At 33.6% G+C, this 115,343-nt stretch carries 106 protein-coding genes; 53 read left to right on the plus strand and 53 right to left on the minus strand.

The features are described 5' to 3' along the window. Nucleotides 1-91: 91 nt before the first annotated feature. On the plus strand, nucleotides 92-355 hold the full coding sequence (locus tag BLV35_RS10995; protein ID WP_091089626.1) for a GlsB/YeaQ/YmgE family stress response membrane protein: 264 nt from the start codon (nucleotides 92-94) through the stop codon (nucleotides 353-355). 60 nt (nucleotides 356-415) lie between these two features. Here the strand turns inward: BLV35_RS10995 and BLV35_RS11000 are convergent, their stop codons facing one another. From BLV35_RS11000 to BLV35_RS11015, 4 genes are all read right to left on the minus strand, one after another. Continuing rightward, nucleotides 416-718, minus strand: a complete 303-nt coding sequence (locus BLV35_RS11000; protein WP_091089629.1) for a hypothetical protein — start codon at nucleotides 716-718, stop codon at nucleotides 416-418. Between the two features lie 253 nt (nucleotides 719-971). Continuing rightward, nucleotides 972-1,271 (minus strand): ribosome hibernation-promoting factor, HPF/YfiA family, encoded by a 300-nt coding sequence (hpf, locus tag BLV35_RS11005; protein ID WP_091089632.1) that lies wholly within the window; start codon nucleotides 1,269-1,271, stop codon nucleotides 972-974. Nucleotides 1,272-1,526: 255 nt separating this feature from the next. Beyond that, entirely contained in the window at nucleotides 1,527-2,297 is a 771-nt protein-coding gene (locus tag BLV35_RS11010) for a patatin-like phospholipase family protein (RefSeq protein WP_091089637.1), read from the minus strand. Between the two features lie 218 nt (nucleotides 2,298-2,515). Next, entirely contained in the window at nucleotides 2,516-2,953 is a 438-nt protein-coding gene (locus tag BLV35_RS11015; RefSeq protein ID WP_091089641.1) for an acyl-CoA thioesterase, read from the minus strand. A 425-nt stretch (nucleotides 2,954-3,378) separates the two neighbouring features. On the opposite strand from BLV35_RS11015, the gene BLV35_RS11020 reads away from it, so the two are divergent. Together BLV35_RS11020 and BLV35_RS11025 are read left to right on the plus strand one after the other, a co-directional pair. After that, complete coding sequence (locus tag BLV35_RS11020) at nucleotides 3,379-4,929, plus strand: SDR family oxidoreductase (RefSeq protein WP_091089644.1); 1,551 nt, start codon at nucleotides 3,379-3,381, stop codon at nucleotides 4,927-4,929. A 478-nt stretch (nucleotides 4,930-5,407) separates the two neighbouring features. Then, the gene (locus BLV35_RS11025; RefSeq protein ID WP_091089647.1) at nucleotides 5,408-8,026 is read left to right on the plus strand and encodes a TonB-dependent receptor; all 2,619 of its coding nucleotides are present in this window, start codon (nucleotides 5,408-5,410) and stop codon (nucleotides 8,024-8,026) included. Nucleotides 8,027-8,158: 132 nt separating this feature from the next. Here the strand turns inward: BLV35_RS11025 and BLV35_RS19645 are convergent, their stop codons facing one another. From BLV35_RS19645 to BLV35_RS11035, 3 genes are all read right to left on the minus strand, one after another. Then, nucleotides 8,159-8,389: a DUF1398 family protein gene (locus BLV35_RS19645; RefSeq protein WP_317040174.1), complete on the minus strand. Its 231-nt coding sequence runs from the start codon at nucleotides 8,387-8,389 to the stop codon at nucleotides 8,159-8,161. Next, nucleotides 8,386-8,550 carry a DUF1398 domain-containing protein gene (locus tag BLV35_RS19650; RefSeq protein WP_262488527.1) on the minus strand — a complete coding sequence of 55 codons (165 nt, stop codon included), beginning with the start codon at nucleotides 8,548-8,550 and terminating at the stop codon, nucleotides 8,386-8,388. The genes BLV35_RS19645 and BLV35_RS19650 overlap by 4 nt, the downstream gene beginning before the upstream one ends. Before the next feature lie 154 nt (nucleotides 8,551-8,704). Next, nucleotides 8,705-9,394: a DUF2461 domain-containing protein gene (locus BLV35_RS11035; protein WP_091089650.1), complete on the minus strand. Its 690-nt coding sequence runs from the start codon at nucleotides 9,392-9,394 to the stop codon at nucleotides 8,705-8,707. 196 nt (nucleotides 9,395-9,590) lie between these two features. Between BLV35_RS11035 and BLV35_RS11040 the strand changes: the two genes are divergently transcribed. From BLV35_RS11040 to dnaK, 4 genes are all read left to right on the plus strand, one after another. Continuing rightward, nucleotides 9,591-10,049, plus strand: coding sequence for a helix-turn-helix transcriptional regulator (locus BLV35_RS11040; protein WP_091090073.1), 459 nt, complete (start codon nucleotides 9,591-9,593; stop codon nucleotides 10,047-10,049). Between the two features lie 6 nt (nucleotides 10,050-10,055). Then, nucleotides 10,056-10,307, plus strand: a complete 252-nt coding sequence (locus BLV35_RS19495; protein ID WP_245712049.1) for a nucleotidyl transferase AbiEii/AbiGii toxin family protein — start codon at nucleotides 10,056-10,058, stop codon at nucleotides 10,305-10,307. Nucleotides 10,308-10,363: 56 nt separating this feature from the next. After that, a complete protein-coding gene (locus BLV35_RS19500; protein WP_245712050.1) occupies nucleotides 10,364-10,702 on the plus strand; it encodes a nucleotidyl transferase AbiEii/AbiGii toxin family protein in 339 nt (112 codons plus the stop codon). Nucleotides 10,703-11,039: 337 nt separating this feature from the next. Continuing rightward, nucleotides 11,040-12,923: a molecular chaperone DnaK gene (dnaK, locus tag BLV35_RS11050; RefSeq protein ID WP_091089652.1), complete on the plus strand. Its 1,884-nt coding sequence runs from the start codon at nucleotides 11,040-11,042 to the stop codon at nucleotides 12,921-12,923. Between the two features lie 79 nt (nucleotides 12,924-13,002). Here dnaK and BLV35_RS11055 read toward each other — a convergent pair whose 3' ends face one another. Continuing rightward, complete coding sequence (locus BLV35_RS11055) at nucleotides 13,003-13,902, minus strand: Brp/Blh family beta-carotene 15,15'-dioxygenase (protein ID WP_091089655.1); 900 nt, start codon at nucleotides 13,900-13,902, stop codon at nucleotides 13,003-13,005. A 115-nt stretch (nucleotides 13,903-14,017) separates the two neighbouring features. Here BLV35_RS11055 and BLV35_RS11060 point away from each other — a divergent pair, with 115 nt between their 5' ends. The 14 genes from BLV35_RS11060 to BLV35_RS11125 all read left to right on the plus strand — a co-directional run bounded on the left by BLV35_RS11060 (nucleotide 14,018) and on the right by BLV35_RS11125 (nucleotide 38,151). Further along, nucleotides 14,018-14,743, plus strand: a complete 726-nt coding sequence (locus tag BLV35_RS11060; RefSeq protein ID WP_091089659.1) for a bacteriorhodopsin-like — start codon at nucleotides 14,018-14,020, stop codon at nucleotides 14,741-14,743. Between the two features lie 219 nt (nucleotides 14,744-14,962). Next, nucleotides 14,963-16,033, plus strand: coding sequence for a magnesium/cobalt transporter CorA (gene corA, locus BLV35_RS11065; RefSeq protein ID WP_091089662.1), 1,071 nt, complete (start codon nucleotides 14,963-14,965; stop codon nucleotides 16,031-16,033). Nucleotides 16,034-16,164: 131 nt separating this feature from the next. After that, nucleotides 16,165-18,258, plus strand: coding sequence for a phosphate acetyltransferase (gene pta / locus BLV35_RS11070; RefSeq protein WP_091089665.1), 2,094 nt, complete (start codon nucleotides 16,165-16,167; stop codon nucleotides 18,256-18,258). Nucleotides 18,259-18,364: 106 nt separating this feature from the next. Continuing rightward, nucleotides 18,365-19,549, plus strand: coding sequence for an acetate/propionate family kinase (locus BLV35_RS11075; protein WP_091089669.1), 1,185 nt, complete (start codon nucleotides 18,365-18,367; stop codon nucleotides 19,547-19,549). Between the two features lie 114 nt (nucleotides 19,550-19,663). After that, nucleotides 19,664-22,411, plus strand: coding sequence for a helix-turn-helix and ligand-binding sensor domain-containing protein (locus BLV35_RS11080; protein ID WP_091089676.1), 2,748 nt, complete (start codon nucleotides 19,664-19,666; stop codon nucleotides 22,409-22,411). 242 nt (nucleotides 22,412-22,653) lie between these two features. Next, on the plus strand, nucleotides 22,654-25,644 hold the full coding sequence (locus tag BLV35_RS11085; protein ID WP_091089680.1) for a SusC/RagA family TonB-linked outer membrane protein: 2,991 nt from the start codon (nucleotides 22,654-22,656) through the stop codon (nucleotides 25,642-25,644). Nucleotides 25,645-25,664: 20 nt separating this feature from the next. Then, nucleotides 25,665-27,125 carry a RagB/SusD family nutrient uptake outer membrane protein gene (locus BLV35_RS11090; RefSeq protein ID WP_091089684.1) on the plus strand — a complete coding sequence of 487 codons (1,461 nt, stop codon included), beginning with the start codon at nucleotides 25,665-25,667 and terminating at the stop codon, nucleotides 27,123-27,125. A 26-nt stretch (nucleotides 27,126-27,151) separates the two neighbouring features. Beyond that, nucleotides 27,152-27,970 carry a LamG domain-containing protein gene (locus BLV35_RS11095; protein WP_091089687.1) on the plus strand — a complete coding sequence of 273 codons (819 nt, stop codon included), beginning with the start codon at nucleotides 27,152-27,154 and terminating at the stop codon, nucleotides 27,968-27,970. A gap of 176 nt (nucleotides 27,971-28,146) precedes the next feature. Beyond that, on the plus strand, nucleotides 28,147-29,529 hold the full coding sequence (locus BLV35_RS11100; RefSeq protein ID WP_091089691.1) for a glucoamylase family protein: 1,383 nt from the start codon (nucleotides 28,147-28,149) through the stop codon (nucleotides 29,527-29,529). A gap of 34 nt (nucleotides 29,530-29,563) precedes the next feature. Beyond that, the gene (locus BLV35_RS11105; RefSeq protein WP_091090075.1) at nucleotides 29,564-30,274 is read left to right on the plus strand and encodes a carboxylesterase family protein; all 711 of its coding nucleotides are present in this window, start codon (nucleotides 29,564-29,566) and stop codon (nucleotides 30,272-30,274) included. Then, nucleotides 30,267-32,564, plus strand: a complete 2,298-nt coding sequence (gene bglX, locus BLV35_RS11110) for a beta-glucosidase BglX (protein WP_091090079.1) — start codon at nucleotides 30,267-30,269, stop codon at nucleotides 32,562-32,564. The genes BLV35_RS11105 and bglX overlap by 8 nt, the downstream gene beginning before the upstream one ends. Nucleotides 32,565-32,714: 150 nt before the next feature. Beyond that, nucleotides 32,715-34,814, plus strand: coding sequence for a glycoside hydrolase family 97 protein (locus BLV35_RS11115; RefSeq protein ID WP_091089694.1), 2,100 nt, complete (start codon nucleotides 32,715-32,717; stop codon nucleotides 34,812-34,814). A gap of 163 nt (nucleotides 34,815-34,977) precedes the next feature. Further along, nucleotides 34,978-36,753, plus strand: a complete 1,776-nt coding sequence (locus tag BLV35_RS11120; RefSeq protein WP_091089698.1) for a family 43 glycosylhydrolase — start codon at nucleotides 34,978-34,980, stop codon at nucleotides 36,751-36,753. Nucleotides 36,754-36,771: 18 nt separating this feature from the next. Next, complete coding sequence (locus BLV35_RS11125) at nucleotides 36,772-38,151, plus strand: M28 family peptidase (RefSeq protein ID WP_091089701.1); 1,380 nt, start codon at nucleotides 36,772-36,774, stop codon at nucleotides 38,149-38,151. Between the two features lie 136 nt (nucleotides 38,152-38,287). On the opposite strand, the gene BLV35_RS11130 is transcribed toward BLV35_RS11125, so the two are convergent. The 4 genes from BLV35_RS11130 to BLV35_RS11145 form a co-directional block, all read right to left on the minus strand. Next, the gene (locus BLV35_RS11130) at nucleotides 38,288-39,385 is read right to left on the minus strand and encodes an AI-2E family transporter (RefSeq protein WP_091089705.1); all 1,098 of its coding nucleotides are present in this window, start codon (nucleotides 39,383-39,385) and stop codon (nucleotides 38,288-38,290) included. Between the two features lie 93 nt (nucleotides 39,386-39,478). Next, entirely contained in the window at nucleotides 39,479-40,579 is a 1,101-nt protein-coding gene (locus tag BLV35_RS11135; RefSeq protein WP_245712051.1) for a PAS domain-containing sensor histidine kinase, read from the minus strand. A gap of 294 nt (nucleotides 40,580-40,873) precedes the next feature. Further along, nucleotides 40,874-41,692, minus strand: coding sequence for a 3-deoxy-8-phosphooctulonate synthase (gene kdsA / locus BLV35_RS11140; RefSeq protein ID WP_091089712.1), 819 nt, complete (start codon nucleotides 41,690-41,692; stop codon nucleotides 40,874-40,876). Nucleotides 41,693-41,859: 167 nt separating this feature from the next. Beyond that, complete coding sequence (locus BLV35_RS11145; protein WP_091089715.1) at nucleotides 41,860-42,312, minus strand: 2-dehydro-3-deoxyphosphooctonate aldolase; 453 nt, start codon at nucleotides 42,310-42,312, stop codon at nucleotides 41,860-41,862. 180 nt (nucleotides 42,313-42,492) lie between these two features. Between BLV35_RS11145 and BLV35_RS11150 the strand changes: the two genes are divergently transcribed. Both BLV35_RS11150 and BLV35_RS11155 read left to right on the plus strand, forming a co-directional pair. Further along, a complete protein-coding gene (locus BLV35_RS11150) occupies nucleotides 42,493-43,050 on the plus strand; it encodes a YeeE/YedE family protein (protein WP_091089718.1) in 558 nt (185 codons plus the stop codon). Between the two features lie 3 nt (nucleotides 43,051-43,053). Then, nucleotides 43,054-43,467 carry a DUF6691 family protein gene (locus tag BLV35_RS11155; RefSeq protein ID WP_091089721.1) on the plus strand — a complete coding sequence of 138 codons (414 nt, stop codon included), beginning with the start codon at nucleotides 43,054-43,056 and terminating at the stop codon, nucleotides 43,465-43,467. 36 nt (nucleotides 43,468-43,503) lie between these two features. On the opposite strand, the gene BLV35_RS11160 is transcribed toward BLV35_RS11155, so the two are convergent. The 10 genes from BLV35_RS11160 to BLV35_RS11205 all read right to left on the minus strand — a co-directional run bounded on the left by BLV35_RS11160 (nucleotide 43,504) and on the right by BLV35_RS11205 (nucleotide 51,781). Continuing rightward, nucleotides 43,504-44,190, minus strand: coding sequence for a lysoplasmalogenase (locus tag BLV35_RS11160; protein ID WP_091089724.1), 687 nt, complete (start codon nucleotides 44,188-44,190; stop codon nucleotides 43,504-43,506). Between the two features lie 9 nt (nucleotides 44,191-44,199). Next, on the minus strand, nucleotides 44,200-45,471 hold the full coding sequence (locus BLV35_RS11165; protein WP_091089727.1) for a sterol desaturase family protein: 1,272 nt from the start codon (nucleotides 45,469-45,471) through the stop codon (nucleotides 44,200-44,202). Between the two features lie 99 nt (nucleotides 45,472-45,570). After that, nucleotides 45,571-45,846 (minus strand): ATP-dependent Clp protease adaptor ClpS, encoded by a 276-nt coding sequence (locus BLV35_RS11170; protein ID WP_091089731.1) that lies wholly within the window; start codon nucleotides 45,844-45,846, stop codon nucleotides 45,571-45,573. A 40-nt stretch (nucleotides 45,847-45,886) separates the two neighbouring features. Next, nucleotides 45,887-46,498: a class I SAM-dependent methyltransferase gene (locus tag BLV35_RS11175; RefSeq protein WP_091090082.1), complete on the minus strand. Its 612-nt coding sequence runs from the start codon at nucleotides 46,496-46,498 to the stop codon at nucleotides 45,887-45,889. Nucleotides 46,499-46,515: 17 nt separating this feature from the next. Further along, entirely contained in the window at nucleotides 46,516-47,349 is an 834-nt protein-coding gene (gene prmA / locus BLV35_RS11180) for a 50S ribosomal protein L11 methyltransferase (RefSeq protein WP_091089734.1), read from the minus strand. Nucleotides 47,350-47,454: 105 nt separating this feature from the next. Then, nucleotides 47,455-48,207 (minus strand): triose-phosphate isomerase, encoded by a 753-nt coding sequence (gene tpiA, locus BLV35_RS11185; protein ID WP_091089736.1) that lies wholly within the window; start codon nucleotides 48,205-48,207, stop codon nucleotides 47,455-47,457. A gap of 50 nt (nucleotides 48,208-48,257) precedes the next feature. After that, nucleotides 48,258-48,758 (minus strand): TlpA family protein disulfide reductase, encoded by a 501-nt coding sequence (locus tag BLV35_RS11190; protein WP_091089739.1) that lies wholly within the window; start codon nucleotides 48,756-48,758, stop codon nucleotides 48,258-48,260. Between the two features lie 208 nt (nucleotides 48,759-48,966). Beyond that, nucleotides 48,967-50,043, minus strand: a complete 1,077-nt coding sequence (locus tag BLV35_RS11195) for an ABC transporter permease (protein ID WP_091089742.1) — start codon at nucleotides 50,041-50,043, stop codon at nucleotides 48,967-48,969. An 81-nt stretch (nucleotides 50,044-50,124) separates the two neighbouring features. Further along, the gene (locus BLV35_RS11200) at nucleotides 50,125-51,225 is read right to left on the minus strand and encodes a BT_3928 family protein (protein WP_091089746.1); all 1,101 of its coding nucleotides are present in this window, start codon (nucleotides 51,223-51,225) and stop codon (nucleotides 50,125-50,127) included. Between the two features lie 13 nt (nucleotides 51,226-51,238). Further along, nucleotides 51,239-51,781 (minus strand): DUF1599 domain-containing protein, encoded by a 543-nt coding sequence (locus tag BLV35_RS11205; RefSeq protein WP_091089749.1) that lies wholly within the window; start codon nucleotides 51,779-51,781, stop codon nucleotides 51,239-51,241. A 165-nt stretch (nucleotides 51,782-51,946) separates the two neighbouring features. On the opposite strand from BLV35_RS11205, the gene folP reads away from it, so the two are divergent. Both folP and BLV35_RS11215 read left to right on the plus strand, forming a co-directional pair. After that, nucleotides 51,947-52,771 (plus strand): dihydropteroate synthase, encoded by an 825-nt coding sequence (gene folP / locus BLV35_RS11210; protein WP_091089753.1) that lies wholly within the window; start codon nucleotides 51,947-51,949, stop codon nucleotides 52,769-52,771. 92 nt (nucleotides 52,772-52,863) lie between these two features. Beyond that, nucleotides 52,864-53,484, plus strand: coding sequence for a hypothetical protein (locus BLV35_RS11215; protein WP_091089757.1), 621 nt, complete (start codon nucleotides 52,864-52,866; stop codon nucleotides 53,482-53,484). 43 nt (nucleotides 53,485-53,527) lie between these two features. Here the strand turns inward: BLV35_RS11215 and rlmH are convergent, their stop codons facing one another. The 5 genes from rlmH to BLV35_RS11240 all read right to left on the minus strand — a co-directional run bounded on the left by rlmH (nucleotide 53,528) and on the right by BLV35_RS11240 (nucleotide 59,696). Then, nucleotides 53,528-54,001, minus strand: a complete 474-nt coding sequence (gene rlmH / locus BLV35_RS11220; protein WP_091089762.1) for a 23S rRNA (pseudouridine(1915)-N(3))-methyltransferase RlmH — start codon at nucleotides 53,999-54,001, stop codon at nucleotides 53,528-53,530. Nucleotides 54,002-54,007: 6 nt separating this feature from the next. Then, nucleotides 54,008-55,426 carry an amidohydrolase family protein gene (locus BLV35_RS11225; protein WP_091090086.1) on the minus strand — a complete coding sequence of 473 codons (1,419 nt, stop codon included), beginning with the start codon at nucleotides 55,424-55,426 and terminating at the stop codon, nucleotides 54,008-54,010. A gap of 173 nt (nucleotides 55,427-55,599) precedes the next feature. Beyond that, nucleotides 55,600-57,543, minus strand: coding sequence for a mechanosensitive ion channel family protein (locus BLV35_RS11230; protein ID WP_091089765.1), 1,944 nt, complete (start codon nucleotides 57,541-57,543; stop codon nucleotides 55,600-55,602). 38 nt (nucleotides 57,544-57,581) lie between these two features. Then, nucleotides 57,582-58,844 (minus strand): DUF2254 domain-containing protein, encoded by a 1,263-nt coding sequence (locus tag BLV35_RS11235; protein WP_091089769.1) that lies wholly within the window; start codon nucleotides 58,842-58,844, stop codon nucleotides 57,582-57,584. Between the two features lie 423 nt (nucleotides 58,845-59,267). Beyond that, nucleotides 59,268-59,696 (minus strand): hypothetical protein, encoded by a 429-nt coding sequence (locus tag BLV35_RS11240; protein WP_091089773.1) that lies wholly within the window; start codon nucleotides 59,694-59,696, stop codon nucleotides 59,268-59,270. A 578-nt stretch (nucleotides 59,697-60,274) separates the two neighbouring features. On the opposite strand from BLV35_RS11240, the gene nadC reads away from it, so the two are divergent. The 4 genes from nadC to priA all read left to right on the plus strand — a co-directional run bounded on the left by nadC (nucleotide 60,275) and on the right by priA (nucleotide 65,234). After that, on the plus strand, nucleotides 60,275-61,132 hold the full coding sequence (gene nadC, locus BLV35_RS11245) for a carboxylating nicotinate-nucleotide diphosphorylase (protein WP_091089776.1): 858 nt from the start codon (nucleotides 60,275-60,277) through the stop codon (nucleotides 61,130-61,132). Between the two features lie 57 nt (nucleotides 61,133-61,189). Next, a complete protein-coding gene (locus BLV35_RS11250; protein ID WP_091089779.1) occupies nucleotides 61,190-62,122 on the plus strand; it encodes a YihY/virulence factor BrkB family protein in 933 nt (310 codons plus the stop codon). A gap of 151 nt (nucleotides 62,123-62,273) precedes the next feature. After that, nucleotides 62,274-62,702 (plus strand): DUF2147 domain-containing protein, encoded by a 429-nt coding sequence (locus BLV35_RS11255; protein WP_091089783.1) that lies wholly within the window; start codon nucleotides 62,274-62,276, stop codon nucleotides 62,700-62,702. A 48-nt stretch (nucleotides 62,703-62,750) separates the two neighbouring features. Continuing rightward, on the plus strand, nucleotides 62,751-65,234 hold the full coding sequence (priA, locus tag BLV35_RS11260; RefSeq protein ID WP_091089787.1) for a replication restart helicase PriA: 2,484 nt from the start codon (nucleotides 62,751-62,753) through the stop codon (nucleotides 65,232-65,234). Nucleotides 65,235-65,243: 9 nt separating this feature from the next. Here the strand turns inward: priA and BLV35_RS11265 are convergent, their stop codons facing one another. Beyond that, entirely contained in the window at nucleotides 65,244-65,939 is a 696-nt protein-coding gene (locus BLV35_RS11265; protein ID WP_091089792.1) for a LytR/AlgR family response regulator transcription factor, read from the minus strand. Nucleotides 65,940-66,105: 166 nt separating this feature from the next. On the opposite strand from BLV35_RS11265, the gene rpsF reads away from it, so the two are divergent. The 7 genes from rpsF (at nucleotide 66,106) to BLV35_RS11300 (ending at nucleotide 73,893) form a co-directional block, all read left to right on the plus strand. Beyond that, nucleotides 66,106-66,447, plus strand: a complete 342-nt coding sequence (gene rpsF / locus BLV35_RS11270; RefSeq protein WP_091089796.1) for a 30S ribosomal protein S6 — start codon at nucleotides 66,106-66,108, stop codon at nucleotides 66,445-66,447. Between the two features lie 2 nt (nucleotides 66,448-66,449). Further along, nucleotides 66,450-66,746, plus strand: coding sequence for a 30S ribosomal protein S18 (rpsR, locus tag BLV35_RS11275; protein WP_066077030.1), 297 nt, complete (start codon nucleotides 66,450-66,452; stop codon nucleotides 66,744-66,746). Between the two features lie 65 nt (nucleotides 66,747-66,811). Further along, complete coding sequence (gene rplI, locus BLV35_RS11280; RefSeq protein ID WP_091089801.1) at nucleotides 66,812-67,249, plus strand: 50S ribosomal protein L9; 438 nt, start codon at nucleotides 66,812-66,814, stop codon at nucleotides 67,247-67,249. Between the two features lie 100 nt (nucleotides 67,250-67,349). After that, on the plus strand, nucleotides 67,350-70,502 hold the full coding sequence (locus BLV35_RS11285) for a TonB-dependent receptor (RefSeq protein WP_091089805.1): 3,153 nt from the start codon (nucleotides 67,350-67,352) through the stop codon (nucleotides 70,500-70,502). Between the two features lie 134 nt (nucleotides 70,503-70,636). Continuing rightward, complete coding sequence (locus tag BLV35_RS11290) at nucleotides 70,637-71,110, plus strand: DUF6495 family protein (RefSeq protein WP_091089808.1); 474 nt, start codon at nucleotides 70,637-70,639, stop codon at nucleotides 71,108-71,110. Between the two features lie 76 nt (nucleotides 71,111-71,186). Next, nucleotides 71,187-73,190 (plus strand): NAD-dependent DNA ligase LigA, encoded by a 2,004-nt coding sequence (ligA, locus tag BLV35_RS11295; RefSeq protein WP_091089812.1) that lies wholly within the window; start codon nucleotides 71,187-71,189, stop codon nucleotides 73,188-73,190. A gap of 10 nt (nucleotides 73,191-73,200) precedes the next feature. Continuing rightward, nucleotides 73,201-73,893 (plus strand): hypothetical protein, encoded by a 693-nt coding sequence (locus BLV35_RS11300; RefSeq protein ID WP_143031853.1) that lies wholly within the window; start codon nucleotides 73,201-73,203, stop codon nucleotides 73,891-73,893. On the opposite strand, the gene BLV35_RS11305 is transcribed toward BLV35_RS11300, so the two are convergent. Both BLV35_RS11305 and BLV35_RS11310 read right to left on the minus strand, forming a co-directional pair. Next, a complete protein-coding gene (locus tag BLV35_RS11305) occupies nucleotides 73,879-74,790 on the minus strand; it encodes a bifunctional metallophosphatase/5'-nucleotidase (RefSeq protein WP_091089818.1) in 912 nt (303 codons plus the stop codon). The genes BLV35_RS11300 and BLV35_RS11305 overlap by 15 nt on opposite strands. A 120-nt stretch (nucleotides 74,791-74,910) precedes the next feature. Beyond that, nucleotides 74,911-75,690 (minus strand): 5'-nucleotidase C-terminal domain-containing protein, encoded by a 780-nt coding sequence (locus BLV35_RS11310; RefSeq protein WP_091089822.1) that lies wholly within the window; start codon nucleotides 75,688-75,690, stop codon nucleotides 74,911-74,913. Between the two features lie 47 nt (nucleotides 75,691-75,737). Here BLV35_RS11310 and BLV35_RS11315 point away from each other — a divergent pair, with 47 nt between their 5' ends. The 13 genes from BLV35_RS11315 to BLV35_RS11375 all read left to right on the plus strand — a co-directional run bounded on the left by BLV35_RS11315 (nucleotide 75,738) and on the right by BLV35_RS11375 (nucleotide 88,513). Next, nucleotides 75,738-76,256, plus strand: coding sequence for a DUF6913 domain-containing protein (locus tag BLV35_RS11315; RefSeq protein ID WP_091089825.1), 519 nt, complete (start codon nucleotides 75,738-75,740; stop codon nucleotides 76,254-76,256). Between the two features lie 6 nt (nucleotides 76,257-76,262). Beyond that, a complete protein-coding gene (dapA, locus tag BLV35_RS11320; protein ID WP_091089829.1) occupies nucleotides 76,263-77,144 on the plus strand; it encodes a 4-hydroxy-tetrahydrodipicolinate synthase in 882 nt (293 codons plus the stop codon). A gap of 137 nt (nucleotides 77,145-77,281) precedes the next feature. Then, on the plus strand, nucleotides 77,282-78,076 hold the full coding sequence (locus BLV35_RS11325; RefSeq protein WP_091089832.1) for an outer membrane protein assembly factor BamD: 795 nt from the start codon (nucleotides 77,282-77,284) through the stop codon (nucleotides 78,074-78,076). A gap of 8 nt (nucleotides 78,077-78,084) precedes the next feature. Next, nucleotides 78,085-78,402: a DNA-directed RNA polymerase subunit omega gene (locus tag BLV35_RS11330; protein WP_026709525.1), complete on the plus strand. Its 318-nt coding sequence runs from the start codon at nucleotides 78,085-78,087 to the stop codon at nucleotides 78,400-78,402. Nucleotides 78,403-78,409: 7 nt separating this feature from the next. Beyond that, nucleotides 78,410-79,621, plus strand: a complete 1,212-nt coding sequence (gene coaBC, locus BLV35_RS11335) for a bifunctional phosphopantothenoylcysteine decarboxylase/phosphopantothenate--cysteine ligase CoaBC (protein WP_091089835.1) — start codon at nucleotides 78,410-78,412, stop codon at nucleotides 79,619-79,621. Then, nucleotides 79,614-80,498, plus strand: coding sequence for a type IX secretion system protein PorD (gene porD / locus BLV35_RS11340; RefSeq protein ID WP_091089839.1), 885 nt, complete (start codon nucleotides 79,614-79,616; stop codon nucleotides 80,496-80,498). Before coaBC ends, porD begins: the two co-directional genes overlap by 8 nt. Nucleotides 80,499-80,554: 56 nt before the next feature. Beyond that, complete coding sequence (gene recN, locus BLV35_RS11345) at nucleotides 80,555-82,207, plus strand: DNA repair protein RecN (RefSeq protein WP_091089842.1); 1,653 nt, start codon at nucleotides 80,555-80,557, stop codon at nucleotides 82,205-82,207. A gap of 91 nt (nucleotides 82,208-82,298) precedes the next feature. Then, complete coding sequence (fabV, locus tag BLV35_RS11350; protein ID WP_091089846.1) at nucleotides 82,299-83,489, plus strand: enoyl-ACP reductase FabV; 1,191 nt, start codon at nucleotides 82,299-82,301, stop codon at nucleotides 83,487-83,489. A 113-nt stretch (nucleotides 83,490-83,602) separates the two neighbouring features. After that, nucleotides 83,603-84,409 carry an enoyl-ACP reductase FabI gene (locus BLV35_RS11355; protein ID WP_091089850.1) on the plus strand — a complete coding sequence of 269 codons (807 nt, stop codon included), beginning with the start codon at nucleotides 83,603-83,605 and terminating at the stop codon, nucleotides 84,407-84,409. A gap of 124 nt (nucleotides 84,410-84,533) precedes the next feature. Continuing rightward, nucleotides 84,534-85,532, plus strand: coding sequence for a glycosyltransferase family 2 protein (locus BLV35_RS11360; protein ID WP_091089853.1), 999 nt, complete (start codon nucleotides 84,534-84,536; stop codon nucleotides 85,530-85,532). 2 nt (nucleotides 85,533-85,534) lie between these two features. Next, nucleotides 85,535-86,131 (plus strand): dephospho-CoA kinase, encoded by a 597-nt coding sequence (gene coaE, locus BLV35_RS11365; RefSeq protein ID WP_091089856.1) that lies wholly within the window; start codon nucleotides 85,535-85,537, stop codon nucleotides 86,129-86,131. Nucleotides 86,132-86,190: 59 nt separating this feature from the next. After that, nucleotides 86,191-87,774, plus strand: a complete 1,584-nt coding sequence (locus tag BLV35_RS11370) for a sensor histidine kinase (RefSeq protein WP_091089859.1) — start codon at nucleotides 86,191-86,193, stop codon at nucleotides 87,772-87,774. Between the two features lie 22 nt (nucleotides 87,775-87,796). Continuing rightward, on the plus strand, nucleotides 87,797-88,513 hold the full coding sequence (locus BLV35_RS11375) for a response regulator transcription factor (protein ID WP_091089862.1): 717 nt from the start codon (nucleotides 87,797-87,799) through the stop codon (nucleotides 88,511-88,513). A 151-nt stretch (nucleotides 88,514-88,664) separates the two neighbouring features. On the opposite strand, the gene BLV35_RS11380 is transcribed toward BLV35_RS11375, so the two are convergent. From BLV35_RS11380 to BLV35_RS11425, 10 genes are all read right to left on the minus strand, one after another. Continuing rightward, nucleotides 88,665-89,405 (minus strand): acyl-[acyl-carrier-protein] thioesterase, encoded by a 741-nt coding sequence (locus BLV35_RS11380; protein ID WP_091089866.1) that lies wholly within the window; start codon nucleotides 89,403-89,405, stop codon nucleotides 88,665-88,667. A gap of 32 nt (nucleotides 89,406-89,437) precedes the next feature. Then, complete coding sequence (locus tag BLV35_RS11385) at nucleotides 89,438-90,031, minus strand: autotransporter domain-containing protein (RefSeq protein ID WP_143031854.1); 594 nt, start codon at nucleotides 90,029-90,031, stop codon at nucleotides 89,438-89,440. A gap of 2 nt (nucleotides 90,032-90,033) precedes the next feature. Next, nucleotides 90,034-90,687, minus strand: coding sequence for a peptidase associated/transthyretin-like domain-containing protein (locus tag BLV35_RS11390; protein ID WP_091089873.1), 654 nt, complete (start codon nucleotides 90,685-90,687; stop codon nucleotides 90,034-90,036). Between the two features lie 18 nt (nucleotides 90,688-90,705). Then, nucleotides 90,706-91,629 carry a tRNA (adenosine(37)-N6)-dimethylallyltransferase MiaA gene (miaA, locus tag BLV35_RS11395; protein WP_091089876.1) on the minus strand — a complete coding sequence of 308 codons (924 nt, stop codon included), beginning with the start codon at nucleotides 91,627-91,629 and terminating at the stop codon, nucleotides 90,706-90,708. 156 nt (nucleotides 91,630-91,785) lie between these two features. Further along, nucleotides 91,786-92,622 carry an ion transporter gene (locus BLV35_RS11400; protein ID WP_091089879.1) on the minus strand — a complete coding sequence of 279 codons (837 nt, stop codon included), beginning with the start codon at nucleotides 92,620-92,622 and terminating at the stop codon, nucleotides 91,786-91,788. A 28-nt stretch (nucleotides 92,623-92,650) separates the two neighbouring features. Beyond that, nucleotides 92,651-94,012, minus strand: a complete 1,362-nt coding sequence (locus BLV35_RS11405; protein ID WP_091089882.1) for an exonuclease domain-containing protein — start codon at nucleotides 94,010-94,012, stop codon at nucleotides 92,651-92,653. A 70-nt stretch (nucleotides 94,013-94,082) separates the two neighbouring features. Beyond that, entirely contained in the window at nucleotides 94,083-94,745 is a 663-nt protein-coding gene (locus BLV35_RS11410) for a YggS family pyridoxal phosphate-dependent enzyme (protein WP_091089885.1), read from the minus strand. A gap of 36 nt (nucleotides 94,746-94,781) precedes the next feature. Beyond that, nucleotides 94,782-96,002 carry a DUF1015 domain-containing protein gene (locus tag BLV35_RS11415; RefSeq protein ID WP_091089888.1) on the minus strand — a complete coding sequence of 407 codons (1,221 nt, stop codon included), beginning with the start codon at nucleotides 96,000-96,002 and terminating at the stop codon, nucleotides 94,782-94,784. Nucleotides 96,003-96,064: 62 nt separating this feature from the next. Continuing rightward, nucleotides 96,065-96,952, minus strand: a complete 888-nt coding sequence (locus BLV35_RS11420; protein WP_091089892.1) for a 3-hydroxyacyl-CoA dehydrogenase family protein — start codon at nucleotides 96,950-96,952, stop codon at nucleotides 96,065-96,067. A gap of 58 nt (nucleotides 96,953-97,010) precedes the next feature. Continuing rightward, nucleotides 97,011-97,976 (minus strand): Gfo/Idh/MocA family protein, encoded by a 966-nt coding sequence (locus tag BLV35_RS11425; protein ID WP_091089896.1) that lies wholly within the window; start codon nucleotides 97,974-97,976, stop codon nucleotides 97,011-97,013. Nucleotides 97,977-98,119: 143 nt separating this feature from the next. Between BLV35_RS11425 and BLV35_RS11430 the strand changes: the two genes are divergently transcribed. Continuing rightward, nucleotides 98,120-98,761: a protein-L-isoaspartate(D-aspartate) O-methyltransferase gene (locus BLV35_RS11430; RefSeq protein ID WP_091089899.1), complete on the plus strand. Its 642-nt coding sequence runs from the start codon at nucleotides 98,120-98,122 to the stop codon at nucleotides 98,759-98,761. Nucleotides 98,762-98,940: 179 nt separating this feature from the next. Here BLV35_RS11430 and BLV35_RS11435 read toward each other — a convergent pair whose 3' ends face one another. Next, the gene (locus BLV35_RS11435; RefSeq protein WP_091089902.1) at nucleotides 98,941-99,990 is read right to left on the minus strand and encodes a Fic family protein; all 1,050 of its coding nucleotides are present in this window, start codon (nucleotides 99,988-99,990) and stop codon (nucleotides 98,941-98,943) included. A gap of 84 nt (nucleotides 99,991-100,074) precedes the next feature. After that, complete coding sequence (gene smpB / locus BLV35_RS11440; RefSeq protein WP_091089906.1) at nucleotides 100,075-100,527, minus strand: SsrA-binding protein SmpB; 453 nt, start codon at nucleotides 100,525-100,527, stop codon at nucleotides 100,075-100,077. A gap of 70 nt (nucleotides 100,528-100,597) precedes the next feature. Here smpB and BLV35_RS11445 point away from each other — a divergent pair, with 70 nt between their 5' ends. Next, a complete protein-coding gene (locus BLV35_RS11445) occupies nucleotides 100,598-100,828 on the plus strand; it encodes a VF530 family protein (protein WP_091089914.1) in 231 nt (76 codons plus the stop codon). Between the two features lie 8 nt (nucleotides 100,829-100,836). Here BLV35_RS11445 and BLV35_RS11450 read toward each other — a convergent pair whose 3' ends face one another. The 3 genes from BLV35_RS11450 to BLV35_RS11460 all read right to left on the minus strand — a co-directional run bounded on the left by BLV35_RS11450 (nucleotide 100,837) and on the right by BLV35_RS11460 (nucleotide 102,932). Then, the gene (locus tag BLV35_RS11450; RefSeq protein WP_176980607.1) at nucleotides 100,837-101,388 is read right to left on the minus strand and encodes a DUF3575 domain-containing protein; all 552 of its coding nucleotides are present in this window, start codon (nucleotides 101,386-101,388) and stop codon (nucleotides 100,837-100,839) included. A gap of 113 nt (nucleotides 101,389-101,501) precedes the next feature. Next, a complete protein-coding gene (locus tag BLV35_RS11455) occupies nucleotides 101,502-102,059 on the minus strand; it encodes a GNAT family N-acetyltransferase (protein WP_091089921.1) in 558 nt (185 codons plus the stop codon). 21 nt (nucleotides 102,060-102,080) lie between these two features. Continuing rightward, nucleotides 102,081-102,932 carry an aldose 1-epimerase family protein gene (locus BLV35_RS11460; protein ID WP_091089924.1) on the minus strand — a complete coding sequence of 284 codons (852 nt, stop codon included), beginning with the start codon at nucleotides 102,930-102,932 and terminating at the stop codon, nucleotides 102,081-102,083. A gap of 185 nt (nucleotides 102,933-103,117) precedes the next feature. Between BLV35_RS11460 and BLV35_RS11465 the strand changes: the two genes are divergently transcribed. Continuing rightward, a complete protein-coding gene (locus tag BLV35_RS11465; protein ID WP_091089926.1) occupies nucleotides 103,118-105,385 on the plus strand; it encodes a M1 family metallopeptidase in 2,268 nt (755 codons plus the stop codon). Nucleotides 105,386-105,460: 75 nt separating this feature from the next. Here BLV35_RS11465 and BLV35_RS11470 read toward each other — a convergent pair whose 3' ends face one another. The 3 genes from BLV35_RS11470 to BLV35_RS11480 all read right to left on the minus strand — a co-directional run bounded on the left by BLV35_RS11470 (nucleotide 105,461) and on the right by BLV35_RS11480 (nucleotide 108,473). Beyond that, complete coding sequence (locus tag BLV35_RS11470) at nucleotides 105,461-106,501, minus strand: agmatine deiminase family protein (protein WP_091089929.1); 1,041 nt, start codon at nucleotides 106,499-106,501, stop codon at nucleotides 105,461-105,463. 2 nt (nucleotides 106,502-106,503) lie between these two features. Continuing rightward, nucleotides 106,504-107,391, minus strand: coding sequence for a carbon-nitrogen hydrolase (locus BLV35_RS11475; protein ID WP_091089932.1), 888 nt, complete (start codon nucleotides 107,389-107,391; stop codon nucleotides 106,504-106,506). 149 nt (nucleotides 107,392-107,540) lie between these two features. After that, the gene (locus BLV35_RS11480; protein WP_091089934.1) at nucleotides 107,541-108,473 is read right to left on the minus strand and encodes an NAD-dependent epimerase/dehydratase family protein; all 933 of its coding nucleotides are present in this window, start codon (nucleotides 108,471-108,473) and stop codon (nucleotides 107,541-107,543) included. A gap of 189 nt (nucleotides 108,474-108,662) precedes the next feature. Here BLV35_RS11480 and BLV35_RS11485 point away from each other — a divergent pair, with 189 nt between their 5' ends. Continuing rightward, nucleotides 108,663-109,382 (plus strand): DUF2059 domain-containing protein, encoded by a 720-nt coding sequence (locus tag BLV35_RS11485; RefSeq protein ID WP_091089938.1) that lies wholly within the window; start codon nucleotides 108,663-108,665, stop codon nucleotides 109,380-109,382. Nucleotides 109,383-109,490: 108 nt separating this feature from the next. On the opposite strand, the gene BLV35_RS11490 is transcribed toward BLV35_RS11485, so the two are convergent. The 5 genes from BLV35_RS11490 to BLV35_RS11515 form a co-directional block, all read right to left on the minus strand. Then, nucleotides 109,491-111,905, minus strand: coding sequence for a PAS domain-containing hybrid sensor histidine kinase/response regulator (locus BLV35_RS11490; RefSeq protein WP_091089941.1), 2,415 nt, complete (start codon nucleotides 111,903-111,905; stop codon nucleotides 109,491-109,493). A 500-nt stretch (nucleotides 111,906-112,405) separates the two neighbouring features. Then, on the minus strand, nucleotides 112,406-112,741 hold the full coding sequence (locus BLV35_RS11500) for a DoxX family protein (RefSeq protein WP_091089947.1): 336 nt from the start codon (nucleotides 112,739-112,741) through the stop codon (nucleotides 112,406-112,408). Further along, entirely contained in the window at nucleotides 112,741-113,088 is a 348-nt protein-coding gene (locus BLV35_RS11505; protein ID WP_091089950.1) for a DoxX family protein, read from the minus strand. Before BLV35_RS11505 ends, BLV35_RS11500 begins: the two co-directional genes overlap by 1 nt. A gap of 570 nt (nucleotides 113,089-113,658) precedes the next feature. Beyond that, nucleotides 113,659-114,111: a Gmad2 immunoglobulin-like domain-containing protein gene (locus BLV35_RS11510; protein WP_091089953.1), complete on the minus strand. Its 453-nt coding sequence runs from the start codon at nucleotides 114,109-114,111 to the stop codon at nucleotides 113,659-113,661. Between the two features lie 46 nt (nucleotides 114,112-114,157). After that, complete coding sequence (locus tag BLV35_RS11515) at nucleotides 114,158-114,955, minus strand: DUF1853 family protein (RefSeq protein ID WP_091089958.1); 798 nt, start codon at nucleotides 114,953-114,955, stop codon at nucleotides 114,158-114,160. Between the last annotated feature and the right edge of the window lie 388 nt (nucleotides 114,956-115,343).

The following is a 115,343-nucleotide window of genomic DNA, read 5'->3' on the forward strand; positions in this document are numbered from 1 at the left end:
GTTATAAATTTTTTAAAAGGAATCATTTTTTAAGTAACTTTATCCCTACGTTGAATTAGAATAATTGTTTAATACTTTAAATCATTTAATTATGTCAGGAGAAAGTTTTTTAGTGTGGTTGCTATTGGGTGTAGTGGCTGGATGGTTAGCGGGTCAGCTTATTAGAGGTGGTGGTTTTGGTATAATTGGTAACATAATTATAGGTATTATAGGTAGTTTTTTAGGGGGCTGGCTTGGTGGAAAACTTGGAATCTCTGGCGCTGTAGTGGGAGGCTTTAGTTTAGCAAGTATTGTAACTGCAGTATTGGGAGCAGTAGTCTTGCTATTTGTGGTCAGTTTAATAAGAAAAGTATAGACGAACAAGAATGAATTTAAAATCCCAAAAGTCAATAGTTTATCTATTGACTTTTTTGTTTTATTGATTCCAATACATCACAATGATAAATAAGATTATTGCAAAAATTCCAACTAGGGAACTAATGAAAAAATTATCAGCCAATTTTTCAAGTCGGATTTCTTTTTCCAAATTTTGCGTTCGTATCGAAAAAAAAGACAAAAGTGACGAAATGGTTAATGCTAAGGCAACGATAGAGGTGAACTCATCGATAAGGCTGTCTTTTGAGGAATCAGTCATGTGTAGTGAGGTGATTACAAACAGACAAAAACCGAGTAGGTTAGCCGATGTGCTTAATATATGCTGGGAGGTTTTGTTAGCCAAAATTATATTGGTTTAAAGAAGTGATTACTATGATTTGAGTGTAATGAATTTAGTCTTAAACTCAACAAAGTAAAGCTTAGGTTATTTCAGCTGGGTACTTCACTTTTTTTGTGAAATATTTGGGTATTGATTACAATCGATTATAAAAGTATAAAAAAACTACAACCATTGATGATTGTAGTTCTTTATTTTAAACTTGGTGAAAATCACAAAGCAACATGCCAAAACAAGTTACCGGATTTCGTAATTTATTTTAATGCTCTTGCATCTCACTTTTACGTTTTTTTAACTGTACTTCTAGATCTCTAACAGTTTCCGCAACTGCAGCTTCAAAGCTATCTTCGTTAGATGAGGCAAATATTCGCGGACCAGGGCAGCTCAACATCACTTCGCATATCTTGCCTTTCCCATACGTGACTTTTTCTTCTTTAAATTTAACATCAGCTCGAATAATCCAATCATAGTGTCTACCTAATTGTTCTAATTTTTCGGACACTAAAGCATCTGCTGTATTTTTTGTTTCTGCTTGTACAAATTGAGTGTTTATTTCCATGGTTATTATTTTTTAAGGTTAGCATTATTGAAATTGAATTTTTAAAATAAAAAAGCACTGCTATAAAAGGCATTGTAATTGCGCAAAATGTGCAATACTAAATTCGAGAAGTACTCAAATTTACACATTAAATTTATAAAAGTAAAATTTTGAGTGTTAAACAAATTAAAAAAATAAACAGTATTAATTAACCTTAAAATAATTGTACTTGAGGTCTAAAAAGTAATAATTGGTCACTGAATAATTTTATGACATCTACATATCAAGATCTAGTTCTTTTATTTGTTTTTCGAAAGTAAGTGCATATTGATAGCCATAATCAAAAATCTCATCGGATTTTTTTAGGTTGAAAAGGCTAAATTGGCTCATGTTTGGTGGTTCGATGTATAGAGTACAATTGTCTATTTTACTTTGAACAGAACCTTTCATGGCCAAATGAAAACAGCGGTCAACGATGTTATTCATATGTACTTGATCCAATTCTTTCTTAACTGAATTAACATAACTACCTATGATAATGTCACATTGACCAGTTAAAGGTTCAGTGGGAAAATTATTAAGTACTCCACCATCTACAAATACACTGTCGTTGTAACTTACAGGTTGGAAAATTAAAGGAATACAAGAAGATGCCATCAACGCTTGGGATAAGTTTCCTGAAGAGAAGTAAACGAGTTCTCCTTTCAATATATCAGTAGCAGTAACATACAAGGGTATGTTTAGGTCCTCAAAAGAATTATTTGGGAAGCATTCCTGATAGATGTCATTAAACCCTTTCATGGCAAAGAACCCTTGACGCTTTATTAGGATATTAGAAAAATTAAAGATTTGTCCCTTTTTTAATATCGCTACTATCTCAGGGATAGAATAGCCGGCAGCATAAAATGCACCTGCAATTGCACCTGCGCTAGTTCCTGAAATATGAGTGGGTGTAATTCCAAATTCTTCTAACGCTTTTAGAATACCTAAATGGGCAATACCTCTGGCGCCGCCTCCTGATAATGCAATACCAATTTTACGTTTCATTTACCAATCTTAAAATTTGTAATAATTTGTTTTATTGCTCTAATCAGTATTGGAGATGAGTGATTAAGGTCATTTTTATACTATTGAACTAATATAAATAAAAAAGACTAATTATCAGTGCAAAACATTGATAATTAGTCTTTTTGTTGTTGTTTTTCACCGTTTAACTGCATTCTTAAATTAAGAATGCAATTTGCAGGCTTTGGAATGTCAATAATTTAAAGTGCAATAAAGTCTTCTGTTTTAGGAATACTATTCATGGCTTCCATTGCTATTTCAGGAGTTGGATTGGCTATTTTTCGAAGCTTTGTGTCCATCCAAGCACCGTCAACAGTGATTGTTGCACACAATTTATCTTCTTCATTCTTAAACTCGTGCACAATAGACCAACGGGAAGCATCGGGTCTCATTTTAGAAATTTTAGTATGCATAAATATGGTGTCCGAAAGTCCGATTTCTTTTCTGAAAACGCATTCTTCTCTAAAGAGTATTGGACCAAAATGATTGGTTTGTAAAACTTTCATGGTCAAGCCAAGACTTTCCAGAATCTCGATACGATGCTGCGCACCAAAATCGTAATACGCGCTGTGACGTACATGAAAATTAGGATCTAAATCTGACCAACGAAAGGATAATTGTTTACTAAAAGATGTCATTGTAATTTTAAATTAAAAGTTTAACTCGTTTTTTATTAGTTGAGGTGCTTTCGCCGTGATGTAATGCAAGTGTAGATTTTTAACCGTTTTTAGTAGAAAATAGTTATAGAAAGTCACTTTATAGCCATTAAAGGTTTTCATTACCTATAAAGCTACGACTTGATCACACGAATGTTCCGTAAGCGTAAATATAGGAAAAAACAGGAGTTTTTATAAAATAGTATAGTTGTTTTTAAACAGTATTACTTAATTTTTAAATAAGAGGAAATTGTCCTTGTAGGAGGAAGATAATTTTGAAAAATAGTACAATTTATATACTATTTTGGCACTGCTGGTACTATCATAAAAAAAGCGAGTACGGAAAAGATATTAAAACTATATTTGCGGCCTTGGTATTTTAGCCAAGATTGACCCCGTTTTTTATGATGACGAAAGAGGAAATAATGCCTAAGACCGCAATAACTTCAGATGAAATTGATAGATGCATCGCCATATTGGCACAATTAAATTCGAATACCGACGAGATATTCGATATTGAGAAAGACCAAAGGACGGCCTTAATCAAAGCGGCAGGAATGTTTTCGAGACCAGATCGAGACGAACTTTCCCGACGTAAAAAAGACGGGAGGTTAGTCGCTAAACGCAAAAAAGAAAAGCAAGACAAAACCGCCCGTAAAGAAACTGGAATTCGTCATGCTCGCGAAGCAAGTATATTCGTTGCGCCAAAACTTTTAGCTTTTAATGATCTCGCTAACAAAGAACAGTTAGAACTAGAAACGCCAAGAAATTGTTATGTTTGTAAAACTCCATTTACTAAAATGCACCACTTTTATGATACCATGTGTTCGGACTGTGGAGATTTTAATTATGCTAAACGTTTTCAAACTGCGGATGTAAAGGGGCAAATAGCAATTATAACGGGTTCTAGATTAAAAATAGGGTATCACATCACCTTAATGCTTTTGCGTGGTGGAGCAACCGTTATCGCAACAACCCGTTTCCCGGTAGATTCGGCATTGCGTTTTTCTAAAGAGCCAGATTTCATGGATTGGGGACACAACTTGAAAATTCATGGATTAGATTTACGACATATTCCTAGTGTAGAGATTTTTTGCAATTTTATAGAGCAAAAATACGAGCGTCTTGATATTCTTATTAATAATGCAGCACAAACCGTGAGACGACCTGCGGGATTCTATACCCATTTAATGGCAAACGAAGAACGTCTAATAAGTGAATTACCAAAACAAGCACAGCATTTATTACTGGATCACACTGATTGTTTGCAGGAATTAAAAGTATTGACTTCAGGAGCTTCTTCTAATCAAAATATGCCGGTTACTTGGCATGGGCCGGAACCAGGAATAGGTTTACGGGCTTCCGCCAAATTATCTCAGATTCCGTATAGTTTTGACAATACATTAGTAGCAAATGAAGTGTTTCCAGAAGGAGAGTTAGATGCTGATTTACAGCAAGTAGATTTAAGAAAAACGAATAGCTGGCGACTGAAGTTAGGACAGATTGAAACCACTGAAATGATAGAGGTGCAATTGGTAAATTCAGTAGCGCCATTTGTTTTGTGCAACCGTCTTTCGGAAATAATGAAGAAAGACAATACCGGACAAAAACACATCATAAATGTTTCGGCAATGGAAGGAAAGTTTCATCGCTTTTTTAAAGAAGCTCGCCATCCCCATACTAATATGGCCAAAGCGGCTTTGAATATGCTTACGCACACCGCCGCAGGAGAATTGGCAAAAGACGGAATTTTCATGAATGCAGTTGATACTGGTTGGGTAACCGACGAGGATCCTGCAGAATTAGCAAAGAAGAAACAAGAGCTAGAAGATTTTCAACCACCTCTCGATATTGTTGATGGTGCAGCACGTGTAATGGATCCTTTGTTTGATGGTATTAATACAGGAAAGCATTGGTGTGGAAAATTCTTGAAAGATTACAACCCTATTCCATGGTAACATACATTGCTTTCTCTTTTTTAGCGAAATGCTCTATGTCTCAAATACAGAAAATAGTTTTTATAATAAGGGAAGTTTAGCCGGCTACTTCATCCGGATTGATTTGAACTATCCTACTTACTATCGCATAAAAAAGTGTTTTTTTATGCGATTTTTTTTGCCGTAAACGAAACCTAAGATTATGAGGATGAATTATTTGGAATCCTTCAATTAGGAATATAAAAAGAGAGGAGAATGGAGGAGCTAAACTTAATTACCTTTTTAATTCAATAACGTGATATATACGGAGCATTCTGCAAGATCACAACGGCTATTTAATTTGAAATACAGTAACGTTTGTAAGGGTTTTATATAAAAAAAAGCTGAATTGTGATATTTTTAATTTTTTAAATAAAAACATCATTTCCTTAGGGTTTCTTTAACAAAAAAGGATAGCTTTGTTCTCTAGATTATAAAAAAAAAACAAAAAAAACTATTTATGAAATTTAACCATTTTTTATTAGGCATATTATTTATGATAATAGGCCCCGCAGTTATGAATGCCCAAACAATCAAAGGGGTTGTGATGGATGAGAATGGGCAAGCCTTGCCTTATGCTAATGTTGTCGATAAAGTAACTTCTGCTGGAGTTACCACAGACGGGAACGGTAATTTTGAAATTAAGGTAAAAGGTTTTCCGGTTACTTTAATCGCTAAATATGTGGGATTTCAAAATAAAAATATCGAGGTAACAAGTGCTAGTGAAGCTATTGTTTTCAAATTAGATCCTAGTAATAGCCTTGATGAGGTGGTAGTAACTGGAAACAGAGCTAAAACACGTACGGTTTTAAGTTCTGCTGTTCCTATTGATAAGTTGTACGCTGAAGATCTTAAATCAAGCGGGCAAGTTACATTTGACAAGATGCTAGCCTATAAAATCCCTTCATTTAATTCAAGTACTCAAGCTATTTCTGATGCAACAGCGCATTTTGACCCAGCAGATTTACGTGGATTAGGGCCAAGCCGTACCTTAGTTTTGGTAAACGGAAAAAGAAAAAATCAAAGTGCATTAGTGTACATAAACGATACTCCAGGTAAAGGAGAGGTAGGAACAGATATGAAAAGTATTCCGTTCTCTGCTATCGAAAGAGTGGAAGTACTGCGTGATGGAGCTTCATCTCAATACGGTTCAGATGCTATTGCAGGAGTTGTGAATATTATCCTTAAAAAACAAACTAACTTTACGGAAGTAAGTCTTACTTCGGGAGTAACTTCAGAAGGAGACGGTTTCAATTTTGGAGCTGATTTAAATTCAGGATTTAAAATTGCTGATAAAGGTTTTGTGAATTTTAATCTTTCTTATTTAAATCAAAATAAAACGAACAGAGCAGCAAAACCAGGTAAAGATGATTTGTTTGGTGTAGCTGCAAACGACCCACAATGGGGAGACTGGTTGAGTAGAAATCCTGATTTAGGGATGACTATTGGCCAACCTGATTCTAAAATGGGAGCTTTAGTAGTGAATGCTGAATATCCACTTTCTGATAATACAACATTGTATGCGTTTGGAGATGTAAATATTAGAAAAGGAACTAGTTTTGCTTTGTACAGAGCACCTTACTGGGTTTCAGACCCAAATAATTTATTACACGATGCAGGGACTACTTATAATGGATTCCAGCCTACATTTAATACAGATGTGTTCGATAATTTAGGATCTATTGGGATAAAATCTACTGTGTTTGGTTTTAATGCAGATTTCAGTTTAACAGCTGGTTCTAATAAGGTAGATTACACAGTGGGTAATACATTGAATGTATCTTTGGGAGCTAATAGTCCTACTGAATTTAATGTTGGTGGTTATACTTTCAGTCAGTTAGTAGGTAATGCTGATTTTAGCAGAACTTTTGATAAAGTAACTTTTGGTTTTGGAACAGAATTAAGAAAAGAACAGTTTGAAGCTAGAGCGGGTCAGGAAGAATCTTATGTAGGAGGTGGTGCACAGTCATTCCCTGGGTTACAACCTGCTAATGCATTAAAAAAAGATCGTAACAACTTTGGTGTTTACACTACTTTAGATTATGATGTATCAGAGGCTTTCTTAATAGGAGGATCTATAAGATATGAGAACTATTCAGATTTTGGAGATAATGTTTCTTGGAAAGTAAACTCTCGTTACAAGCTTAATAATGATGTTGCTATACGTGCTTCATATAGTACAGGATTTAGAGCTCCAGCATTGCACCAAATTTACTTGAGTAATATTCAAACTCTTGTTTCTGGAGGTACAATTTCTAACCAAGGAACTTTTAACAATGTTGATCCAGCGGTTATCGGATTGGGAGTTCCTCAATTACATGCTGAGAAATCACAAAATATTTCGACAGGAATTACTTTTAGATCAGGTCCTAATTTTTCTGCTTCGCTTGACTTCTACCATATAAAGGTAAAAGACCGTGTGTTGTTTTCTGGAGAGGTTGGCTTTGACGGAGATGATACAACAACAAACCCGGTTGAACAGGTTTTAATTGCTAATGATATTACTAGTATGAAGTTTTTTATCAATGCAGTTAATACAATAACTAAAGGTGTTGATGTTGTTTTGAATTACAAAAACTTAGAAATAGGAACTGGTAAACTTGGACTTAGTTTAGCATCTAATATTGCTAATACTAAAATTGACGGACAAATTGCTACACCAGCTATTTTGGAAGCTAACGGATATGATATTTTTAACCGTAAGGAGCAAGGTAGAATTCTAAGTGCAAGACCTAATACAAAAGTATTGTTAGGAGCTAACTATGATTTGAAAAAAACAACTTTTATGTTTAACAACACTTACTTTGGTGAAGTTACTTGGCAACATGCTGATGATATTTCTAAAGATCAAACTTTCGCAGGAAAGGTTATTACAGATTTAGGAGTTGCTTATAAATTTACAAGTACTATATCTGCTAATGTGATGGTAAATAATTTATTCAATGTGTATCCAGATAAATTGGATCCAAAAGGAGATGTTGTTACTGATTTAGGAGGTCGTTTTAAATATGCATGGGAAGTAAACCAATTTGGATTTAGCGGAACTACATTTACAGCGGGATTAAACTTTAAGTTTTAAAAGTTGATTACTAAAGACAATAAAAAAACGGGATTTATTCCCGTTTTTTTTATGCCTTTATTTTTCTTTTATTATCACACAGTTAAGAATGTGTGTCATGGTATGAATGACTCGGTGTATAAAAAGAGAAAATTAACTTGGGATTTTTTCGATTACAATGGCATCTCCTGCTGTATCAAAATAAGTGCAGGTCATTTCGATGATATCCACACGCCATTTAGCAATTCCAGATTGGGCTGCCTGTTGGCAAAAAGTAAAATAGTCAGTTTGTCCGTCTTGATGCATTACCAAAAACTCTATAAAACGTTCTTTATTCGCAGTTGAAGCAATCTTAATTACGTCATATTTTTTATCAGTACTTATACTGAGTAGTCATCGCTGCCATAATAGGCAACGCGACCGTCGTTGACAATGGTATCATATCCTTTTACACCCAAATTGATTAAGTCTTGGATATAATTTGAAAAATCAGCACCCGATTGGACTTTATCATGTGCTTGTTTAATTTGTTCTAGGGTAAACATATTTTATAATTTTATTTTTTGAGAGTTCAAATATAGTTTAATATACTTTTAATTGGGAATTTGTTATCGATTGTTCTAAAGCCAGGATATAGTTTAAATAATGTAATCGTTTATTTAATTCTTCAAAAGAATGTTGAGGTACTTGGAGACTGTTTTAAATTATAGTTTCTCCATTTAAATCTGTTGTAAGAACCGTACTCATGTAGTCAAAAAAGGGACGAACAGATTGAAATAACTCATTTACCCTGTAAACAAACTGGGGATCAATTACCTCTTTATCTGTAAAATTATGTCGCAAGATAAATTGTTTATGCCGAATTAAATCGATGGCTTCATGGTCTTTAGAAAAACCTCTTGGCGACGTGAGAACTTTATTCCCTGCTAATTCCACAAAATTATCCTTTATCGATTTTGAGTTTAAAATTTTGCGCCACACTGCTGAATTAAGTTCTATGTCTTTTCTTATTCTTTTCAGATCATCTGAATTAGGGGAGAAAAAACCACAAGCTAGAAAATTATTACCAGGTTGTATATGCAAATAGTAGCCACCTCTTTTTGAAGTTGTTGCTCTTTGTAAACCTAACGCAAATCGAGGTTTATAAGGTGCTTTGTCTTTACTGAAGCGGACGTCATTATAAATACGATATAGGCTTTTCTTTCCGGATGTGTTTTCAATAGCATCATGCGCGTTCATTAACGTTATTAGTTGGTCTGCAAACGCAATAATGTTGCTTTGTGCTGCTGTGTATTGTGTTTTATTTTCGGCAAACCAATCTCTATTGTTGTTCTTTTCTAGGTTTTTTATAAATGTAATGCTGCTTGATGCTATAGTGTTTTTTTCCATTTGTTTAATGTTTTGGGTTATTATAGTTTGATTTGAAAAGGTAAATCCCAAAATTAGGCAACTTTTTTATTGTGTAGAAATGGATAAAGTTAAACTTTTCTTGTTGTTTTTGAACGTAATGTTTAGTGCTTATTTTTACCAAGAATTTGAATATCAAATTAAAAGATATATAAACAATTTTGTTTACATTTGTAGTATGAAAACGATTGACATTATAAAAGGAATTCATCCCGGGAAAATGGTCGAGCGGGAATTGAAGAAAAGGAACATTAATAAAAGACAATTTGCGCTTTCTATTGATGAATATCCTCAAACTCTTGGTGCGATTATAAAAGGCAGTAGGAGAATGAATATCGAATTGTCACTTAAAATAGAGGAGAAGCTAGAATTTGATGAAGGATTCTTGATGACGCTTCAAGTTTTTTATGATATAAAGGAAGCCAAGAAAGACAGTAGTTATAAACCAGATCTTTCTAAATTAAGGAAGGTAACTTTTTGGGATACTACTTTTGATAGAATCGATTGGAAACAAAATAAAATAGCAGTTGTCAAACGTGTTTTTTCTAGAGGTACTGAAATAGAGCAGGAAGAAATTATTCGTTTTTATGGAAAAGAAGTAGTTGATCGTATTAAATTATTAAAACACGAATTGTAATATAAATTGAAAAATCTACATTGGAAGACCGTTTCGCCTTTACTCAAAGACATTCTTGTTGATTTGATGCATGAGCCTTTGCTTTCTCCTTTTAGATTAGTTGGAGGAACTTCTTTGAGTTTACAAATCGGTCACAGAATGTCGGTTGATATTGATTTGTTTACCGCTGCAGACTATGGTTCAATTGATTTTAAGAAATTAGGAGCTTTCTTGAAAATAAATATCCTATTTGTATTTCGAGAAACCTTGATAACGTAGCGTTTGGGACTTATTTTGAGGTAGGGTTTTCTGCAGCTGTTTTAATTAAAGTAGATATGTATTATACAGATGAATTTATTTTTGAGAGCGTTGATAAAGAGGGTATTCGAATGGCTTCTGAAAACGAAATTATCGCTATGAAACTAGATGTTGTTTTGAGAGGAGGGAGAAAAAAAGATTTTTGGGATTTACATTACTACCTTGATAAAGTGACTATTGATGAAATGATTTTGTTTTATGAACAGCGCTATCCTTATAATGATTGCTCTACTATTAAATCTCAGTTTGTAAATTTTGATTCGGCTGATGATGATTTTGATCCAATATGTTTATTAGATAAATCTTGGGAACTTATTAAATTGGATTTTTTTGAAAGAGTTAATAATAATTCATAACTCTGTTAAAGCAAATTGAATCCACAAATCCCTTAGCCCTGATCGCAGCGGCATCTCCCGATTTAGAAAAACAAGGCTTTTTTCGAGCCGTAGTTTTTATTTGTCGGGAATACAGTGAAGAGCGGGAATAGCTTCAAAATACTAATATTAAAACTGCCAACCAATTTTTATTGTTTTATCAATGACAGTCAGCCTAAAATGTCATCTTGGCAGAGTATTTTCCGCCATTTTAACAAAAACTGACAATTTAATAGCCCCTGTTGTATTGGCATAATGATTGACTTATGCACCATGAGTTATTAAAATAAGTATACATTATAATTAAATATAAATAAAAATGGGTAAAATAATCGGAATTGATTTAGGTACGACAAACTCTTGTGTTTCTGTAATGGAAGGTAATGAAGCAGTTGTTATTCCTAACGCAGAAGGAAAAAGAACAACACCATCTATCATCGCTTTTGTTGAAGGTGGAGAGATTAAAGTGGGAGATCCTGCAAAAAGACAAGCGGTAACAAATCCTACTAAAACAATTGCTTCTATTAAACGTTTTATGGGTCATTCTTTTAGCGAAGTTTCGGCTGAGACAAAAAGAGTTTCTTACAAAGTAGTAAAAGGGGACAACAATACACCACGTGTGGATATTGATGGTCGTTTATATACTGCACAAGAATTGTCAGCAATGACTCTTCAAAAAATGAAAAAAACTGCTGAAGACTATTTAGGTCAAACAGTTACTGAGGCAGTTATTACTGTTCCTGCTTACTTTAATGATGCACAACGTCAAGCTACGAAAGAAGCTGGAGAGATTGCTGGTCTTAAAGTTATGCGTATAATCAATGAGCCAACTGCTGCGGCACTTGCTTACGGATTAGACAAAAAAGGAACTGATCAAAAAATTGCTGTTTACGATTTAGGTGGAGGTACATTTGATATCTCTGTTCTTGAATTAGGAGACGGAGTTTTTGAAGTATTGTCTACAAATGGTGATACTCACCTTGGTGGAGATGATTTTGACCACGAAATTATTGACTGGTTAGCTGACGAATTTAAAACGGAAGAAGGAATTGACTTGCGTTTAGACCCAATGTCATTACAACGTTTGAAAGAAGCTGCTGAAAAAGCAAAAATTGAATTGTCTTCTTCTACTGAAACTGAAATCAACTTACCTTACGTAACTGCTACAGCTTCAGGACCAAAACACTTAGTGAAAAAATTATCTAGAGCTAAATTTGAGCAATTAACTGATTCATTAGTAAAACGTTCTATGGCACCAGTTGCTAAAGCGTTGAAAGATGCAGGTTTATCTGTTTCTGATATTGACGAAGTTATCCTTGTAGGAGGTTCTACTCGTATGCCAAGAATTGCTGACGAAGTGGAGAAATTCTTTGGTAAAAAAGCGTCTAAAGGAGTTAACCCTGATGAAGTTGTTGCAATTGGAGCAGCTATTCAAGGTGGAGTTCTTTCTGGAGATGTAAAAGATGTATTGTTACTTGACGTTACACCTTTATCTTTAGGTATCGAAACTATGGGTGGTGTTATGACAACTCTTATTGAGTCTAATACTACTATTCCAACTAAAAAATCACAAGTATTCTCTACAGCTGCAGATTCTCAACCAACAGTTGAAATCCACGTATTGCAAGGAGCTAGAGCAATGGCTGCTGATAACAAAACTATTGGTCGTTTCCATTTAGATGGTTTACCACCAGCACCAAGAGGGGTTCCACAAATTGAAGTAACTTTTGATATTGATGCTAATGGTATCATCAAAGTTTCTGCAACTGATAAAGGAACTGGAAAATCTCATGATATTCGTATCGAAGCTTCTTCTGGATTAACATCTGAAGAAATCGAAAAAATGAAACAAGACGCTGAAGCTAACGCTGAGTCTGACAAAGTTGCAAGATCTAGAGCTGAAAAATTGAACGAAGCAGATGGAATGATCTTCCAAACTGAAACTCAATTGAAAGAACTAGGAGCTAAGTTATCTGATGAAAACAAAGTTGCTGTAGAATATGCATTAACTGAATTGAGAATGGCTCACCAATCTCAAGACATTCCTGCAATTCAAACTGCACTTGATAACATCAATGCTGCTTGGAAAACTGCTACTGAAGCAATGTACGCTCAAGGAGAACAAGGTCAAGCTGATGCACAGCCACAAGCTGAAGCACAAGGAGACGATGTTCAAGATGTAGATTACGAAGAAGTAAAATAATAATTTCCTGTAGAGATACATTACGATGTATCTCTACTATATTATAAAAGAAACCGAGCTAGAAATAGCTCGGTTTTTTTTATGCGCTTTTTGTATTTTTTTTATGCATCACTTTCAGAATTACTAATACGTGTGGAAATGTGATAGCTGCAAGAAAAGAGAAAAACAGAGCATTAAATATTTCTTTATCTCTAAATAGGAAATAGAGAAGTCCGATTCCTAATAATGAAGCCAGCCAATACGCAAAGGCGTTCCTGCAATAGGCTATAAAGTTGCTAAAAGTAAATGAGCCATAAATAAATTTTATTTGATCTAAAATAGAAGGAATACTATGCCAAATAATAAAGTAGATTGCAAATCCCCATATTAAACTGGAAGTTTTGAATATGACCGCAAAAACCACAAGAAAAAATAATTCTGCCTGTAATTTTTTTCGAAAGGATTCAAAATTCCAATAAAAATAAGCACTTATACTTAGAAAGATCAATCCGCTAGTCAAGAGGATTTCATTTATATATAACGTAGGGACTTTAAATCGTATAATCTCAGTTATGATCACTTCAACTTCATTAGAATGAAAGTAAAATAACAAATACAATATAATGATTCCGTAAATAAAAGGATAAACAATCAAGAGAAATTTTGAGACTTTAAAATCAAAATACAAGCCTTGCTGATCGCCAAAGTGAAAGGCACTAACAAAAATAAAAAGAACCAAGGCTAGCATAGGTATTAAATAGAATAGCAGTACCCCAAATAGGACCACAAGAACATAATAGGTTAATATTTTTTTAAATGAAATTCTGTTGTGAGAATCGTTTGTACTCTGAATTAGAAGTAAATCATTAGCACCATGTAAAATTCCAAAGCTAAAGATGAGGGAAAAAGCAATGATTATTTGGGTTGTTTCTGTAAAAAAAGAATTGAGCCACAAACAGAAAAAGCTTGCCACGATTGCGTAATTGGTATATTTAAGCATGGTTTTTTTTATTTTGTTTAAAATTACGTAAAAATATTTAAACAAAATTAATTTAATTCGTTCAACTTTTACTACATTTACTTAAACAAATAACCTTAACCTTTAATTTTAAATTATGACAAATTTTATGTTTATTGCAGGTTCGATTTCAAAGTTATCACCTACCGATTATGTAGGGTTCACTTTCTTTGTTGGTTGCATGGCTATGATGGCCGCATCAGCATTTTTCTTTTTATCACTGAGTCAATTTGACAAAAAGTGGCGCACTTCAGTTCTGGTTTCGGGTTTAATTACTTTTATTGCAGCTGTACATTATTTCTACATGAGAGATTATTGGGCCGCATTTGGTGAGTCGCCCACTTTTTTCCGTTATGTTGACTGGGTTTTAACCGTTCCATTAATGTGTGTTGAGTTCTATTTAATATTAAAAATAGCAGGAGCAAAGCAGTCACTTTTATGGAAAATGATTATCTATTCTTTAGTTATGTTAGTTACAGGTTACTTTGGTGAGGTCGTAGATCCATCTAATGCGGCAATTTGGGGAGCAGTTTCGGGAATTGCTTATTTTGCAATTGTTTATGAAATATGGTTAGGAGAGGCTTCTAAACTAGCGGCAGCTGCGGGTGGCAATGTTCTTGCGGCGCATAAAATATTATGTTGGTTCGTTCTTGTCGGATGGTCAATTTATCCATTAGGATATATGATGGGTACAACAGGATGGTACAACGGATTAATTCCCTCAGGTAATATTGATGTTGTTTATAACATTGCTGATGCCATCAATAAAATTGGGTTTGGCTTAGTAATTTATAGTTTAGCTATTAATTCACAAAAAGATTAATTTTATTTTTAATTTAAAAACCGAGCTAGAAATAGCTCGGTTTTTTTTGTTTTATAGTAAAACATGATTTATCTCATAAAACAAAAGTCGCTGTGTTAGTACCTTTGTTTACTATCATGATGAATTAATAGTAATCTTAGTTAATACTTATTTCAAAAACGTTAAGGGACTATTCATTGAAGAAACTTTTTTGTAATATTACTGTAGATATTATATTGTATGAGAAAAATTAAATTTAAGAAAGGTCGAAAAGCACAACCAAATCAGCTGGAATACACTGGAAGGCATAAGAAGATGGAATCGGAGATGCAATTGTTTGTGTATGACACTGCGGGCTTTCTTGAATATGAGGATGTTGATATTATCGACTTAAAGAGTTGTATCAATGATCAAAAAACAAACTGGCTCAATTTGCATGGCTTAAATGAGCTTGAAATAATTGAAGCAATAGGAGCTTTTTTCAAGATTGATAATTTTATGCTTTCTGATATTTTAAATACTACTAGGAGAACAAAGTTGGAAGAATCGCCAGACACTTTGTTTTTTAATATAAAATCCATGTTACCTACTGAGAATTCTGATAACATCAGTGTGGAGCAGATTAGTTTTTTAATAAAAAATAATGTGCTAATTTCTTTCCAAGAAAAGCGAAGTGATTTTTTCTCTCATATAAGGGAAAGAATTAGAAATCAATCGGGGAGTGTACGCACCAAAAAAGCTGATTTTTTACTTTATTTGCTATTAGATGCTGTTATGGAGAATTTCTATGTCACTATCGAAAATGAAGAAGACAAGGTTGAAGAATTAATAAATCTTTCTAAGGCGAGTGCAGACCCACAAATTCTGATACGAATTGAAAAGCACCGTGATAACTTTAATTTTTTGAAACGAGCGATAATTCCACTTCGAGACTCTTTGTATGCAATTAAAAGTTTGAAAGAAGATGAAGATTTCAGTGTTATAGAATCGGAAATCTTTGGTTATTTTTCTCGTTTACACCAAAAAAGCTTGGAACTTTTAGAACAAATTGATTCAGATATGGGGATGTTAGAAAGTGCTTCTAATTTCTTTTTTTCATCGCAGTCTCATAAGATGAATGAGATCATGAAAACCTTAACTATTGTTTCGGCCATATTCATACCCTTAACATTTATTGCAGGTGTTTATGGAATGAATTTTCAACATATGCCGGAGCTTCAGTATCAAAATGGCTATTATACGGTCATTGGAGTTATGGTTATAATCGGAATTATTATGGTATTTTATTTTAGAAAGAGAAAGTGGTTTTAGAAATAGTAATCAGAAAAAATAAGTAGTTTGTAAAACACAAAAATCCTTTTAAAAGAATATAAAAGCAATGGATTTACGTTTTAAAAAAATCGTAAAGGCGATTAAATATAAGCAATTAAAAAATCAACAAAATGAACAAAGCCGTATATATAGCAACATCTGAGCATAATAGTGGTAAATCGATTATTACTCTAGGTCTAATGAGTATGCTTATTGGTAAGACAGCTAAAGTGGGCTATTTTCGACCAATAATAGAGGATTTTGAAGATGGTAAATTGGATAATCACATCGAAACCGTAATCTCTCATTTTGGTTTGGATATTGCATTTGAAGATGCTTTTGCAATTACTAAAAGCAAGCTGATTAAAAAGAAAAACAAAGGTAAAATAGGAGAGGTCCTTGATTTGATCATTGATAAATACAAACGACTGGAGGAACAATTTGATTTTGTTTTAGTGGAGGGAACCAGCTTTAGCGGTGAAGGGACAGTTATCGAACTCGATATGAATGTGCTTATCGCTAAAAATCTAGGGATACCAACAATAATTGTGGGTTCAGGTGTAGGCAAAACATTGGAGGAGTTAGTAGACAGTTTATATTTGGCTTATGATTCCTTTAAAGTAAAGGATGTTGAAGTACTTGCAATTATTGCCAATAAAGTGCAACCTGAAAACATTAAATTAGTAACAGATGGTTTGAGAGCGAGTTTACCGAAAGAAATTTTGGTAAATGCTATTCCTATAATTTCCAGTTTGAATAATCCAACAATTAAAGAAATTGTCGATGAACTGGACGCCAAAGTATTATTTGGAGGCGAATTCTTAAATAATGAAATAGGGAATTTTAGTGTTGGCGCCATGCAATTACGCAACTACTTGTTACACCTGAAAGATAAGGCACTAGTGATAACTCCTGGTGACCGTGCTGATATTATCTTGGGTGCATTACAAGCGAATGAATCTGCTAATTACCCAGCTATTTCAGGTATCGTTTTGACTGGTAATATAGTTCCAGATGACAGTATTTTGCTGTTAATCGAAGGATTAACCAGTATTGTTCCTATTATTTCTGTTGAAGGAGGTACCTATAGTATTACCAATAGAATTGGAGATATAAAGGCTAAAATTTATGCTGACAACAAACAAAAAATAGAGACTTCAATAAATACTTTTGAGAAGTATGTAGACTTGGACAGCCTAGCTAAAAAATTAAGTTCTTTTGAAGCAGAAGGGATGACACCTAAAATGTTTCAATACAACCTGGTAAAAAGAGCTAAAAAGCATAGAAAGCATATCGTTTTACCCGAAGGGAATGATGAGCGAATTCTGATTGCTGCCTCGCGATTGTTAACAATGAATGTCGTTGATATTTCTATTCTTGGAAATAAAAAACAAATTGAAAGTAAGGTCGCAGAATTAGGCATTGCTTTTGACTTTTCGAAAGTGAAAATCATCAATCCGATTGAGTCTGAGAATTATGAAGATTATGTAAATACCTATTATGAGCTTCGAAAGAATAAAAATGTGACATTGGGTATGGCCAAAGATTTAATGGAAGACGGTTCTTATTTTGGAACGATGATGGTTTACAAAGGCGATGCAGACGGAATGGTTTCGGGAGCCGCACATACAACGCAACATACGATTTTACCGGCTTTACAATTCATTAAAACCAAGCCAAATACCTGTATCGTTTCTTCCATATTTTTTATGTGTCTGGAAGATCGAGTTTCTGTTTTTGGGGATTGTGCTATTAATCCGAATCCTACCGCAGAACAATTGGCAGAAATCGCTATTTCTTCAGCCGATTCTAGTTTGGCCTTTGGTATAGAGCCAAAAGTAGCTATGTTATCTTATTCTTCTGGAGCATCTGGAAAAGGGGATGAAGTAGACAAAGTGAGAAAAGCGACCGAAATAGTTAGATTGAAACGTCCTGATTTAAAAATTGAAGGACCTATACAATACGATGCTGCTGTGGATATGGAAATAGGACAAAGTAAAATGCCGAATTCAGAGGTGGCGGGACAAGCAAGTGTTCTTATTTTCCCTGATTTAAATACCGGAAATAATACCTATAAAGCAGTTCAAAGAGAAACAGGAGCGTTAGCCATTGGGCCTATGTTACAAGGGTTAAACAAACCTGTAAATGATTTAAGTCGAGGCTGTACTGTAGACGATATTATTAATACGGTAGTAATCACAGCAATTCAAGCACAAGGATTGTAAAATTGTTTCAGGTTTTAAGTTTCAAGTTAAAAAATTAAACACAAACAACCTCCACTCAGTCACCCTCTCCTTCGGAGAGGGCTGGGGAGAGGAAATTTAAATATAAATGAAAATAGTAATTATAAACTCAGGGAGTTCATCAATAAAGTATCAATTAATTGAAATGCCTGCAAGAAATGTGATTTGTAGTGGTATGATTGATAGGATTGGATTAGATTCTTCAAATATCACCTATAAAACAAATACAGATTCTTTAGAAGAAAAGAGGCCTATTCCAAACCATAAGGTTGGATTAGAACGGATTGCGGAATTATTGATGGATAACAATATTGGTGTAATAAAAAGTACCCAAGAGATTGATGTGGTGGGACATCGTGTAGTTCATGGCGGAGCCAGTTTCTCTAATCCGGTACATATTGATTCAGTAGTAAAAGAAAAAATAAAACAGCTTTTTCAATTGGCACCACTCCACAATCCAGCAAATTTAGAAGGAATATATGTAGCAGAAGAGATATTTAAAGGAGCGAAACAAATGGCTGTTTTTGACACCGCGTTTCATCAAACAATTCCGGTTATAGCCCATAAATACGCCATTCCTAATAAATTTATAACTGATAATAATATCAGAGTTTATGGTTTTCACGGAACAAGTCATAAATACGTTTCAGAGAGAGCGGCAGAATACCTAAATAAAAGCGATAAAATTATCACAATTCACTTAGGTAACGGATGTAGTATGACCGCAATAAAAAATGGTGTAAGTATCGACCATAGCTTAGGTTTCGCACCTTCTAACGGACTTATTATGGGTACAAGAAGCGGTGATATAGATCAGTCAATTGTGTTCTATATGGTCAATACACTAGGATATTCGTTAGATGCGGTGAATAATTTGCTATTAAAAGAAAGCGGAATGCTCGGACTTACCGGCTTTAGTGATTTAAGAGATATAGAATCGCAAGCAGAACAAGGAAATAAGGAATGTCAATTAGCATTGGATATGAATGCGTACCGAATTAAGAAATTCATTGGCTCTTACACGGCAGTAATGAATGGTTTAGATGCTATTATTTTTACGGCAGGAATAGGAGAGAATTCATCATACATTAGAAGATTGGTATGTACTGATATGAACTATTATGGACTGGAATTAGATGATGCCAAGAATGAGGTTCGATCAAAGGAAATAAGGGAAATAAACACTCCAAATTCTAAAACTAAAATTATGGTGATTCCAACGAATGAAGAAATTGAGATTGCTAATCAGGTTTACGATCTACTTATGAATTAATAAAATACTTATATTAGAAAAGGCTTCTCTGTTGAGAGGCCTTTTTTATGTCCGATATCGAATAAATGTGATTATATTTGAAATTAATTATACTTCCGTTAAAAATTCTTTGTCTTGAAAAACATTATCATAATAATTATCCTTTTCTTTTTTAAAGCATTACCTATTTATGCCCAGGAGTTACTTCCCTTTGTGGAAAATTATAACAAAGCTAACTATCAGGGTGACAATCAAACCTGGAATGTGGCTCAAGGTAGTGATGATGTAATGTATTTTGCTAACAATCATTATTTGCTGCGTTATGATGGTGTGAAATGGGAAAAAAACATGCTTCCTAATAAAACTATAATTCGTTCAATTTTTGTGGAAGAAGATAAGATTTATTCAGGGTCTTATAAAGAATTCGGGTATTGGATTCGTGAAAATGGGAAAATGAATTATGTGTCAATTTCTAAGGGGAAATCTGTTTTTGACGATAAGGAGAATGAAGAAATATGGAAGATTTTTAAATTTAATAACGAAATTTATTTTCAATCTTTTAATACGATTTACAAATACGATGGACGTAATGTAAAAAAAATAAAATTATCTTTTCTTATTTCGTATTGTTATGTAATTGACAATCAAATTCTAATTGCGTCCGTTAGTAGTGGTATTTATAAGATGGTCAATTCACGTATTGAAAAAGTGAAAGGATGGGATGTTTTAGAAAACAACGTTATTCATGACATCGAAAAATTTCAAAATAAAACGTACTTTTTTACTAAGAAAAATGGTGTTTATGTTGAAGAAAACGGAATCTTAGCACCTTGGAAAAACCCTTTAAATGAAACTTTAAAAACGGCTAACATTAATGTTGCTCATTTCCTGAAAAACAACAAATTAGCTGTAGGAACAGCCAGTAGAGGGATTTTTGTTTTTGATTTTGACAAGAATTCTTATATTAATATTGATCGAAATAATGTGTTGATGAATAATTCTATTTTAAGCATAGGGTTAGACAAAGAAAATGATTTGTGGTTAGGATTAGATAATGGAATCGCCCATATAGAGATTAATTCGCCTAATGCGATTTTTTATGATAATAGTGGTGCTTTAGGGTCCGTGTATTCTGTTGTTAAAACCGACAAAGGTTTTTTGATGGCATCAAATCATGGAGTTTTTAAATATGTTAGTAAAAATTTGTCGTTAATACCAAATTCAGAAGGTCAAGCTTGGATTATCAATAAAATAGGCAATAAGTATATCATAGGGCATAATGAAGGAACTTATATTTATGAGGATGCGATTTTTTCGAAATTAAACAATATCAATGGAGGTTGGAATTTAGTAAAAAGTAATGTGGATAATTCCTATTTGCAAGCTACCTATAGTGGTATTTATGTCTATAAAGACATCAGAAATTCATCGGATCTAATTCAGCTGAAAGGTCTCTTCAAGCCAATAAAGTATGTTGCTCAAAATAAAAAAAATGAAATATGGGCCGCGGATAATTATAGGGGTTTATATAGAATAAGGTACAATGATGCTTTTGAAACCACGAGCGTGGAGAATATTACACAGAAGGGTAAAAAAAATGCTAATGACTTTGGAGTAAAAATATTTGAATTTAGAAATGAAATTCTTTTTTTGATTCACAAAAAATGGTATACGTATAATTCAATTTCGAATCAATTAGTAAAAAATGAATTGTTTAACTCTAATTTTGAAAATACATCTGATATTGTTAAAATAGACGAAGACCATTTTATAGTGTTGCAAGAGGGGTTGTTATATCAGGTTGATGCCAAAGGAAATAATTTTGTTCGAAATTTAATCCAGGAGAAGTATTACAAGGGTAAAATCATCAATGATAATTTAAAAATTTTTAAAGATGGCGATACCTATTTATTGAATCTCGATGACGGGTTTATATCACTTCAATTAAAGAATTCGAAGCCAGTGAGTCCTGAAATAAAGATTGAAGCTTTTAATGAGGAAAATTTGGTTCTCGGTAATTCTAAAATTAATTATAATTCAGAGTTAAAAGTAAATGTAATTTCAGGAATATATGGATCAAACAAACCAACTCTATTTTACAAGATAAATGCGGCAGAAAACTATTCACCGGTAAATGGAGGATTGATTATTTTAAATAATCTAGACAGTGGCAGTCATACCCTTACGATTTACAATCACGATGGCGTACATTTTAATGAAGTTTCAATTTTTAATTTTTATGTTGCACAGCCATGGTTTTTTTCTTTTTGGATGATACTTATGTATGTGGTCTTAATTGCAAGCGTATCATTTGTGTATTACAGATGGAATAAAATGCGTTACATTCAAAAACTCGAACTACGAGAAGAAGAATTGAAACACCAGAAGAAAATTTTAGAAATTGAATTAAAGGCGGAAAATGAATTGAACAGTCAAGAATATGAAAAACACATTTTAGAACTGGAGTTGCAATCTAAATCGTCTGAGGTAACTGGTAAATCGCTGTCCATCGCTAAGCAAAGTGAAATGATAGAAAGTATCCAAGGAATTTTAGATTCGGAAACTGATCTAAACAAACTAAAGAGTGAAATAAATAAGACTATAAAAATCAATGCGATCAATAAGCATGAGTGGGAGACTTTTGAAACCAATTTGAATCAAATCCACAACGAATTTATAATTACACTTTCCAAGAAGTTTCCAAATCTTACTCCCAAGGATATTAAGTTGTGTATCTATTTAAAGATGAACCTTACTTCAAAAGAAATTGCACCAATGATGAATATTTCTTTCCGCGGTGTTGAATTACATCGCTATAGGTTAAGAAAGAAATTACAGCTTGTACAGGATGATAATCTTTCTAAGTTTTTGTTATCAATATAAAAACTAATCAATTTTTACATAAAATATATTTTTTAGGGTAATTTTTAACAGAATTGCAATACATCATTACTACATCATAGTGATGTAATGTAACGCCTTGTTACCACTCTTAATGCCTTTAAAAGATTGATTTATATAAGAACTCTGCTGCTGTGATGTATCTATGTAGTAATTCAGATATTGTTACTATAACGTTGTAATTAGCTAATTTGGCACCACTAACTTTAACAAATTATTAATACATGAGAAATTTTATATTTGGCTTTTTAGCACTCATTCTACTTCCGGCATATATGTCTGGTCAAGTAATTAAAGGAAAAGTATTGGATAAAGAGGGTTTGGGAATACCGGGAGCAATAATTATTGCTGTTGATTCAAATACCAATACTGATACTGATTTTGACGGGAATTTTAGTATCAACGCTAAAAGCGGGGAGTTACTAAAAATTTCAATGATTGGTTTTGAAACTTTAAGCGTAGGGGCTAAAACTACTCCTATGGTAATAACGATGCAAGTTTCAAAGAGTATGCAATTAGATGAAATTGTTGTTATCGGTTACGGTAGCGCAAAAAAGAGAGATTTAACAGGTTCTATTGTTAAAATAGAAGGTAAAACAGTAGCTGACAAACCTAATGCAAATCCAGTTGCCTCTTTACAAGGTAAGGTTGCAGGGTTATCTGTGGTTAACTCTGGTAGACCAGGGCAGGAACCAGATATTCGTATACGTGGTACTGTAAGTCGTAACCAGACTAAACCGTTGTATGTAGTTGATGGAATTTTTAGTACTGATATTAGCTATATCAATTCTAATGACATCGAGTCTATAGAAATTCTAAAAGACCCTTCTTCATTAGCGATTTTTGGAGTTAGAGGTGCTAATGGTGTTATTCTTGTTTCAACAAAGCAAGGTAAAGCAGGCAAAATGAGCATCAACTTCAACACTTCTACAGGAGTTAAAAGTATTGTAGGTAAACCAAAAGTTGCTAATGCAGCACTATTTAAAGAATTGTATGATGAGCAAAGAGTAAACGATGGTGCTGCTCCTTATGCTTATTACAATTTATTTAATGGTGATACAGATTGGATTAACCAATTAGAGAATAAAGGTGCTATAGTACAAAATACTAACCTAAGTATTCAAAGCGCTACTGACAATAATAAGTTAAGTTTAGGCTTCGGGTATTTAAAAGAAGAAGGTGTTATTCGTAATGAAAATTTACAAAAAATCACCTTTAATGTAAATGACGAGATTAAGGTTTCGGATAAATTAAAATTTGGAATAGGATTAAATGGAATAAAATCTAAACTACCTGTTGGTAATAGCTTTGGTTCGGCATTAAATGCAACTCCTATTGTTAATCCTTACAACGCAGATGGTGTTTATAATCAACTTCCAGTTCAAATTGGAGGGGCGCAAATTGGAAATCCTTTGATTCCAATTAACGAAGAGTCTGATACAAAGATTAATAATCAATTTAGATTTGTAGGTAATGTATATGGAGAATTAAAATTATTAAAAGACTTTACTTTTAGAATTGGATATTCAGGGGATATGGATATTAGAAAAGGAAGAAGTTATGTACCATTAATTGATGTATTTGCTGCTGAAAGCGATCAAGTTACACCGTATTCTGGTAGAACTTTGACAAGCGTGTCACAATACAATACAACTGTTCAAAATTTCCAACAAGATTATTTATTAACGTATAATAAAAAATTTGGAGATCATAGTTTAACACTTTTAGCTGGTTACAATTCTTTTCAAGAATATTTAGAAAGTATCAGTGGTTCTGTGAATCAAAATATAGGAGGAGAGCCGATACCAAATGATTCTAGATGGTGGTATTTAAATGTATTTCCTTACGGAGATCAAGCTACAAGGGTGTCAAATTCTGAGCAATGGGAAAGAGCAACAACTTCTACTTTATTTCGTGCTTTATATAATTACAAAGGAAAATATATCGTAAATGGATCTTTTAGAAGAGATTCTTCTTCGGAATTGCCTAAAGACACTAGAGATCAAAACTTCTGGTCTATAGGTGCTGCATGGGAATTAGGTAAAGAAAAATTCATGGAGAATAGCGGGATTAACTCTTTGAAAATTAAAGGTTCTTATGGAGAACTTGGAAATCAATATAATGCGGTTCATTATCCGTATTTACCCAATTATACTACCGGTGCATCAGCAGTATTTGGCTCTACTTTAGTACCTGCTTTTGTCTTGGCATATAGAAATACAGACAATTTAAAATGGGAAACGGTAACGTCTTATGAAGGTGGTTTTGAATTAACTACTTTTAAGGATCGTTTAAGGTTTGATGCTACTTATTACAATAAAACCACTAAAGATTTATTGGTTTTTGTTACGCAAGGAAACGAAAATTTTTATACAAATGCGGGTGAAATTGAAAATAAAGGTTTTGAATTTTCTACATCTTGGGATGAAAAAATTTCAGATAAATTCTCTTATTCTATTAGCGGAAACTTAACTACGCTTAACAACAAAGTTAATTCAGTTTTCGAACCTGGATATGAAATCTTTTCAGGTCCAACTCGTACAAGTGCAGGTAATCCTATAGGTTCATTCTACGGATATGAAGTGGAGGGAATATACCAATCTTATGCTGATGTTTTATCTTCACCTGTTAGTACCTTAGGAAGTTATGGTCCTGGTGATTTTAAATATAAAGATGTTAACGGTGATGGAACTATTACTACTGATGATAGAAAGGTAATTGGAAATCCTACACCAGACTTTACTTATGGTTTTAGCACTAGCGTAAACTATGCTAAATTTTCATTAGCTATTGATTTGCAAGGAGTGTATGGAAATGAAGTATGGAGAAACTGGGGTAACGGAAGTACTTTTGCTCAATTCAACTATAGAGAAGCGAGAGAAGACAGATGGACTGGTGCTGGAACTTCAAATTGGGAGCCAAGATTATCTGAAGCTTCTGGATATAACAAATTAAATTCTACTTATAATGTAGAAGACGGTAGTTATATTAGAATTAGAAATGTACAATTGGCCTACAACTTTAAACCGTTTAGTGCACAAAACATTACTTTTCAAAGTATGAAACTGTTCTTAAATGCTCAAAATTTACATACTTGGAAACACAATTCGGGTTTCACTCCTGAAGCAGGTGGATCTCCTATTGAGTTTAGTATTGATAACGGAGGATATCCTTTACCTGTAATAACAAGCATAGGTTTTAGTGCAACATTTTAATAAAATTAAAAATTTAAGATATGAAATATATTTCATTACGAATTAAGTATTCATTATTTGCAATACTTATTTTAATATCCTTTTCTTCATGTACGGATTTAGACACTAAGCCTTTAGGGACAGCAGTTGATGGAGATTTAAGTGCTGGAGGATTCGAAGCTCAAGCATTTGGATTATATGGACAACTTCGAACTTCGGCAGTTTCAGACTGGACGAGATATTGGTTTCAATGTATTCGTTCCGACGATGCAGCCAAAGGAAGTTCTCCTACTGATCAAGCCGAACAAGCCAACTCGTTTGACAATTTTAATTATTCAAAAACATCTTTTCTAAACGGAAACAACTGGAATGACCACTACAAAGTGATTTATGCCTGTAATGATTTGATTGATGCAATTGAAAAATCAGGTTTGACTGATAATGGTACAATGGTTAATAAAGCAGAAGCTAAAGTACTAAGAGCGTTTTTGTATTTTGATTTAAGAAGAGATTATGGCGAAGTGCCTTTGATTGAAAGTAAAGTTATAGTTCCTTCTGATGCGGTTAAAGCAAAATCTACTGTTGCGCAAGTTGATGCATTCATCAAAGCGGATTTAGAATTTGCTAGCCAAACGCTACCAGCGAGCTGGTTGTCTTTTCCAGGTAGAGCGACAAAAGGTTTTGCAAATGCTATGCTAGCAAAACTGTATTTATATCAAGGGAATTATGCAGCTTCTTTGGCAAAAAGTCAAGAAATTATAACTTCAGGAGTATATAATTTAGAACCATCATACAAGACATTATTCTCCATTGATGGTAATAACTCAAAAGAATCTGTTTTTGAAGTTCAGCAATTGGTTATTTCAACTGGACAAAGTTTTTCAAATAACTATTTTGTTTCGCAAGGAGTTAGAGGTTCAGGAGTTTGGGATTTAGGTTGGGGCTTTAATGTTCCTACTCCCGCATTAGTTAGTGCTTTTGAAACTGGTGATCCTAGAAAAGGGGAAACTATTTTGACTTCAGGTCAAGATGATGGTGGTTATGGAAGTGGAACTTTACCAGCTGCTCCACCATTAGATCAAATGTATTGGAATAAAAAAGCATATACCGAGGCTAGTGTAAGAGCTAAGTTAGGACTAAAACAAAACACTTGGGAAAACATCAAAATAATTAGATATGCTGATGTCCTTTTAATGGCTGCTGAAGCGGCTGTTCAAACAGGTAATGCTTCGGCAACTGGTTATTTGAATCAAGTGAGAGCAAGAGCAAGAGGCGGTGCAAATGTGCTTCCAAATGTGGTTGCAACTTTAGCAACTATCAAGCAAGAAAGAAGAGTTGAATTTGGGATGGAAAACGAACGTTTTTATGATTTAGTTCGTTGGGGTGACGCTCCAGCAGTTTTAGGAGGTTTAGGTTACCAACCTAAAAATGCTTTGTATCCAATTCCACAAACTGCTATTGATCAAGCACAAGGTGTTTTAATTCAAAACCCAAACTATTAATTTCAATTATTAAAAAAATAGTAATTATGAAAATACATATTCATTTTATTAAAAAAATCACTTTTGCAGTTGCGGCTGCAACGGTGCTGTTCAGTTGTCAAGAAATGGACAGGCCTGAATTAGGAAATTATCCTCAGGATGTTAATGCTGTAGGAGGACCTTTAAAATTTTATGTTCCTTTTGACGATACAGCTACTGATCCGTTAAAATTTGCCGTTGATAATATTAGAGCAAAATTTCCAACTGATAATCCATTAACAGCTACAGAGGGTATTTCTGGTAAGGGTGTAAAAGGAGGAATTCCAAAAAAGTTCATTGCTTATCCTTCTGCTAATGATTTTGCAGTAACGGCATCAAGTATGACTGTTGCATTCTGGTCTAAACATGGAGTGCCAACTCAAACTGAATTTGCTTTTGCTTTAACCAGTGATAACTGGGCTAAAGCATCTATGTTTGGATTATTTGAGGGAAGCGCAACTAATGCGGTTATTAAATTATTTGTAGACGAACAAGGTACCGGTGATCATTGGTTCGAATGGGTAGGTGTTCCAGGTACTGCAGTAATATTTGATAATCAATGGCATCATTTAGCTTTTGTGTACGACCAAGCCTCTTCGGTAATGACTTTTTATATTGATGGTGTTGCAAAGGGAACAAATACGTGGGCTAATCATGGGCCGATAAAATTTAATACCAGCAAAATTAATGGTTTTAGGTTAGGTGGTTCTGGAAACCCAGAAGAAGGCTGGATGAACTCTTGGAGTGGATCTATAGATAATTTTAGATTATACAATATTCCACTTACCAATGCAGAGGTAACTACTTTGTTTACTGAAAAAAAATAATGCACATAAGCTTGTTATAGTTCAAGCTATAACAAGCTTTTTTCATAGGATTAATAGACTGGCTTATAATTTTAAATAAAGTTTATTTCTAAATAATATATGTCCAATACGAACCTAGAATTGCAATATTTATATTGTGATATAGATGGATTTGGCTTAATTTTTAAATTACAAAAATGAAAAACATTGCAGTATTACTTCTAATTATATTGGCTGTAAGTTGTGATTCATCATCAAAAACACAACAAGCAACATCCGAGGATGTACCTACTAATCCAGTTCCTGTTACGGAAAAAATCTCTAATGAAGAGCTTATAGAACTGGTACAAAAACAGACTTTTAGCTATTTTTGGACTTATGCGCAATCCGATTCTGGAATGGCAAGAGAGCGTTATATTCCAGCCAATCCTTTTTTTGAACAAAATATAGTTACTACTGGTGGATCCGGTTTTGGTTTAATGAGTTTAGTATCAGGAATGTCTCGTGGATATATCACAAGAGAAGAAGGAGTGCAAAGACTGAGTAAGATTGCTGATTTTTTAGAAAAGGCTGATCGATTTCATGGCGCTTGGCCACATTGGATCGATGGAACTACAGGAAAAGTAATTCCTTTTGGTACGAAGGATAATGGAGGTGATCTAGTGGAAACTTCTTTTTTAGTGGCAGGGATGATAACAGTTAGAGAATACCTTAAAGAAGGAACTGCTGAGGAGAAGGCAGTTGGTCAAAAATTTGATCAATTATGGAAAGGCGTGGACTGGCAATGGTATACTAATAATCAAAATAAATTATACTGGCATTGGTCGCCTACTTATGACTGGCAAATGAATTTTCCATTAGAAGGTTATAATGAATGCTTAATTACTTATGTATTGGCAGCAGCCTCACCTACACATACTATAGATGCAAAAGCCTACCACGAAGGATGGGCAAGAAATGGCGCGATAGTATCTTCTAATAAAAAGTATGATTTACCGCTAATTTTAAAACATAATGGTGCTCAAGAATATGGTGGACCTTTATTCTGGGCTCATTATTCCTATCTAGGTTTAGATCCGAATCAGTTAACTGATCAGTATGCTAATTATTGGGATTTAAATTTAAATCAAACAAAAATTAATTATTTGCATTGTGTAGAAAATCCGTTTGCTTACAAAGGATATGGTGCTAATTACTGGGGATTGACAGCTTCTTATTCTAGAAATAACGACGGAAGTGTAGGGTATGATGCACATATGCCAAGTAATGATAAAGGAGTTATTTCTCCAACAGCTGCAGTTAGCTCAATAGTATATACTCCGACAGAATCAATAGCGCTTATGCGAAATCTATATGAGAATTATAAGTCGGATGTTTGGGGTGTTGCAGGTTTTTACGATGCACATAGTATACATAATAATTGGACAGCTCAACGGTATTTAGCTATCGATCAAGGTCCGGAAGTGGTTATGTTAGAAAACTATCGTACAGGATTACTATGGAAATTATTTATGAATGCTCCAGAAGTTAAACAAGGACTAATAAAACTTGGATTTCATTCGGGGAAATATGGATTTTAAGAAAGCCTACACATTAAATATAAAAACTTTAGATATGAAAAAAACTATTCTTTTTCTGTTTTTAATAATAACAGTATGCTCCAATGCTCAAACAGATGTCACAGGAAAAATAAAAACGGAAAGCGTAGTAAAGCACGAATTGAATTATGCTTTGCACCGTCCTGCAAATACGAAAGAAAAGAAACCACTGATTATTTTTTTACATGGTTCTGGTGAAAAAGGAACTGATATTGAATTAGTGAAAGTGCATGGTCCTTTCAAATATTTAAAGACAAATGAACTAGATGCTTTTGTTTTGGCTCCACAATGTCCAGATAATGAATATTGGGATTCTGAAGTATTGTACCAATTGATTTTAAAAATTCAAAAAGAGAACAATGTTGATCCCAACAGAATTTACTTGACAGGATTAAGTATGGGAGGCTGGGGAGCATGGAATTTAGCATTTGCACATCCGGAGATGTTTGCAGCTTTAGTACCTATTGCTGGATTTGTAGATCGTGTTCCAATGATTGAAAACTGCAAAATTGGAGCTATTCCTACGAAGATCTTCCACGGTTTAGTAGATGATGTGGTTAATGTAGACTATTCTATTACCATTTATAAACGATTAAAGAAATGCAATCCTAATATCTCACTAACCATTTTTGATGATGCAGGTCACGATAGCTGGACTCGAGTGTATGATAACAAAGAAATTTACGATTGGATGTTCCAACAAACAAAAAAACAACAAAATGAATAACAAATTAATTATAGTGCTTTTTTGTTTTTCTCTATTTGGCTACAGCCAAAAAAAGGCAACAAAAAAAGCAGTTACGATCAAACCTAAAACCGAGTTTGTTGCTGATTTAATGGCAAAAATGACCTTGGATGAAAAGATTGGACAGTTAAACTTACCTACTTCGGGAGATATAACTACTGGGGCTGGTAATAGTTCTAACGTAGCCAAAAATATAGAAGAAGGGAAAGTAGGCGGACTTTTTAATATTAAGTCGGCTGAGAAGATTAGAGAAGTACAGAAGATTGCCGTTGAAAAAAGCCGATTGAAAATTCCATTGCTTTTTGGTATGGATGTAATTCACGGTTATGAAACTACATTTCCTATTCCGCTTGGATTATCTTGTACTTGGGATATGAAATTAATTGAGCGCAGTGCACAAATTGCAGCTCAAGAAGCTAGTGCCGATGGAATCAATTGGACATTTTCGCCAATGGTTGATATTTCTCGTGATCCACGTTGGGGAAGAGTTTCTGAAGGATCTGGTGAAGATGCTTATTTAGGGAGCCAAATTGCAAAAGCAATGGTCAACGGCTACCAACAAGATGATCTTTCAAAAAACAATTCTATTTTATCCTGTGTAAAACATTTTGCATTGTATGGTGCGTCAGAAGCAGGTCGCGATTACAATACCGTGGATATGAGTAGAATAAAAATGTACAATGATTATTTTCCTCCCTATAAAGCCGCTGTTGATGCTGGTGCAGGTTCTGTAATGGCTTCTTTCAATGAAGTTGATGGAATTCCAGCAACTGGAAATAAATGGTTAATGACAGAGGTATTAAGAAACCAATGGGGTTTTAAAGGTTTTGTGGTAACAGATTATACAGGAATTCCTGAAATGATAGCACATGGAATGGGAGATCTACAGGCGGTATCTGCTTTAGCATTAAACGCCGGAATCGAAATGGATATGGTAGGTGAAGGCTATCTAACGACTTTGAAAAAATCTTTAGAAGAAAATAAAGTAAGTATGACACAGATAGATAATGCTGTTAAACTTATTTTAAACGCTAAATATGACTTAGGTTTATTCCAAGATCCTTATAAATATTGTGATGTAAAAAGAGCCAAAAATGAAGTTTTTACAACGTCAAATAGATTAGAAGCGAGAGAAATCGCATCACAATCTTTAGTGTTACTTAAAAACGAAAAGCAATTATTGCCTTTAAAAAAATCAGGAACAATTGCAGTTATCGGACCATTGGCTGATGCTAAAGAAAATATGGCGGGAACTTGGAGTGTAGCTACAAACATGGATAAATCCATTTCGCTTATTGCAGGAATTAAAGAAGTTGCGGCAACTGCAAATGTGCTTTACGCCAAAGGTAGTAATCTAGATTATGATGCTGCTTTTGAAGAAAAAGCGACTATGTTCGGGAAAACATTGCATCGTGATGCTAGGACTTCTGCGGACTTATTAGCTGAAGCCTTAAAAATTGCGAATCAATCAGATGTAATTGTAGCAGCACTTGGTGAATCTGCAGAGATGAGTGGGGAAAGCAGCAGCAGAACTAATCTGGAAATACCGCAAGCACAAAAAGATTTATTGCAAGCATTATTAAAAACGGGAAAACCGGTTGTATTGGTTTTATTTACTGGGCGTCCTTTAGTTTTAGTACAAGAAAATGAAACGGTACCCGCAATTTTGAATACTTGGTTTGCAGGTAGCGAAGCAGGTAGTGCAATAGCGGATGTTTTATTTGGTATTGAAAACCCTTCCGGAAAATTGACGACTACTTTTCCTCGAAGTGTAGGACAAGTACCTATTTATTATAGCCATAAAAATACAGGAAGACCATTAGGTAATAAAGAAGGAAACTTTGAAAAATTCAAGTCTAACTATATAGATGAGAGAAATGAACCTTTATATCCTTTTGGTTTTGGATTGAGTTACACCACATTTGAGTATTCAAATTTGAAAACTTCTTCTGAGAAGATGAATTCTAATGAAAAAATAAATGTTAGTGTTGATATTACAAATACTGGAAATTTTGACGGAAAAGAAGTCGTTCAACTGTATCTAAGAGACGTAGTAGGATCTATAACTAGACCTTTAAAAGAGTTAAAAGGATTTCAGAAAATTGCGCTAAAAAAAGGAGAGAAAAAGACAGTGACTTTTGAGATTTCTATTGAAGAATTGAAGTTTTATAATTCTGATTTGGAATTTGTCGCTGAGGATGGACAATTTGAAGTTTACATAGGCGGAAGTTCTAATACAGATAATAAAGTTGGTTTTGAGTTGAATAAATAGTTTGGTTTTTATTTTAACTTGGTTTGCCTTTCGGTAGAGTTCCTATCGAAGGGTTTTTTAAATGTAACACCTAATTACGGGAAGGCTTAAAAGGATATTAAATATGGTTTTAGTATTTTAGCTGTACTAAAAACAAAAAACAATAAAAATATGAAACATTTTTTATCAGCTATACTGTTTTTTGCCTTGAGCATGCTTCAAGCGCAAAGTGTAGCCTCTCCTTCAAAAAATATTATTTTAGACTTTAAACTTACAGCAAACGGCCAGCCAACGTATACAGTAACTTATAAAAACAAAACCGTTGTTCAAGAAAGTACAATGGGGATTAAACTGAAAGAGAAACCCGCTCTTGATGCAAATTTCAGTATTCAAGGTTCAAAAAACAGCATATTTAATGAATCGTGGAAACCAGTCTTAGGAGAGCAATCTTCTATTGTTAATCATTATAACGAATTAAAGGTTTCACTTATTCAAAATGAAACAAACGTAAAAATGAACATCATTTTTAGAATTTTTGATGAAGGTGTTGCTTTTAGATATGATTTTCCAAAACAATCAGAACTTAATTACTTTATTATTTCTGATGAAGTAACGCAGTTTAACTTAACTGATAATTATAAAACATTCTGGATTCCTGGTGATTTTGACAGTAATGAATATGAGTATAATGAGACAAAGCTGTCAGAAATAGACAATTCTAAAATAGACATGAATAATGGGATTGGAGTGAAATCTATTCCAGGTAAATACATTGTTCAATCACCATTAATGATGAAATCTGCTGCAGGATTATATGTTAATATTTTTGAAGCAGCTGTGGTAAATTACCCAGTAATGCATTTAAATGTTGATGTAAAAAACTATAAATTAAATGCACAGTTAGTTCCCAATGCAATTGGCGATAAAGCCTATTTACAAACTCCTTGTGTATCACCTTGGAGAACAATTATGATTAGTGATGACGCTAGGGATATTGTAAGTTCTAAAATGATTCTGAACCTAAACGAGCCTTCTAAAATTGAAGATACTTCATGGATTAAACCAATGAAATATGTTGGAATCTGGTGGGAAATGCACGTTGGAAAATCAACTTGGGATTTTGCAGGTTCGCAAAACGCACAAAATTCATTAACACAAGAGTTACTACCTTCAGGAAAACATGGAGCGACTACCGAAAACACGAAGAGATACATTGATTTTGCTGCCAAAAACGGTTTTGACGGAGTCTTAGTTGAAGGTTGGAACGTAGGTTGGGAAGACTGGTTCGGAAACTGGAAAGAAGAAGTATTTGACTTCACAACTCCTTATCCTGATTTTGATATCGCAGCTATTTCGGCTTACGCCAAATCAAAAAACGTCAAAATGATCATGCATCATGAAACTTCAGGTTCTGTTGCTAATTATGAAAGACATTTAGATCGAGCAATGGAGGTAATGAAAAAGTATGATTATCCAGCTGTAAAAACGGGTTATGTGGGTAAAATAATTCCACGTGGCGAGTTTCATGACGGACAAACTATGGTGAACCATTTTAACTTTGTTGCTAGACGAATGGCTGATAATAAATTGATGTTGAATTCTCACGAATCTTCAAGACCAACAGGGTACGGAAGAACATATCCTAATTACATTGCTGCAGAAGCTGCTCGTGGAAATGAATTCAACGCTTGGAGTAAAGGTAATCCTCCGATGCACGAAATTATTTTACCTTTTACAAGACAACTGGGAGGTCCAATGGATTACACACCAGGAATCTTTGAGATCAAAATGAGCTATTATGATAAAAGCAAAACGGCGCAAGTTCATACAACCTTAGCCAAACAATTAGCTTTGTACGTTACGATGTACTCTCCATTACAAATGGCAGCTGATTTACCGGAAAATTATGAAAAATACATGGATGCTTTTCAATTTATCAAAGATGTGGCTGTAGACTGGGATGAAAGCGTATACCTTGAAGCAGAGCCAGGCGATTATCTAACCGTAGCAAGAAAAACTAAAGGTGGAGAATCTTGGTTCTTAGGAACTATTACTGATGAAAATGCCAGAAAATCTGAAATTAAATTGGACTTCTTGTCTAAAGGACAAAAATACAAAGCAATAATCTACGAAGACGCTAAAAATGCCGATTGGCAAAAAAATCCTATCGCTTATAAAATCAAAACTATAATAGTAACAAACAAATCAAAAATTAGTTTGAATTTGGCACCAGGAGGAGGAACAGCAATAAGTTTTGAACCAGTTAAGTAGTATAATAATGCTTTTAAAACAAATTGAAACCAGTTTGTAAATTCATTTAGAAAGCGATGCTAACTAATATAATCCTGCAAGTAATGTACTTCTTGCAGGGTTTTTTTTGAACTTTTGTAACGATTTTTGGTCGGAAATTCAAATTTACACAAGCAATTTAATTATGAGAAAAAAGATAAACACCATTTTGAAAATAATAATTGTAAGCTTCTTTTTCTTTTTTGCGAAAGCAGAAGCTCAACAAAAAACGTATTGTAACCCTATCAATATTGACTATGGTTATTGTCCTATACCTAACTTTGTAACCCAAGGGAAACATCGTACGACGGCAGACCCAGTAATTACTTATTTTAAAGGAGAATACTACCTTTTCTCGACTAACCAATGGGGATATTGGCACAGCAAAGATATGCTGGACTGGAAATTTATATCGAGAAAATTTTTAAGACCGGAGCATCAGGTTTATGATGAGCTGTGTGCTCCTTCATTGTCTTTTGTTAATGATACGCTTTTGGTTGTAGGCTCAACACATGGCAAGGAATTCCCAATTTGGATGAGCACAAATCCTTCTAAAGATGACTGGAAAGAATTAGTTCATAAATCAGAAGCAGCAGCTTGGGATCCATCAATATTTTGGGATAAAGAAAAAGACGAGCTTTACGAATATTATGGCTCGAGTAATTTGTACCCATTGTATGGTGTGAAATTAAATAGAAAAACCTTTCAGCCAGAGGGGGAAGTAATTCCTTTAATTGCGCTAAATGATGATGAACATGGTTGGGAACGCTTTGGTGAAAACAATGACAATACATTTATGCAGCCCTTTATGGAAGGAGCATTTATGACCAAGCACAATAATAAATATTATTTGCAATATGGCGGTCCAGGAACAGAGTTTAGTGGTTACGGCGATGGCGTTTATGTCAGTGATAAACCGCTAGGGCCGTTTGAATACCAGTCTCACAATCCTTTTTCGTACAAGCCTGGTGGATTTGCAAGAGGTGCAGGTCATGGAGCCACTTATCAAGATGTTAATGATGCGTATTGGCATGTTTCTACAATAGTTATTGGTACTAAAAATAATTTTGAACGCCGGTTAGGGATTTGGCCAGCTGGTTTTGACAAAGACGGAATTTTATATTCGAATACTGCTTATGGAGATTATCCTACCTTTTTGCCTTCGCAAAATCGAGAGCACCTCGATCAAAATTTTGCGGGATGGATGTTACTGAATTATAATAAACCAGTTCAGGTTTCTTCAACCTTGGGAGGATATCAGGCTAATTATGCCGTAAATGAAGATTTAAAAACCTATTGGTCAGCAAAATCAAGAACAAAAGGAGAGTGGCTTTCTACTGATTTAGGAGAACAGAGTACGATTCAGGCTATCCAAATTAATTATGCTGATCAAGATGTTACTTTAATGGGAAAACCAGAAAGCACGACAGGCCATCAATACGTTATCTATTATTCGGATAATAATATAGATTGGAAGATTCTAGTGGATAAGAGCCATAATAGCAAAGATGTTCCACATGACTATATTGAGCTTGAAAAAGCCGTGTCAGCACGTTACGTGAAAATTGAAAATAGAGGAATGCCAACAGGTAAATTTGCGCTTTCTGGTTTCAGAATTTTTGGAAAAGGAGGTGGGAAAACTCCAAATAGTGTCAATAATTTTGTTCCTTTACGTGCAGAACCAAGAAAAAAAGGAGAAAGACGTAATGTTTGGTTTAAATGGGAACAAGAGCCTTTAGCTGATGGATATGTTATTTATTTTGGTAAATCTCCTGACAAAATGTATGGTTCTATAATGGTTTACGGAAAAAATGAATATTATTTTAATGGTTTAGATCGATCAGATGCTTATTATTTTCAGATTGAAGCCTTTAATAATAACGGAATAGGACCGCGTACAGAAATTAAAAAATCAGAATAAAACTAACCTCAATAAACAATGAAAAAAACAACCGTTTTAGCGCTAGTCCTTTTTAATGGATTTGCACTTTTTGCCCAAACTAAGGAAGAACAAACAATCAAGGAAATCTATAAATCATCGCTAACAAATTCTAAATGTTATGCTTGGCTGGATGATTTGTCAAATAAAATCGGTTCTCGTTTATCGGGATCCGTCGGAGCGGAAAAAGCAGTTGTATACACAAAAGCTGAGATGGAAAAGTTAGGTTTTGATCGCGTATTCCTCCAAGAAGTAATGGTGCCAAAATGGGTGCGTGGCGAAAAAGAAACCGCCTATATTCTTGATAAAAAAAATAAAGTTTCAGTTCCTATTTGTGCTTTAGGTGGATCAATTGCTACAGCCAAAAATGGTTTGACAGCTGAAGTAGTTGAAGTAAAAAGTTTTGAAGAACTTACTGCTTTAGGGAAAGATAAAATTAAAGGCAAAATTGTTTTTTATAACCGCCCGATGGAGAACGAACAAATAGAATCGTTTCATGCTTACTCAGGTGCAGTTGATCAACGATATGCTGGTGCTCAAAAAGCTGCAGAACTTGGAGCTGTTGGAACGATTGTACGTTCGATGAACCTAAGATTGGATGATTTTCCTCATACAGGAGCACAAAGCTATGGTGACCTTCCTAAATCACAATACATTCCTACAGCAGCTATTAGTACTAATGGTGCCGAGTTATTGAGGAAGAGTTTAAAAAATAATCCTAAATTGACTTTTTATTTCAAGCAATCTTGTCAGCAATTTGACGATGTGTTATCGTATAATGTGGTTGGGGAATTAAAAGGATCTGAAAATCCAGAGAACATTATGGTTGTAGGCGGACATTTAGATTCATGGGATCTTGCTGATGGTTCTCATGACGATGGGGCAGGAGTGGTGCAAAGTATGGAAGTGGTGAATATTTTTAAAAACATAGGCTATAAACCCAAAAACTCAATTAGAGTTGTTCTTTTTATGAATGAAGAGAATGGATTAAGAGGCGGTAATAAATATGAGGAATTGGCTCAAGCCAATAAAGAAAACCACATATTTGCTTTAGAGAGTGATTCGGGTGGATTTAGTCCAAGAGGATTTTCATTAGAATGCAACGAAGCTAATTTTCAAAAAATAAGCAGTTTTTCAAAATTATTTGAACCGTATTTAATACACAGTTTTGTAGAAGGGCATAGTGGTTCTGATATTGGACCATTGACCTCTAAAAATATTGTAAAAGCGGGTTTAAAACCAGATTCACAACGCTATTTTGACTATCACCATGCCGCAAACGATAAATTTGATGCTGTTGATAAAAGGGAGCTAGAACTGGGAGCTGCGACAATGGCTTCATTGATGTACTTAATTGACCAAAATGGAATTTTGAAATAATTATTTTCTTTTATTGATACCAAAAGCCACAAGAGTAATTCTTGTGGCTTTATTATTTTAATGAAGTTGTAAATTTTGTAGAAAGATTCGCTAAACCTAAAGTAGTTTAAATAGATCTACAGGAAAGGGGATAGAATTAAGGCTCCGTTTTAGTTTCGTCTTCGTCTCCGTTTTCCCCTAATAATAGAGATAAAGTCTTTAAACTTTCTGTACGATCAGCAATTAGTTTCGCGATACTTGCGAATGGAATGAATAGAATCATTCCAGCAGCGCCCCATAAAATTCCTCCAGCAGTAATCATTAAGATAATAACCAGTGTATTAATTTTTAATCTGCGCCCAACTGCTAAGGGAAATATTACATATGCTTCCAAAGCTTGGACAATTGAAAAAACCACAATAACACCTACTGGATACCAAATTGAATTGAATGTTATCCAGGAAACAGCAATTGGTAAAAGAGAAGATATCATGATTCCTATATAAGGAATAAAGGTAAGTATGGAAGCGATAAAACCAAACATAAAAGGATGCGGCACGCCAACAATTAGAAGACCAATACTATTTAAAAGTCCAACGATTATATAGACTACTAACATTCCTTTTATAAAGTTATAATAGGCACGTATGGTTTCAATCAGAACTTCATGAACTGTTTCCTTTTTGTCAGCTGGAAAAAGTTGATACAATACTTTTGCTAATATTCGACGATAATAAAGAATTAGAGCTGAAAAAACAGGGATGATTAATAGAAAAAACAGGGATTCTGAGAGCGAATATAATGAGCTTCGAAGCAGTGAAAATGCCTGTGTACCTGAGTTATTAATAGCATTTTTTAAAAAAGCAACTTGTTCTGCTGTACTTATTTCAAAGCGTTCAGTAATAAAAACACTGATTTGATTCACTGCTTCCACAAGTTTTTTACTAAAAAGACCCCATTCATGAGAGAACTCATTAATTTGAAGAATAAGTAAATACACTATGATACCAATGAATGAGATAACGATTAAAAGAGAGCTAATAATAGCACCCATTTTGTTGATTCCTTTACTTTCCATCCATTTACAAACTGGAAAAAGAATAAAACTAATCAGTACTGCAAAACTAAGAGGAATAAAAAGTGTTCTTCCGTAATAAAGTATAAAACAAATCAGTACGATGTATTGTAGTATTTCAAGTACTGAAAATTTACCGTTCTTTGTGAGTTGTTTTGGTATTTTCGGAATTTCTATCATAAGAGTTTTAAAATTAAACAAATATTAGTTTCTATAGCATCACTATTCCACTTCTGATAATTCAAGGCTAACACTTAATCCCGTATTTTTATTTTAATTCTTAAATGAGATAATAAATTTAGCGCCTTCATTTTTTTTACTTTCGACTACTATATGACCGCCAAGACTAGTAATATGGTTGTAAACTAAATAGAGACCAATACCTTGGCTGTCAAGATTATTATTAAATTTTTGATGTAACCCAAAAATTTTATCTTTTACCTTGTCCATATCAAACCCAATTCCATTATCAGAAATAATTAATTGCTTGTTTCCATCGACAATTTTTGAATAAATGGAAATTATTGGTACGCAATCAGTCTTAGAATATTTTATCGCATTTGTAAGTAAATTAAGAAAGATACTTTTCAAATAGCCTTTGTTGAAAAGAATAGTTTCAAGTTCTGAAAAATCCACATTAATTATCGCATTTGAATTATTGATAATTGAATTTATGGAAATTAGTATTTCATTTAAAGTAGTATTTAAATTCAGTTCTTCGAGATGGGAATTGATTTTATTATTTTGATCTAAAATTGCGATGTATTCATTTAGTGTTTGCCTTAAACCTTCTGTTGAAGATTTTAAAATCGAAATAAATTCAAGTGTTTCTGAATCTTTAATTGTAGAAAGATCTAAAAGTTCAAACACGGCAAGCATATTATTAACAGGAGACTTTATATCATGGGCCGTTGAATAAGTTAGTTGTTTGAATTCGTGATTTATTTTTGTTAGTTCAGCTAAATGTATATTTCGTTCCTCTTCAAGTTCTTTCTTATAGGTGATGTTTTTTGCAATAGCATATACTACTTTATCACTTTCTATTGGTAAGGAAGTCCATAACAGCCATACAACGGTACCGTTTTTAGTCACGTAACGATTTTCGAAATTAAATAAAGAAATCTGATTTCTAAGCTCATTTCTAGCGGTCGATGTATTGTTACGATCATCATGATAAACAAATTCATTTATTGGTTTAGACAATAATTCTTCATTCGAATAACCAAGTAATTTTGATACTGCTGGGTTTACTTTTTTCAAATAGCCATCATAGCCTGCTACACAAAGTAAGTCGGGTGACAAATCAAAAAATTTCTCGAAGTTCTCGAAACTGTCATAATGATCAGTAATAATATTTTCTTTTGCTCGGTTCATTTTCTCCATTCTCATAGTAATAACGCCTAGTCGATAGCAAAGGCCAGTTTTAGAATCGAATTACTAAAGTAACCATAAATTATTAGATAACATACTGACGGAGCTAAAACTATGATAATGAATTTTAAATGACTGTACCATTTATTTTTAAAATAGAAAAAGGAGATTGTCTGTCAAAGACGATCTCCTTTTTTACTATTTATAACTCCAGAATTTTTAAAATCCAGTAGTACTATTTTTTATTTGAATAAAGTACTGCTATGTACTTTACTTACTTTTAGGTAATTTGAAAAATTAAAAGGCATTAACCGTTTGTCTAATAGCGACAAGTTTAGTCATTAAGGCCTCAAAATAATCCAAATGCAACATATTTGCTCCATCACTTTTGGCATTAGCCGGATCAAAGTGAGTTTCTATGAAAATTCCATCAACACCTACTGCAATTCCAGCTTTGGCAATGGTTTCAATCATATCAGGTCGTCCTCCTGTTACACCGGCCGTTTGATTAGGCTGTTGTAATGAATGTGTTACATCTAGTACGGTAGTTGCATACTGTTGCATCGTAGGAATTCCTCTGAAATCAACAATCATATCTTGGTACCCAAACATAGTTCCACGATCAGTTACCATTACGTTATTATTGTTACAATCCAATACCTTTTGTACAGCATGTTTCATACTTTCAGGACTCATAAACTGTCCCTTTTTCAGGTTTACCACTCTTCCAGTATTGGCTGCAGCCACAACTAAATCAGTTTGACGAACTAGAAAAGCAGGAATTTGAAGTATATCTACATACTGTGCCGCCATATCTGCATCTTCATTCGTGTGAATGTCAGTTACGGTAGGGACTCCAAAAGTTTCCGATACTTTTCTAAGAATTTTTAACGCTTTTTCATCACCAATTCCTGAAAAACTGTCAATTCTTGAACGATTCGCTTTTTTAAACGAACCCTTAAAAACGTAAGGAATTTGTAATTTGTCAGTGATACCAATTAATTTTTCAGCAATACGCATCGCCATTTCTTCACCTTCTATCGCGCAAGGCCCAGCAAGTAAAAAAAAGTTACCGCTATCTGTATGTTTAATTTGAGGAATATCTTGTATGTTCATAATAGTTTTTTTGAAAGTGCAAAGATAGTTATGATTTGCAACTTAATTTTAGATTTTATTTCTTTTTTAAGAAGCTATTTCCTGCTATTCGCTTGTATCTTACTGTTTTTAAAGAAAAACCAGTAAGGATATCGCTTCTATCAGGGCTAGGGCAATAGCTGTTATATTTAAAACTTTTTTAAACTAAGACCCATAGGTACCATTAAGGCTCCCTTTTCATAAATGTTTACATAGAGAACAATCGGTTTCTTTTGACCCTCCCATGTTATTTCATAGACATCCAGAAACCCAGCACCCATTTCGCTTCTTTTCGTAGGAAACGGACAACAGCTTTCTACTTTTTGGAAAGTGATTTTTTCGCCTTTGGGTCCGGCTAATGCATTTAGAAAACGTTCTTGATTTATAGAATCGTCTTTAGTACTTCTAAAAAATATATTAATAGGATAGTCCTTATTGTAACCATATTTTGCATCCTTGCTATATTCAGTAATTACAAATGTATTATTCCTTGAGACTTGAGGAATAGGAGCATTGTCATCTACGTTTTGCAAAGTAGATTTCGTGCTTACGCAAGAAACGGAGGTGATGAGTAAAAAAATAAAAAATACTGTTTTTTTCATGTTTTATAAATGTTGTAGGTTCCATTTGAGGTTTAAATATAAGGTATTGATTATTTTTTCTATCATTACCGTATGAGATACAAATATAGAGGAAACAGAACTCTTAAAATAATTGTGTCGCAAATTGTGATTACTTTAAAAGTTAGAATCCCTACTTTTGCAAAAAATTAAATTAAAAAGATGAATATTATTTTTCAAACATGGCCGTGGTATGTATCCGGTTTTTTGATTGGCATGATCATGCTTTCCTTAATATATTTCGGAAAAACATTTGGTATGTCTTCTAATCTTCGTTCGTTATGTTCGATGGCGGGCTTAGGAAAACGTGTTGCTTTTTTTGACTTCGACTGGAAAGCACAACGTTGGAATTTAGTTGTGGTTTTAGGAGCGATGCTGGGAGGTTTTGTAGCGGTGCAGTTTATGAGTGATCCTTCTAATGTTGCTATAAATCCAAAAACTATTGCGCAGTTGGCACAATTGGGAATCGATGCTCCAAACGGAAAATTAATGCCGGACGCCCTTTTTGGACCTGATATTTTCAGTTCTCCAAAAACTATTTTGATCTTGCTAATAGGAGGCGTTTTAATCGGTTTTGGAACCCGTTACGCAGGTGGTTGTACTTCGGGTCATGCTATTACTGGCTTGAGCAACTTGCAAATTCCATCATTAAAGGCCGTTATAGGATTCTTTATCGGAGGATTGATTATGGCTTATTTATTATTCCCCTTAATTTTCTAAAATATGAAAGTAATAAAATATTTATTGGTTGGTTTTGTATTCGGAATTGTACTCACAAAATCTGAGGCAGTTTCTTGGTATCGAATCTATGAAATGTTTCAGTTTCAATCGTTTCATATGTATGGAATCATCATGACTGCAGTTGGTACTGGAATCATTGGAATTCAGTTGATAAAAAGAAAAAATTTAAAAGACATCAAAGGATTAGCAATTGAAATCCAAGATAAAGAGCAAGGATCTACACGATATTGGGTTGGTGGATTATTTTTTGGATTTGGTTGGGCGCTTGTGGGATCTTGCCCAGGTCCGATATTCATATTGCTAGGAGCTGGTTTCTGGAGCGTTGGTATTGTTCTTTTCGGAGCCTTGCTTGGGACTTATTTATACGGAGTTCTGAAAGATAAATTACCTCATTAATTGCAATAGCTTTAAGAAGTAAAAAAATAGCATTTTCTAAAAATTGAGAATGCTATTTTTTTTATTTAATTTTAAAATTCCTGATACAATCAAATACTGCGCTACTAGATAAGTTATCATAATAAGAAAGGAAGACAATACCACAGGTTTGTAAAACTTATTGAACGCTAGAATACTGTCTGAACTTACAAATACAATGGCACCTATTAAAATATACCAATTTGCTGGCTCTTTCCATATCAGGAAACCCTTAAAAGCAAACAATAGCATTGTTGAGATAACCAGCGCATATACAAAAACTGGAATAGTTAAATCACCTAGACTTGGTAGTAGCACCGCAATCATAATGATGAGATACGCCATAATTGCAGTGGCTCCCATCCAGAAAATAGCTTTGTTTTTAGTGTTCTTAGGTTTTATTTGTTTATTAAACAATAGAATATAAGCAATATGGGAAAGTAGGAAAGCGATTAAACCTATGATGAAATACATCTCGTCTCTATCCGCAAATAAAAGGATGATGTCACCCAACCAAGAAAAGCATAAAGCCGTTAACAAGTATTTTTTCGAAGGAAAATCACTGTAAAAATAGACCGCCAATATTAAAAATAGAAGCAGAAAAGGTTTAATATACCAGGCAATATCTTCGTGACCCAAAAGGATAATGAGAAGATAAATGATGCTTATGGCTAAGTAGCTTTTTAATAATGATGTGTTTTTCATTGTCGATTTTTAAGCATTGAAAAGTGTTGCGCGTTTTGGTTTAAATTCTAAAGCTACAAAATAAATTGACATTGCTAATGAAAGTAGGAGGTAGCCAATAATTATGTAATTTCCCCATGGAAATAGAGAATTAAGTCCAAACCAATCTCCAAAATAATAAAGAATCCCCAAACCAAATAGAAAACGAATTGTTTCCCAATAAACAGAGAAACGGCTTTCATCCATTAATTCAGTATAACTGTATACCGTCATAAATATAAACAATCCGTAAATAAAAATAACTGGCAAACCTATCATGGCAATGTTACCGAAAAAGTAACTAACAAGCAGCAAGGTTACTAATGCCTGTATAATGGACCAATAAATAAGTTTTGAAGAAGCCTCAGTTCCATATTTATCAAAAGAATATACGTTTGTAATCTTGTTTACTGGATATTTTTCTTCGAAGTTTTCTGGACGCCAGCCGGTGGGTTTAAACCAAATTGTAAATTTATCTTGCCAGTTCTCGGAACGCCATGCATCCGAAATCAATAGGCTTAAATGTTGAAAGTTAATCCGTATTGGGTTCCAGGTTTGTGCTGGTCTTGTAATACCAAAAACAGGATGCACAGCTTCCAATTCCTCTTGGAAAGTATTGAATAATTTATCCCAAATAATAAAAATTTGAGAATGATTCTTGTCTATATATTCTGGATTGATAGCGTGATGTACTCTATGGTGTGAAGGCGTAACAAGAATGTGCTCTAAAAAACCCATTTTTTTAATATGTTTGGTATGATACCAAAATTGTAAAAATAATTGAATGGGAAGCGTTATAACGATCACAGTGGTGGGAACTCCTATAATAGCTGCAGGAATAAGTAGAAAGGTGAACAGATTTACAAAGCTGGAAACGGTTTGCCTTAAAGCACAAGCCAGATTAAACTCCTCGCTGCTATGATGAATGGCGTGTTTGTTCCAGAAAAAATTGACCTGATGCGCTATACGATGCGTCCAATATCCGTAAAAGTCAATTATGATAAAAGCTATGAGATAAGTGAAAATGTTGGCTTCCAAATGAAAAATAGCGATTTTATCAACCATCCATCCATAGGAAATAAAAGTAATACTAAGACCCAAGACATCTTTTACGGCATTTGTAATTCCAGAACTGATACTGGAAACACTGTCCATCAAAGGAACGTTATCTTCTCCTTTGTAAGTACCGTAAATTTTTTCTAGGACTATCAATACAAAGAAAAGAGGCATTGCAATCAGTAATATTTTACCATATTCTTCCATAAAAACATTCTATTTTATTCAAATATATGATAAAATAGAATGTTTTCAGATTATTTGTAAAAAAAGGAATTATGATTTTATTATTTTTCCTAACGCGGTCTAGATGATTTCTGCACTTAATCCAGCCTCCAGTAAGCTACTGCATTGTGGTTTCAACTTATTAAGCGGGCCCGTTTTTACAGTGCATTTCCCGTTGTAATGTACAATTAAGGAACATTGTTCCGCTTGTTCTGGAGTATGCTCACAAACACGCATTAATGTGTCGATTACATGGTCAAAAGTGTTAACGTCATCATTATAAACGATGATTTCATTATTTTTAGAAGTAACTTCTTTAACACTAACTTTTTCTCTTATTTTTTCTTTTGTACTCATTTTTAAATAATTTAAGGGTTAGATAAAAATATAGTTTGACTTATCGTTTTTTAAAAATACAAAATATAAAATTTTGTATCGTTTCAAAGGGAGTTTTATGATCTTCATTAATGCATTTTAGTTTTTCAAAAGCGACCTGAAATTCTTGTTCTAGTGCCGTTTCTGTATATTGTTTAATATCAAGGCCACTACATTTTGCAGGGCCTTTATCTGAAAAAGTACCGATAATTAAAAAACCACCAATCCATTTTTGAGTAATTTTAAAATAATTTTTTATCTGATCATCACTAGTTAAAAAATGAAATGTAGCTCGGTCGTGCCAAATGTCATACGTGGTATCAGGTTTGAAATCATTGATGTCCGAAACAATCCAATGTACTTTATCTGCTTTTTCTCCTAAGCGAATTTTTGCTCTTTCTAACGCTTTTGCCGAAATATCTAAAACAGTTATGTTCTCATATCCCTCGTCTAATAAGTAATCGACCAGTTTACTATCACCACCACCTACGTCAATTATTTTGGCAGATTTTCCTAACTGGGTTTCTCGTATAAAATCTAGAGAAGTTTTAGGGTTATCCTGAGTCCAGCTCACCTCATTAGGCGTTTTAGTTTCGTAAACGGTCTCCCAATGATTTTTTCGGTTGGTTTCCATCGTTCTAAATTTAGCTACTAATTTACGTATTTTAGTGAAACCCAATTGTTTCTTTCCAGTTTTTTAACATAAGTCAAGCCTTTTTCTGTGCATGAAGCATCAATAAAAGGGATATCTTGTTCATAAAAACCGCTTAATAGAAGAGTTCCTTTTGGGCTTAAACAGTCTACGTAGCTTTGCATATCGTTCAACAAAATGTTTCTGTTGATGTTGGCAATAATTAAATCATATTTTTTACCTTTCAATAAAGAGGCATCTCCTTCATAAACTGTGATGTGTTCACAATTATTGCGTTCTGCATTTTCTATTGAATTTAAATAACACCAATTGTCAATATCGATAGCATCAATTGGTTGAGCGCCTTTCATTTCAGCAAGAATAGCTAAAATGGCTGTACCGCAACCCATATCTAATGTTTTCATTCCTGCAACTTCTGTATCTAACAAGTGCTGAATCATCATATGTGTTGTCTCGTGATGACCCGTTCCAAAACTCATTTTAGGCTCAATTAGAATATCAAATTCAGCATCTGTTTTTGGGTGAAAAGGAGCACGTACATGACAATTTCCTTCTACATCAATAGCCTCAAAGTTTTTCTCCCATTCTTCATTCCAGTTTACCTGATCAATTTCTTCGAATGTATATTCGATTTTAAATTCTTCAGATTGTAATATTTGGATGTTCTCCAAGATCGTTTCGTCCCATAAGTCCTTTTGAACAAAAGCAGAAATTCCAGTCTCTGTTTCAGTAAAACTTTCAAAAGCAGTTTCTCCTAGTTCAGCGATTAGTATTTCTGAACCTAATTCTTTTGGTTCAACTGTAAAATGGTAACCGATATATATGTTTGACATGTTTATTTTTTTTGCAAAGGTACTATTTCCTTTTTATCGAATATTATAAAAATAAAAAAAGCGGTAAAATCAATTACCGCTTTTCGTGTATTTTAAATAATGAGCTTAAATTGCATTCACAATCGCCATGAAATCATCTGCTTTTAAAGCAGCACCACCTATAAGACCCCCGTCTACATCTGGTTTAGAGAAAATTTCTTTTGCATTTTCTGGTTTTACACTTCCACCATAAAGAATAGAAACATCTTCGGCGATATCGCTTCCGTATGCTTTACGTACTGTTTCTCTAATAAATTCGTGCATTTCCTGTGCTTGTTCCGGAGAAGCAGTTTCGCCTGTTCCGATAGCCCATACTGGCTCGTATGCTAAAACAACATTTGACCAATCTGAAGCTTGAATACTGAACAATCCATCTCTCAATTGATTTTCTACTACATTGAAATGATTTTTAGATTGACGGTCTTTTAATTCTTCACCAAAACAAAAAATCACCGTCATGTCATGCTCTAAAGCAGTATTTACTTTGCTTGCAATTAAGGCATCCGTTTCATTAAAAATGGCTCTGCGTTCTGAGTGTCCAAGAATTACAATATTAACACCAACGTTTTGCAACATATCAGCAGATATTTCTCCTGTAAAGGCACCACTTTCTGCTTGATGCATATTTTGTGCAGCAACATCTATGGCAATGAACTCTAAATGATCAACCGCTGTAGCTAGATTAATGAAAGTAGGAGCTACAATTACTTGTACTTCAGTTTCAAGAGGCATTTTATCAATCAATTCATTCAACAAATCTTCAGTTTGCTCAGCATTCTTATGCATTTTCCAGTTTCCTGCTACTATCTTTTTTCTCATTTCAATTTGTTTTATTTAGTTCTTTGTTTTTAGTTTTTTTTGAAATTCTATTATTTTAACGACGCTAATGTTTCATTAATTTTATCAAAATCAGTTTCTATTGCGCGATATAAAACAATTTTACCAGTTTTATCTATGATGATGTATCTTGGAATCCAATCCAAATCAATCGCTTTTGCAAAAACACCTTCCATTTGGTCATTAGCCATAAAATGATTCCCTTTGAGTTCATGTTTATCGATACCTATTTTCCATTTATCCGCAGTTTTATCCATTGAGATAAATACGTAGGCTACGTCAGGATTATTTGCTTGAAGTTCTTTTATTTTTGGCATTGCTTTTACACAGTCTCCACACCAAGAAGCCCACATTTCTATAACCACCGTTTTTCCTTCGTATTTCTTTAAAATATCCTGAAAAGCAACTTGACTTCCATCAGTTGCTAATAGTGTTTCTGATAAAGCTTCTTTAGAAAACTCAGTTTTACCCGTATTTGATTTAGCACAAGAAAGTGCAAGGAATGCAATTAATAAAGCAACTATTTTTTTCATTTTTATATTTTTAACAAAGTTAAACAAACAATCTAATTTGGGTATAAAGATTAAGAAAAATTGAATAAGCACATTTAAAATAACAAAACGATACACTTTAGTTATGAAATGAGAAATGAAATCGTAATAGTTGGAGTTAAAATAAATTCTACCCGTATTTGATGACTAATTTAAGCTGAAAATCCATCTAAAATTCCAAGATTAAGTACTATGATAGTCTAATTTTAGGGTCAAGATAGGCATAAATGATATCAACAAGGATGTTGATAACGACAAATGTGGTCGAAATCACCAATACTGAGCCCATGATTACAGGCAAGTCTAAATTGTTCAAAGCTTCCACTATTTCTTTACCTAAACCATTCCATCCAAAAATAAATTCAACAAAAACGGCACCGGCAAGCATCGAGGCAAACCATCCCGAAATTGCCGTAACGACAGGATTTAAGGAGTTTTTTAAAGCGTGTTTTCTGATAATTTGATGTTCAGAGAGTCCTTTTGCTCTTGCTGTACGGATATAATCTTGACCAAAGGTTTCCAATAAGGAGTTACGCATCAGTTGAATTACCACCGCCAAGGGACGAATTCCTAAAACCACAGCAGGTAAAATAATGTTTTTCCATTGGATATAGCTTCCTTCGCCAAAATCGTCTACTTCATACAAGCTTCCCGTCATGTTCAGGTTGGTATATTTTTGCAACACAAAACCAAATAACCAGGCAAACAAAATAGCACTAAAAAACGAGGGGATACTCATTCCCAATGTGCTTACCAGCGCAATTAAACGATCGATCCAGGTGTCTTTGTGCAATGCCGAAATGATTCCAAATAGAATCCCAAATACAATAGCGATTACAATGGCAAAAAAGGCCAATATCGCTGTGCTGGGTAGGGTGTTTCCAATAATTTCTGATACTTTCTTTCCGCTTTTCTGAAAACTTTCTCTCAAATATGGCGTCTTAATTACAAGATTTGAATTGGTAAAACTGAATAATTGTGCTGCATTGTATTTACCTTCACTCAAATAAGTGTAATCTGATTCGTTTTTGCTGTGTAAGGAAATAGGTGAGAGGTCATTAAGGTAATATAGATACTGGGTAGCAATGGGTTTGTCAAAACCATACTTCTTTTTAATCAATGCCAGTTGCTCTGAGTTTTCATTTTGATCTAGCATCATTCTTGCAGGATCTCCTGGCAAAACATTAAATAAAAAGAAAATGACCGTAATCACTCCATAAAGTGTGAGCAGTGCATATCCGAATTTATTTAAAAAGTATTTAAGCATTGGTATTTTGTCTACAGTCAAATGCCTAAAGTACTAGCGTAAAACATTTTTTTGCGCTAGTACTTTAGGTTTTTGGTCTATTTATAATTTCAAATCTTTGATGTCGTTGTAATGAACTTTTTGTTTAATAGTTCCTTTTTCTAAAACTACAATACTTGGATTAGCTCTTTCAATTGTTTTTAAAGCTATGGCGTCACATGTGTAGAAGTCAAAAGTAAGACCATATTTCTTCTTAGCTTTTTCAATTTCTTCTACTGCAGAGTTTGTCATTCCAATTACTTTGTATCCTTTGGTTTTAGCTTCATGATTTAATTTTTCCAGTTTTTCCATACCGCCCTCTTCAGCGATGGTTAAGTCATAAGTGACAAACATTAGCAATTTAGGTTCTACTAACAACTCTTCTTTATAATCTGAATCGTCTTTCATCATCGTAAAATCATGAATAGGGGGAACATAACCTTCGGTGATCACTTTGTCTTTTCGATCTACAAATGTGGCTCCTTCTGGAAGATTCATCAAATCATCTGTCAAAAATTCTTTATCTACTCCATTTACTTTATAAATAAAAATCATCTCTACAACAGATTGTGGCGCACCTTCGGGAATTTCCATTCCTTTTTGGATATTGGTTCCTACTTTGTAAGGGCGAAAGTCAATTAAAGGTAAATGATTAAGTACCCATACAGCCATAAACATACACAAGATGATACTGGCATAGGCTATGATATTCTGTGCGCTATTTGCAAAAAGAGGTTTTACTAATTTTTGATTAATAAATAAAACAAGGATGAAGAATAATAAAACAATATCCTTAGTGAAAGACTCCCAAGGTGTTAAATGCAAGGCATCACCAAAACAACCACAATCTTTTACAACGTCATAATAAGCAGAATAGAACGTTAAGAATGTGAAAAACACAATCATAAGTAACAGGCTTCCAATCGTGAATTTAGATTTGTATCCTATAAGCAGCATTACACCAAGAACCACTTCGACAATGACTAAAAATAAAGCCAAGCCCAGTGCAAACGGAACTAAAAATGGAATGTTAAAAACAGGTTCGCCAAAATATTCAGCCAATTTATAAGAGAAACCTACTGGGTCGTTGAGTTTTATTAATCCTGAAATGATGAAAAGTAAGCCTACGAATATTCTAGAAAATTGAGTAATTATGTTTTTCATTTTTATCTTCTTTTTATTTACCGAAACCCATTAATATTAAAGCGAAAATGGAATAGTTGATCATGTCTTGATAATTAGCATCTATGCCTTCTGATACAATTGTTTTTCCTTTGTTGTCTTCGATTTGTTTTACACGAAGTAATTTTTGCAAAATCAGATCGGTAAGCGAACTCACGCGCATCTCACGCCACGCTTCACCATAATCATGATTTTTATTTTCCATCAACTCTTTGGTCAGTTTGACTTTAGCATCATATAATTCAGTTGCTTTTTTAACATCTAAATCAGGTTGATCTGCTACTCCAAGTTCCAATTGGATTAAAGCCATTATTGAATAATTGATAATCCCGATGAATTCACCAGTTTCGTCTTCGTTTACTTTTCGAACCTCATTTTCCTGTAAACTGCGTATTCTTTGTGCTTTTATGAAGATTTGATCTGTTAATGAAGGCAATCGTAAGATGCGCCAGGCACTACCGTAATCAGTCATTTTATTGATAAATAGCGAACGACAATTCGCAATTACGTTATCGTATTCTTGAGAAGTATTCTTCATTATTGATGTATATTTGTCTAAAATTTCCTCAAAAATAGGGATTAATTTTAAAAGGTTTAAAGTTTCAGGTTTAAAGTTAGTAGAATAGTTAGGTTTTACTTTTGAACAACATTAATCTTTAGAAATAGAAAACTTTAAACAAGGAAAACTTTAAACAAAAAATTAATGACAATCAACTGTAAAGGACAACTTATCGACTTATCAACTCCTAAAGTAATGGGGATTTTGAATGTGACTCCCAATTCGTTTTTTGATGGAGGAAAGTACAATGATGAAAGCGAACTATTGACTCAAGTCGGCAAAATGATAAATGATGGTGCTACTTTCATTGATATTGGAGCTTATTCCAGTAAACCTAGTGCAGAATTCGTTTCAGAAGAAGAAGAACTCGCCAGAATCATTCCTACAGTTCAATTAATATTGAAACATTTTCCGGAAGCCTTACTTTCCATCGATACTTTTAGAAGTGAAGTAGCGAAAGCTTGCATCGAAAACGGCGCGGCTATTATTAATGACATTTCGTCGGGAAACCTAGACGATGCGATGTTTGAAGTTATAGCCCAATATAAAGTTCCATATATTATGATGCATATGCGCGGTACACCGCAAACGATGCAGAGTATGACGCACTATGATGATATCGTTAAAGAAATGCTTTTCTATTTTTCTGAAAAAATAAGTAAGGCGAGGAGTTTAGGTATCAACGATTTGATTATTGATCCCGGTTTTGGCTTTGCTAAAACAATAGATCAGAACTATGAAGTAATGCGTAAAACAGAATTATTTCAACTTTTAGAATTACCTTTATTAGTTGGCATTTCCAGAAAATCAATGATATATAAACCATTGAATATTAGTGCAGAAGAAGCCTTGAACGGAACCACAGTTTTAAACACGATTGCCTTAGCTAAAGGAGCGAATATTCTCCGAGTTCACGATGTAAAAGAAGCGATGGAATGTGTGCAGCTTTGGAATAAAATGAATCTATAAGTCGGAGACGAACATGGCTGCAATTCTATGAAAACAGGAATAAAGAAATGCTAATTCCATATTCCTTTATAAAAAATAAATAATACATACCTATGAAATATTTAAGTTTAGTTATTCTTTTTCTAGTACTGTCCTGTGGAAATAAGGAAGATATCTTACTGCCCAAATCTAATGTAACAGTGGTGGCAGATGTTAAAGATCATTCGCCTATTTATATATTTTTTAGAACAAATGGCAAAGATACTTTGGCAGAAGTCAACCGAAAAAACAGCATCATTACAACCAATTGGATTTTTAATATTGACAAGCGTCTGCCTTTGAGACTTGTTATCCCGGAAGTGATGAAACTACAAGATAAAAAGCGAAATGAAAAAGCCCATGTAAACGAAAAGGCGGAGAATTATTATGCTTATGCCGATAGTATCGGGAAGAATATGGCTTTTATTCCTTTCACGAAGGTGTATTATAAAATCGAGAAGCCAATTGGAACTATTATCTATTTCGATAAAAATGATGAAATTTTAATTGAAAATAATGTTATTAAAAGAGAAAAAATTAAAGAGATGTGTACCACGATATTGCCAAAAAAATTAGCTGATAATTTTATTTTTATGTTTGATAAAAACATGAGCTACGGAATGTACATTCAAAATAAAATTTTTATTGAAAGTTTGAGATTGGATAGTAGGAATAGAGAGGAGTTTGTGTATTAAAAGACACGATACTGACTACTAAAGACTGAACATTGATCACTTTTTATTGATGATGATACGGTTCATTCTTCAAAATAGTAAACCCACGATATAGTTGTTCTATAAAAAACAAACGCACCATTTGATGAGAGAATGTCATTAACGAAAGCGAAATCTTTCCTTGTGCTTTGGCGTAGACCATATCTGAAAAACCATAAGGGCCACCAATAACAAATACTAAAGTTTTTACCCCAGAATTCATTTTCTTTTGCAATTCTTCAGAGAAACCTACACTAGAAAAATTTTTTCCATTTTCGTCCAATAAAATCAATTGGTCGGTAGGGGTTATTTTTGCCAAAATTAATTCGCCTTCTTTCTCTTTTTGTTGGCTTTCAGATAAGTTTTTTACATTCTTAATATCTGGAATAACCTCTAATTCAAACTTGATATAAAAAGACAATCGCTTGGTATAATCGTCAATCAAGGATTGTAATGCTTTATTATCGGTTTTGCCAATGGCAATCAATTTGATATTCATTAGAATCTATTTTAAGGGGAAATTGGCTTCAAAATTTTTAAATCTCAAGTCAAGATCTTTTAATAATTGTTTTTTCACCTTTTCGTCCTGTATAAAGCTGTAATTAATACTATTGTACACATACTGCTTAATATCAGCATAGGATACGTCTTTGTATCTCTTCGTCAATAAAACATATTGTTCGGTCATATTAGTCCTTAATATTCCGGCATCGTCAGTACTAATTACGATAGGCACATTGAATGCTCTATATAAAGAGATAGGATGGCGATTTTCTTTGACTTTCAAAATGAATTCGTTACTCACTAGATTGATTTCGATGGCAACCTTGTTTTTTGCCATATAGCGTAACAAATCGTATGACTTTGCTTCGTACGCCATGTCAACTCCATGTCCAATACGATTGGCTCCAGCAGTATAAACCGCATCGTTTATATGCGAAGTTAGATCTTCAGGTTGAACCAGTCCTAAGGTAAGTTCGCCTGCATGCATCGAGTATTTTACGTCAGGAAATTTAGTATGGCAATAGTTGAACATTACCATGTGTAACCAATAATCCTTCATCGAGGTTTCACCATCTTCCGGAGAAACAATATTAACACCAGCCATTAACGGACTGCTGTCTGCAGAGATAAATGCAACCACTAAATTTTTGAATAAATCAACAGGTTCCATAAAACGCAATACAAAATTTTGATAACGCATAGTAAAACGTTCATCATCAATTTTTAAATCCGTATGTAATTTAGCTACAAAGTTCGTATTGAAATCATTAGCATCCGCTGCCGCATCCCTTTTTAACATTGTGCTGTACAGCGTATCAAGAAGTGATTTAACCCCTTTTTCGTTTCTGTTGTTTGCCAATTGTCTTAATTGGGTATTAAAACCAAATAAATCAGCAGTATTGATTTTAGAAGGGATAGTCGAGAACTCGGTTTCGATGTAACTGACGTTTTCCTTAATTGCTCTGTTTTTTAGTTCCAATAAACCTTCGCCAAAATGCCCCACAATTGCCGGACTGAACTTTCCAAAAGACTCAAAAAACAATTTGTCTGACGGATAGCTTACGTGATTATAGTCTTTTACAGACCATTTTTCCATTATTTTTTGTTTGTAAACTCCTAGTTCACCACGATTAGCTATGGCAGAGAATTTTTCCCATGTTCCAGTCGCGGGTTTTTCCTTAAGGACCTCCATAGTGGTAGTATTCAAGTAAAAGTCTTCGGTTATTGCGTCTTCTAACATTGGTTCGGCATAAATGGAACCACTAAAATGGTGGTGTAGATCTCCTCCTTTTGGCATTTGAGAAAAGAAAGCTGTAAGTTCAGCTTCATTATTTCTGATTTTCTCTAAGTAAAGGCTAGGGGACTGTGAGTAGCTTAGATTCAGCATTGCCGAAAAAAGAAGCGTATAAATTAATTTCATAATATCTGTTTTTGTGGTTCCGATAATTATCGGTAAAATATAAGCAAAGGAATTCATTTTGAGTACCTGAATTATAGTTTGCATATCATTATATCTATTCTAAATGTGCTATTCAGAATAAATTGGAGGCAAATATAAGCGATTAAACGTTTAAAAAAAATAGCCGATATGAATTACTCTTTTTTCAATGTAACATTAAATGGAGGAGCTTGATATTCTTTGCCCAAATAATTCTCAGGAATAGTGGTTCTATTTCCATCTCTTGCTGCGCGATAATGTGGCGACATAATTTCAATTCCTCTTTCATTACACACATCTTGAATGTTTTGATGTAGATCAGAATAGATTACCGCCTGCTTGTTAGGCTCTTTGATATACGCATTGATCTCATAAGATACATAGAAATCATCTAGACTGGTTTGTAATACAAAAGGTTTTGGTTCTTGTAAAATTAATGCTGTTTTTAAAGCAGCATCAATCAATGCTTGATGCATGTCTTTCCAGGGCACATCGTAACCAATAGTTACTGTGGAGTGAATAATCAGCCCTTTCTCAGGAGCATCGCTACTGTAATTAATCGTGTGGCTACTCATCACGGTCGAGTTAGGAATAGAGATGATTTCGTTTTTAATTGTTCTTATTCGGGTGACTAATAATGACTTTTCGATTACGTCACCTACCACTTCGCCAATTTTTACTCGGTCGCCAATTTTAAACAAGCGCATATACGTCAGTATTAAACCAGCAATAATATTCGAAAGTGATCCTGCTGAACCAAACGTAAACAGGAAACCCAGAAAAACAGAAACGCCTTGAAATACAGGGGAATCACTTCCAGGAAGATAGGGGAAAATTACGACAACCATAAAAGCAAATACAATTACTCTTATAATTTGATAGGTGGGATTAGCCCAATCTGGAAAAAAACCAGGTAGTTCTAAATTCCCTTTTTCAATTTCATTTTTAAGGAACTTAATTCCTTTTAATACATAACGGAACACAAAAATAATGACTAAGATCGTAATCAAATTTGGTAGATAATTCCAAAAACCAAGACCTATCTTTTTAAGCGGATTTAGGATATATCCAAAAAGGGTAGAAGCAAATCCTTTAGTCCATGGGAAAATCCCAAAGAGAATGGGTAAGGCAATATAAACGAGTAATGCGATTAGCAACCACTTAAGCACCGTGTTGATATTAAGCAATGCATTCACCTGTTGTTTAGCGTCAAATAAAATGAAGTTCCTGATTCTTATTCCTTGGATTCGTTTGTCTTCCTGAAATTTAATTTTAAATGCTGTCCAGTTAAAAAACTTCTTCAAATAAGAAATTAATACAAACATAATAATCAAGACAAGTAATGCTAATCCGATTTCTTTGGCTAATGTGGCCAAGCTGGTTTCACTTTTGTATTTGATTATAGCGGCACTAATCAATGCTTTGTATTTCTTTGCCAATGCCTGTTTTGTGGTATTGTTCCAAAGAGCATCATTTTCAGTAATACTCATAATAATGCTTTCGCCATTCACTAAATCCAAGCTTGTTTCTGTTTCAACTGTTTTGATGGAATCTGCATTGAAACTGAATAAATCAGCTAGATTTTTTATTCGAACACTAATAGCATCAGCTCTGTCCTTGGCTGAAAAACTACCTAACTTACTGTAGATGTGAAATAAAGTGTCATTAAAAAATCCGTTAACTGGATATCCTTTAGCGGTAAGCCGCATTGAATTAATTTGCGCTTTCTTTTCAGTAAGGCGTAGCGAGTCTTTTTCATGTAACGCTAGTAGTTGTTTTTCTAGGTCTTCTTTTTTAAGATTATCGGTTGTTTTTAAGGAAAGGAGTTGCTTTTCTAATGCCACTTTTTTGATGGAATCGGTAAGGCGTTGCGCTTCAATAATAGACAGTTTTTTGTTGAATGCCTGAATTAGGGAAGTGTTTATGGAATCATTTTGCTTATTGATGCTATCGTTTTGTGATAAGGCCGCCGCCGAAGTCAACAGTAAAAAAACACTTAATAATATGGTTTTTATTTTTCTAATAATAAAACCCGAAACAGTTTTATTTGATAGAGAAAGGAAAATGTTTTTATGATATTTAGTAGGTAGGTGCTGCATAAATTAGTTCCGTTAAAGGTATTGAAAACTGTATTTTTTTATGTTTTTTTGGTAAATAAACTCTCGCTTTTTAATAGGCTAAGATCTCCATTAAATTTCATTTCTATTTCTGCCCTTTCATAAGCTTGATGGGAATGATGCATTGCGGCTATTTTTATAGCAGAATTATCGATGGCATAAACGCTGTTAAAGGCTTTTTGAAGGCGGATCATCACTTCAATATTTCCTGCACCATCTCGAGCTAAGGGTCTAAATGCATCTTCAAATAAATCTTCAATTGTAAGTTCTGGAACTGCAACTCGGTCATATGGTTTTTTCTCTGCTTTTTTCGAGTGAAGTGGTTCCGCCCACAAAGAAAATAAACGGACATAACTGCTGATTATTTGTATTGCTGTACCAGGGTCATTGATGGCAGGAGATAAAGCACGGCTGGCAATTTCACTTAAAGTAATAAGTCCAAAACGAGGATCTTCATCAAAATACCTCATATCACCTATTACAAAAGCTTTTCTTAGATCATTGTAATCATTCTCGGTGGTTGTATTTTTTTGTAGCGAGATATAAAACAAAGGCCTGTCTATAGAAGAAAAACTTCCAGGAATAGCATTTATAGTAATCAGCGCATCTAATTTTTCTGCAGTTTCCTGTAGTTTAGACAGGTAGATTTGCTGGACATAGCCGGTAAATTCACCATAAACGGCTGTGCCTTTTTCTTGATTTGGATTAATAACTATTCCGTTTAGCGTAGGTGACGCTAATCTGTTTTTTATCGCTTTTGCAGTAGCATCTTCTACTAATTTAATGGTGTGGCCCATGCGTCCCAATCGCGAAATACGCTCCACCCATCGTAAAAAAGTAAGAATAACTAATGCGAAAAATAGTAGTGTAAAAACAAATAAAGTAAAGTTACCTGCGACACCATAATAGCCGTTTTTTAGCGCTACTGTGGCCACAATACTATAAATAAACGAACCTATAAAAACAGACAGTGCGTTTCGAGAAACGTCATCGGCAATGATTAGTTTAAAAGAGCGAGGAGTGGCTGTGTTACTAGCTGCTGAAAAAGCAGAAATCATTGAGCCCACGGCGAAAATAGCAATTACTAACATGCTCGATGAAATAGTATGTAGTAATGTTTCTAAGGATTCTGTATTTATTTCAGGAACTAATTCATGAAGACGTGTACTGTCAGCCACTTGTGCAATTAGTGCTCCCAAGATGGAAAGCATGCAAAAAATCAATGGTCTAAACCATAGTTTTTCTCTTAGGCGATTCATTGCAAAAAGCACATTTTCTCTCATAAATGGAAGGTTTGGGACTAAATTAATATTTATTTCTTTAATTAACTAAAATCCTTCGTCGTTACGGTTTTCTAACAATAGGTACGAAAAGGTTTTTTTTTAGCCTCTTCAATGCTTTTTCACGAAATGATAAACGTTTTTAAAATTTTAATAAAAGCGAATGATATTGGTTTTGAATACATTAGTATACCGAAATCAGATTTTAAACTAGAGAGATTATTTACAGTAGAAATATATGGATAATAATAAGGGAAGGGTTTGAAATGGAATCACGTGAATAGTAATTTTATGCAAGATGAATAGGAAGTAGATAAAGGTAATTTTATAAAAAACGCTACTATGGACTAAGATGAACTGCTATTGATATTATGAAAAAAAGGACGAATACTTTATTTGTAAGAGTATTGCAACAAACTATGACGCCTAGTTTGTTTTCCTGTACTCCAAACGTGGGCCGTCGCAGTTTTGCCAGGTACTGACTAAGACATCAGTAGTGTCGTAATAAAGTTCTTCTTTTAAATTGCCGTAACAGCTGCCAATGATATCACTTTGAGATGAATAAGTAAGTTCAAAATAAGTTTCGGTACTGGTTATTGTGGTTTTGTATGTCCCTGCACTTTTAGAAGTATTGCCATCTCGTGTTCTAGACTTGGTAAAAGTACCATTATCATTAAGTAAATAGAATTCCTGCCACTCCATAGCAGCGCCGGAAGCTTCAGAATTTAAGGTTCTGCCGCTCATTTTTACCAACTCCCATTTGCCTTGAGAACTAGTCTCTGAAACATCAACATCTGTACCTGAACAGGAAGTAAGAAGGGTAAATGCGATAAATATTATGATAGCTGATTTCATTTTGTTCTTATTGTTTTAATAGTCCTTCTTTTGTCAAAATAAATTTTAAAAAACAGTAAAGCAACCGCTAATCTAAATAGCCGGTAAATCCAAATATTGGCATTCCAAAATAATAATTCGTGTGATGAACCCTTATCGAATAAGGAGTCTACAAAGATAAGAAAAGAAATAATTGCTAATATAAGGTAGACAGTATTGGGTATTTTCATTTTGAGTTCTTTTGTTTATTCTAGATTTTATCTGCTTGTCTTCTTTTCGCTGTTTATAACTTTTTTTTGAACCGTCGGCTGCGGTATTTATACTCTTTCCAAATATAAGAATTATTTTACTAAGGGTCTAAAGATCAAATTGTGTCTTTTTTATTAGGACAAGCTGATTGTTGGGGGATTGATTTTTTTTATTAAAATAAGTGTTCAGCTGATCTGCAGTTAATTAGTCATGTGACGGCTGCTTTTTTATATGTAGCAGTTTTATTTCTTCAAGTTAGCTAATTATTGGGAACTCCATATCAATAGGGAAACTAATTTTCAATTTGACAAAAATTACCTACTTTAGCATTATATAAATTTCAGAGAAAGATGATTAGCGAAGCACAATTTCAAAACGAGTTACAGATACTAATTGCAAATGCCACTCGAGAAGATGTAGGCGATGGAGACCATAGTTCGCTTGCTTGTATTCCTGATTCGGCAGAAGGTAAAGCAAAACTATTAGTCAAAGATGACGGGATTATCGCTGGTGTTGAATTTGCCAAAATGATATTCCATTACGTAGATCCAAAATTGACAATAGAGACTTTTATAGTTGACGGTACGCCTGTGAAATACGGTGATATAGTGTTTCATGTTTCAGGAAGTTCACAATCTATCCTGAAAGCAGAAAGGATGGTATTGAATTCAATGCAACGTATGTCAGCCATTGCTACTAAAACCAATAAATATGTCAAATTACTAGAAGGAACGAATACTAAAATCCTGGATACCCGCAAAACTACACCTGGTTTTCGCGTTGCCGAAAAATGGGCCGTAAAATTGGGTGGAGGAGAGAACCACCGTTTTGCTTTATATGACATGATTATGCTCAAAGACAACCATATTGATTTTGCAGGCGGAATAGCTTTGGCTATAGCTAAAACTAAGGCGTATCTAAAAGAAAAGCAACTGGATTTGAAGATCATTGTCGAGGCTAGAGACTTGAATGAAGTCAAAGAAATAATTGCCTGTGGAGGTATTTATAGGATTTTGTTGGATAATTTTGATTATGAAATGACGAGAAAGGCAGTAGTCTTTATTGGGAATCAAAGCTTAACAGAATCTTCGGGAAATATTAATGAAGAAACCTTAAGAGCATATGCTGAATGTGGAGTGAATTATATATCTTCGGGTGCTTTAACGCATTCTGTTTATAATATGGATTTAAGTTTAAAAGCGATTTAAAGTAATTGTTTTGTAACCTAATACACATAGATACCCGAAACTTGCAACCTGAATACAATGAGTCACGAAATTGAAGAAAGAATTGATAGAATCCCGGTGCTGCGTAATTTTGCTCGTTATATAAAAGGGGTAAAGTTAAGTTGGCTAGGAGGTTTGTCTCTTTATGAATTAATGGAATTGTACGTTATAGGTATAGCTGAAGGTGCCTTATCTAACAGAGCTGGCTCTATTGCATTCAGTTTTTTTATGGCTTTGTTTCCTTTTGCACTATTTATTCTTAACCTTATCCCATATATTCCGATTGAAGGATTTCAAGAGGATTTTTTAAAATTTGTATCAGAAGGCGTTCCTCCTAATACGTATTATGCGATTGAAAACATAGTGAATGACATACTTCATAATAGTCATTCTGGTTTGCTGTCAACGGGTTTTATATTGTCTATTTTCTTGATGGCTAATGGATTAAATGCTATTTTAGGGGGCTTTGAAACTTCAAAGCATGTACTGGTTAAAAGAGGATTTTTCAGGCAATACTTGATTGCTGTAGGAATGTCAGTTTTTTTATCAATGTTGTTATTGGTTACTGTAGGTATTATTGTTGTTTTTGAGGTGTTTATTCATAAACTAACGGCTCATCAAGTATTAAATGAGCAAATTCCATTAATTGTTATGGGACGTTACGGTTTTTTAATTACAATGATTTTAATTACGACCTCAATACTTTTCAAGTTTGGAACAAAGCACGATAAAACAAGGGCTTTCATATCAGTTGGTTCTGTATTTACTACAGTTTTGACTATCATTATTTCTTACTTTTTTGGAATTTGGGTTATCCAATTTTCGCAGTACAATCAACTTTATGGTTCTATAGGTACTTTGTTAATTGTCATGTTCTACATTTGGATTAACTGTATGATTTTACTTCTTGGCTTTGAATTAAACGCCGCGATAAATAACCTAAAAAGAAAAAAGAATATTGAATTAATCTAAATGGTTTTTGGTAAATTTATAGTAAGTTTGATAAAAATTGTTCGGTTTTACACTAAATAAAAGGATTAGTTATATGTATAACGGTCCTGTAATTTTAAAATAAAAATAAGTTTTCTCTTTATGAGAATTATAAAAAAAAAGTAAATTAATTATGAAAAAGAGTATCACATTAGTATTGTTATTTGTTTCCACATTGTTTTATGCTCAAGGTCAAGGGGTCATTGGCAAATGGAAGACGATCGATGATCAATCCGGTGAGGAGAAATCGGTTGTGGAGATTTATGAAAAATCAGGAAAAATTTATGGGAGAGTGCTTGAAATCTTTGACGCAAGCCATAGAAAAGACCGTTGTATTGACTGTGAAGGGGAAGATGCAAATAAACCAGTGCTAGGTTTGACAGTGATAAAAGGACTTAAAAAAGATGGAGACGAATATAATTCAGGAAAAATATTAGATCCTAAAAACGGAAAAATATATAAATGTTTCATTACATTAGAATCAAAAGACAAGCTTAAAGTACGCGGTTATATTGGCTTTGCTTTATTGGGAAGAACCCAATACTGGTATAGAGTTAAATAAATTGTTTGTTATTTTCAACTAAACTAATTAATACCCAACATCTAACGAATGCTTTTTTTTGCCGAAGTAATTTTACCGCTTTCTCTTGCCAAAACTTTCACGTATAGTATATCTGAAGCCGAGTATCATTATATAAAGAAAGGAATGCGAGTAGCGGTTCCTTTTGGAAAAAGCAGAATTTATACTGCGCTGGTAGTAGAGACACATCAGAATCAACCCACATTATACGACGCTAAAGAAATTCATCAAATCCTTGATGAAAATCCTATCGTAACCGAAATTCAGATTGCTCATTGGCAATGGATTGCATCTTATTATATGTGTGCCATCGGCGATGTGTATCGCGGTGCGATGCCAAGCGCTTTAATATTAGAAAGCGAAACAATAATTTCTCAAAAAACAGATGTTTTCGTTGATGAAAGTGAGCTTTCTGATGATGAGTTTTTAGTTTATCAGGCATTGCAACAGCAATCATCGCTTAAGGTTCAGGATATCGCTTCAATTTTAAATAAAAAAAATATTTTTCCTGTCATTCAAAAACTAATTGACAAAAACATATTAGTGCTTCAGGAAGAAATGCTTGAAAGTTATAAACCTAAATTAGTGCGATACATTCGTTTGCATTCTAAATATGAGTCCAATCAGGGGCTGGGGGAATTACTGGAAACGCTAAAAAATGCCAACAAGCAAAAAGAAATCGTTTTAACGTATTTTCAATTAATCGCTTCCGAAAAGACCCGAGGTGAAACCGAACGGAGTCTAGCTAAACCTCTTACTGTAAAAAAACTAGTGGAGTCTGCTAATTCTACCTCGGCAATTGTAAAAGCATTAATTGAGAAAGAAATATTTGAAGACTACTATATACAAGAGGATCGTGTTAATTTTACAGGAGAAACCAATGAAAGGGAATTGCAACTTAGTGTTGCGCAACAAAAGGCTTTTGATGGGATAAAAGATAGTTTTATCCAAAAAGAAGTTTGTCTTTTACATGGTGTGACTTCAAGTGGAAAAACAGAGATCTATATCAAACTGATAGAGGAATATCTCCTTACCGGAAAGCAGGTGTTGTATTTGTTGCCAGAGATTGCACTTACCACTCAGTTAGTAGGAAGGTTAAGAGCTTATTTTGGAAATAAAGTAGCTGTTTTTCATTCAAAATATAACAATAATGAACGGGTAGAAGTGTGGAGTCAAGTTTTACAAAATTCTGAAAAAGCACAAATAGTAATAGGGGCGAGGTCGGCCTTGTTTTTGCCATTTGCCGACTTGGGATTTGTAATTGTAGATGAAGAACACGAGCAAACCTTTAAACAAATAGATCCTGCCCCCAGATACCACGCCAGGGATGCTGCGGTGGTGTTGGCAAATTTCCATAAAGCTAAAGTTTTACTAGGTTCGGCAACCCCAAGTATTGAAACATATTTTAATGCTAGTTCAGATAAATACGGTTTGGTCGAAATCAAAGAAAGGTATGGCAACGTAATGATGCCGGACATCAAGCTGGTTGATTTAAAAGATAAGTATTTTCGAAAAAGGATGAAAGGTCACTTTAGTGATACCCTAATCGAAGGAATTACAAATGCAATTGCATTAGGAGAACAAGTGATTTTGTTTCAAAACAGAAGAGGGTATTCTCCTATCGTGGAATGCATGACCTGTGGACACGTTCCGCATTGTCAGCAATGTGATGTGAGTTTGACCTATCATAAGCACAAGAATCAATTGCGATGTCATTATTGTGGCTATTCGATAGCTAAACCAACTCATTGCCACAGCTGTTCTAGTGTTGATTTAACCACCAAGGGTTTTGGAACGGAGCAAATACAACAAGAATTAGTAAGCCTTTTTCCTGATAATAAAATAGGAAGAATGGATCAGGATACCACTCGCGGTAAATTTGGATTCGAAAAAATCATTGATAGTTTTAAAAACAGGGAAGTTGATATTCTGGTGGGAACACAGATGTTAGCTAAAGGGCTTGATTTTGATAATGTAAGTTTGGTAGGGATAATGAATGCTGATAATATGCTTTATCATCCCGATTTTAGGGCTTTTGAAAGAAGTTTTCAAATGATGACACAAGTGTCTGGACGTTCAGGACGATCAGAGAAGCAGGGAAAGGTAATTATTCAAACCTACAATCCAGAACACAATACAATCCAGCAGGTTACTAATAATGATTATTCAGGAATGTATAAGGAACAATTATATGACAGGCAAATTTATAAATACCCACCGTATTTCAGGATTATCAAAATCACTTTAAAGCATCGTGATTTTGATAAACTTAAGGAAGGCGCTATGTGGCTGTATCAGGTGATAAGCCAAAATCTAAATATACCAGTCTTAGGTCCGGAAGAACCTGCTATAAACAGGATACGAAATGAGTATATCAGAACAATAATCATCAAGATTCCAACTAATACTTCAGTGGTAAGCACCAAGAATATTATTCAGAAAATGTTGAACAGTTTTGATTCAGTTGCTCAATATAGAGCAATTAAGGTAGCGATAAACATTGATTTCTATTAAAGTAGTTTTTTATGCAAATGAAAGTGCTTTTACTAGATCTTCTTTTTTATTTCTACTTAAAGGTATTTTAGTAATACCGATTTCTGCAAATTTACTATTGAAACGTTCTACTTTGTCAATATTAATGATGTACGATTTATGTACTCTTACGAATTTCTTTTTCGACAAATCATTTTCAAAAGACTTCATGGTAGAAAGAACCAAGTTACTATCGTCCTCAGTAACTACTCTTACATAATCACCAAAAGCTTCAATCCATTTTATTTTTGAAGTAAAAATCTTCAATTTTTTCAAGTTGCTTTTTATGAAGATATGCTCTCCTTCTTCTTCCTTAGTATCATTTCTAAGTAAATGTAAATCCATTGCCCTAGTAACAGATGCGTTAAATCGGTCTAATGCAATCGGTTTTTGAAGGTAATCCGTCGCGTCATAATCAAATGCTTTCATCGCATACTCTGCTTTGGAAGTAATAAAAATAATTTGAGGCTTAGTTTTTAATCCATCCAAAAAATCAAAGCCACTAATTACTGGCATCTCTATATCAAGAAATATTAAGTCTACATTGTGAATAGACATACAACTTCTTGCTTCAATAGCATTTGAAAAATCACCTATCAAATGTAAACTTGGATGATTATTTACTAATTTGGAAATGATCATTCGTTGAATTGAGCTATCATCTACAACAACACAGTTTAATTTCATAATATTTAGTGTTTAAGATTTGGAATAGTAAATATATTCTTTTTTTTAATGTAATTAAGTTTAAGTATCATTTTTTTTGCTGTTCGTCGATTAAATTGAAATTAATGTTGAATATTGAAAAATAAAAGCTATTTTTGCACCCAAATTAACAAATAAATAAATATTTATGAATCATTATGAAACTGTTTTCATTTTAAATCCCGTTTTATCTGATGTTCAGGTAAAGGAAACAGTAAGCAAATTTGAAGATTTTCTTACTACTAGAGGAGCCGAAATGGTATCGAAAGAAGACTGGGGCCTTAAAAAAATGGCTTACGAAATTCAAAACAAAAAAAGTGGTTTTTATCACTTATTCGAATTCAAAGTATCAGGAGAAGTTCTAATTGCTTTTGAAACAGAATTTAGACGTGACGAAAGAGTTATGCGTTTCTTAACTGTAAGTTTAGACAAACACGCTATTTCTTGGGCTGAAAGAAGAAGAACAAAATTAAAATCTACAAAAGCTTAATCATGGCAACATTACAACAATCTGCTTCAGGAAAAAAAGACGGGGATATCAGATATCTTACGCCTTTAAACATAGAAACTAACAAACAAAAGAAATACTGTCGTTTCAAAAAATCTGGTATCAAGTATATCGATTATAAAGATGCTGATTTCTTATTGAAATTCGTAAATGAACAAGGGAAAATTCTTCCTCGTCGTTTAACTGGAACTTCATTGAAATACCAAAGAAAAGTGTCTGTAGCTGTAAAGCGTGCACGTCACTTAGCTTTAATGCCATATGTGGCTGATTTACTAAAATAATATTTAAACTCAGTTGTTGGTTTTCTGAAACATGAAACCTAACTTCTATAATAAAGGACAACAACATGGAACTTATTTTAAAACAAGATGTTCAAAATGTAGGATTTAAAGATGATGTAGTAACTGTGAAAAATGGTTACGGTCGTAACTTTTTAATTCCACAAGGATTTGCAGATTTAGCAACTTCTTCTGCAAAGAAGGTATTAGCTGAAAACCTAAAACAAAGAGCACATAAAGAAGCTAAAGTTGTAAGCGACGCGCAAGCAATTGCTGAAGCTTTAAAAGCTATCGAAATTAAAATTACTGCAAAAGCAGGTGGAGAAAAATTATTCGGTTCAATCACGAATATTGACATCGCTGATGTTTTAGCAAAAGGTGGTCAAGTAATTGATAGAAAATTCATCACTAGCGGTATCGTTAAACGTACTGGTAAATATACGGCAAGCGTTCGTTTACATAGAGATGTAATTATTGAATTACCTTATGAAATTATAGCAGAATAATTTTATTTTGTTAACGTTTTGTTAAAGAAATATAAAAATCACTCCTCGGAGTGATTTTTTTTTGTCTACTTTTGCCAAATATAAACACATACTTAACAAGATGAAAAAAATTATTACTTTATTGTTCTTTGTTTTTGGACTACATGCAATGATAGCCCAAAGTACAACTTCCAGTATAAAAGGAACAGTAAAAAGTTCAGACACGGAGCTACTTCCAGGTGCCTCCATTTTAGCAATTCATACCACAACAGGAACTAAGTATTCTGCCTTGTCAAATGCAGAAGGTAGGTTTAGTATGTTGAATATGAGAGTTGGAGGACCATACAAAGTTGTGGTTACCTTTATTGGATTTCAAACTCAAGAAATCAACGATGTATTCCTTGAATTAGGTAAGCCTTTTAGTTTAGACGTTATGTTGAAAGACGAAAGTCAACAATTAAACGAAGTTAAAATTACAAGTACTAAAAACAAGGTTTTTGCAGGTGGTAGAACCGGTGCAGAAACTACCATTGGTAGAAAAGAATTAACTTCTTTACCATCAATTTCAAGATCTGCTGAAGATTTTACACGTTTAGAGCCTTCTGCAAGTGGAGGATCTTTTGGAGGTAGAAATGATCAATATAACAATTACTCTTTGAATGGTGCCGTTTTTAATAATCCTTTCGGATTAGATGCTGCTACTCCAGGAGGACAAACAGGTTCTCAACCAATTTCTCTTGATGCAATTGAGCAAATTCAAGTTGCGACTGCACCATATGACGTAACATTGTCTGGATTTACAGGAGCTTCTGTAAATGCAGTTACAAAATCAGGTACTAATGAATTTCATGGTACAGCCTATGCTTTTTTTAGAAATCAAGATCTAACGGGTAGTAAGGTTAGAGGTGAGAAAATATTTGTACCAGCATTAGAGCAAACTCAAGCAGGTGTTAGTATTGGAGGTCCAATTGTGAAAAACAAATTATTCTTTTTTGCTAATTATGAAATTGATAAAAGAAGTGATTCAGGTTCAAATTTTGTTGCAAACGACGGGAATGGAACAACAGACGTAAATGAATCTAGAGTTTTAGCTACTGACTTAATGCATGTTTCGACTGAATTAGGTAAGTTAGGTTACAATACAGGTGCTTACCAAGGGTTTACACACAATTCTGATTCTAATAAAGGAATTGTTAAATTTGACTGGAATATAAATGACAATCATAAATTGGCTGTTATTTATAACTTTCTTGACGCTTCCAAAGATAAGCCTGCGCACCCTACAGCAATTCTTCGTAGAGGGCCAGATGCTACTACTTTACAATTCGCAAATTCAGGATACCAAATCAACAATAAAATTAGTTCGTTCTTAGTTGAATTGAACTCAAAATTTAGTGAAGTAGTAACTAATAAATTACAAGCAGGTTATACTCATTTTGATGATTATAGAAAACCATTTTCTTCACCAGCTCCGGTAATAAATATTACAAAAGATGGTTCTCCTTATATTATTGCAGGACATGAGCCGTTCTCTATTAATAATAAACTGGATCAAAAAGTAATTCAAATTACTGATAATTTGAATATTGTAAAAGGAAATCACACATATACTGCAGGTTTTTCATTCGAAAAATTCATGTTTAAAAACTCATTTAATCTTAAAGGTTATGGTTTTGACGTGTTTGGTAGTACTGACTTAGCAGGATTTGATGCTAATATTGCAAGTGGTTATTATGCTCAAGCGATTGCCGATGCACAAAACACATTCAATACTAAAAACGCTTTAGCTGATGGTGTAAACGGAGGTTGGAACCTATCAGAATTAAATGTTGGTCAAGTAGCATTATATGTTCAGGATGAATGGAATATCAATGATAACTTTAAATTAATCTATGGATTAAGAGCTGATAAACCATTGTATTTTAATACTTCAGACTTAGCACAAAAGTTTATCGATACTGAAAATTCAGAAGGATATTTGCCAAATATTGATTATTACAATCCTAAAGATGGTAGTGTAGTTCATTTTGACTCTACAAAAATGCCAAACAACGACATACTTTGGTCACCTAGAGCCGGTTTTAACTGGGATATTACAGGAGACAAAACTAAACAACTTCGTGGAGGAACTGGTATTTTCACAGGAAGACTTCCTTTTGTTTGGATTGGAAATCAAGTAGGTGGTTCAGATCCTTTTTTCTACCAAGTAGTTAATCCGGATTTTAAATTTCCACAGGTTTGGAGAACAAGCTTAGGATACGACCATAAATTCGAGAACAACTATATTGTGACTGTTGATGCGTCCTATAATAAAGATATAAATGGAGTTCAAGTTCAAAATTGGGGTTTAAAAAAACCAACAAGCCAATTAGTTGGTGCTGATAATAGAGCAATTTATGGTGCTAACGACCAAGGTACTTGGACTGATTATGGTTTTCCAGCTCCTACAAATGGGTATGTATTAACTAATACAAATAAAGGAAGCGCATTTAATACTTCGATTAAAATACAAAAGAATTTTGATAATGGTTTGTTTGCAAGTTTAGGGTATAACTATTTAAAATCATTAGATGTAAATTCTATTGAAGCTGAAATTGCTGGTGACGCTTTTGCTTTTAATCCTGCTTTAGGAAATGTAAATGATGCTACTTTATCTAATTCTAAATATGGTGATAAAAACCGTTTCATTGGTGTAGCTTCAAAAAAATGGAGATATGGTAATGATAAATGGTCTACTACTATTTCTACTTTCTTCGAGTATGCACAAGGAGGTCGTTTCAATTATACTTATGGTGGAGATATTAATAATGATGGAGCAAGTGGAAATGATTTAATTTATATACCTACAACTGCTGAGATTAGTACTATGATTTTTTCTGGTGCTGGACAAGGTGCTGCATTTGATAAATTCATTAGTCAAGATGATTACATGAGCGGAAGAAGAGGTCAGTATGCTGAACGTTATGGTGCTTTAGCTCCATGGAGAGGAAAATGGGATGTTAAATTTATACAAGATTATAACTTTAAAGTTTCAGGAGATAAAACGAATACAATTCAATTTAGTGTTGATGTATTAAACATAGGAAATCTTCTTAATTCAGATTGGGGATTAGTTCAAAACCCTACAAGTGTACAGCCTATTGGCGTTTCTGTTGATCAAACAACTAAAATACCAACCTATACTTTTAGTGGTACTCAAACTAAAACGTTTAATTATGATGCGAGTTTATTGTCAAGATGGCAAGCGCAGTTTGGACTTAGATACATATTCTAAGCTCATTTTATAAATAAATTTAGAAAAGCCTTCTTGAAAAAGAAGGCTTTTCTGTTTTTAAATTTTAAATTTGCAGCAGAATTAAAATAGCAAAAGCTTTGCACCTTAGTGCCTTTATAGCAAAAACAAATTTCATGAAATATACAAGATTAACTAAAGAACAATTTGAAGAATTAAATCAAGAATTCAGCACTTTTTTAGCAACTCAAACAATTGATAAAGCGGAGTGGGATACAATCAAAGCGGAGAAACCAGAAGTTGCTGAACAGGAACTGGACGTTTTTTCTGACTTAGTTTGGGAAGGAGTTTTGACACGAGCTGAATATTTAGAGCATTTTTCAAAAAACCATATTTTCCTTTTTCAGAGTTTCGACACGCATGTACAGTCTATTGTTTTAAAATCATTAGTTCCTGACGTAGATTTTTTAACTAAAGAAGGATTACAATGGCTTAGTGATAATATGTTTACCGATACAATCGAAATGAAAGTAGGTAAAAAGGAGTTTACTGAAGAGCGTAATACTTCTATTTTTGCATTGATACAGCAGGGCGCTTTTTTAAGTGACGGGCAGTTATATAAGCAAATAAATTCAATTATAGAATCATAATTATTCTTGGTATTTCCTTTAAATTGGCTATTTTAGTACACGATTTTCAAATACTAAAATAGCCAATATTTTTTCTATGAATGTTCAAAATACGATTCAAAAATTAAGGGACGAATTAGACCAATACAATTATAATTATTATGTGTTGGACTCGCCAACCATTTCTGATTATGATTTTGATATACAACTAAAACAACTTCAAGATTTAGAGAATAAACATCCTGAATATTTTGATGAAAATTCACCTAGCCAACGGGTAGGAGGAGCAATTACCAAAAATTTTAAAACGGTCCCTCATGAATACAGAATGTACTCTTTGGATAATTCTTATTCTAAAGAGGATTTAATCGAGTGGGAAAAGCGCGTGCAAAAAGTATTAGGCGAAGTTCCACTAGAATATACCTGCGAATTAAAATATGACGGTGCATCAATCAGCATTACTTATGAGAACGGAAAGCTAACCAGAGCCGTTACAAGAGGAGATGGGTTTCAAGGCGATGATGTTACTAATAATATCAAAACTATAAAATCAATTCCGCTACAGCTAAAAGGTGATTTTCCCGATAAATTTGATGTACGAGGAGAGATTATATTGCCTTTTGCCGGATTCGAAAAAATGAATCAGGATTTAATAGAAATTGGAGAAACTCCTTATTCTAACCCAAGGAATACCGCCTCTGGAAGTTTAAAACTACAAGACAGTGCTGAAGTTGCCAAAAGACCACTAGATTGCCTTTTGTATTTTTTAATTGGAAATAACCTTCCTTTTGCAACACAGTATGATGGATTAGAAGCAGCTAGAAAATGGGGGTTTAAAGTTCCCAAAGAAGCGAAGCTCGCTCTTAGTTTAGAAGAAGTTTTTAAGTACATTGATTTTTGGGATATACATAGACACGAGTTGCCTTATGAAACAGATGGGGTAGTGGTAAAAGTAAATCGCTTTCAATATCAGGATGAATTAGGCTATACTGCTAAATCTCCGCGTTGGGCAATGGCTTACAAGTTCAAATCTGAACAGGTTTCAACCGTATTAAATTCCATTTCTTATCAAGTAGGAAGAACGGGTGCGATTACACCTGTTGCAAATTTAGAACCGGTACAGTTAGCCGGTACAATTGTTAAACGTGCTTCCCTTTACAATGCAGACCAAATCGAAAAACTAGATATTCGATTGGGAGATACTGTATTTGTTGAAAAAGGAGGAGAGATTATCCCTAAAATTATAGCGGTAGATTTAAGCAAACGTTCTGAAAACTCAGAACCAACAAAATACATTACACATTGTCCAGAATGCCACACGGAGTTAATTAAAAATGAAGGAGAAGTAAATCACTACTGCCCTAATTTTTATGGTTGTCCACCGCAAATTATTGGAAGGATCCAACATTATATTTCGAGAAAGGCAATGGATATTGAAGGTCTTGGTGGTGAAACTGTAGCATTGTTATTCAATAATGGTTTAGTGCACAATTATGCTGATTTGTATCAATTGACAGTAGATCAAATTCTTCCATTGGAACGTATGGCACAAAAGTCCGCCGACAATCTGGTTAAGGGAGTGGAAAATTCAAAAAGCATCCCATTTGAACGTGTTTTATATGCGCTCGGAATTCGATATGTAGGAGAGACGGTAGCTAAAAAATTAGCGAAGCATTATAAAAACATTGATGCATTGAGTCAGGCAACGTTAATGGATTTGGTTTTAGTTGATGAAATTGGTGAGAAAATTGCTAAAAGTGTCCTGGAATTTTTTGAAAATGAAGAAAATAGAATTATCATTGACAGATTGAAGAATTGCGGAATCCAATTTGAAATTATCGAAAACATAAACCCTAATGCAACTGACAAGCTTGCTGGGAAAGTATTTGTGGTATCTGGTGTTTTCCAACAGTTCTCTAGAGACGAATTGAAAAAAGCAATTGAAGAAAATGGAGGGAAAGTAGGTAGTTCTATTTCTGCCAAAACAAATTATGTAGTAGCTGGTGATAATATGGGGCCAGCCAAATTGGAAAAAGCCAATAAGCTAAATATTCCAATTCTATCTGAAGGGGACTTTATGATTCTGATAAATGAAAATTAATATACGAAAAATGAAGTTTCGAGGTATCGATAATGATATTGAAAAAGTGTTAATTACGCTCTATTTCTTTACTGGAATAATTGAGATCGCTTTCCAGATGTACATGAATATTTATTTTCAATATATTATAAAACCACTAGAGTTTTTACTATTGTTAGCATTGTATAGTTATACTTCTCCTATAAAAAACCCGCTTTATTTTATTAATCTTTTATTCGTACTAATTGGAAGAATGTTTTTTATATCAAATGAAATTGGAGTAGTGCGTTTTGCCTTAATCTTTGTTTTTTTTCACCGTATTATCGAAATATATTACGTTGCTAAGTTAACCCGAATTAATGATTATATTCCACCCATATTAGCTTCAATACCTTTCCTATTTTATTTTTTGTATTTGGTGTCAATTCCTGATAATGTAATGGTGCAAAGCTATATCAGTTTAATTATTCAGATTGTCTTAATTGCAGCACTCAGCGGAATTGTATTATCAAACTACTTGTCAGCTAATAATAAAAAAGACATCTGGTTAATTATTTTTGGAATTATGTCGCTAACCCAGACTTTCGTCGTCTTTATTGAGAAATTTTATTTATCAGATTTAAAATTAATTAGTTTTAGACCATTGGCTTTATTTCTAAATACTATAGTTTGTTTTTCTTTTTATAAGTTTGTTATAAACAATGAGCGGTTAAACAACGATTGATTTTCCTTCAGATGCTTTTCTTTTATTGGAATCGAAGTAAAAGTCAATTCGGCCTAGGTTTATTCCATAACAACCTACTTGATTGACTAAAACGTCATTTCCTGATATGTTTTTCACAATTGTTGGCTTATCTAGAAAAGTATGTGTGTGCCCTCCTATTATCAAATCGATATCTTCTGTAAGCGCAGCAAGTTTTAAATCACATATTTTATTAGGCTCATTTTTATAATTATAACCAAGATGTGAAAGACAAACAACCAAGTCGCATTTTTGTTCTTTTTTTAAAATCCGAACCATTTCTTGAGCTGTTTCAACAGGATTGTTATAAACGGTTTCTTTATACATTTTTTTGTCAACTAAACCGTCAAGTTCAATCCCAATTCCAAAAACGCCAACCTTAATTCCATTTTTATTGAAAACTTTATATGGTTTAACTAAACCGTCCATCATGGTGTTTTTGAAATCATAATTCGCAGATAAGAATTCAAATTTAGCATGAGGCATTTGTGCATATAAACCTTCGATACCATTATCAAAATCATGATTTCCTATGGTAGAGGCGTCATATTGCATCATACTCATCAACTTAAATTCGAGTTCGCCACCATAATAATTAAAATAAGGCGTTCCTTGAAAAATATCTCCCGCATCGAGCAACAATACATTAGTATCCTCTTTACGTATTTTTTCGATCAATGAAGCCCTTCTAGCAACACCACCCATATTAGCATTTCTAGGGTCATCAGCAGGAAAAGGATCAATATGACTGTGCACATCATTAGTATGAAGAATAGTTATTTTTGTTACCTCGACCGTTTTGAAACTACTTAATGATAAACCCAAACCCAACATTGCTGTACTTGCGGCAGTTTTTTCTATAAAATCTCTTCTTTTCATCTGTTTATTTTTGGAGCTATTTCCCGCTTTCCGTTACAATCTTTTTATTTTTAAAGAAAAAATAAAAAGGATTTCCACTTCAATCGGGGCTAAAGTCTATTGGAATTAATAATTTTGAAATTACTCAACCGTAATTCGATTGTCTTGAGTTGATCTAATCGTATCTGTTTCTTTAAAATAATCAATCAAGATGTTTCTCAATTTGTAATTGAGATCATAAGTAGCCGTTCCTTTTTTGAAGAAATTCATGCTATCTCCGCCGTTAGCAAGATAATCATTGGTCCCTACATAATATACTTCGTCTTTTTCAACCGTTTTACCTTGTACTAAAATATTTTTAGGGAGTTTGTTTTTATCAATAGTAAAGGTCAATCCAGCAAGAGGATGTGGTTGTTTTTCACGGATAAAATAATCTACCATTTCTAATATTTGTTCTCCTTTTAGAGCAATAACGACCATGGTGTTTTCAAAAGGCATTATTTCAAATGCTGTTCTTGTAGTAACATTCCCTTTTGGTAGTATCGCTCGTATGCCTCCATGATTTAGCAAACAAATATCAATTGTTTTGTTTTCACGAGTTTTAAAAACTATATTTCCTCGTTTTAAAGTAACATCGGCCATTAAGTTGCCAATTGTGGTTTGGCTGTTTTTGGCCATTTTATCTAGAGTAATGGGACAATATGATAAAACGCTATCTAAGTCTTTATTGATATGTTCTCTGAACGGTTTAATAAAGTTTTCTATTTCAGCTACTTGATTTTCTTTTTCGGTAATAGGAATTTGTTTCCCTTCAATTTTGGTCAGATGGACGACTTTGTTGCTACAAGAAAGAAAGAAAAAAAATGTTAAGAATATAACAAAAAGTTTGAAAACATCGTTATACTTTTTTAGATTTACCATTTGTTATGGGACTTAATTAATTAATTTTGTAAAACAGTAAAAATAGAATGTTTTTAAATTATATAAAAGAATTTTCTGTAAAAAAAATATTAAAAAACAGTTTGCAAAATGTTAAAGGCAATTCGGTTTCTGGAATAATCAAAACAGTGGGCGTAGTTATAGATCAGCGTCATTTTTCAGAAACAAAAGCTTTTATAAGTGAGTTAATTGCTAATGGTATTTTAGAAGAAAATATAGAGGTTATTGTTTATCGAGAGGCATCAAAAAAAAGCACCAACAATGTACGAGCTACGTTTAGTTCAAAGCATTTAAAGTGGAATGCAGAAATAGATAATCCCGCTGTTAATGATTTTATAAACAAGGAATTTGATTTGTTAATTAGTTATTATGATGTTGAAAAGACAATTTTACTAATTGTAACTCATAATTCTAAGGCACATTTTAAAGTTGGTTTTTCAGCTATTGACAAAAGATTAAACAATTTGATGATCAATACCAATGGCGAGAATTACAAGGTTTTTACTCATGAATTATTTAGGTATTTAAAAATATTAAACAAAATATAATTTAACATGCAAGCATTAATAGGAACTGGCGTTGCTCTTGTGACTCCATTTAAAGCAGATTTCTCAGTTGATACGGAAGCATTATGCAGAATCGTAAACTTTTCAATAGACGGAGGGATTGAATATCTTGTAATTCTGGGAACAACAGCAGAGAACGCTACACTATCTCAAGATGAAAAGGAGTTGGTTATAAAAACAGTGGTTGACTGTAATAAAGGACGATTGCCTTTAGTGTTGGGAGTAGGAGGAAACGATACTAGAAGGATTGTTGAAGAATTAAAGACCAGAGATTTTTCTGATTTTATTGCTATACTTTCAGTTTCTCCATTTTACAATAAACCAACTCAAGAAGGAATATACCAACATTTTAAAGCTATTTCTGAAGCGTCGCCAATACCTGTGATTATTTATAACGTTCCGGGAAGAACATCAAGTAATATGTTACCAAAAACAGTATTGCGTTTAGCAAATGATTTTGAAAATATCGTTGCTGTAAAAGAAGCGGCTGGCGATATCGTTCAGGCGATGCAAATATTGAAAGATAAACCGAAAGATTTTTTAGTTATTTCTGGGGATGATATGATCGCTTTACCGATGGTTTTAGCGGGTGGTGCAGGTGTTATTTCTGTAATTGGGCAAGGTTTTCCGAAAGAATTTTCTGAAATGATTCGCTTAGGGTTGAATCGTAAGGTAGATGACGCATTTAAATTACAGTACATCCTGTCTGATTGTATTGATATGATTTTTGAGCAGGGGAATCCCGCTGGAATCAAACAAGTGTTTGAGGCACTGGGAATAGCAGATAGTTTTGTGCGTTTGCCACTAGTTCAGGTTGATGAATCTTTATCGCAAAGAATAGCTCAATTTGTTAAAAACACGGTTAAATAAGTACGAAAAGTGCTGCTTATTTTTAAGCAAAGAAATATTTTGTAGTAGCTAAATTAATAACTAAATTTGCCACCGAAACTTCGGTATGATTTTTTGTGGGTTATGCGTAACCCATAAGTCAAATAAAATAAATAAAAATGAAAAAAATTATATCTCTATTGCTTCTTGTTGTTGTTTTTACTTCATGTAATGAATATCAAAAAGCATTGAAAAACGATGATGTAGCCGCAAAATTTGAAATGGGTACTAAATTATATGAAGCTGGGAAATACACAAAAGCGATACGCCTTTTTGAACAAATTGCGCCAGCTTACAGAGGAAAACCACAGGCTGAAAAGTTGTTTTATATGTTTGCACAGTCATATTATAAAACAAAACAGTATTATTTAGCGGGTTATCAGTTTGAAAGTTTTGTTTCAGGGTACCCTAAAAGTGAAAAAGTACAGGAAGCTGCTTATTTAGGACCAAAAAGCTACTCGATGTTATCTCCGGTGTACAGCTTAGATCAAACAGACACTTTTAAAGCGATAGATAAATTACAGAACTTCATTGATACCTATCCTAATTCAGAATATTTAGGTGAGGCAAATGAAACAGTAAGGGTTTTACGTGAAAAAATAGAGAAAAAGGTATATGAAAATGCCAAAGGATACAATACAATTTCAGATTTTAAATCAGCAATTGTAGCTTTAGATAATTTTATCGTTGATTATCCTGGGACACCATATAAAGAAGATGCATTGTTTTATAAGTTTGATTCTGCGTACCAACTTGGAATCAATAGTGTTGAATTTAAAATGGAAGAACGTTTGAATGTTGCGAAAACAGCATATTCAAGTTTGATCAAATTTGATGCAGAAACAAAATATAAAGAAAAGGCGAACGTAATGTTAGCTCGAATTGAACAAGATTTACAAAAATTTACTAAATAAATAAAGTCATGGATTTAAAAAAGACGAATGCTCCAGTAAATACAATAACATACAATAAAACTGTTATTGAAGAACCTACTGGAAACGTGTATGAAGCGATAACCATTATGGCTAAAAGAGCAAATCAAATCAATTCTGAAATTAAAAAAGAATTGACTGAGAAATTAGAAGAGTTTGCTACATATAATGATAGTCTTGAAGAAGTTTTTGAAAACAAAGAACAAATTGAGGTTTCAAAATTCTATGAAAAATTGCCAAAGCCACACGCTTTAGCTGTTCAAGAATGGTTAGACGGTAAAATTTACCACAGAGATTCAAATAAATAAAAGTACAATGTCAGTTTTAAGCGGAAAGAAAGTTTTACTAGGAATTTCTGGTGGAATTGCCGCCTATAAAACAGCGTCTTTAGTACGACTATTCATAAAAGCAGGTGCACATGTCCAAGTGATAATGACACCTGCTTCTAAGGATTTTGTAACTCCTCTTACATTATCAACCCTGTCTAAAAATCCCGTACATTCCACTTTCTTCAATCAAGACGATGAGAACGAAAAATGGAGTAATCATGTTGAGTTAGGGCTGTGGGCAGATATAATGGTTGTCGCTCCGGCGACTGCAAATACCTTGTCAAAGATGGCAAATGGTACTTGCGACAACCTTCTTATTGCTACATATCTATCTGCAAAATGTCCAGTTTTTTTTGCACCTGCAATGGATTTAGACATGTACAAGCACCCATCTACAATAGCTAGTTTTAAATCATTACACGAATTTGGAAATACTATAATTCCTGCTGAAAGTGGTGAATTAGCAAGTGGTCTTTCTGGTGAAGGAAGAATGGCAGAACCCGAGAATATTATTCGGTTTCTGGAAGCTGATTTAGAAAGTAAATTACCTCTCAAAGGAAAAAAAATACTGATAACTGCTGGGCCAACATATGAGGCAATAGATCCAGTACGTTTTATAGGGAATCATTCTTCAGGTAAAATGGGATTTGATATTGCTAAAAGTGCTGCTAATTTAGGCGCATCAGTGATTTTAGTAGCAGGACCTACACATTTTACAGTGAGTCATGCGCTAATTCAAGTGGTTAACGTCGTTTCTGCTCAGGAAATGTATGAAGCATGTCATCAATATTTTGACGAAGTAGACGTTGCTATAGCTGCTGCTGCAGTAGCGGATTATAAGCCCAAAAATGTGGCTACCCAAAAAATTAAAAAAGCCGCTGATAATTTTGTGATTGAACTCGAAAAAACAAAAGACATATTAGCTTCATTGGGAAATATAAAGAAAAATCAGTTTTTAATTGGGTTTGCTTTAGAAACAGAAAATGAAATTGAAAATGCAAAGGGTAAAATCCAGAAAAAAAACTTAGATTTGATTGTTTTAAATTCTTTACAAGATCAAGGAGCAGGTTTTGGAAAACCAACCAATAAAGTTACCTTTATCGATAAGAATTTTAATATTGAACCGATGGAACTGAAATCGAAAGAAGCCGTTGCCGACGATATATTAAATAAAGTAATAGCAAATTTTTATGAATAAGATATTTACCTTTTTCTTACTACTATCAGTTGGGCTGCTTCAAGCTCAGCAGTTAAATTGTACTGTAACGGTAAATTCAGATAAATTAGGGAATGCTAATCTGCAGGTTTTTAAAACCTTAGAAACATCACTGAATGAATTTGTGAATAAAACAGATTGGACTGGACAGACGTTAAAGCAAAACGAAAAAATTAATTGCTCTATGTTTGTTACTATTTTGTCAAACAATTCCGATCAGTTTACCGCAACGCTACAAGTACAATCATCAAGACCAATATTTAACTCTTCTTATTCGTCACCAGTTCTAAACTATAACGATAAGGATTTTAGTTTTAGATATATTGAATTTGAAAATTTAATCTTTAGCCCGACAGCATTCGAATCTAATTTGGTTTCTGTAATTTCTTTTTATAGCTATATTATATTAGGCATGGATCAGGATACTTTTTTGTTGGAGTCCGGAAATCCTAATTTTGAAATAGCACAAAATATTGCAAACGTTGCGCAACAAAGTAGTTACAAAGGATGGAGTCAGATTGATGGGAATCAAAACCGATATTTCCTTATCAATGATATGTTGTCTGGTTCATTTTCAGCAGTGCGAAAAACAGCATTGGATTATCATTCCGGTTTAGATCTAATGTCAAAAGATTTGAAAGGCGCAAAAGAGAAGATAAAAGTATCGTTAATCGATTTAGGCAAACTAAATAGCTCTAAACCCAATGCATTTTTGACACGTATATTCTTCGATGCAAAATCAGATGAAGTTCTTTCCATTTTTTCAGGAGGACCCAGTATTAGCATATCGGATTTAATTGAGAGTTTAAATAAAACCTCTCCTTTAAATTCCAGTAAATGGGAAATGATCAACTACTAAATTTATTAGTTATTTTTCACAATAAATTTAAATCTTCATAATAAAACACACCATAAATGATAACCACTCTATCGATAAAAAACTATGCTTTAATAGAAAAATTAAGTATTGATTTTTCAAAAGGATTTTCAATTATTACGGGAGAAACTGGTGCTGGTAAATCAATTATATTAGGAGCTTTAGGACTGGTTTTGGGAAAAAGAGCCGATTTGACTTCCTTAAAGAATAAGGAAGAAAAATGTATTATTGAAGCCCATTTTGAAATATCAAAATACAATTTGTCTCCTTTTTTCGAAAGTAATGAATTGGATTATGAAGATGATACAATTGTAAGACGTGAAATTCTTCCTTCTGGAAAATCTAGGGCTTTTATCAATGATAGTCCAGTAAATTTGCAAGTATTGCAAGAGTTGAGTTTGTTTTTGATAGACATTCATTCGCAACAGCAAACAAGAGAATTGTCTGATGAGAATGTTCAGTTTGATATTATTGATGCTATTGCTGACAATTCAGAGAATATCCAACAGTATCAGTCTCTTCTTAAAAGTTATAAAGCCGATAAAACCAAGTTAAATGCACTTATAAAAAAACAAGGAGAATCGCTAAAAGAGCAGGAGTACCATACTTTTTTATTAAATGAATTAGTTGAAGGAAATTTAAAATCTGGAGAACAAGAGGTTCTTGAAGATGAGTTTGAAAAGTTAAATAATGTAGAGATTATAAAAGAATCACTTGATAAATCTTTGGCTGTTGCCAATGAAGAGCAAATTGGAGTGTTGTATAATTTAAAAGAGATTAAAGTTTCTTTGCAAAAAATAGCTTCTTTCTCTACAGATTATAATTTACTCTTAGAAAGAATTTCAAGCGTAGCAATTGAGTTTGATGATATTTCAGATGAACTGAGTCGGTGTTCAGATAAATTAGTGAACGATCCAGTGCAGTTGGATTTTATTGGGCAGAAGTTACAGCTTATTTATAATTTACAAAAGAAGCATCAGGTTTCTACTATTGATGAGTTGTTGGAAATTCAAACTGAATTGGAAAATTCAGTTTTTGAATTGGGGAATTTAGAAGCAGAAATAGAAAAACTTACGACAGCCATTCAAGAAAAAGCAGAGTTGTTAAATAGTCAGGCAACAACTATTCATGATAAGCGACTAGAAGCAATTCCTGTTTTATCTCAAAAATTGATTGTTATTTTGGATACTTTAGGAATGCCTAACGTTCGGTTTGATATTCAAGTAAAACAATCAGAAACCTATTATAGTAACGGAAAAGATGAAATTCAATTTTTATTTTCGGCCAATAAAGGAACTGATTTTGGGATATTGAAAAAAGTGGCTTCTGGTGGTGAAATGTCCAGAATAATGCTTGCTGTAAAAGCGATATTGGCGCAATATTCTAAACTACCTACATTGATTTTTGATGAAATTGATACCGGTGTTTCTGGAGAAATTGCTATTAAAATGGGTGAGATAATGAAAGAAATGAGTAAGACCATGCAAATTTTTGCCATTACTCATTTACCGCAAATTGCAGCTAAAGGGAATGCACATTTCAAGGTTTCAAAATCAACGGTCGGAGAGGACACGCAGTCTGAATTGAAACTGTTGACTGTGGAGGAACGCATCATTGAAATTGCTCAAATGTTATCTGGAGCAGTAGTTTCAGATTCGGCTCTAAATCACGCGAAAGCCTTGCTGAACTAGTTTTTTGGGTTATATTTGTTCTGTTTAGTAAAGAAAATAATAATTTTAGAAATAAATTGAAATAGTAAATCAACGATTAAACGATATAAAAATGATTATAGAACCAAGAATGAGAGGATTTATTTGTTTGACAGCCCACCCAGATGGATGCGAACAAAACATAAAAAATCAAATTGAATATGTGAAATCAAAAGGTGCTATCAATGGTGCTAAAAAAGTATTAGTAATTGGTGCTTCGACAGGTTTTGGATTAGCTTCAAGAATTTCTAGTGCTTTTGGATCAGATGCAGCAACTATTGGTGTGTTTTTTGAAAAACCACCTACAGCCGGGAGAACAGCTTCTCCAGGTTGGTATAACTCTGCAGCTTTCGAAAAAGAAGCGCATAAAGCAGGTTTGTATGCAAAAAGTATTAACGGAGATGCTTTTTCGAATGAAGTTAAAAAACAAACATTAGACCTTATAAAAGCTGATTTAGGACAAGTAGATTTAATTATCTATAGCTTGGCTTCTCCAGTTCGTATGCATCCTACTACAGGTGTTTTACATCGTTCTGTATTGAAACCGATAGGTGGTACTTTTACCAATAAAACAGTAGATTTTCACTCAGGAAAAGTTTCAGAGATTTCAATTGAACCATCTAGTGGTGATGATATTGAAAATACGGTTGCTGTAATGGGAGGTGAAGATTGGAAAATGTGGATTGATGCCTTAAAAGCTGAAAATTTATTAGCTCCAGGAGCAACAACTGTTGCTTATTCTTACATAGGGCCATCATTAACTGAAGCGGTTTATAGAAAAGGAACAATTGGTCGTGCTAAAGATGATTTAGAAGCGACTGCATTTACTATTACTGATAGCTTGTCTGACATTGATGGAAAAGCTTATGTTTCTGTAAACAAAGCCTTAGTAACACAAGCAAGCTCAGCGATACCGGTTATTCCTTTGTATATTTCTTTATTGTATAAAATAATGAAAGAAGAAGGTATTCATGAAGGTTGTATTGAACAAATTCAACGTTTGTATGCTGATAGATTGTTCTCAGGAAAAGAAATACCTACAGATGAAAAAGGAAGAATTCGTGTGGACGATTGGGAAATGCGTCCTGATGTTCAAGCAAAAATAGCCAAATTATGGCAAGAAGCTACTACTGAAAATTTAGCTGAACTAGGGGATTTAGAAGGATACAGAAGTGACTTTCATAACCTTTTCGGATTTGGATTCGATGGTGTAGATTATAAGGCAGAAGCAAACGAAATGGTTGGTGTTGAGAGTATTGCATAATACGATTTAACAACAGTTAATTTTTATAAAACACTTTAATTTCATATTGGTTTATCCTTTAGAAATTAAGGTGTTTTTTCATTTTTAACCAAACACTTTAAATAGTAATTAGCATGTATAACTTATTAAAAGGAAAAAGAGGAATCATTTTCGGTGCTTTGGATGAAAATTCTATAGCTTGGAAAACAGCGGAAAGAGTTCATGAAGAAGGAGGTGTTTTTGTTCTTTCGAATTCTCCTGCTTCAATACGTATGGGTTCTATTATGCAACTTGCTCAAAAAACTGATTCGAAAGTCATAGCTGCAGATGCTACATCGGTGGCTGATTTAGAGAATTTAGTGGATCAGGCAATGGAAATTATTGGAGGTAAAATAGATTTTGTTTTACACTCTATTGGAATGTCTGTCAATGTTAGAAAAGGAAATCATTATACGAATCAAAATTACGAGTATACAGAAAAAGCGTGGAATGTATCTGCTGTTTCTTTTCACAAAGTAATGCAAGTATTGTATAAAAAAGACGCTATGAATGAATGGGGAAGCATTGTCGCCTTGTCTTATATGGCAGCGCAACGTGTTTTTCCGGATTACAATGATATGGCCGACAATAAAGCGTACTTGGAATCGATTGCACGTAGTTTTGGGTATTTCTTCGGAAGGGATAAAAAAGTGCGAGTAAATACTATTTCCCAATCACCAACTGCAACGAAGGCAGGTCAAGGAGTGAAAGGATTTGATGGTTTTATTGCGTTTGCTGATAAAATGGCGCCTCTAGGAAATGCAAGTGCTTTAGATTGTGCTAATTATACAGTTTCTATGTTTTCAGATTTAACAAAAATGGTCACGCTTCAAAACCTTTTGCACGATGGAGGATTCTCTAATATGGGAGTGAGTCAGCAAGTAATGGAAATGTTTGAATAACGTGAAAAGGTCTACTTAAATTTTATACAAAACCATCAATTAGTAGTTGATGGTTTTTTTATTGAGATAGTATATCTTTGTTAAAAATTCGCCTTAATTGTATAATTAATTCCCCTTCAAGAATATGTTTTTTTCTTTAATTATTCCCGTTTACAATAGACCAGAAGAAGTTGATGAACTATTAGAAAGTTTATCAAAATCAAATTATAATAAAGATTTTGAAGTTGTAATTATAGAGGATGGTTCTTCTGTAAAATGCGAAGATATAGTTCGGAAATACGAGAGTAAATTAACTATTTCCTATTATTACAAAGATAATTCTGGTCCTGGAGATTCTAGAAATTATGGAATGAAAAAAGCTAAAGGTGATTATTTTATCATTTTTGATTCTGATTGTATTATTCCGGCGGAATATCTTACTGAGGTAGATAAAGCTTTAAAACAAAATTACGTGGATTGCTTTGGTGGTCCTGATCGCGCTCTTGATAGCTTTTCAGATATACAAAAGGCAATCAATTTTGCAATGACTTCTTTTCTGACTACCGGTGGAATAAGAGGAGGGTCGGAAAAAATAGATAAATTTCAACCAAGAAGTTTTAATATGGGATTATCCAGAAAAGGGTTTGAAGCCTCTAATGGCTTTGGAAACATCCATCCTGGTGAAGATCCGGACTTGTCAATCCGATTATGGAATTTAGGTTTTGAAACCAAACTCTTTCTAAATGCGTATGTATATCATAAGAGGAGGATTGATTGGGATAAGTTTTCTATTCAAGTAAATAAATTTGGTAAAGCAAGACCAATACTTAACAGTTGGTATCCTAAATACAATAAACTTACGTTCTTTTTTCCCTCTGTTTTTATTGTTGGATTTGCGGTTGCAGTAGTATCGTTGATTTTCAATTTTGACTTATTACTTAAGTTGTATTTTGTTTATTTTTTGGTATTGTTTTTGGTCTCAACGTATCAAAATAAAAGTATTAAAATTGGGTACTTATCGGTGGTAGCTGTTTGGAAGCAGTTTTATGGTTACGGAATTGGTTTTATAGAATCATTTATAAAAATCATTATTCTGAAAAAGAAGCCGCAAAATGCTTTTCCTGAATTATTTTTTAAAGTATAATTATGACCAAAATTATAGGATTAACGGGTGGTATAGGTAGCGGGAAAACTACGATTGCAAATCATTTTCAATCTTCAGGGATTCCTGTTTATATAGCAGATGACGAAGCAAGGAAAATAATGCAAACGGCCGAAGTTATAAATGCGATTAAAGAAGCATTTGGAGAGACACTTTTTGAAGGAGTAGTTCTTAAAAGAGATAAGCTAGCTGAAATAGTGTTTAACGATCCAGAAAAACTGCAGCAACTCAATGAAATTGTTCACCCTGCGGTTAAGCGACATTTTAAACAATGGCTTGTGGACCATAAAGGGTTTCCAATTGTAATTTACGAAGCTGCTATTTTATTCGAAAGTGGCAATTATAAAAATTTCGATTTAATAATAACGGTCACTGCTCCACTAGAATCAAGAATTCAAAGGGTAATTGAACGAGATAACACAACACGAGAACAGGTTTTGGGAAGAATAAATTCACAATGGACTGATGAACAGCGTGTTTCGAAAAGTGATTTTGTCATTGAAAACATCGATATCGAAATTGCTAGAAGAAAAACAGATGAAATTCTTAAAATTTTGAAGATTAAACAAAACGAGTGTTAGATGTTAATGTTTGGTTAATATATTATCATTCATACTGTTAAAATGTTAATTTTGTTCCGATGAATAAACTATTTTTTAGATTACTGGTTTTGTTGATGAGCTTATCCTTAATAGGAATTATTTTAGTTCAGGTATATTGGTTTAATAGCTCATTTAAAAACAATGACGAGCAATTTAAATTTCATGTAAAACAGGTTATCGGTAATGTTGCTGATAAACTTCAAAAACAAGAAGCATATAGTTTTTATGATAAATACAATCGTATAAAAGATAGTACTGGTAAAACGCCAAAAAAAGAAGATTTAACGGAGTTTTATTACGTACAGAGAAATACAAAGACAAATAAAACTATTGTGTATTCTAATAGTATTATTTCTGAAGATTACGATATTTCATCATCATTATTTAATAAGAAATTCAATAATGATAAATTTAAGAATTTCAGCTCAAAACGAGTTACCGAGGTATATAATAGCAAGGGAGTTGATAAATCAGATTTGCAACAGAATTTACTTCCTGATGTTACCATTGAAAAATCGGGTAATCTTGATGTATTAGACAAAGTGCAATTTGAGATCTCTTATAAAGATATTGCGGCAGCAATGCCTTTAGAAGAAAGAGTTTCAAAAGAAACACTGAAAAAATTAATAAAAAAGGAATTAGAAGAATACGGTGTAATTACAAAATTTGAATTCGGAATTTACAGTAATGGTATTGCCACAAACGTAAAGTCACCTGATTTTAAATATGATAAAGAACTGACTTATTCTATACCAGTTTATACTGATAATGAGGGAAATGAAAAATACAAGTTATTAGTTAGTTTTCCGCACAAGAAGAAGTTCTTGTTGTCTGAGTTGATTAGTATAACGGTATTGTCGATTATTTTTACGTTAATTATTATTGTGGCCTATACAAGTGCATTAAACCAATTGATACGCCAACGTCAAATTTCTGAAATTAAAACAGATTTCATAAATAATATGACACATGAGTTTAAAACACCTATTGCCACTATAAATCTGGCTTTGGATGCAATTAAAAACCCAAAGATAATTGATGACAAGGAAAAAGTTTTCAAGTATTTGCAAATGATTCGGGATGAGAATAAACGAATGCATGCCCAAGTCGAAAACGTGTTACGAATTTCTAAGCTTGAGAAAAAAGAGCTTGATATAGAGAAAGAATCGAGTAATGTTGAAGAAGTAATTGTTGACGCAATCGAACATGTTAACTTAATTCTAGAAGATAGAGAAGGACAAATCACTACTCATTTTGAAGCTTCGAGAACTACAGTTTTGATGAATGATGTACATTTTACAAATGTGATTGTAAATGTTCTTGAAAATGCGATTAAATATTCTCCTGATGTACCAGATATTGATGTGTATACAGAAAATATTAAAGATATGATCCTTATTAAAGTACAGGATAAAGGTTTAGGAATGAGTAAAGTGGCTCAAAAAAGAGTTTTTGAAAAGTTCTATAGAGAACACACTGGAAATATACATAATGTAAAAGGTCATGGTTTAGGTTTAGCCTACGTTAAAAGGATTGTAGAAGATCACAACGGTCAGGTATATGTTGAAAGTGAGAAGGGTAAAGGGAGTACCTTCATAATAAAATTACCCCTAATAAATTAAAATACCTCAAATAATATATAATATGGAAAATATTAATAAAAAAATACTTTTAGTAGAAGACGACCTTAATTTTGGTGCGGTACTTAAAGATTATTTAATGTTAAACGACTTTGATGTCACTCTTGCCAAAAATGGTATGGAAGGATTTGAAAAGTTCAAGAAAGATACTTATGATTTATGTATTCTGGATGTGATGATGCCTTATAAAGATGGGTATACATTAGCGAAAGAAATAAGAGAGAAAAATAGTGAAGTGCCTATTATTTTCCTTACTGCAAAATCGATGAAAGAAGATGTTTTAAAAGGATACAAAGCGGGAGCTGATGATTATTTGAACAAGCCTTTTGATTCAGAAGTGTTATTGATGAAAATCAAAGCGATCATTCAAAGAAAATCGTCTGATACAAAAACAGAACAAGTTCAACATGAATTCAATATTGGAAAATTCCACCTTAATTCTAAATTGAGATTCTTAACGTTTAACAACGAAGAACCTATTAAATTATCTCCAAAAGAAAATGAATTATTAAAAATGTTGATTCTTCATGAAAATGATTTGATGCCAAGAGAATTGGCCTTGACAAAAATATGGAGAGATGATAACTATTTTACCTCTCGTAGTATGGATGTGTACATCGCTAAACTAAGAAAGTATCTTAAGTTAGATGAAGATGTTGAAATCCTGAACATTCACGGTGAAGGTTTTAGATTAGTTGTCAAAAACAAAGTAGAAAAATAAAATAGAGAAGGCTTCGAGAAATCGGAGCCTTTTTTTTTGGAGCTTTTTCCAGCTATCCGCTACAATCTTTTTGCTATCCCGAAGTGTCGGGATGAGCATAAAAGGATTTCCACTTCTATCTGGGCTAAGGATTTGTAGAAATAACATGTTTTTATTTCCAATTCAATTGTAATGCAAAGCAGGTTTTATCTTCTTTTGTTATACTAAATGTAGTAGATTCTTCAGAGAGGTTTTCATGAATTATAACGGTATCATTTAAGGATAGTTCTTTCATGAAATTCATTTCAAAACTATTCAGTTTTTGATTTAGAATCAATTTTTCGTCCACATGATCTAAGCACCATTCTAGGTATTTTACGTTGTTTACGTGATTGACAATATCCAAATCAGACAAGTAGACCACTTTTTCAAAAACAACTTCCTTCTCTGGGTTAACCGCTATTTTAGAAAAACCTTCTTGTGTAGGTTTTCTCTCCGGATACAGTTCGAAATGCTCATAAGGTAATGCCAATCCTTCCGGACGTCGTTTTTTAGTATTAAATACAGCCCAAAAGGTTTCTGAACCAACGATTTTAATGCCGTTTACATGCATTTCTAACGCACGTACTGAACGGGAATTTTCAAGGGTGTTGATCCATGTTTTTACTGTTACGACATCTCTCCATTTGGGTAATGCGCTAATTTCAACACGCATTCTGCTTAACACCCAAGCTTGATCGAATTCCTGCATGTCTGAAAAACTAATGCCGCCCATATCTGAATGTGCCGCAGCGGTTAATTGCAGTATATTACATAAGTCGGTGTATTTTAAATAGCCATTAGGCATACATTGCGTGAAATTGATTTCCCAATCCTTACTTAAAACAGAGGTAAAGTCTTTTGATATAGGCATTTTGAATTTATTATTTAATAATTATTATGCTGTTAATTTATTTTTAACCCAATGTGTATTTGCAACATTTTTGAATGATCATAAAATGAGACAAATTCTGGAGCTGTTTTGATATTATATTTTGTTTGAACATATCCCAGTCCAATAAAAGCTGTGATTGTTTCATCTATTTTATAATCGGTATTAAATCCAATTCGGAAATCTGTTCCAGTTTGACTTCCAAAACTTCTTTCTGCTGATTTGAAGTTGATTTTTGCAGTTCCTAGACCGATATAAGGTTCTATAATAAAATGTTTTGAAACTTTATATTCGTAAGCTGTTGCTCCATAAAAAGAGCTGTATCTAGAGCTATTGATGTTTCCTGCTCTACTGATATCTGTTATTGAATAATAAATATAATTATATCCTGCACCGAGTTTAAATTTATCAAATTTTAAGAAATTAAAGTGCAATCCCATTCCTAAATCAGATTTATTTGCTTTTGATAAGTAGTTGTCTCCAAAGTTATTTGGAACTATTACGCTGAGTCTAAGCTGGGGGTCAAATTGTATTGTTTTTTTGCTTTTTTTATCTTGGCAAAAGGACAATTGAATACATAATAAAATTAAAAGAATACTATATCTCATGTCTAATAGGCTAATGTATAGATTACTGGATCATTCCCGATTAAGATGTTTAATACAAAATCATTAGTAGTCACATTTACGGGACTCGAATAGTCTGTAATTGTATATTTTATAACTACGGTTTGGTTTTTCACTACGTTAAATGAAGTTTCTAAAAAATAACTAGCATCATTAATAGCGTTCAAATTAATGTAATTATTAGGTTGCAAACCTTCAATTAAAATTTTTGTTAATTGCTTATTATTGGAAGTACTGTTTGTGATTAATCGAAGAGATGTTATATCTTCATTTTTATACAATGTGATTCTATTTAAATCTAACTTATAATTGTTGAAATTTTCCTTCCTGGCTAATATTTGTTTATTTTGAAATTCGTTTCCATCGTTATTAATAGAAATTGAAATAGTATTATCAGATTTTGGAGAAGGAAATACGAAAGTAAAGTCCCCGTTTTTATCAGATTTTCCAAAACTTATCAAGTCGCTTGAACTGTAAGTTCCATCTCCGTTTACTTCAATTTCAATATTTTTATTGGATATTGGTTTTCCGGTTTTGTCAATTAATTTTCCTGTCAAAATAATTTTGGTTTCTCCATCATATTGAATTTCACAAGCACTAATGATGAGTATCAAAATAATTAAAAGTAGCTTTTTCATGCTATATATATAAAGAGTTTATTTTTTTAGTGATGAACTAATATACGAAATCACTTTTTCATATGGTGTCTCAAAATCAAACCATTTTGTGTTTTCATCTCTTTTAAACCAGGTTAGTTGGCGCTTAGCAAATCGTCGAGTGTTTTTCTTGATTTCTTCGATAGCAAATTCCAAGCTGAAATCTCCATCAAAGTAGTTAAACAATTCTCTGTAACCTACGGTTTGTAGTGCATTCAACTCTTTGTTTTTATATAGGCTTTTGGCTTCTACCAATAAACCTTCTGCCATCATAATATCGACGCGTTGGTTAATTCGCTTGTACATTACGTTTCTTTCTGCTTCAAGACCGATGAGAATAGGAGTGAAGCTGCGTTCATTCTTTTTCTGATTTAGAAAGGAGGAATAAGGTTGTCCTGCTCCAATGCATACTTCTACAAAACGCATCATGCGTTGCGGATTTTGCAGGGTTTGCGGATTCTCTTTTGTTATTGTTTCAAAATATTCCAAATCAAGCGCTTTTAATTGCTCTTGTAAATAGACAATACCTAGTTTTTCATATTGTTTATTAACGGCTTCACGTACTAAAGGATCTATTTCTGGGAAGCTATCAAATCCTTTTAAAACAGCATTTACATATAAACCAGAACCACCTACGAGTATCGCGTAATCGTTTGTCAAAAATAATTCATCGATTTTTTTAATCGCATCTTTCTCAAAATCACCAACGGTATAGTTCTCAAATATGGATTTATTCTGGATAAAATGATGCGGAGCGGAGGCTAATTCAGTTGTTGAAGGAACAGCTGTGCCAATTGTCATTTCCTTGAAAAATTGACGGCTGTCACAGGAAATAATTTCGCATTGAAAATGATTAGCCAAAATAATACTTAAGGCTGTTTTTCCTATGGCTGTTGGCCCGACAATGGTGATGAGATGTTTCATATTTATTTTTAGCCCAGATAGCAACGTAAACCCCGGATGACTGCAAGTTAGTATTTCTTGACGTAAAAGAGCGCCTTTAGAAGCTCCTTTTATGTCTTAGAAATACAACTTGCAGGAGGAGGAGTTGTAGTGCATAGCTGGAAATAGCTTTATAGATTATTTAGTGTTAAAGGTATGCCCGCAATTAGGGCAATAATTAGCATTCTCCGGATAATTTTCGGTAGCACATCCTATACATGGATTCTTTGGAATTGAAACTTTATCGTGCATTGTTTTTGCCATTTCGGCAGTTACAATACCAGTAGGTACTGCAATGATTCCGTATCCCAAAATCATAACAAAAGACGCGATAAACTGTCCTAGTGGTGTCTCAGGTGAAATGTCTCCATAACCAACGGTAGTCAATGTTACAATTGTCCAATAAATACTAGCCGGAATGCTGGTGAAACCACTTTCTTCACCTTCTACGAGATACATAATGGAGCCAATAATTATGGTGCTGATAAGGACAAAGTAAATAAAAACTATGATTTTCCCCTTACTCGCTTTAATGGCTTGGTTTAACTGTAGGGATTGCTTTGTGAACTGTGGATGGTTCAATATTTTGAATAATCGTAATAACCGCAGGGAACGAACAACTGCCAGAATACTGGTTCCCATAAAGAAAATCGACAAATACATGGGCAAAATAGCAAGTAAATCAATAATGCCGTAGAAACTAGTCATGTATTTCCAAGGCTTGTTAATGGAAATAATTCTAAATATATATTCGATGGTAAATAAACCAGTGATAATCCACTCGAGAAACACAAGATAAGAATGGTATTTCAAGTTAAATTCAGTAACAGTTTCCATCATTACTAAAAAAACACTCAATAAAATAAGACCAAGAAGAATTAAATCGAATAGTCGACCCGCTTTTGTGCTAGTTCCATGGATTACGATATTTGCTTTTTGTCTAAAACGCTCGTATTTTGATTTTAATTCAGGCATAAGCAGTAATGATATTTATGAAGTTATCTTAGAAATTTATGATTTTGAATCCTTTATTTTTTCTAATATGTCCCTGAATTATATTACGGGTGTCACGGTTATTTTGCATCGGAATAATGATGTTTTTAAGGATTTCGATCTTCGTGATTTGATAATTCAAATCATAAAAAGTATAGCCTTTGTAAACCCCATTTTCAACTAACACGGCACTACGTTCATTGATCGTTCTTCCTTTTTCAACGATTACCATGCTCTTGTTTTCAAAGGAGCTTTGCGCGATAAAATCAGCTACTCTTTCGTTATACTCGACGGCAGGAATACTGCCTATGCAAGCGCCATCGCATTCATTAATAGTTTGTTGGTAACAACATGTTTTAGAAGTATATAAACCAGTTAATTTCTGACATAACTTGAAGTCGGATGTTATTAAGGATAAGGCATGTTTACCTTCTTGTATATTGACATAAGAAAGGATTTCTTTCTTTCTACCATCGGCTTTTTCAAGCTTTAAGTTTAAGTATCCGTTAGTATCTTTCTCAGAATAGATAGACCACGAATAATTGCTCTTTCTTGACATCCTGTTGTAAATAGGTCTGTTAATTTTTATTTCTTCTGTTTCCTTTAGAAGAGCTATTAATTCACTGCCGGTTTCTTCAAAAGTTACCGTGAATACTTCTGCTTGAATTTTTTTGGCACTTCTTGTTATTCCGGTAAAATGCTGGTTTACTCTTTTTTTAATGTTTTTACTTCTTCCAATAAATATGATCTTACCCTCCTTGTTGTGAATGTAATAGACACCTGTTCTTGAAGGTACACTTTCAACGATTTCAAGTAAGTTAGGAGCAATTCCTTTTTGAACTGCTGCTTTAATTAGATCTGTGATAATAGTTTTTTCTAAATCCTTATCCAATAACATTTTGAATAACTTCACGGTTGCCATTGCATCCCCACTTGCACGATGTCTGTCGGCCATTGGAATTCCTAACGCTCTAACAAGCTTTCCTAAACTGTGTGAAAGTTGTTCTGGCATTAATTTTTTAGACAACTCAACTGTACAAAGTGTCTTTGTATTAAAATCGTAGCCAAGACGTCGAAATTCTGTTTGTAGAATTCGGTAGTCAAAATCAGCATTGTGGGCTACAAGTACGCAATCATTTGTCATTTCGATAATGCGCTTTGCTACTTCAAAAAACTTAGGAGCCGTTTGTAACATGGCATTATTGATACCAGTTAGTTTTACTACAAAAGGTTGAATTGGAATTTCAGGATTGACTAAACTAATGAATTGGTCAACGATTTCATGACCATCAAATTTGTAAATGGCGATTTCGGTAATTCCTTCTTCATTGAATTGTCCTCCTGTGGTTTCTATGTCTAGTATTGCGTACAAAATAAGTATTCAGTGTTCAGTTTTTAGTAATCAGTTTTTTAGTAGCTGTTTTGAAATGTGAAATTAAAAATCAATTTCTTCCTCCAAAGATACTACTTCCTATTCGAACCATTGTGCTTCCACATTCGATGGCCAGTTTATAGTCTCCTGACATTCCCATTGACAGCGTAGTCAGTTGGAAGCTGTCAGTTTGCTGTATTTGCAATTTATCAAAAATAGATTTCAAATGCATGAATTCTTTTTTAATTTGCTCCTTATTATCAGTAAAAGTTGCCATTCCCATTAATCCGGTAATTCGTATGTTTTTCATTTCTTGAAACTCGCTTGAAGCTAGGAGGGAATTTAGTTCTTCGTCGTCAAGGCCAAATTTCGTTTCCTCCTCAGCAATATGCATTTGTAATAAACAATCAATAACGCGGTTGTTTTTTAAAGCTTGCTTATTAATTTCTTTCAGTAACTTAAAACTGTCTACACCATGAATCAAGCTCACAAATGGCGTCATAAATTTGACCTTATTTGTCTGAACGTGACCAATCATATGCCACTGAATATCTTTTGGCATTTGCTCCCATTTAGACTCCATTTCCTGAATTTTGTTTTCACCAAAAATGCGTTGACCTGCATCATAAGCTTCCATCAAATCCGGAATAGGTTTAGTCTTGGAAACTGCAACTAGAGTTACTTGTTCTGGTAATGTATTTTTTATAGAAAGTAAATTTTCAGCTATTGACATTGTGTGTTTTTTAATTTATAGATTTTTTAATCGAACTTAAAGTTCATAGATGACTATTCCACTTCTAAACTTTGGTTCGATATAGGTACTTTTCGGAGGCATGATTAAATCAGCATCTGCCAAAGCTTTTATCTCATCAATGTTGGAAGGGAAAAGAATAAATCCAACTTCGAATTCTCCTTCATCTATGATTTTTTTTAATTCCAGAATAGATTGCTTTCCAGATACATATTCGATACGTTCATCATCGCGTAAATCCTTTATCGCCAAAAGCGGTAAAAGTACTGTTTCGTATAATATCTGTGTATCCAGACTTTCTAAAGCTGTTTTGAAAACATTTTTTTCCTTTTTTAATAGTAAACTATAGAATTCATTGTCAAGATACATCCCAAGTTGATGCTTCTCAGTAGGTTGAAAAGGTTGTTGCTTTAGATTTTCAATGATGAAATTTTTATCTAGTTCTTTGATAAAAGCTTCTTTTTCTAAGCCATTTAAATCTTTTACTAATCGGTTGAATTCGTAAACTTTAACGTTGTTTTCGGAAATTAAATAACTGAGTAAATAATCTTTAGCGGTATTCTCCGGGTTCTCATTTTCTTCCGACAATAATGCTGCAGCGGCTGAACGGTGGTGGCCATCAGCTATATAAAGCTTGTCTATTTTTTCAAAAATATTCTGAATCCAATTGATCTCTAATGCATCATCAATTTTCCACAAATAATTAACTTCTTTTTTAGTGCTGGAAAATTCAAAATCAGCTAATTTTTGGGTTCTGTTAAAGATCCAATTTTCTAACGTTTTATTATCGGGATAGGTCATTAAAACAGGTTCTGAATTGAACTCTGAAAATTTCATGTAATCTTTAAGTAGCTGTACTCTAAAAGCAATAGTTTCCTCGTGTTTTTTTATCCTATTGTTGTGATAGTCATCTATGCTTGTTCCAACAATAATCCCTGTAAACGAATGTTTATTAGTTATTATTTTATGAATGTAAATCGCTGGCTTTTTGTCTTTGACTAAAATTTTTTCTGTCTTGAAATCTTGGTATTTTTGATTTACTTGGCGGTATCTTTTTTCAAAGGATACTGTCTCCTGATTCGTATAAGCCGGTTTTAAAACATGCAAAAATGAAAGGGGATTGAAATCTAATTGTGCGGCTAATTCAGCAGTGACGTATTCTTCGTAAGAACGACAGCTTACAAGGCAAACTTTATCACGTGTAGGGCGTACCGCTTTAAAAGGAATTATTTTGGCCATTATTTATAGTGTTAAGTTGCAGTCGCAATATTCAGTAGAAACTGCGACCGCCATCTTTAACTTTATACGAATTGTTTAGAAATTCTCTCAGCTTTTTTGCTCTCTGAGTAATCATAGAATCCTTCTCCAGATTTTACTCCTAATTTTCCTGCGCGAACCATGTTCACTAATAGTGGGCAAGGAGCATATTTTGGGTTTTTAAAACCGTCATACATCACGTTTAGAATTGCTAAACATACATCAAGTCCAATAAAATCCGCTAATTGCAATGGTCCCATAGGATGCCCCATTCCAAGTTTCATAACAGTATCGATCTCATATACGCCAGCGACTTTATTGTATAGCGTTTCGATAGCCTCGTTAATCATTGGCATCAAAATTCTATTAGCGACAAAGCCAGGATAGTCGTTTACTTCAACTGGTGTTTTTCCTAATTTTTCTGATAAAGTCATTATCGTTTTAGTTACTTCATCACTGGTATTGTACCCACGAATGATTTCGACTAATTTCATGATAGGCACCGGATTCATAAAGTGCATCCCAATAACTCGTTCTGGATGTGAAACTACTGCCCCAATATGAGTAATAGAAATAGAAGATGTATTTGTGGCTAAAATGGTATCAGGAGAACAAGCCTCGTTTAATTGCTTGAAAATATTAAGTTTCAAATCTACATTTTCGGTTGCGGCTTCTACCACTAAATCAACGCCTACAACTCCATCTTTGATATCAGTATAGGTAATTATATTTGTGATTGTTTTTGCTTTATCTTCAGCGGTAATGACTCCTTTTGAAATCATTCTATCTAAATTGGCTGCAATTGTAGCCATTCCTTTATCTAAAGATTTTTCAGAAACATCTATTAATTTTACTGTAAAACCACTTTGCGCAAAGGTATGGGCTATTCCATTACCCATTGTTCCTGCTCCGATTACTGCTATTATTTTCATTTATTGTATATTTAATTCTAAAGTTTTCTCGTTTAACTTTTAAATTTTTATAATTGTTCTATTTCTTAAAACAATCGATAATTTGGTAGGCAACTCGTAATGCTTCCGTCGCTTGTTCCAAGGTCACAACAGGAGTCGAATTGGTATTTATCGCATCTGCAAATGTTTCCAATTCCTCAAGAATGGCATTGTTTTGTTCCACCTCAGGGTTTGAGAAATAAATTTGCTTTTTTACGCCTTCTGCATTTTGCAAAATCATATCAAAGTCACCAGGAGTTTCCGGTGCATCTTTCATTTTCACGACTTCGCATTTTTTCTCCAGAAAATCAACAGATATATAAGCGTCCTTTTGAAAGAAACGGGTTTTTCGCATGTTTTTCATCGAAATTCTGCTAGCAGTTAAGTTAGCAACACAGCCATTTTCAAATTCGATTCTGGCATTTGCAATATCTGGGGTATCACTGATTACAGAGACTCCACTGGCACTAATATTTTTAACTTTAGATTTTACTACACTTAAAATAACATCAATGTCATGTATCATCAAATCTAAAACTACAGGAACATCTGTACCGCGAGGATTGAATTCAGCCAATCGATGAGTTTCTATAAACATGGGCTTATCAATCATGTTTTTAGTTGCGATAAATGCAGGATTGAATCGTTCCACATGTCCCACTTGTCCCTTAACATTATATTCATTGGCCAAAGCAATAATTTCTTCCGCTTCTTCAATGGTATTCGAAATGGGTTTTTCTATAAAAACGTGTTTGCCTGATTTGATAGCAACCTTTGCACATTTATAATGAGAAAGGGTGGGGGTTACAATGTCTATTACATCTACCGCGTGAATAAGAGTAGCAATTGTACTAAAATGTTTGTATCCAAATTCCTTAGAAATTTTCTCTGCATTTTCTTGATTTGGATCATAGAATCCAACTAATTCATATTTTTCAGACTGTTGTAATAAACGTAAATGTATTTTTCCTAGGTGACCTGCGCCTAATACTCCAATTTTCAGCATAATGATGTTGTTTCCACAAAAATAGGAATTAAATGATTAATCCGTTAAGTATAAACGACAATTATTTGTGGATTTAAAAAATATAATTTGATAATTATAATTAGAATTTGTTTTCTATTTTTACCAAAATAAAATAATAAACTTTGAAAGATACAGCCAAACATCAAGGACTTCGGAATCAATTAGTAAGCGTTTTGCAGCAAAAAGGGATTACCGATGTAAATGTATTGGACGCGATAAAAAAGATACCACGACACCTATTTTTGAATTCTAGCTTTGAAAATTACGCCTACCAAGACAAGGCTTTCCCTATTGGCGCCGGTCAAACTATTTCACAACCTTATACTGTAGCTTTTCAGTCTCAATTGTTAGAATTAAAAAAAGAGCATAAAGTTTTAGAGATAGGAACGGGATCAGGTTATCAAACTGCTGTTTTATGTCTGATGGGCGCGAAGGTGTATAGTGTAGAACGACAAAATGAATTGTTCAAACAAACCTCCAGCTTGTTACCGAAACTAGGAATACGTCCAAAACATCTCTCTTTTGGCGATGGTTATAAAGGTTTGCCAAGTTATGCTCCGTTTGACAGTATTATTGTTACTGCGGGTGCACCATTTATTCCACAACCGCTAATGGCGCAATTAAAAATAGGAGGTAGGCTTGTAATTCCGTTAGGGGATAAAGTGCAAATTATGACTTTGTTGATTCGAGTAAATGAAACACAATTTGAGAAACATGAACTGGGAGAATGTAAATTTGTCCCTTTATTAGAAGATAAAAATTAAATAAATAACGATGGGCTTTAAGTCCATCGTTTTGGTTTAGCAGCCTTAAAGTTTGAGTCTAGTCCAATAAATTCTTAACAGAAATTCGCACAGATTAAACCTTGGTAATTATTTTAATCTGGTGGAAAAGTCTTTTTAAACCTCAAGGATCAAACTAAAAGACACAGTTTGAACTATTTTTATTGCTTAACAGTTCGTGTTAAATTTTCTAAGTTTTTCTTTTCAATTTGAGCAATAAACAGTACAAAACTATCTTTGTTTTCTTTTGTTATCGCTGTTTTAAGAGTTCGGTAGTATAAATTTCGATTGTCGCTGTTAGCCTTAATATTTGCTATAGGGTAACCATGTTGCAACAGAATATAATTCATAATCAGTCGAGAGACTTTTCCATTTCCATTAATAAAAGGATGGGTCGCGACCAGACGCTCTTTTACAGTGGCAGCCAATATTATGGGATGTACGCTATTTTTATTCTGTTCATACCAATTAAAAAGCGCTTCTATTTCTTGTGGAATAGCCGCTGGTTCACAAGGGCTAAAGCTTTTATCTTTTATTGTAATAGCTACAGAGCGATAGTGGCCGGCTTCTTTCGGTAGAATTCCCCTTAGAATGATCGTGTGTAAGGAAATAACGTCTGGTTCACCAAGAGGTGCATTGTTTTTAATCCTGTTTTGGATAAATTCAATTGCTTCCTGATGATTAATTGCCTCTAGATGTTCTCGCATACTTTTACCGGAAATTGTTTGACCTTCATTAATAACCAAATCGGTTTCTGCCAGCGTAAGTGTATTTCCTTCTATCCAATTGCTGCAAAAGGTATATTCTACCTCTAAAGCTTCTGTGATGGAATTAGCTTCAATTAGAGGGAAAGTTTTTAGTTTTGCTTTACAAAGATCTATTTCATCTAAAAGCTGCTGAAGGATTGTGGAAACTTTTTTAACGGACGGGCTACTATTAAATTTAATTTCTTGCTCTGCTGCTCGTAACGCTTTTAAAGCAAATTCATTTTGTCCAATTTCATGGATGATCTTCTCTTTCAGCCAAGAAACCATTATAGTTTCGAAATCAATTTCAAGAAGTGTAGCCAATTTTATGACTTGATCTTTGGTTGGTTTCCTGCTTCCGCTTTCGAATTTACTTATTAAGGCTTGATCGATTCCTAAAAGTTGAGCTACTTCTCTTGTTTTTAAGTTTTTTAATTCGCGGGCTTCTTTGAGTAGTGTTTTCATTTTCAAGTCAGGATTTAAGTAGTCTTGACAAATTTAGTCATCGTTTCATGTAATAAAAAAGGGAAATTGAATTCCCTTTTTTTATTAAAATTCTTTCTTGATTCGGGCTAAATCGCGTTTTGTATCTTGTTCTTTTAGAGATTCCCGTTTGTCATAGGTTTTTTTACCTCGACAAAGTCCGATCTCCAATTTGGCCAATCCTTTTTCGTTCGTAAATAACTTTAACGGTACTATGGTTAATCCTTTTGCCTGGACACTTCGTGCTAAACTTTTTAATTCTCTTTTGTTCAACAACAATTTTCGCTCGCTACGTGCCTTGTGATTGAATTGATTTCCAAAAGTATATTCTTCAATATAGGTGTTTATGGCAAAAAGCTCGGTACCGCTGAACTCGCAAAAGCTTTCAGTTATATTAGCTTTTCCTAAGCGGATTGATTTGATTTCAGTTCCCGCCAAAACAATACCCGCAGTAAATTTTTCGATTATTTCATAATCGTATCGGGCTCTTTTGTTTAGTATGTTGATTGATTTTAGCATAGAAGTACAAATGTAGGAACAAATCAATGAATCGTCACTATTTTTTATAAAATTGATTTAAATTTGCGATATGGAAAAGCAAAATTCAAAAGATCCGCTTCACGGAATAACACTAAAATCAATATTGGAAAAACTCGTGGATCATTACGGATTTGACACCTTGGGCGAATTGGTAAAAATTAAATGTTTCAATGATAATCCAAGCGTGAAATCAAGTCTTACTTTCTTAAGAAAGACAGATTGGGCAAGAAAACAAGTAGAAGAACTGTATATTCAATCGTTATCTAAATTGGATAAATAGAGCGTAGTTTAATCGATGCGATACGAGACCATAACTCCACCTCGATATGGTAACCATTCTCCGCTTTTATTCCAATTCTTAGCTGTTTCATAACGTTCACCCGTACTTAGATAATATCCATGGTAAAATCCTTGTTGATTTCCTCCACCTAAAAAGCAGTCCAACATAAAACGATCATTTATTTTTTTCTGATAGCCAATTGTTGCTCCTATAACATAGCCAAACCCCTTTTCATATTTATCAGTATTTAAATAGTTCCATTTTTGGAAATTAAATACAGTACCTCCTATATGAGCTCCTGCATAAAAGCCATTGTATTTTTCTTTAAAATGATAGCGGTATTCTGGAATAACGATATAGAATTGCTGAGGCTTACCATCGATTGATTTCCATGGAGAACCTAGGATATCCAATTGAAAAGTTGATTTTTTGCCAATACTGGTTTCTATCCCTACATTAGGAATAGTTAATAAAGTGGTTAATGCATTTACTTTTACGTAGGTTTGACTATGTAATTGTAATGAAAGCAAAACAACAAGTAAAAAAAGAAGTTTTTTCATGATATAAAGTTTACTGATCAACATAAAAGCGAAATTATTGTCAGTTTTAAATGCAAATATAAAATAATATGGTAAATATTTGTAATCCAAATAGGATAAAAAATTAAAATAGATTAGTGCTGTACTTTGTTTAATCTTGAATAAATAACAGTATCTAAAAAGCTTCCTTCATAAAATTCATTCTCTTTTAAATGCGCCTCTTTTATAAAGTTATTTTTCTCTAAAACTTTCGCTGAACCATGATTTTCTGGGGCTATAATAGCTTCAATCGAATGTAATTTCATTACCTCAAAACCATATTTAACAGCCTCTTTAATGGCTTCTGTAATAATACCTTGTCCACTGTGTTCTGGAAGCAGCATATATCCAATTTCGGCACGAAAATGTTCTGGTTTTATTCTGTAATGTCCAATAATTCCAATTAGTTTTGGATCATTTTTATAGGTAATCGCCCAATTAATACCTTCGCTACTTTCAATTTTAGCGTCAATCATTGCAATGTGTTCCAGAGCATCTTCAGTAGTTTTTAGCAATGGTCTTGGGATGTATTTCATCGTTTCGACATTAGAGCGTAATTCGAGAATGGACTCGACATCATTTTTATCTACGCGGCGTAAATACAATCGTTCGGTTTCTAGATTTGGAAAAGGAGTAAAGTTTATAGACAACATATTTTTATTCTGTTTAATGAATTAGAGGATTTCAATACTAAATTCTGCCTCAAAAATTTGATCTGCTTCTATTATTTGAATACCTTCTTTTTCCATAAGATTCCCAGTACTTTCAACTGAATCGGAATAACCAAACCAAGGTTCGATACAAAGAAACGGCGCATTCATTTTTGTCCATATTCCCAAATGAGGGAAACTTGGATAACGCACTCTGATTAATGGCGTTTTATTTTTTAAAATTGTTAAATATTTCGATTGTAATGATTTAAAGATTAAAGCATCGTTTTCGAATAATTCATACTTTAAAGGAACCAAACTATTAGGAGAGCTAAGCACTTTAGTCTCATTAGAAATTAAATCATTTTGCAATAAGTTATATTCTAAGGGTTCGTCTTTTTCGAATTGTAAACTATAATCCTCAAAATTTCCAGGCAAAGCGAAAGCAGGATGTGCTCCTATAGAAAAGGGCATTGGATTCTTACTTTTGTTTATGACTTTGTATCCAATAGATAGGCTGTTGTCGCTTAATGTATAATTGATTTGAAGTTCAAAATCAAATGGATATTTATTTTTGGTATCATCTGATGCTTGAATCGAAAAAGTAGCGGTATTTTCTGATTTATCAATCAGTTCAAAGAGCATATCTCTGGCAAAACCATGTCTTGATAAATGATATGTTGCGTCTTTATAATTAAATGTATTATTTTTTAATGTACCTACAATCGGAAATAAAACAGGGGAGTGCTTACCCCAAAAATCGGCGTTGCCTTCCCAAATATATTCGATGGAGCGATTGTTTTTCAGTGAACATAATTCTGCACCAAGGTGATTAATTTGTGCAGTTAAATTGGAGTTTGTTATTGTTGTTATCAAAATGAAAGTCTTATTTCGGATTAAATTTCTACTGGATGTAAATATATTTCTTAATTTTTATTTTAGATAATGAAAATCGACTTATTACATTTATTGTAAAATTTTCTTAATTTTTGATTAAAGCATTGAATTTAATATAGTGGTATGATTATTTTTTATTAATTTGCTTACAAATAGTGAAAAACATGAAAAACATTCGGTTCAAGGTCATTCTCCAAATGGCTCTGTTGTTAGGGATTTCATCCCTATCGGCACAAGAGGTTCCTGCAACTACAGCAAATGCCTCAAAATCTAATTACAACTACCATGATGCTTTTGCACCATTTTTTTATACAAAAAACGGTACATCAACACGTTCCGCTAGTGGTCAACCAGGCGCAGAATATTGGCAGAACAGAGCTGATTACGTTCTTACAGCAAAATTAAATGCACAAAATAATGAGATTATTGGTACAGATGTAATTACCTATACTAACAATAGTCCTGATGCGATGTCTTTTATATGGATGAATGTAGATCAAAATTTATTCAAAGCAGATTCTCGTGGAAATGCAGTTGTCCCTTTAACGGGTAGCCGCAATGGATCACAAGGGGAAGTTTTTGACGGAGGTCATAAAATCAAATCCGTGAAGATTGTTAGCACTACGAATGGAAAATCTACTGAAGTAGAAGCTAAATATGTAATTACCGATACTAGAATGCAAGTTTTCCTTCCGCAAGAGCTAAAAGCAAAAGGCGGTTCTATAAAAGTTAAAATCGATTTCTCTTATATTTCTCCAATGGAAGGTTCAGACCGTACTGGAGTTTTGGAAACTAAAAACGGAAAAATTTTTACAATCGCGCAGTGGTATCCACGTATGTGTGTGTATGATGACGTAAGAGGTTGGAACACAAATCCATATTTAGGAGCGTCGGAATTTTATTTGGAATATGGAGACTTTGATATTAATATTACTGCTCCTGCTAATCATATTGTTGTTTCTTCAGGGGAGTTAGTAAATCCTACTGCCGTTTATAGCGCTGTCGAGCAAAGTAGATTGGCTCAAGCCAAACAAAGCGATAAAACTGTTTTCATTCGTACAGAAGAAGAAGTGGCTGCTTTAGCAAATAGTACCTCTACGGCTACTAAAACATGGCATTATAAATTGAAAAATGCCAGAGATTTATCTTGGGCTTCTTCAGCGGCATTTATTTTAGATGGTGCTAAAATCAATTTACCAAGCGGTAAAAAATCTTTGGCCTTATCAGCTTATCCAGTTGAAAGTGCAGGAAATGATGCTTGGGGACGTTCAACAGAATTTACGAAGGCTTCGATCGAAAATTATTCTAAAAGATGGTTTGAGTATTCTTATCCAGCAGCGACAAATGTTGCGGGTAATGAAGGCGGAATGGAATATCCAGGAATTGTGTTTTGTGGATGGGAATCTAAAGGAGAAGATTTATGGGGAGTTACGGATCATGAGTTTGGTCATAACTGGTTTCCAATGATTGTAGGTTCAAACGAACGTCTATTCGCTTGGATGGATGAAGGATTCAATACTTTCATTAATTCATTAGCTTCAGTAGATTTCAATAATGGAGAATATAAATCAGAACCAATGGATTTACACCGCAGAGCAGAAGTTCTAACAGGTGTAGATTTAGAAACGATTATGAGTTCGCCTGATAATATGAAAGAAGCTAATATCGGTATTTTAGCTTATTATAAGCCAAGTTCAGGATTAGTTATTTTACGTGAACAAGTTTTAGGAGCAGAACGTTTTGATTTGGCTTTTAGAACATATGTAGAACGTTGGGCTTTTAAACACCCTACGCCGGATGATTTCTTCAGAACAATGGAGAATGTTGCAGGTGAAGACTTAAGTTGGTTCTGGAGAGGTTGGTTTCAATACAACTGGCGTTTTGACCAAGGTATAAATGCAATAAAATATGTAAAAAATGATCCAAAGCAAGGGGTTGTAATTACTGTTGAGAATTTCGAAAAAATGCCAATGCCTATTATTTTGGACATAAAAGCAAAAAGTGGAAAAGTAGAAAGAGTAAAATTGCCAGTTGAAATTTGGCAAAGAAATACATCATGGTCATTCAAGCATGATTCTACAGAGGAAATTGAAAGTATCACTTTAGATCCAGATCATGTTTTTCCAGATAGTAATGAAGCGAATAATGTTTGGACTGCAGGAAAAGGGGTTCTCGAAAAAGATGTGATTTTAGATGGGTATTTAGGAACTTATTCGAATACAAAATCACCAATGAAAATTACTTTTTCAGAAAAGAACAGTGTTCTTAATGCTGAGATTACGGACTACCCTAAGTTTTCAGTGGAACCAATAGGGAAGGACTTATTTGAATCTAAAAGAGCGGGACTAAAATTCCAATTTAATGAGAGTCAAACTGGTTTTGATATGATTATTGGTGAAACTCAAAAAATACCGTTTACAAAAGATAAATAATCTATTTTACAAAGTATAGTAAACCAAAACACCAGCAATCTTGCTGGTGTTTTTTATATATAAATATTTAATTTGTTAGGCTGGTATTTGCTGACTTAAGCAATGTAATGTTCCAAATCCCCAAATCAAGTCAATAGCGCTAATTCCGATAACTTCTCTATCAGGGAAACATTCTGCTAAGATGTTTAGTGCTACGCGATCATTAGCATCGTTAAAAGTTGGAACCAACACGCATTTATTTAGTATTAGAAAGTTAGCATAACTTGCCGGTAATCTTAAATCTTCAAAATCAATTCGTTTAGGCATTGGTAAAGCAACAACAATAGGAGCTTTTCCATTTTCTAATGTAGCATTTTGTAAACGTTTCAGGTTGTCTTGTAATGGCTCATAATTAGCGTCGTTTCGATCTGTTTCAATAATTGTTACAATCGTATCTTCATTGATAAAACGACATAAATCGTCGATATGTCCGTGGGTATCATCACCTTCGACTCCGTTGCCTAACCAAATCACATTAGTAATTCCAAGGTATTCTTTAAAAACAGCTTCGTAATCTGCTTTTGTAAAACCTACGTTTCTTACTTGAATATCAGGATGCATCAAGCATTCTTCAGATGTCAATAAAGTCCCACGTCCATTACTATCAATCGCTCCACCTTCTACAATTACTGGTTTTCCTTTGTACGTTACTTGTGTCAGCGGTATATCGAGAAAATTAGCTACTGTAGCAGGGATATGTTTATCTAATTGAAAGTTTTTATACTTTGCCCAACCGTTAAAATTGAAATTTAAGGCTTCTCTTAGGTCTCCATTTTTGATTACAATAGGACCAGAGTCTCGCATCCAACTCCTATTTGTTTTTTGAATAATAAACGAAACATTAGCTAGGTTAACTCTTGCCATTTCTAGCATTTCAGTTACTTTTTCTTTCTGTTTGTCGTCAATCACTACTAAAAATACCGTTTCGTATGTAGCTACTTTTTTGATAAATTCAACAAATGCCCATTGAATGGCTTCATATTTTCCAGGCCAGTCTTTTCCGTTATGAGGAAAGCAAAGTAATATACCTTGTTGGTTTTCCCATTCTGCGGGGAATCTTCTATTGTTTGTCGTCATAATTAGTCGATTGCTCTTTTAGTAATATCTCCAAAAGCATCAATTCGTCTGTCTCTAAAAAATGGCCAGTTCTGACGTACATTTTCTTGTAAGTCGAGGTCAACTTCGGCAATAAGAATTTCTTCTTTATCGTGTGAGGCTTGCGCCAAAATTTCGCCTTGTGGTCCCGCAATGAACGAAGCCCCCCAAAATTCGATTCCAGCTGTATCGGGTAAATATTGTTCTAAACCAATTCTGTTTGCCGCGGCAACGTAGACTCCATTTGCAACTGCATGGCCTTTCATAACATTCATCCAAGCGCCGTATTGGTTTTCACCGTATTGCTCTTTTTCTCCTGGGTGCCATCCTATTGCCGTTGGGTAAAACAAAACTTCTGAGCCACTTAAAGCGGTCAATCGTGCTGCTTCTGGATACCATTGATCCCAACAAATAAGCGTTCCAATTTTCCCTTTTTGTGTAGGTATGGTTTTGAAACCTAAATCCCCAGGGGTGAAATAGAATTTTTCATAAAAATGAGGGTCATCTGGAATGTGCATTTTGCGGTATAAACCTGCTTCTGAGCCATCAGTGTCAATAATGTAAGCACTATTGTGGTAGATTCCAGCCATTCTTTTTTCGAAAAACGGAACAATGATTACCACGCCTAATTCTTTTGCCAAAGCGCTAAAAGCAATAAAGGAAGTACTATAAAGCGGTTCTGCCAATGCAAAATTATCAACATCTTCACTCTGACAGAAATAATGACTGCTGTATAATTCTGGTAGTGATATTACCTCAGCACCTTGACTAGCTGCATCGCGCACCCAACTCAAACACTTTTTAAGATTGTTTTCGGCAACATCGTTAAGGTTTAATTGAATAACCGCTATTTTATATTTTTTATTTGGCATCGTATAAATTTTAGACTGCAAAAATAGTGAATTTTATAAAGAGTAGAAAATGGGGTGAATGGAAAATTTCGGATAATTTATTCGCGTTTAGCTATAGCTACAATTGAAAAAAAAATGTATTCAGAACTAATGACATCAAAGGGGCCAGTTTATTTTATGCCGTAATCGTTGAGGATTATTTTAATTCCCTCTGAGTATGTCGTTACTACGAAATCTGGAAATCTAGTTTTGAATTTTATGGATTCAAAGATATTATCAATCGCATAACGTGGAAGGAGTTCCTGCGTTTCTTTAAGATTATGGTTAAAAAAAGAGCCTATTTTTAGTATGATCCAGGGTAGTACTTTATACTTTACTTCTCGTCCTAATTGGCTTCCAATTTCTGCAATAAATTGCTTGTACGTTAGTCTATTGTCGTCACAGGGTAAGTGCCAGGTTTGTCCATAAGCATCAGTCGTATTGCCGATTAACGCCATGGCTTTGCTTGCATCAGGAGTAAAGATTAACGTTCGTAGCACTGTGTCTTTTAAAAACACCTTAGGTTCTTTGCCATTTTTAAGATTTTCGAAAATAAGACTATTAGTCAATCCTTTGGTTTTACCGGGACCATAGAACTCTGGTGCTCTACAGATAACGGCTTCAATTTCTTTATTAGCAATGGCTTTTAATAAAAATTCAGCAGCCAGTTTTTTTCCAATTCCTTTTTTTCCGTCAGAACTTAAAGGTGTTTCTTCGGTTTGGATTTTGCTGTCTTGCGGATAGGCGTAGGTATTGTCAAAATAAACGAGTTTGCAGTGGTTATTTTTGCAAGCGGCAATTACATTTTCCATTACAATTTCCCAATCTCTAAGCCATATTTCAGAATCGTAAGGAAGTCCAACTGTTAGGTATGAAATCTCCGTGTTTTCAAGTGCTTTTAAAACACTTTCTGGATCGAGTAAATCTGCCTTAAAAAGGAAATCGTCTGGATGCACTTTTTGTGGATTACGTCCTACTAATCTAATTTGGGCTTTATAGTTTTTACGTAATTCACGGGCTAACTCTTCACCTATTATTCCGTTTGCTCCTAATATTGTTTGCATCTTATGTTTTTTTCTTATCTCGTATTTGTACGAATGCTAAGGTAGGAATAATTACTAGGTTAAATTTCGGTGCATGAAGTTGCAATAGGAAATAATAATGAAGATATAAGATTATATAATCAGAGTAGAATTCAAAACAGAAGAAAAAGCGACTATTTTTGTTTCTTAGAATTAATCAAATAAATGTCTATGAAAACTATTTTTAAGGGAGCTCTAATTGCCGTTACACTAATTTTTACTAGCACTTCTGTATTGGCGCAGTCCAAGGATAAAAAAGCCGATGCAATCGTAAAAGAAATGCTGACTGCGATGGGCGGAGCAAATAATTATAATAATACTCATTTTATCCAATGGGATTTTGTGAATAGAAAACTCTCATGGGATAAATGGACTGGAAATGTTCGTGTAGAGAATCCAACAGCAAAACAAGTGATTTTAGTAAATATCAATACGCTAAAAGGGAAGGTATATGAAAATGGAGATTTAGTAACTGACGAAACCAAAGCAAATCCATTACTTGAAAAAGCAAAGAACTGGTGGATAAATGATTCGTATTGGTTAGTAATGCCGTGGAAATTACAAGACCCCGGAGTAACCCTTGCTTATGTAAAAACAGACAAATTACCAAACGGTAAAACGGCAGATATTTTACAACTCACCTTTAGTGCTGTAGGTGTAACTCCTGAAAATAAATACTGGTTGTATGTCGATAAGGAAAATCACTTAATACAGCAATGGGCGTACTATAAAAACTTTAATGATGTCGAACCAAAGTTCTTGAAGCCTTGGAATAACTATCAAAAAGTGGGTGATATCTTGCTTTCTTTTGATAGGCCTAATGAAGATGTTGGACCCAAAAATGTAGTAGTAAAAAGTACTTTTGATTCTACTATTTTTACAGAGCTATAAAAGCAAGTAATTAATTTGCTTTTTCGATTATAAGAAAACCAGTCTTTAAGACTGGTTTTTTATTGGTAAATAATATAGTCTTTGACTATTTTTAGGACTAGGCAGCGTTTATTTTATTAGATCCAAAATCTTAGTATATAACAGTTTTTCATCCAGCGGTTTTGAAATATAATCGTTCATACCTACGGATTTACATTTTTCTACATCAACGGTGGTTACATCGGCAGTTAGTGCAATGATTGGGGTTTGCAAATTCATTTTATTACGGATATATTCTGTGGTTTCAAATCCATTCATTATCGGCATTTGCAGGTCCATTAGAATAATATCATAGTCATTGGTTTGTATTTTTTCAATGGCTATTTTCCCGTTATCAGCCATATCCCATGCAAATTTGAAATCATCCAATATTGTTCTTAGCAATAACTGATTGAGTTTTACATCTTCAACCACCAATACTTTTATATTTTTAATTTCATTGTCTAATTCTAACTCTCTATCTTCTTCCACATTGCTATCAGAATCGGGTTGTTTTTTTTGATAACTTAAAGTGAAACTAAAAGTAGAACCTTCATCAACTTTACTTTTTACTGAAATAGTTCCTCCTTGTTTTTCTACCAATTGTTTAACAATAGCTAGTCCTAAACCGGTACCGCCATATAAACTTGAAGTGATAGTATGTGCTTGTTCAAAGTTTTCAAAAATGGATGCAATTTTATTTTCCGGAATCCCAATTCCTGAATCTGTAACCTTTATTTCAACTGTAACATTTTCATCTTCTTCACTCACTAAATTAATGCTTACATTTATTATACCTTTTGCAGTAAATTTTATTGCATTGCCCAAAAGGTTGATCATAATTTGATGCAAACGAACCGAGTCACCCAGCAGTATTTCTGGAATTCTGGAGTCATATTCCTTAACTAATTCCAAGTTTTTTTCTTGAATTTTTGTTTCAAACAAATGAAGAATTGTAGTTATTGACTGTGACATTTTAAAAGGCGCGTTTATAAATATCATTTTTCCCGCATCTACTTTTGCTAAATCAAGTATATCGTCAATAAGAACGATTAACGTATCTCCACTTGATTTTATGGCTTGTAAATATTCTTTTTGCTTTTCATTCAAATCGGTTTTCATCAACACTTTTGTAAAACCGATAATGGCATTCATTGGTGTCCGGATTTCATGACTCATGTTTGATAAAAATTGTTGTTTTGCCATAACAGCATGATCAGCTATTTTTTTGTCAGCTTCGGCTTTCTGCTTTGCTTCTGTCAATTCTGCATCAATCCTTTTTTGTTCTGAAATATCAATGCTTATTCCGGTAAACGTATGCGCTATACCAAATTTATCATAATGATAGAGCCCGGTTGATTTTATCCAAACAATAACCCCGTCATTTGCTCGGCTAATGCGGTAATCTACCTCATACATACCAGGAAAAACCTTTGCTCCCTCTACTTTTCGTAAAGCCATTTCTTTGTCTTCTGGTACTATTACTTTATGCCAGTGCTCGTATGTTAAGTCTTCACGATTTTCATCATATCCCCACATTACTTTATGCATGTTAGACCACTCCAATTTTGACGAAATAAGGTCTAAGGACCAAATGCCAACTTTGGCTGAATCAGTTGCCAATTTTAAATGACGTGCAATTTTATTTATTTCGACATTGTTTTTTTCAATTTGTTTTTTGGCCAACACCTGTTCGGTTACTACGGTTGCGAGGACAGTAATGCCCATTATGCTATCATCTACATCGCGGTAGGGCTGATACATAAAATTAAAATAGGCATCTACTGGAATTCCGTCGCGAATAAGAATTGCTTTGGTTTCAAATCCTTCGTGCACCACTCCAGTTGTGTATACATCTGCTAGTAATTGAGGGAAATCTTGATCTTTTAATTCCGGTACTCCCTCGAGTAGGGGTTTATTAAGCACCGAAATTCCCTTTCCAAGCACATTAAGCATTTGCTCATTTGCAAAAGTTACTACCAAGTCAGGTCCTTCAAAGATGGCGATTGCCATAAGTGATTGGGAAAGAATATTGCTGAAACGCTTTTCGTTTTCTTCAATTAGTTTGCGGGCATTGACAGTTTCTGTTACTTCAGTTCCTATTACTATAATTCCGTAAATTAGATTGTCTAAATCACGCAAGGGCTGATATACCATATTGAAATAAGCCGTGTCTGGTTTTCCTGTTCGTTTAATTTCAACGGGGATTTCATAGGAAATATAAGGTTCGCCTGAAGTATAAATATCGGTGAGTATCGTTGTTAAGCTATTTTCTAATTCAGGAGCTACTTCAAAAAGAGGCTTGTTGATTATTTCATCATATGACTTTCGCCAAATATTGAGGGCTGTTTTATTAACTGTTTGTATAATAAAAGTAGGACCGTGATAGGTAACAATAAGAACAGGCGCCTGCGATATGAGGTTTTGAAATTTGGCTTCAGCTAAATCCATTAAAATCGGATCGAGGGGAGCTGATTTGCTTTTTTCATTTTTTGAATTTTCCATTTGTTTGACGGTTTATTTTTTCCTCAATGGTGTAAGGTTGGCTGTTTTGCTTTTGTTTGTGGATTTGAAGCTACAAAGTTCAACATTATCACTTTGCTCATAGAATACAAACAACTTGCATATATGCGCTAAGCGGTAAAGCATATCGCCTTTGTCTGGGGGGACTTGGAGTACGTTATAGGTTTATTTCACGATTCAAATATATACTATTTTTTTATAAGTAATAGGTGTTAGGAGTAGATGGGAAATATGTTCCAAAAGGTTGCTCAGAGAAAAGCCAGAGATTCGCTAAGATTAATAAATAATTTCTGCAAACCACTTGATTTCATCGTTTCGATAGCTATCGCAATAACTTATAAAATACCATTGGAACCAAGTCAAGAGATATCTCTCCAGTTTATTAAATGTTTACTTTATAATTGACAATAGCCTTTGAGTATGCGGGAATTTAATTTACACAAGCCAAGTGGACAAGCATAGAATCATTGATCGAATAAACTTTACATTGATGCGTAAAAAATATATAGATTTAAACCAAAATAAAATAAGGCAGGTGACGAAGCTAACAGACCGTCTTTAATTTTTAGCCTGACTATTACTCCAAAAAACATTAATAAGGCTAAGCCTCCAGAGGATATTAGTAAAATAGAGTTGTATAGTAAGCCAACTAGTAAACCTATAGCTCCCACAATTTCTAAAATTGCCGTAAGTGTTCCAAACTTAGCCAACCCAAAGCGGATAAATTCACTTTTCATATTTGGAGTTGTAAAGTAAGCTACACCATAACCTAAAAAAGAGAGACTCGAAAAAAGAATTAAAACTTCTAGTAAACGCATTAGGCAATTAGATTAAGGGTTGCGGCAGCAATATAAAGACTTAGTAGCAAAAGAAACAAGGAAGGTATACGCTTTTGCCAAGGGTTATTCACTTTGAAGTGAAAATACTGTGCACTTAACATCAGGAAAGCCATCAAAAGTGACGGAATTAAAACCAGAGAAGGATACCAGATTCCAGTTACAAGCAATGTTGCTAATACTATTTTAGTGGCTCCAACAATCGTACGCGTCAAATCGCTCAGACCATATTGTTTAAATTCTTTCACGATATTATCGAAACGAAATACCCATACAATAACAACAGAAATAGCAACAATTAGTTGCGCAATCACTGATAAATTTATCATTTTAGTTCCTTTAAATTTCCTTACTAATTTGGCTTTTCAGGTTCTGCCCCGTTATTTTGAGTGATTTCTGGTCTTCACTTTTTAATTTCTAATATGATTAACTTTTATACTCAATTAAGTATTAAATATTCTCTCGTTTATTCCTATCGGCGCGTCGTCTATGAGTTGTGGTCACATTTGAGGGTACCATGACTACAATTATTCTACTAAGATAAAACTTCTTGCGAAAAATGATTGTTAATTTCATTAATTCTTCTTGATTTCACAAAATCTACTCGTCAAATTTACACACAATGGTACTGCAAGTGAGTAGAGTATGCAAAGTGGACTATTTCTGTTTTTCTAAATGTAACACTTAATAGAGCGAAATAGAAAAAATGTTTCTAAAGGATACACAGAGAAAAAGCAGAGATTAATGAAGATTTTAAATGATTTCTACAAACCATGTCTTTGTGAGGAATAAAGCAATCATAGTATCGATGTCTACAGCAGCAGTATCTATCTGTATCAGTAAATTAGAAGCAAGGATAATCTTTTGTTAGTGATAATACTTGCGCCAGTATTGGGAAGTTAGTTTAGTGGTATAGGTAATTCATGATTTCGGCTACCGTCTTTTGCGCTCTCTTCAAACAGAATAAGAGTTAAAGTTAAAGACTCCTCTTTTTTCTCAATATCAATTGTGAAATCAAAGTTGCCCCATTCTGGTGCTCCGGCATCGGTCGTTGTAAAACCACTTTTCAATTCGTTATGTCCATCCTCAATCACCCAGTTGATGTTTGCTTCCCACACTTGAGCTTGTCCTTTTACACGGAATTTATTTCCATCTACTTTTTCTACCGTTACTTGTCGAAAATGTTCATTTGAAAATGCTATCGCTACTTGTTTTTGGGGTTCGATGGGCTTTGTTACTTGGACTGTATCAATCGAAGTCGAGCTCTCATTCCTGTTAGTATCGTCGCTATTTTTTTTGTTGCATGCAAATACAAGCACGGCTAATAACAAGATTGTTGATTTTATTTTCATTGTTTTCTTTTTTTAAGGTGTTTCTCTTTTTTCTAATCAATTTACCCTACCACCAAACTATAAAAAATTCTAAATACGAATCTTTGTGTTTTTGCCAAATTAATGGAGCTTGTTTTTCATTAATACAAGTGGTAATGTGTTTTTCTATTCCATTAAAGTCGGTCCAATTTTCGTTTTCTGATGGATCCATTCCCCATTCCTTTTTTGAAGGTATATAATAGTTTTTTGCGGAGTTATCTAGGCTAACAAATGTTTCCATGTTTAAATAATAGCCTTTTATGGCTTTTTGATAAATAGGGCTAAAACTACCTTTGTATTGATAAGGAATAAACAAGGAAACTAATAAACAGAGCGCTTGCGAAACTTCGTCGATTGCTATTGTATCAAACGTTGATCTAGTGCAATTAGCGTATAGTAAAGGAAATTGTTTTGTTTTTAATTTTTCTAACTTCTCTTTCAAAGAATCATTCCTATTTGGGCCAATCCAGTTATTTATTGGTTTATGAGAGATACTTGGGTCAAACAGATAAAACTTATAAGCTAACTCCATATGGATTAACTGCTTTGTGTTTTCATCTTCAATAATAAAATCAATTTCACCTATGGTTTTCGTGTCTTCAATAATCTGAATATTTTCATAAAGCACTTTGTAGTTGGTAGAGGACTTAATTAATTCAGAAACAATTTTTTCTACTAAATGGCCTAATCTTACATTAGTTGGTAATTGAAATTCGAGATCAGTTGCTAGGTTTAATACTGATAAATCAAAAGTCTGTAAACCAGTAATAGAAAAGTCAAGACTGTTGGCTTTTACTATTGATGCTATCCTTGACTTCGTTTTCATTTTATAGTAGGTGTTAGTGTAGTTTGTTTCACAAAGATACGCAGAGGTATCACAGAGATTTGCTAAGAATTAAAAAGAATTTCTAAAGAGTTTGTCATTTATTCGGAGGAGAAATCTATTCATTATACTCACAGCAATTATTGTATCGCAAAAAAATACAAAGGATACTCAGAGATTCTAAAAGGTTAATCAAGGATTTATACAAACTGCGTCATTGCGAGGGACGAAGCAATCACACTAAGTATATTTTTACGTAACTTTTGGAATTATAATTTAAAAGAGTAGCAGTACTAATCTTGGTTAGCATAGAAAGTAATTCTTTGCTAATGACTGTGGTTAAATTAGTACGGTCGGGTAAATTATTTTGGTAATTGCATTAAGATGCAAC

Source organism: Flavobacterium gillisiae, from assembly GCF_900107635.1.
Classification (GTDB): domain Bacteria; phylum Bacteroidota; class Bacteroidia; order Flavobacteriales; family Flavobacteriaceae; genus Flavobacterium; species Flavobacterium gillisiae.

Excerpts from the sequence above, each read along its gene's own strand:
- BLV35_RS11450 (WP_176980607.1), bottom strand. The coding sequence starts at position 101,388 with ATGAAAAAACTTCTTTTTTTACTTGTTGTTTTGCTTTCATTACAATTA.
- BLV35_RS11420 (WP_091089892.1), bottom strand. The coding sequence starts at position 96,952 with ATGAAAATAATAGCAGTAATCGGAGCAGGAACAATGGGTAATGGAATA.
- smpB (WP_091089906.1), bottom strand. The coding sequence starts at position 100,527 with ATGCTAAAATCAATCAACATACTAAACAAAAGAGCCCGATACGATTAT.
- folP (WP_091089753.1), top strand. The coding sequence starts at position 51,947 with ATGACAATCAACTGTAAAGGACAACTTATCGACTTATCAACTCCTAAA.
- coaBC (WP_091089835.1), top strand. The coding sequence starts at position 78,410 with ATGTCAGTTTTAAGCGGAAAGAAAGTTTTACTAGGAATTTCTGGTGGA.
- BLV35_RS11330 (WP_026709525.1), top strand. The coding sequence starts at position 78,085 with ATGGATTTAAAAAAGACGAATGCTCCAGTAAATACAATAACATACAAT.
- dnaK (WP_091089652.1), top strand. The coding sequence starts at position 11,040 with ATGGGTAAAATAATCGGAATTGATTTAGGTACGACAAACTCTTGTGTT.
- pta (WP_091089665.1), top strand. The coding sequence starts at position 16,165 with ATGAACAAAGCCGTATATATAGCAACATCTGAGCATAATAGTGGTAAA.
- BLV35_RS11285 (WP_091089805.1), top strand. The coding sequence starts at position 67,350 with ATGAAAAAAATTATTACTTTATTGTTCTTTGTTTTTGGACTACATGCA.
- BLV35_RS11105 (WP_091090075.1), top strand. The coding sequence starts at position 29,564 with ATGAAAAAAACTATTCTTTTTCTGTTTTTAATAATAACAGTATGCTCC.
- BLV35_RS11435 (WP_091089902.1), bottom strand. The coding sequence starts at position 99,990 with ATGAAAACACTACTCAAAGAAGCCCGCGAATTAAAAAACTTAAAAACA.
- BLV35_RS11015 (WP_091089641.1), bottom strand. The coding sequence starts at position 2,953 with ATGACATCTTTTAGTAAACAATTATCCTTTCGTTGGTCAGATTTAGAT.
- BLV35_RS11500 (WP_091089947.1), bottom strand. The coding sequence starts at position 112,741 with ATGCGTTTACTAGAAGTTTTAATTCTTTTTTCGAGTCTCTCTTTTTTA.
- BLV35_RS11175 (WP_091090082.1), bottom strand. The coding sequence starts at position 46,498 with ATGGAAACCAACCGAAAAAATCATTGGGAGACCGTTTACGAAACTAAA.
- BLV35_RS11150 (WP_091089718.1), top strand. The coding sequence starts at position 42,493 with ATGAATATTATTTTTCAAACATGGCCGTGGTATGTATCCGGTTTTTTG.
- priA (WP_091089787.1), top strand. The coding sequence starts at position 62,751 with ATGCTTTTTTTTGCCGAAGTAATTTTACCGCTTTCTCTTGCCAAAACT.
- BLV35_RS11195 (WP_091089742.1), bottom strand. The coding sequence starts at position 50,043 with ATGCTTAAATACTTTTTAAATAAATTCGGATATGCACTGCTCACACTT.
- BLV35_RS11235 (WP_091089769.1), bottom strand. The coding sequence starts at position 58,844 with ATGAGAGAAAATGTGCTTTTTGCAATGAATCGCCTAAGAGAAAAACTA.
- BLV35_RS11410 (WP_091089885.1), bottom strand. The coding sequence starts at position 94,745 with ATGTCAATAGCTGAAAATTTACTTTCTATAAAAAATACATTACCAGAA.
- BLV35_RS11095 (WP_091089687.1), top strand. The coding sequence starts at position 27,152 with ATGAAAATACATATTCATTTTATTAAAAAAATCACTTTTGCAGTTGCG.
- BLV35_RS11205 (WP_091089749.1), bottom strand. The coding sequence starts at position 51,781 with ATGAAGAATACTTCTCAAGAATACGATAACGTAATTGCGAATTGTCGT.
- BLV35_RS11385 (WP_143031854.1), bottom strand. The coding sequence starts at position 90,031 with ATGAGATATAGTATTCTTTTAATTTTATTATGTATTCAATTGTCCTTT.
- BLV35_RS11225 (WP_091090086.1), bottom strand. The coding sequence starts at position 55,426 with ATGAAATTAATTTATACGCTTCTTTTTTCGGCAATGCTGAATCTAAGC.
- BLV35_RS11130 (WP_091089705.1), bottom strand. The coding sequence starts at position 39,385 with ATGATAGAAATTCCGAAAATACCAAAACAACTCACAAAGAACGGTAAA.
- BLV35_RS11415 (WP_091089888.1), bottom strand. The coding sequence starts at position 96,002 with ATGGCCAAAATAATTCCTTTTAAAGCGGTACGCCCTACACGTGATAAA.
- rplI (WP_091089801.1), top strand. The coding sequence starts at position 66,812 with ATGGAACTTATTTTAAAACAAGATGTTCAAAATGTAGGATTTAAAGAT.
- BLV35_RS11400 (WP_091089879.1), bottom strand. The coding sequence starts at position 92,622 with ATGCCTGAATTAAAATCAAAATACGAGCGTTTTAGACAAAAAGCAAAT.
- tpiA (WP_091089736.1), bottom strand. The coding sequence starts at position 48,207 with ATGAGAAAAAAGATAGTAGCAGGAAACTGGAAAATGCATAAGAATGCT.
- kdsA (WP_091089712.1), bottom strand. The coding sequence starts at position 41,692 with ATGAACATACAAGATATTCCTCAAATTAAACATACAGATAGCGGTAAC.
- ligA (WP_091089812.1), top strand. The coding sequence starts at position 71,187 with ATGAATGTTCAAAATACGATTCAAAAATTAAGGGACGAATTAGACCAA.
- BLV35_RS11445 (WP_091089914.1), top strand. The coding sequence starts at position 100,598 with ATGGAAAAGCAAAATTCAAAAGATCCGCTTCACGGAATAACACTAAAA.
- BLV35_RS11165 (WP_091089727.1), bottom strand. The coding sequence starts at position 45,471 with ATGGAAGAATATGGTAAAATATTACTGATTGCAATGCCTCTTTTCTTT.
- BLV35_RS11135 (WP_245712051.1), bottom strand. The coding sequence starts at position 40,579 with ATGAACCGAGCAAAAGAAAATATTATTACTGATCATTATGACAGTTTC.
- BLV35_RS11290 (WP_091089808.1), top strand. The coding sequence starts at position 70,637 with ATGAAATATACAAGATTAACTAAAGAACAATTTGAAGAATTAAATCAA.
- BLV35_RS11315 (WP_091089825.1), top strand. The coding sequence starts at position 75,738 with ATGTTTTTAAATTATATAAAAGAATTTTCTGTAAAAAAAATATTAAAA.
- BLV35_RS11325 (WP_091089832.1), top strand. The coding sequence starts at position 77,282 with ATGAAAAAAATTATATCTCTATTGCTTCTTGTTGTTGTTTTTACTTCA.
- BLV35_RS11510 (WP_091089953.1), bottom strand. The coding sequence starts at position 114,111 with ATGAAAATAAAATCAACAATCTTGTTATTAGCCGTGCTTGTATTTGCA.
- prmA (WP_091089734.1), bottom strand. The coding sequence starts at position 47,349 with ATGTCAAACATATATATCGGTTACCATTTTACAGTTGAACCAAAAGAA.
- BLV35_RS11485 (WP_091089938.1), top strand. The coding sequence starts at position 108,663 with ATGAAAACTATTTTTAAGGGAGCTCTAATTGCCGTTACACTAATTTTT.
- BLV35_RS11470 (WP_091089929.1), bottom strand. The coding sequence starts at position 106,501 with ATGACGACAAACAATAGAAGATTCCCCGCAGAATGGGAAAACCAACAA.
- BLV35_RS19650 (WP_262488527.1), bottom strand. The coding sequence starts at position 8,550 with ATGTTTACCCTAGAACAAATTAAACAAGCACATGATAAAGTCCAATCG.
- BLV35_RS11390 (WP_091089873.1), bottom strand. The coding sequence starts at position 90,687 with ATGAAAAAGCTACTTTTAATTATTTTGATACTCATCATTAGTGCTTGT.
- BLV35_RS11170 (WP_091089731.1), bottom strand. The coding sequence starts at position 45,846 with ATGAGTACAAAAGAAAAAATAAGAGAAAAAGTTAGTGTTAAAGAAGTT.
- BLV35_RS11115 (WP_091089694.1), top strand. The coding sequence starts at position 32,715 with ATGAAACATTTTTTATCAGCTATACTGTTTTTTGCCTTGAGCATGCTT.
- dapA (WP_091089829.1), top strand. The coding sequence starts at position 76,263 with ATGCAAGCATTAATAGGAACTGGCGTTGCTCTTGTGACTCCATTTAAA.
- BLV35_RS11265 (WP_091089792.1), bottom strand. The coding sequence starts at position 65,939 with ATGAAATTAAACTGTGTTGTTGTAGATGATAGCTCAATTCAACGAATG.
- BLV35_RS11040 (WP_091090073.1), top strand. The coding sequence starts at position 9,591 with ATGAAAACGATTGACATTATAAAAGGAATTCATCCCGGGAAAATGGTC.
- BLV35_RS11155 (WP_091089721.1), top strand. The coding sequence starts at position 43,054 with ATGAAAGTAATAAAATATTTATTGGTTGGTTTTGTATTCGGAATTGTA.
- BLV35_RS11145 (WP_091089715.1), bottom strand. The coding sequence starts at position 42,312 with ATGAAAAAAACAGTATTTTTTATTTTTTTACTCATCACCTCCGTTTCT.
- BLV35_RS11085 (WP_091089680.1), top strand. The coding sequence starts at position 22,654 with ATGAGAAATTTTATATTTGGCTTTTTAGCACTCATTCTACTTCCGGCA.
- BLV35_RS19500 (WP_245712050.1), top strand. The coding sequence starts at position 10,364 with ATGTATTATACAGATGAATTTATTTTTGAGAGCGTTGATAAAGAGGGT.
- BLV35_RS11425 (WP_091089896.1), bottom strand. The coding sequence starts at position 97,976 with ATGCTGAAAATTGGAGTATTAGGCGCAGGTCACCTAGGAAAAATACAT.
- BLV35_RS11035 (WP_091089650.1), bottom strand. The coding sequence starts at position 9,394 with ATGGAAAAAAACACTATAGCATCAAGCAGCATTACATTTATAAAAAAC.
- BLV35_RS11475 (WP_091089932.1), bottom strand. The coding sequence starts at position 107,391 with ATGCCAAATAAAAAATATAAAATAGCGGTTATTCAATTAAACCTTAAC.
- corA (WP_091089662.1), top strand. The coding sequence starts at position 14,963 with ATGAGAAAAATTAAATTTAAGAAAGGTCGAAAAGCACAACCAAATCAG.
- BLV35_RS11075 (WP_091089669.1), top strand. The coding sequence starts at position 18,365 with ATGAAAATAGTAATTATAAACTCAGGGAGTTCATCAATAAAGTATCAA.
- BLV35_RS11060 (WP_091089659.1), top strand. The coding sequence starts at position 14,018 with ATGACAAATTTTATGTTTATTGCAGGTTCGATTTCAAAGTTATCACCT.
- BLV35_RS11025 (WP_091089647.1), top strand. The coding sequence starts at position 5,408 with ATGAAATTTAACCATTTTTTATTAGGCATATTATTTATGATAATAGGC.
- BLV35_RS11255 (WP_091089783.1), top strand. The coding sequence starts at position 62,274 with ATGAAAAAGAGTATCACATTAGTATTGTTATTTGTTTCCACATTGTTT.
- BLV35_RS11380 (WP_091089866.1), bottom strand. The coding sequence starts at position 89,405 with ATGCCTATATCAAAAGACTTTACCTCTGTTTTAAGTAAGGATTGGGAA.
- hpf (WP_091089632.1), bottom strand. The coding sequence starts at position 1,271 with ATGGAAATAAACACTCAATTTGTACAAGCAGAAACAAAAAATACAGCA.
- BLV35_RS11515 (WP_091089958.1), bottom strand. The coding sequence starts at position 114,955 with ATGAAAACGAAGTCAAGGATAGCATCAATAGTAAAAGCCAACAGTCTT.
- BLV35_RS11160 (WP_091089724.1), bottom strand. The coding sequence starts at position 44,190 with ATGAAAAACACATCATTATTAAAAAGCTACTTAGCCATAAGCATCATT.
- BLV35_RS11370 (WP_091089859.1), top strand. The coding sequence starts at position 86,191 with ATGAATAAACTATTTTTTAGATTACTGGTTTTGTTGATGAGCTTATCC.
- BLV35_RS11190 (WP_091089739.1), bottom strand. The coding sequence starts at position 48,758 with ATGAAAAAAATAGTTGCTTTATTAATTGCATTCCTTGCACTTTCTTGT.
- BLV35_RS11490 (WP_091089941.1), bottom strand. The coding sequence starts at position 111,905 with ATGGAAAATTCAAAAAATGAAAAAAGCAAATCAGCTCCCCTCGATCCG.
- BLV35_RS11360 (WP_091089853.1), top strand. The coding sequence starts at position 84,534 with ATGTTTTTTTCTTTAATTATTCCCGTTTACAATAGACCAGAAGAAGTT.
- BLV35_RS11200 (WP_091089746.1), bottom strand. The coding sequence starts at position 51,225 with ATGAAAAACATAATTACTCAATTTTCTAGAATATTCGTAGGCTTACTT.
- BLV35_RS11375 (WP_091089862.1), top strand. The coding sequence starts at position 87,797 with ATGGAAAATATTAATAAAAAAATACTTTTAGTAGAAGACGACCTTAAT.
- BLV35_RS11310 (WP_091089822.1), bottom strand. The coding sequence starts at position 75,690 with ATGGTAAATCTAAAAAAGTATAACGATGTTTTCAAACTTTTTGTTATA.
- BLV35_RS11355 (WP_091089850.1), top strand. The coding sequence starts at position 83,603 with ATGTATAACTTATTAAAAGGAAAAAGAGGAATCATTTTCGGTGCTTTG.
- recN (WP_091089842.1), top strand. The coding sequence starts at position 80,555 with ATGATAACCACTCTATCGATAAAAAACTATGCTTTAATAGAAAAATTA.
- fabV (WP_091089846.1), top strand. The coding sequence starts at position 82,299 with ATGATTATAGAACCAAGAATGAGAGGATTTATTTGTTTGACAGCCCAC.
- rlmH (WP_091089762.1), bottom strand. The coding sequence starts at position 54,001 with ATGAATATCAAATTGATTGCCATTGGCAAAACCGATAATAAAGCATTA.
- BLV35_RS11215 (WP_091089757.1), top strand. The coding sequence starts at position 52,864 with ATGAAATATTTAAGTTTAGTTATTCTTTTTCTAGTACTGTCCTGTGGA.
- rpsR (WP_066077030.1), top strand. The coding sequence starts at position 66,450 with ATGGCAACATTACAACAATCTGCTTCAGGAAAAAAAGACGGGGATATC.
- BLV35_RS11305 (WP_091089818.1), bottom strand. The coding sequence starts at position 74,790 with ATGAAAAGAAGAGATTTTATAGAAAAAACTGCCGCAAGTACAGCAATG.
- BLV35_RS11230 (WP_091089765.1), bottom strand. The coding sequence starts at position 57,543 with ATGCAGCACCTACCTACTAAATATCATAAAAACATTTTCCTTTCTCTA.
- coaE (WP_091089856.1), top strand. The coding sequence starts at position 85,535 with ATGACCAAAATTATAGGATTAACGGGTGGTATAGGTAGCGGGAAAACT.
- rpsF (WP_091089796.1), top strand. The coding sequence starts at position 66,106 with ATGAATCATTATGAAACTGTTTTCATTTTAAATCCCGTTTTATCTGAT.
- BLV35_RS11480 (WP_091089934.1), bottom strand. The coding sequence starts at position 108,473 with ATGCAAACAATATTAGGAGCAAACGGAATAATAGGTGAAGAGTTAGCC.
- BLV35_RS11100 (WP_091089691.1), top strand. The coding sequence starts at position 28,147 with ATGAAAAACATTGCAGTATTACTTCTAATTATATTGGCTGTAAGTTGT.
- porD (WP_091089839.1), top strand. The coding sequence starts at position 79,614 with ATGAATAAGATATTTACCTTTTTCTTACTACTATCAGTTGGGCTGCTT.
- BLV35_RS11505 (WP_091089950.1), bottom strand. The coding sequence starts at position 113,088 with ATGATAAATTTATCAGTGATTGCGCAACTAATTGTTGCTATTTCTGTT.
- miaA (WP_091089876.1), bottom strand. The coding sequence starts at position 91,629 with ATGAAACATCTCATCACCATTGTCGGGCCAACAGCCATAGGAAAAACA.
- BLV35_RS11455 (WP_091089921.1), bottom strand. The coding sequence starts at position 102,059 with ATGTTGTCTATAAACTTTACTCCTTTTCCAAATCTAGAAACCGAACGA.
- BLV35_RS11020 (WP_091089644.1), top strand. The coding sequence starts at position 3,379 with ATGACGAAAGAGGAAATAATGCCTAAGACCGCAATAACTTCAGATGAA.
- BLV35_RS11300 (WP_143031853.1), top strand. The coding sequence starts at position 73,201 with ATGAAGTTTCGAGGTATCGATAATGATATTGAAAAAGTGTTAATTACG.
- BLV35_RS11010 (WP_091089637.1), bottom strand. The coding sequence starts at position 2,297 with ATGAAACGTAAAATTGGTATTGCATTATCAGGAGGCGGCGCCAGAGGT.
- BLV35_RS11240 (WP_091089773.1), bottom strand. The coding sequence starts at position 59,696 with ATGAAATCAGCTATCATAATATTTATCGCATTTACCCTTCTTACTTCC.
- BLV35_RS11465 (WP_091089926.1), top strand. The coding sequence starts at position 103,118 with ATGAAAAACATTCGGTTCAAGGTCATTCTCCAAATGGCTCTGTTGTTA.
- BLV35_RS11120 (WP_091089698.1), top strand. The coding sequence starts at position 34,978 with ATGAGAAAAAAGATAAACACCATTTTGAAAATAATAATTGTAAGCTTC.
- BLV35_RS11125 (WP_091089701.1), top strand. The coding sequence starts at position 36,772 with ATGAAAAAAACAACCGTTTTAGCGCTAGTCCTTTTTAATGGATTTGCA.
- BLV35_RS11250 (WP_091089779.1), top strand. The coding sequence starts at position 61,190 with ATGAGTCACGAAATTGAAGAAAGAATTGATAGAATCCCGGTGCTGCGT.
- bglX (WP_091090079.1), top strand. The coding sequence starts at position 30,267 with ATGAATAACAAATTAATTATAGTGCTTTTTTGTTTTTCTCTATTTGGC.
- BLV35_RS11090 (WP_091089684.1), top strand. The coding sequence starts at position 25,665 with ATGAAATATATTTCATTACGAATTAAGTATTCATTATTTGCAATACTT.
- nadC (WP_091089776.1), top strand. The coding sequence starts at position 60,275 with ATGATTAGCGAAGCACAATTTCAAAACGAGTTACAGATACTAATTGCA.
- BLV35_RS11055 (WP_091089655.1), bottom strand. The coding sequence starts at position 13,902 with ATGCTTAAATATACCAATTACGCAATCGTGGCAAGCTTTTTCTGTTTG.
- BLV35_RS10995 (WP_091089626.1), top strand. The coding sequence starts at position 92 with ATGTCAGGAGAAAGTTTTTTAGTGTGGTTGCTATTGGGTGTAGTGGCT.